General features: G+C 62.4%; 90 protein-coding genes (2 of these 90 cut by a window edge). 29 read left to right on the plus strand and 61 right to left on the minus strand.

Translation table 11 applies throughout. From position 1 onward, the window contains the following. Positions 1 to 100, minus strand: the beginning of a protein-coding gene (gene pflA, locus LK434_RS06930) for a pyruvate formate-lyase-activating protein (RefSeq protein ID WP_006719753.1). The gene continues 719 nt to the left of window position 1, outside the view; 100 of the gene's 819 nt are visible here — the first part of the coding sequence; its start codon is at positions 98 to 100; the stop codon falls past the left edge of the window. Between the two features lie 203 nt (positions 101 to 303). Between pflA and LK434_RS06935 the strand changes: the two genes are divergently transcribed. From LK434_RS06935 to LK434_RS06945, 3 genes are all read left to right on the plus strand, one after another. Then, on the plus strand, positions 304 to 1,473 hold the full coding sequence (locus tag LK434_RS06935; protein WP_006719749.1) for an SLC13 family permease: 1,170 nt from the start codon (positions 304 to 306) through the stop codon (positions 1,471 to 1,473). Between the two features lie 315 nt (positions 1,474 to 1,788). Further along, complete coding sequence (locus LK434_RS06940; protein WP_006719745.1) at positions 1,789 to 2,652, plus strand: hypothetical protein; 864 nt, start codon at positions 1,789 to 1,791, stop codon at positions 2,650 to 2,652. A 925-nt stretch (positions 2,653 to 3,577) separates the two neighbouring features. Continuing rightward, positions 3,578 to 4,813, plus strand: coding sequence for an IS256 family transposase (locus LK434_RS06945; RefSeq protein WP_006722195.1), 1,236 nt, complete (start codon positions 3,578 to 3,580; stop codon positions 4,811 to 4,813). 892 nt (positions 4,814 to 5,705) lie between these two features. Here the strand turns inward: LK434_RS06945 and grcA3 are convergent. Together grcA3 and pflB are read right to left on the minus strand one after the other, a co-directional pair. Further along, positions 5,706 to 5,957 (minus strand): autonomous glycyl radical cofactor GrcA3, encoded by a 252-nt coding sequence (gene grcA3 / locus LK434_RS06950; RefSeq protein ID WP_040360482.1) that lies wholly within the window; start codon positions 5,955 to 5,957, stop codon positions 5,706 to 5,708. 173 nt (positions 5,958 to 6,130) lie between these two features. Next, on the minus strand, positions 6,131 to 8,245 hold the full coding sequence (gene pflB, locus LK434_RS06955) for a formate C-acetyltransferase (RefSeq protein WP_006719737.1): 2,115 nt from the start codon (positions 8,243 to 8,245) through the stop codon (positions 6,131 to 6,133). Between the two features lie 297 nt (positions 8,246 to 8,542). Between pflB and LK434_RS06960 the strand changes: the two genes are divergently transcribed. The 11 genes from LK434_RS06960 (at position 8,543) to LK434_RS07010 (ending at position 21,299) form a co-directional block, all read left to right on the plus strand. Further along, a complete protein-coding gene (locus LK434_RS06960; RefSeq protein WP_006719735.1) occupies positions 8,543 to 9,262 on the plus strand; it encodes an ABC transporter ATP-binding protein in 720 nt (239 codons plus the stop codon). 6 nt (positions 9,263 to 9,268) lie between these two features. Beyond that, on the plus strand, positions 9,269 to 10,954 hold the full coding sequence (locus LK434_RS06965) for a hypothetical protein (protein ID WP_006719733.1): 1,686 nt from the start codon (positions 9,269 to 9,271) through the stop codon (positions 10,952 to 10,954). 285 nt (positions 10,955 to 11,239) lie between these two features. Further along, positions 11,240 to 11,959 (plus strand): purine-nucleoside phosphorylase, encoded by a 720-nt coding sequence (gene deoD / locus LK434_RS06970; RefSeq protein ID WP_006719731.1) that lies wholly within the window; start codon positions 11,240 to 11,242, stop codon positions 11,957 to 11,959. A gap of 209 nt (positions 11,960 to 12,168) precedes the next feature. Continuing rightward, positions 12,169 to 13,263, plus strand: coding sequence for a BMP family lipoprotein (locus LK434_RS06975; protein WP_006719729.1), 1,095 nt, complete (start codon positions 12,169 to 12,171; stop codon positions 13,261 to 13,263). Between the two features lie 253 nt (positions 13,264 to 13,516). Beyond that, positions 13,517 to 15,043 (plus strand): ABC transporter ATP-binding protein, encoded by a 1,527-nt coding sequence (locus LK434_RS06980; protein WP_040360481.1) that lies wholly within the window; start codon positions 13,517 to 13,519, stop codon positions 15,041 to 15,043. After that, positions 15,044 to 16,297 carry an ABC transporter permease gene (locus LK434_RS06985; protein ID WP_006719724.1) on the plus strand — a complete coding sequence of 418 codons (1,254 nt, stop codon included), beginning with the start codon at positions 15,044 to 15,046 and terminating at the stop codon, positions 16,295 to 16,297. Next, on the plus strand, positions 16,290 to 17,213 hold the full coding sequence (locus LK434_RS06990; protein WP_006719722.1) for an ABC transporter permease: 924 nt from the start codon (positions 16,290 to 16,292) through the stop codon (positions 17,211 to 17,213). The genes LK434_RS06985 and LK434_RS06990 overlap by 8 nt, the downstream gene beginning before the upstream one ends. Before the next feature lie 327 nt (positions 17,214 to 17,540). Next, positions 17,541 to 17,957 carry a cytidine deaminase gene (locus LK434_RS06995; RefSeq protein WP_006719720.1) on the plus strand — a complete coding sequence of 139 codons (417 nt, stop codon included), beginning with the start codon at positions 17,541 to 17,543 and terminating at the stop codon, positions 17,955 to 17,957. A gap of 57 nt (positions 17,958 to 18,014) precedes the next feature. Beyond that, entirely contained in the window at positions 18,015 to 19,346 is a 1,332-nt protein-coding gene (locus LK434_RS07000) for a thymidine phosphorylase (RefSeq protein ID WP_006719718.1), read from the plus strand. A gap of 36 nt (positions 19,347 to 19,382) precedes the next feature. Next, positions 19,383 to 20,054, plus strand: coding sequence for a deoxyribose-phosphate aldolase (gene deoC, locus LK434_RS07005; protein WP_006719715.1), 672 nt, complete (start codon positions 19,383 to 19,385; stop codon positions 20,052 to 20,054). Between the two features lie 24 nt (positions 20,055 to 20,078). Further along, the gene (locus tag LK434_RS07010) at positions 20,079 to 21,299 is read left to right on the plus strand and encodes a phosphopentomutase (RefSeq protein ID WP_227917684.1); all 1,221 of its coding nucleotides are present in this window, start codon (positions 20,079 to 20,081) and stop codon (positions 21,297 to 21,299) included. A 134-nt stretch (positions 21,300 to 21,433) separates the two neighbouring features. Here LK434_RS07010 and LK434_RS07015 read toward each other — a convergent pair whose 3' ends face one another. From LK434_RS07015 to LK434_RS07035, 5 genes are all read right to left on the minus strand, one after another. Continuing rightward, a complete protein-coding gene (locus LK434_RS07015) occupies positions 21,434 to 21,898 on the minus strand; it encodes a hypothetical protein (protein WP_006719708.1) in 465 nt (154 codons plus the stop codon). 53 nt (positions 21,899 to 21,951) lie between these two features. Next, positions 21,952 to 22,767 (minus strand): glycosyltransferase family 8 protein, encoded by an 816-nt coding sequence (locus LK434_RS07020; RefSeq protein ID WP_227917685.1) that lies wholly within the window; start codon positions 22,765 to 22,767, stop codon positions 21,952 to 21,954. 190 nt (positions 22,768 to 22,957) lie between these two features. After that, a complete protein-coding gene (locus tag LK434_RS07025) occupies positions 22,958 to 23,299 on the minus strand; it encodes an arsenate reductase family protein (protein ID WP_006719705.1) in 342 nt (113 codons plus the stop codon). Positions 23,300 to 23,336: 37 nt separating this feature from the next. Then, positions 23,337 to 24,281 (minus strand): nucleoside hydrolase, encoded by a 945-nt coding sequence (locus LK434_RS07030; RefSeq protein ID WP_040360480.1) that lies wholly within the window; start codon positions 24,279 to 24,281, stop codon positions 23,337 to 23,339. Between the two features lie 240 nt (positions 24,282 to 24,521). Next, entirely contained in the window at positions 24,522 to 25,457 is a 936-nt protein-coding gene (locus tag LK434_RS07035) for an undecaprenyl-diphosphate phosphatase (protein ID WP_148334417.1), read from the minus strand. Positions 25,458 to 25,693: 236 nt separating this feature from the next. Here LK434_RS07035 and LK434_RS07040 point away from each other — a divergent pair, with 236 nt between their 5' ends. Further along, on the plus strand, positions 25,694 to 26,131 hold the full coding sequence (locus LK434_RS07040; RefSeq protein ID WP_006719699.1) for a universal stress protein: 438 nt from the start codon (positions 25,694 to 25,696) through the stop codon (positions 26,129 to 26,131). 385 nt (positions 26,132 to 26,516) lie between these two features. On the opposite strand, the gene LK434_RS07045 is transcribed toward LK434_RS07040, so the two are convergent. From LK434_RS07045 to LK434_RS07065, 5 genes are all read right to left on the minus strand, one after another. After that, positions 26,517 to 29,036 carry a phosphoketolase family protein gene (locus tag LK434_RS07045; RefSeq protein WP_006719698.1) on the minus strand — a complete coding sequence of 840 codons (2,520 nt, stop codon included), beginning with the start codon at positions 29,034 to 29,036 and terminating at the stop codon, positions 26,517 to 26,519. Positions 29,037 to 29,566: 530 nt separating this feature from the next. Next, positions 29,567 to 30,586, minus strand: a complete 1,020-nt coding sequence (locus tag LK434_RS07050; protein WP_006719696.1) for a LacI family DNA-binding transcriptional regulator — start codon at positions 30,584 to 30,586, stop codon at positions 29,567 to 29,569. A 207-nt stretch (positions 30,587 to 30,793) separates the two neighbouring features. After that, the gene (locus LK434_RS07055; RefSeq protein WP_040360479.1) at positions 30,794 to 31,711 is read right to left on the minus strand and encodes an ROK family protein; all 918 of its coding nucleotides are present in this window, start codon (positions 31,709 to 31,711) and stop codon (positions 30,794 to 30,796) included. A 102-nt stretch (positions 31,712 to 31,813) separates the two neighbouring features. Further along, positions 31,814 to 33,349, minus strand: a complete 1,536-nt coding sequence (locus LK434_RS07060) for a DUF5605 domain-containing protein (protein WP_006719692.1) — start codon at positions 33,347 to 33,349, stop codon at positions 31,814 to 31,816. 77 nt (positions 33,350 to 33,426) lie between these two features. Continuing rightward, positions 33,427 to 34,722 (minus strand): MFS transporter, encoded by a 1,296-nt coding sequence (locus LK434_RS07065; protein WP_006719690.1) that lies wholly within the window; start codon positions 34,720 to 34,722, stop codon positions 33,427 to 33,429. Between the two features lie 340 nt (positions 34,723 to 35,062). On the opposite strand from LK434_RS07065, the gene LK434_RS07070 reads away from it, so the two are divergent. Next, a complete protein-coding gene (locus tag LK434_RS07070) occupies positions 35,063 to 35,710 on the plus strand; it encodes a TetR/AcrR family transcriptional regulator (RefSeq protein ID WP_006719688.1) in 648 nt (215 codons plus the stop codon). A 50-nt stretch (positions 35,711 to 35,760) separates the two neighbouring features. On the opposite strand, the gene LK434_RS07075 is transcribed toward LK434_RS07070, so the two are convergent. The 3 genes from LK434_RS07075 to LK434_RS07085 all read right to left on the minus strand — a co-directional run bounded on the left by LK434_RS07075 (position 35,761) and on the right by LK434_RS07085 (position 40,218). Beyond that, positions 35,761 to 37,056: an ATP-binding protein gene (locus LK434_RS07075; protein WP_040360478.1), complete on the minus strand. Its 1,296-nt coding sequence runs from the start codon at positions 37,054 to 37,056 to the stop codon at positions 35,761 to 35,763. 247 nt (positions 37,057 to 37,303) lie between these two features. Beyond that, on the minus strand, positions 37,304 to 38,611 hold the full coding sequence (locus LK434_RS07080; protein WP_006719684.1) for an apiosidase-like domain-containing protein: 1,308 nt from the start codon (positions 38,609 to 38,611) through the stop codon (positions 37,304 to 37,306). Between the two features lie 158 nt (positions 38,612 to 38,769). After that, on the minus strand, positions 38,770 to 40,218 hold the full coding sequence (locus LK434_RS07085; RefSeq protein WP_006719682.1) for a PTS transporter subunit EIIC: 1,449 nt from the start codon (positions 40,216 to 40,218) through the stop codon (positions 38,770 to 38,772). A 404-nt stretch (positions 40,219 to 40,622) separates the two neighbouring features. Between LK434_RS07085 and LK434_RS07090 the strand changes: the two genes are divergently transcribed. The 4 genes from LK434_RS07090 to LK434_RS07105 all read left to right on the plus strand — a co-directional run bounded on the left by LK434_RS07090 (position 40,623) and on the right by LK434_RS07105 (position 44,239). Next, positions 40,623 to 41,957 carry a prolyl oligopeptidase family serine peptidase gene (locus LK434_RS07090; protein WP_006719680.1) on the plus strand — a complete coding sequence of 445 codons (1,335 nt, stop codon included), beginning with the start codon at positions 40,623 to 40,625 and terminating at the stop codon, positions 41,955 to 41,957. Between the two features lie 72 nt (positions 41,958 to 42,029). Next, positions 42,030 to 43,544 (plus strand): nucleoside hydrolase-like domain-containing protein, encoded by a 1,515-nt coding sequence (locus tag LK434_RS07095; protein ID WP_006719678.1) that lies wholly within the window; start codon positions 42,030 to 42,032, stop codon positions 43,542 to 43,544. A gap of 178 nt (positions 43,545 to 43,722) precedes the next feature. Further along, entirely contained in the window at positions 43,723 to 44,013 is a 291-nt protein-coding gene (locus tag LK434_RS07100) for an ATP-binding protein (protein ID WP_006719677.1), read from the plus strand. After that, a complete protein-coding gene (locus LK434_RS07105; RefSeq protein WP_040360477.1) occupies positions 44,000 to 44,239 on the plus strand; it encodes a hypothetical protein in 240 nt (79 codons plus the stop codon). The genes LK434_RS07100 and LK434_RS07105 overlap by 14 nt, the downstream gene beginning before the upstream one ends. Before the next feature lie 147 nt (positions 44,240 to 44,386). Here LK434_RS07105 and LK434_RS07110 read toward each other — a convergent pair whose 3' ends face one another. The 4 genes from LK434_RS07110 to LK434_RS07125 all read right to left on the minus strand — a co-directional run bounded on the left by LK434_RS07110 (position 44,387) and on the right by LK434_RS07125 (position 49,325). Next, complete coding sequence (locus tag LK434_RS07110) at positions 44,387 to 45,817, minus strand: PTS transporter subunit EIIC (RefSeq protein WP_006719675.1); 1,431 nt, start codon at positions 45,815 to 45,817, stop codon at positions 44,387 to 44,389. Between the two features lie 66 nt (positions 45,818 to 45,883). Further along, positions 45,884 to 47,269 (minus strand): glycoside hydrolase family 1 protein, encoded by a 1,386-nt coding sequence (locus LK434_RS07115; protein WP_006719674.1) that lies wholly within the window; start codon positions 47,267 to 47,269, stop codon positions 45,884 to 45,886. A gap of 17 nt (positions 47,270 to 47,286) precedes the next feature. Further along, complete coding sequence (locus LK434_RS07120) at positions 47,287 to 48,054, minus strand: ChbG/HpnK family deacetylase (protein ID WP_006719673.1); 768 nt, start codon at positions 48,052 to 48,054, stop codon at positions 47,287 to 47,289. Further along, positions 48,051 to 49,325: a glycoside hydrolase family 1 protein gene (locus LK434_RS07125; protein WP_006719672.1), complete on the minus strand. Its 1,275-nt coding sequence runs from the start codon at positions 49,323 to 49,325 to the stop codon at positions 48,051 to 48,053. Before LK434_RS07125 ends, LK434_RS07120 begins: the two co-directional genes overlap by 4 nt. Positions 49,326 to 49,514: 189 nt before the next feature. On the opposite strand from LK434_RS07125, the gene LK434_RS07130 reads away from it, so the two are divergent. Beyond that, the gene (locus tag LK434_RS07130) at positions 49,515 to 50,366 is read left to right on the plus strand and encodes a MurR/RpiR family transcriptional regulator (RefSeq protein ID WP_148334415.1); all 852 of its coding nucleotides are present in this window, start codon (positions 49,515 to 49,517) and stop codon (positions 50,364 to 50,366) included. A 275-nt stretch (positions 50,367 to 50,641) separates the two neighbouring features. Here the strand turns inward: LK434_RS07130 and LK434_RS07135 are convergent, their stop codons facing one another. The 6 genes from LK434_RS07135 to LK434_RS07160 all read right to left on the minus strand — a co-directional run bounded on the left by LK434_RS07135 (position 50,642) and on the right by LK434_RS07160 (position 57,631). Then, on the minus strand, positions 50,642 to 51,127 hold the full coding sequence (locus LK434_RS07135; RefSeq protein WP_006719670.1) for an S-ribosylhomocysteine lyase: 486 nt from the start codon (positions 51,125 to 51,127) through the stop codon (positions 50,642 to 50,644). A gap of 198 nt (positions 51,128 to 51,325) precedes the next feature. Further along, positions 51,326 to 52,816 (minus strand): FGGY family carbohydrate kinase, encoded by a 1,491-nt coding sequence (locus tag LK434_RS07140; protein ID WP_006719667.1) that lies wholly within the window; start codon positions 52,814 to 52,816, stop codon positions 51,326 to 51,328. 91 nt (positions 52,817 to 52,907) lie between these two features. Continuing rightward, the gene (locus LK434_RS07145; protein WP_006719665.1) at positions 52,908 to 53,849 is read right to left on the minus strand and encodes a transketolase family protein; all 942 of its coding nucleotides are present in this window, start codon (positions 53,847 to 53,849) and stop codon (positions 52,908 to 52,910) included. Continuing rightward, positions 53,842 to 54,678: a transketolase gene (locus tag LK434_RS07150; RefSeq protein WP_006719663.1), complete on the minus strand. Its 837-nt coding sequence runs from the start codon at positions 54,676 to 54,678 to the stop codon at positions 53,842 to 53,844. Before LK434_RS07150 ends, LK434_RS07145 begins: the two co-directional genes overlap by 8 nt. 167 nt (positions 54,679 to 54,845) lie before the next feature. Next, positions 54,846 to 56,246 carry an L-fucose/L-arabinose isomerase family protein gene (locus LK434_RS07155; protein ID WP_040360594.1) on the minus strand — a complete coding sequence of 467 codons (1,401 nt, stop codon included), beginning with the start codon at positions 56,244 to 56,246 and terminating at the stop codon, positions 54,846 to 54,848. Between the two features lie 371 nt (positions 56,247 to 56,617). After that, on the minus strand, positions 56,618 to 57,631 hold the full coding sequence (locus LK434_RS07160; RefSeq protein ID WP_006719660.1) for a LacI family DNA-binding transcriptional regulator: 1,014 nt from the start codon (positions 57,629 to 57,631) through the stop codon (positions 56,618 to 56,620). A 245-nt stretch (positions 57,632 to 57,876) separates the two neighbouring features. Here LK434_RS07160 and LK434_RS07165 point away from each other — a divergent pair, with 245 nt between their 5' ends. Then, a complete protein-coding gene (locus LK434_RS07165) occupies positions 57,877 to 58,788 on the plus strand; it encodes a MurR/RpiR family transcriptional regulator (protein WP_006719658.1) in 912 nt (303 codons plus the stop codon). Positions 58,789 to 58,868: 80 nt separating this feature from the next. Here LK434_RS07165 and LK434_RS07170 read toward each other — a convergent pair whose 3' ends face one another. The 3 genes from LK434_RS07170 to LK434_RS07180 all read right to left on the minus strand — a co-directional run bounded on the left by LK434_RS07170 (position 58,869) and on the right by LK434_RS07180 (position 62,675). Further along, the gene (locus LK434_RS07170; protein ID WP_006719656.1) at positions 58,869 to 60,206 is read right to left on the minus strand and encodes an ATP-binding protein; all 1,338 of its coding nucleotides are present in this window, start codon (positions 60,204 to 60,206) and stop codon (positions 58,869 to 58,871) included. A 176-nt stretch (positions 60,207 to 60,382) separates the two neighbouring features. Continuing rightward, positions 60,383 to 61,204 (minus strand): YitT family protein, encoded by an 822-nt coding sequence (locus LK434_RS07175; protein WP_227917686.1) that lies wholly within the window; start codon positions 61,202 to 61,204, stop codon positions 60,383 to 60,385. Positions 61,205 to 61,340: 136 nt separating this feature from the next. Beyond that, complete coding sequence (locus tag LK434_RS07180) at positions 61,341 to 62,675, minus strand: MFS transporter (protein WP_006719651.1); 1,335 nt, start codon at positions 62,673 to 62,675, stop codon at positions 61,341 to 61,343. Between the two features lie 159 nt (positions 62,676 to 62,834). On the opposite strand from LK434_RS07180, the gene LK434_RS07185 reads away from it, so the two are divergent. The 4 genes from LK434_RS07185 to yihA all read left to right on the plus strand — a co-directional run bounded on the left by LK434_RS07185 (position 62,835) and on the right by yihA (position 66,886). Next, positions 62,835 to 63,956 carry a GTP 3',8-cyclase MoaA gene (locus tag LK434_RS07185; RefSeq protein ID WP_040360476.1) on the plus strand — a complete coding sequence of 374 codons (1,122 nt, stop codon included), beginning with the start codon at positions 62,835 to 62,837 and terminating at the stop codon, positions 63,954 to 63,956. A gap of 5 nt (positions 63,957 to 63,961) precedes the next feature. Continuing rightward, positions 63,962 to 65,269: a cyclic pyranopterin monophosphate synthase MoaC gene (moaC, locus tag LK434_RS10590; protein ID WP_006719647.1), complete on the plus strand. Its 1,308-nt coding sequence runs from the start codon at positions 63,962 to 63,964 to the stop codon at positions 65,267 to 65,269. A gap of 78 nt (positions 65,270 to 65,347) precedes the next feature. Further along, positions 65,348 to 66,172, plus strand: a complete 825-nt coding sequence (locus LK434_RS07200; RefSeq protein WP_006719645.1) for a 5'-methylthioadenosine/S-adenosylhomocysteine nucleosidase — start codon at positions 65,348 to 65,350, stop codon at positions 66,170 to 66,172. 84 nt (positions 66,173 to 66,256) lie between these two features. Continuing rightward, entirely contained in the window at positions 66,257 to 66,886 is a 630-nt protein-coding gene (gene yihA, locus LK434_RS07205; RefSeq protein WP_006719643.1) for a ribosome biogenesis GTP-binding protein YihA/YsxC, read from the plus strand. A 410-nt stretch (positions 66,887 to 67,296) separates the two neighbouring features. Here yihA and LK434_RS07210 read toward each other — a convergent pair whose 3' ends face one another. The 12 genes from LK434_RS07210 to LK434_RS07265 form a co-directional block, all read right to left on the minus strand. Beyond that, entirely contained in the window at positions 67,297 to 67,998 is a 702-nt protein-coding gene (locus tag LK434_RS07210; protein ID WP_006719640.1) for an IS1595 family transposase, read from the minus strand. Between the two features lie 48 nt (positions 67,999 to 68,046). Further along, positions 68,047 to 69,072 (minus strand): YitT family protein, encoded by a 1,026-nt coding sequence (locus LK434_RS07215; protein ID WP_006719639.1) that lies wholly within the window; start codon positions 69,070 to 69,072, stop codon positions 68,047 to 68,049. Positions 69,073 to 69,237: 165 nt separating this feature from the next. Continuing rightward, entirely contained in the window at positions 69,238 to 70,107 is an 870-nt protein-coding gene (locus LK434_RS07220; RefSeq protein ID WP_006719636.1) for a MetQ/NlpA family ABC transporter substrate-binding protein, read from the minus strand. 167 nt (positions 70,108 to 70,274) lie between these two features. Then, positions 70,275 to 70,940, minus strand: coding sequence for a methionine ABC transporter permease (locus tag LK434_RS07225; RefSeq protein ID WP_006719634.1), 666 nt, complete (start codon positions 70,938 to 70,940; stop codon positions 70,275 to 70,277). After that, positions 70,933 to 71,823, minus strand: a complete 891-nt coding sequence (locus tag LK434_RS07230) for a methionine ABC transporter ATP-binding protein (protein WP_006719632.1) — start codon at positions 71,821 to 71,823, stop codon at positions 70,933 to 70,935. Before LK434_RS07230 ends, LK434_RS07225 begins: the two co-directional genes overlap by 8 nt. A gap of 1,169 nt (positions 71,824 to 72,992) precedes the next feature. Continuing rightward, on the minus strand, positions 72,993 to 73,520 hold the full coding sequence (locus LK434_RS07235) for an Asp23/Gls24 family envelope stress response protein (protein ID WP_040360475.1): 528 nt from the start codon (positions 73,518 to 73,520) through the stop codon (positions 72,993 to 72,995). A gap of 54 nt (positions 73,521 to 73,574) precedes the next feature. Beyond that, the gene (locus tag LK434_RS07240; RefSeq protein ID WP_006719616.1) at positions 73,575 to 74,036 is read right to left on the minus strand and encodes a DUF2273 domain-containing protein; all 462 of its coding nucleotides are present in this window, start codon (positions 74,034 to 74,036) and stop codon (positions 73,575 to 73,577) included. Continuing rightward, positions 74,026 to 74,571: an Asp23/Gls24 family envelope stress response protein gene (locus LK434_RS07245; protein WP_040360474.1), complete on the minus strand. Its 546-nt coding sequence runs from the start codon at positions 74,569 to 74,571 to the stop codon at positions 74,026 to 74,028. Before LK434_RS07245 ends, LK434_RS07240 begins: the two co-directional genes overlap by 11 nt. 680 nt (positions 74,572 to 75,251) lie before the next feature. Then, the gene (locus tag LK434_RS07250) at positions 75,252 to 76,058 is read right to left on the minus strand and encodes a YebC/PmpR family DNA-binding transcriptional regulator (RefSeq protein WP_006719613.1); all 807 of its coding nucleotides are present in this window, start codon (positions 76,056 to 76,058) and stop codon (positions 75,252 to 75,254) included. Positions 76,059 to 76,513: 455 nt separating this feature from the next. Further along, the gene (gene lgt / locus LK434_RS07255) at positions 76,514 to 77,344 is read right to left on the minus strand and encodes a prolipoprotein diacylglyceryl transferase (protein ID WP_006719612.1); all 831 of its coding nucleotides are present in this window, start codon (positions 77,342 to 77,344) and stop codon (positions 76,514 to 76,516) included. 106 nt (positions 77,345 to 77,450) lie between these two features. After that, positions 77,451 to 77,732, minus strand: a complete 282-nt coding sequence (locus LK434_RS07260; RefSeq protein WP_006719611.1) for a NifU family protein — start codon at positions 77,730 to 77,732, stop codon at positions 77,451 to 77,453. Positions 77,733 to 78,007: 275 nt separating this feature from the next. Beyond that, positions 78,008 to 79,540: a S1C family serine protease gene (locus LK434_RS07265; RefSeq protein ID WP_227917688.1), complete on the minus strand. Its 1,533-nt coding sequence runs from the start codon at positions 79,538 to 79,540 to the stop codon at positions 78,008 to 78,010. 303 nt (positions 79,541 to 79,843) lie between these two features. On the opposite strand from LK434_RS07265, the gene LK434_RS07270 reads away from it, so the two are divergent. Next, positions 79,844 to 80,218, plus strand: a complete 375-nt coding sequence (locus LK434_RS07270; protein ID WP_006719606.1) for a hypothetical protein — start codon at positions 79,844 to 79,846, stop codon at positions 80,216 to 80,218. A 114-nt stretch (positions 80,219 to 80,332) separates the two neighbouring features. Here LK434_RS07270 and LK434_RS07275 read toward each other — a convergent pair whose 3' ends face one another. From LK434_RS07275 to htpG, 5 genes are all read right to left on the minus strand, one after another. Continuing rightward, entirely contained in the window at positions 80,333 to 80,995 is a 663-nt protein-coding gene (locus tag LK434_RS07275; protein ID WP_006719605.1) for a winged helix-turn-helix transcriptional regulator, read from the minus strand. A gap of 100 nt (positions 80,996 to 81,095) precedes the next feature. Then, positions 81,096 to 82,433, minus strand: coding sequence for a glutamine synthetase family protein (locus LK434_RS07280; RefSeq protein ID WP_227917689.1), 1,338 nt, complete (start codon positions 82,431 to 82,433; stop codon positions 81,096 to 81,098). A 322-nt stretch (positions 82,434 to 82,755) separates the two neighbouring features. After that, positions 82,756 to 84,966: a YhgE/Pip domain-containing protein gene (locus LK434_RS07285; RefSeq protein ID WP_006719601.1), complete on the minus strand. Its 2,211-nt coding sequence runs from the start codon at positions 84,964 to 84,966 to the stop codon at positions 82,756 to 82,758. After that, positions 84,967 to 87,534 (minus strand): YhgE/Pip domain-containing protein, encoded by a 2,568-nt coding sequence (locus LK434_RS07290; protein ID WP_006719600.1) that lies wholly within the window; start codon positions 87,532 to 87,534, stop codon positions 84,967 to 84,969. A 220-nt stretch (positions 87,535 to 87,754) separates the two neighbouring features. Then, the gene (htpG, locus tag LK434_RS07295; RefSeq protein WP_006719598.1) at positions 87,755 to 89,779 is read right to left on the minus strand and encodes a molecular chaperone HtpG; all 2,025 of its coding nucleotides are present in this window, start codon (positions 89,777 to 89,779) and stop codon (positions 87,755 to 87,757) included. Between the two features lie 977 nt (positions 89,780 to 90,756). On the opposite strand from htpG, the gene LK434_RS07300 reads away from it, so the two are divergent. Continuing rightward, positions 90,757 to 91,842, plus strand: a complete 1,086-nt coding sequence (locus tag LK434_RS07300; RefSeq protein WP_148334410.1) for a hypothetical protein — start codon at positions 90,757 to 90,759, stop codon at positions 91,840 to 91,842. Positions 91,843 to 91,971: 129 nt separating this feature from the next. Here the strand turns inward: LK434_RS07300 and LK434_RS07305 are convergent, their stop codons facing one another. From LK434_RS07305 to LK434_RS07355, 11 genes are all read right to left on the minus strand, one after another. Further along, the gene (locus LK434_RS07305; protein WP_006719594.1) at positions 91,972 to 92,913 is read right to left on the minus strand and encodes a transketolase family protein; all 942 of its coding nucleotides are present in this window, start codon (positions 92,911 to 92,913) and stop codon (positions 91,972 to 91,974) included. A gap of 3 nt (positions 92,914 to 92,916) precedes the next feature. Then, positions 92,917 to 93,759 (minus strand): transketolase, encoded by an 843-nt coding sequence (locus tag LK434_RS07310; RefSeq protein ID WP_006719593.1) that lies wholly within the window; start codon positions 93,757 to 93,759, stop codon positions 92,917 to 92,919. A gap of 183 nt (positions 93,760 to 93,942) precedes the next feature. After that, the gene (locus tag LK434_RS07315; protein WP_006719592.1) at positions 93,943 to 94,623 is read right to left on the minus strand and encodes a transaldolase family protein; all 681 of its coding nucleotides are present in this window, start codon (positions 94,621 to 94,623) and stop codon (positions 93,943 to 93,945) included. A gap of 337 nt (positions 94,624 to 94,960) precedes the next feature. Beyond that, a complete protein-coding gene (locus LK434_RS07320; protein WP_227917690.1) occupies positions 94,961 to 96,457 on the minus strand; it encodes a sensor histidine kinase in 1,497 nt (498 codons plus the stop codon). Between the two features lie 150 nt (positions 96,458 to 96,607). Beyond that, entirely contained in the window at positions 96,608 to 97,285 is a 678-nt protein-coding gene (locus LK434_RS07325; protein WP_040360472.1) for a response regulator transcription factor, read from the minus strand. Positions 97,286 to 97,683: 398 nt separating this feature from the next. Further along, a complete protein-coding gene (gene pstB, locus LK434_RS07330; RefSeq protein ID WP_006719588.1) occupies positions 97,684 to 98,529 on the minus strand; it encodes a phosphate ABC transporter ATP-binding protein PstB in 846 nt (281 codons plus the stop codon). Positions 98,530 to 99,004: 475 nt separating this feature from the next. Then, positions 99,005 to 101,071, minus strand: coding sequence for an elongation factor G (locus LK434_RS07335; protein WP_006719587.1), 2,067 nt, complete (start codon positions 101,069 to 101,071; stop codon positions 99,005 to 99,007). Between the two features lie 529 nt (positions 101,072 to 101,600). Continuing rightward, positions 101,601 to 103,994: a tetratricopeptide repeat protein gene (locus LK434_RS07340; RefSeq protein ID WP_227917691.1), complete on the minus strand. Its 2,394-nt coding sequence runs from the start codon at positions 103,992 to 103,994 to the stop codon at positions 101,601 to 101,603. A gap of 481 nt (positions 103,995 to 104,475) precedes the next feature. Next, positions 104,476 to 105,237 (minus strand): amino acid ABC transporter ATP-binding protein, encoded by a 762-nt coding sequence (locus tag LK434_RS07345; RefSeq protein WP_006719584.1) that lies wholly within the window; start codon positions 105,235 to 105,237, stop codon positions 104,476 to 104,478. An 18-nt stretch (positions 105,238 to 105,255) separates the two neighbouring features. Further along, positions 105,256 to 105,909, minus strand: coding sequence for an amino acid ABC transporter permease (locus LK434_RS07350; RefSeq protein ID WP_040360471.1), 654 nt, complete (start codon positions 105,907 to 105,909; stop codon positions 105,256 to 105,258). Positions 105,910 to 106,248: 339 nt separating this feature from the next. Next, the gene (locus LK434_RS07355) at positions 106,249 to 107,169 is read right to left on the minus strand and encodes a transporter substrate-binding domain-containing protein (protein WP_006719547.1); all 921 of its coding nucleotides are present in this window, start codon (positions 107,167 to 107,169) and stop codon (positions 106,249 to 106,251) included. A 482-nt stretch (positions 107,170 to 107,651) separates the two neighbouring features. Between LK434_RS07355 and rlmD the strand changes: the two genes are divergently transcribed. Next, positions 107,652 to 109,238, plus strand: coding sequence for a 23S rRNA (uracil(1939)-C(5))-methyltransferase RlmD (gene rlmD, locus LK434_RS07360; RefSeq protein ID WP_083784168.1), 1,587 nt, complete (start codon positions 107,652 to 107,654; stop codon positions 109,236 to 109,238). A 169-nt stretch (positions 109,239 to 109,407) separates the two neighbouring features. On the opposite strand, the gene LK434_RS07365 is transcribed toward rlmD, so the two are convergent. The 4 genes from LK434_RS07365 to ftsH all read right to left on the minus strand — a co-directional run. Continuing rightward, positions 109,408 to 110,772 carry a lipase family protein gene (locus LK434_RS07365; protein WP_148334406.1) on the minus strand — a complete coding sequence of 455 codons (1,365 nt, stop codon included), beginning with the start codon at positions 110,770 to 110,772 and terminating at the stop codon, positions 109,408 to 109,410. 434 nt (positions 110,773 to 111,206) lie between these two features. Beyond that, positions 111,207 to 112,016, minus strand: a complete 810-nt coding sequence (locus LK434_RS07370) for a phosphatase (RefSeq protein ID WP_006719528.1) — start codon at positions 112,014 to 112,016, stop codon at positions 111,207 to 111,209. A gap of 360 nt (positions 112,017 to 112,376) precedes the next feature. Continuing rightward, positions 112,377 to 113,558 carry a pyridoxal phosphate-dependent aminotransferase gene (locus tag LK434_RS07375; RefSeq protein ID WP_006719516.1) on the minus strand — a complete coding sequence of 394 codons (1,182 nt, stop codon included), beginning with the start codon at positions 113,556 to 113,558 and terminating at the stop codon, positions 112,377 to 112,379. Between the two features lie 398 nt (positions 113,559 to 113,956). Then, positions 113,957 to 115,343: the 3' portion of an ATP-dependent zinc metalloprotease FtsH gene (ftsH, locus tag LK434_RS07380; protein ID WP_317134270.1), read on the minus strand. Its footprint extends 1,007 nt past the window's final position; only the last 1,387 of its 2,394 coding nucleotides appear in the window; its start codon lies off the right edge, out of view — the gene reads right to left on this strand; its stop codon occupies positions 113,957 to 113,959.

The raw sequence follows: 115,343 nt of genomic DNA on the forward strand, positions 1-115,343 counted from the left end.
CGGGCCCGTCGACCGTGCCCATGCTCTCGATGGAATGCACGCGACCCGTCGCGTACCGCGACTCCTGCGACTGCCCCTGCTCCAACACGATCTGCGCCATATAGCCTCACTCCGCTCTCGTATGTATCGGAACTAGAGTAGCAGACGCATGGGACGCGCGTGCGCACGACGCGCATTTCGAGGCGAGGACCGTTGCAGCCGGGCAGCCGCCCTCCACTTGCTTGCGGAAAGCGCCCGAACGAACTCACCGGCTTCTTTTCCGCTACCATAGATGCGATTTTCCCCGCGTATAAGGTGACATACATGACCCTGCACCCTCAGGTCCAATCCCGATCGCGTGCGCGCTTCCTGGCCGACCGCATCCGCACGTTCATACAGTCCGAGGCCGTTTTGACGATCGCTGCGCTGGCCGCCATCGCGTCCATGGCCGCATTCCCGCCCGTCCTCGACAATCTCCCCGCCTACCTCGACGCAATCGACCTGCGCACGATAGGGCTGCTCTTTTGCCTGATGACCGTGGTTGCCGGGTTTACCCGCGCCGGCCTGCTCGCCCGGGCACGCACCTTGCTCACACGCGGGCAGAGCGGCGCGCGCCGAATCGTCTTGCTGCTTGTGACGATCTCGTTCTTCGCCTCGATGGTCGTCACCAACGACGTCGCACTCATCTCGTTCGTCCCGCTCACGCTGCTGCTCCTGCAACATGCGGCACCTCGCACGCTCATCATCGCACTCGTAGCCCAAACGGTCGCCGCCAACTTGGGCTCCATGATGACGCCCATCGGCAACCCGCAAAACATCTACCTCTACTCGACATTCAACATCAACCTTGGCACGTTTCTCGCCACGCTCGCACCGTATGGCATCTTGGGGCTTGCCGCTTCTCTTCTCCCCTGTGTCCTCATACCAAACGAGCCCCTTGCCGCAAACGAGCTGCGTGAGACCTCGATTAACCGGCAACTCCTCGCCATTTACAGCGTGCTCTTTGCGCTCGCCTTGGCGTGTGTGGGACGCATTGTGAGCTGGGAGCTCTGCACGCTCGTCACGATTGCGGCCTGCCTGGCATTCGATTGCAGCGTGCTGAGGCACATCGACTACAGTCTTCTTGCGACCTTTGTTTGCTTCTTCATCTTTGTCGGCAACCTCAAGCACGTCGACGCACTCGTTACCGCGTTGCAGGGACTGCTCGCCGGACGCGAGGTGCTCGTCTCGGCTTTGACGAGCCAAGTTATTAGCAATGTTCCCGCGGCCATCATGCTTTCGGGATTTACGCATAATGCCGCCAGCCTGCTCATTGGCACGAACATAGGTGGGCTGGGCACGCCCGTGGCATCACTCGCGAGCCTCATCACCCTGCGCATCTACGCGCGCTCCGGCAATGCGCAAACGGGCAGATACCTGCTGTATTTCCTTGTCTACAACGTTATTCTTCTCGCGCTGTTCCTCGCCCTGGCGTGTGTGTTGGGCCAGGCTTAAGCGCCGACTCAAGAAGATAGACTTGTCGGACGTGCGGCGGGCGCATCCATCGACATGCGGCACTGTCTCGGGCGCGCGGCGCGTTCATCGGAACGCGGCGTCGCCGCGGGTGCGCAGCGCGTTCGTTAGCACGCGGTACCGCCCCGGCACGCAGCACGTTCGTCGGTGCGCAGCGCCGGCTCGGGCGCGCGACGCATTTGTCGGCGTGTGGCGTATACCCCGACACGCGGTGCCGACGGCGGCGTGCGATGCATTCGTTAACACGCGGTACCGCCTCCGGCACACGATGCGCCTTCAATCCACGCGAAGCAATCGATGCATGCTTTTCTTTTGGAACAACCGCCTAGTGCCGCTTTTGACAAGCAGTCCTTCTTTGAACGAAACATCGCAGTTCTCGGTATTGGGCGTATAGTCTCTTTTAAAGATTGCCTGATGATATCCCACGGCATCGACCCGGCATATACACCCTACTTGAAAGGCACACCAATGAAGCGCCGTTCTGTAACGATTTGCGCCCTTGTCGCCGTCTTTGCGCTCGGTGCCCTAGCGTGGAACGCCCTTGATGCGATCAGCAATCCGGCGCCGGCTGGCGATTGGAACCCCACTCAGGAAAACACCACGAGCGGACTGCTGATCGGTGTGGATGTCAGCAACAGCACGTTCACCATTGAGCATGCAAGCTGGTGCGCATCCGCGGATAAAAACGATGTTGACGGCGTCGTTGTGTTTACCATGACCGACCCCGAGGAGCTGCACAGGCTCGACCGAGAGGTGCCCGCCGGAACGCACATCACCGTTACCCACGACCGTCTTCCAGACGTCGTGAGCGATGCTGGGCAACTGCAGGCTCAGAGCTACTGCGTATCCGAGGTTCTACCCGTCTCCAGCGGGTCTGATAGCCACGCCATAACGGTGGGAACGCTCACGAGCATCGATGCCGACGCAAGAACGTTAACCATCGAGCAGGCAGATTGGACCGCATGCGCAGATTGCAATGACGCTGAAGGCACAGTGGTTTTTGGCGTAAGGGGAAATGACGACGTGGCCGCGATGTTCGAGGGTCTCCCCGTTGGATCGCGGATTGCCGTTACGCACAACCGCGCCGAGCACGTCGTAAGCGATGCAGGACAGTTGGCCTGCCTGCACGTTGAGGCCATTACTTCTACAGATGCGTCATGAGATCTCGCGCCCTTCGTAGATGCGGGCACGTCCCGCCCACGGGTTTGTTATCTCCCATAGCCACCCCTGCGCGCCAGCCCTCTCTTTGAGACGATGGGCCGGCGAGGGCAAAGCTGCACCTTTATTGCGGGCTTGCGCACACAGTCCTTCTTAGGGAAGATGGGCTGGAGATGCACTGCGACCCGCCATGTCAGATGCTTACGCACAGTCCTCTCTTTGAAACAACAAGCCGGGAACGACACGACCGCTAACCCAGCTGAATCGCGATATGCAAGGCCATCAGGCAAGTCAAGAGCAGGCGACAAAAGGGATTGGGCTGTGACAATGCCCGAGCTGGGGGCCGCTTTTCCCGCTTAAGCAGAGGTCCCGCTATGCAAGGGGATAAAAGAACACCGCCCTCGATGAGTTCATGGGGCTCTGGATGTTTGGAAGCGGCGGCCCCATCAGGTCGGATTCAGCAGAAATGCACTGGTCGGCCCCCGATTACGAGGAGATCGACGTCATGCCCAACAGACCGGATTAAGCAGAAACGTGCTGGTTGGCCCCGGCAAGCGCCGCGCCCCTCCGACGCGCGGCTCAGGATGTACCGCCAATCATCCACAGTGCCCATTTTTACCAGCCAAACCGGGCAACATCCATTTTTAATCACTGCAAGATTTACAAACTTCCGGTATTGGGAAGCTCTCGGGCGATTGCTCGACTATACCGTCTTTTTCAATCTTTTTGACCTGCGGTTTTCTTTACATACAGCGTCGTCTACTCGAAGAATCTCAATATAGCTTCCCAATACCGGAAGTTTGTTTCCGTGCTCCGCATTTGGACGGTCGCGTCCGTAAAGTGGTGTAAATAGCAAAGGCGAGCCAGAGGCCCGCCGACCAAGTAAACTTGCAATCGCCAAACCACAACGATTACTTGGAGGACGAGCATGGCTCGAATCAATCTTACACTAGACCAGGACGAGATCCTCTCCCTTCTCGCCGGCGACACCGGCGGCGCGTTCGCGGCCCTGCTGCAGAAGTCCCTGAACGCGGTGCTGCTCGCGGAGTCCGACGAGCAGCTCGGGGCGGCCCGCTACGAGAGGGCCGAGGCGCGCACCGACGTGCGCAACGGCACGAGGGAGAGGCCCCTGGCGACGCGCGTCGGCACGATCGAGCTGACGGTCCCGAGGCACCGGAACGCGCCGTTCAGGACGCTCGTCTTCGACAACTACAGCCGCAGCGAGGCCGCGCTGGTCACGACCATGGCCGAGATGGTCGTCTCCGGCGTCTCCACCGCCAAGGTCGGCAGGGTCATGGAGACCATCTGCGGGAAGAGCTTCTCGAAGCAGTGCGTCTCCGAGGCGTGCCGCGACCTCGACGCGATCGTCGGGGAGTTCCTCGCGCGGCCCATCGAGGGAGACCACCCGTTCCTCATGGCGGACGCCACCTACATCAAGTGCCGCGAGGGCCACAGGGTCGTGGCGAAGGCGCTGCTCGTGGCCATCGGGTTCACGCCGGACGGCCGCAAGGAGGTGCTCGGCTTCGAGGTCGCGGACGCCGAGACGACCGAGAGCTGGACGCGGTTCCTCGCCGGGCTGCGCCGCCGCGGCCTGTCGGGGGTCCGGCTCGCGACCACCGACGCGCACGAGGGGCTCGTCGCCGCGCTGCAGTCCGTGTTCCCCGAGGTGCCCTGGCAGCGCTGCCAGGCCCACTTCGCCCGCAACGTCGTCGACGCCGCGCCGAAGCGCCTGAGGGTCGGGCTGCGCGGCGAGCTCGCGGAGATGTTCAACGCGAAGACCATGGCGGAGGCGCGTCGCAGGCGCGACGAGATCGCGGCCGACTACGCCGGGGCCGCGCCCAGGGCGGTCGAGCGGCTCGACGCCGGGTTCGACGACGCGATGACGGTGATGGAGCTGCCCGAGGCGCTGCGGCGGGTCGTGCGGACGTCGAACCACCTCGAGAGGCTGAACGGGGAGGTGAAGAGGAGGTCGTCGGTGGTCAAGGTGTTCCCGAACGCGGACTCGATAGCGAGGCTGATCGGGGCCGTGCTCATCGAGGAGGGCGAGCGCTGGGCGGCCGGTCGCAGGCTGTTCTACTCGCCGGCCGTGAAGGAGCTGCAGGGCGTGGTCCCGCGCCTGGAGGTCATCGCGCGCGAGCAGCGCCAGCTGAGGCTCGCGGCATAGGAGAAAGCGGCGGTTGCGAATTTACACACAAAAATGGACTTGACCCATTTGGACTATCGAAATCGCGAATTCGCCTTCATCCGATACGCAAAACAGGTGGAACGACCCTGTTGCCTCGCAGCGTCATGTACAAAAGCGACAAACATATGGTACGCAAAACAGGTGGAACGACCCTGTTGCCTCGCAGCGTCATGTACAAAAGCGACAAACATATGGTACGCAAAACAGGTGGAACGACCCTGTTGCCTCACTGCTCGCAATTCAAAGCCAACAAAATGCCGACGATGAAAGAAGAGCGCCCCTGAATGGTGAGGCGCCGTACTGAGTTGGAGAGTTGCTATCAATCATCTTAGAAAGGTTACGATGGCGCGATAGGCTCTTTCGTTCATGCAGCTACAGACGGTATCAATCGGTTTGCGATGGTAAGGATAACGCGGCGCGCCCTTTCGTTTGTCCAGGCTCGGTCGTCATCAATCAACGTGGAAAACCAACGATGGAGGTTGATGTCCTTAGGCGGTTTAATACTTTTTTATTCAGGTGAATCGTAATTAACCCGTTGGCCTTTGATGCTCAATTTCATATCTTTCCAGACCTCACGCTGAGCAGACTTCATATCGAACAGAAATCGCATGGAGCAGCAATCGCGACATGAAAAGCCCCCTTTCGAAACGCGTCAGCGTTTCGAAAGGGGGCACAAGCAAACCAGAGATTCGCGATAGGAGTAAGGGTGCTTTTAAGAAAACCGCTTGCCTTACCTGCCGCGTTCAATCAGCCTAATCAGCCAATTGGATCAATCTTTCTGACCAACCAGTCAAATCGATTGATTTGCACTACCGGTCAAACCAACGAATTGGATCGACCAGCTAAAACAAGTGCGATGCTTGAGGAAGCCTTAGAAGCCCTCGTGGAAGGTACGGGAGATGACCTCATCCTGCTGATCCTTGGTGAGGTTGTGGAAGTTCACGGCGTAGCCGGAAACGCGCACCGTAAGCTGCGGGTACTTCTCGGGGTGAGCCTGGGCATCGAGCAGCGTGTCGCGGTTGAACACGTTGACGTTCAGGTGGTGGCCACCCTTCTCGGCGTACGCGTCGATCATGCTCACGAGGTTATCGGCCTGAGCCTGGGGGATGTCAGCAACCTTCATGGTGCTCTCCTTTTCATACATTGGCGCCGAAGCGTCGTAGTAGGAATTGTTACTGAAATTATATCAGTAGAACGGCCATCGGCAAGCGTAAATGTTACTTGCACAACAACCTTTACAAAGGCCCCACCCGCTCGATTAACACGTTGCGGGCGGGACCGAAACGTCAGCAGACCTTAGCGGTCCTCGGCACCCTCGGGCGCGGAGGAGTCGGTGCAATCGCAGCAGGCAACCGGGTTCTCGAACTCGATGTCGCCGAGGTCGAGATCGCCGAACATAACCTGGTCCTCCTTGCCGAGCGCGCCCGGCACGATGGAGAAGGTGTTGGAGATGCCGTCCTGAGCGTCGCGGAACGGAAGCTTGGACACGGAGCTCAGCGAGGCGATGGCGCCGTGGCTGTCGCGCTGGTGCATGGGGTTGGCACCCGGGGCGAACGGCACGCCGGCCTTACGGCCGTCGGGCGTGGCGCCGGTGTTCTTGCCGTACACCACGTTGGAGGTGATGGTAAGAACGGAGGTGGTGGGCACGGAGTTGCGGTAGGTCTCGTGGCGACGGATGCACTCCATGAACTCGTGCACGATGTCGTGCGCGATGGAGTCGACGCGGTCGTCGTCGTTGCCGTACTTGGGGAAGTCGCCCTCGATGTCGAAGTCGACGATCACGCCGTTCTCATCGCGGACGGGATGAACCTTGGCGTACTTGATGGCGGACAGGGAGTCGGCCACAACGGAGAGGCCGGCGATACCGGTGGCGAACCAGCGGTGGACGTCCTTGTCGTGCAGGGCCATCTGGATGGCCTCGTAGCAGTACTTGTCGTGCATGTAGTGGATGATGTTCAACGTGTTCACGTACACGCCGGCCAGCCACTTCATCATGTCCTTGTACTTGGACATGACGTCGTCGAAGTCGAGCGTGTCGCCCTCGACCGGACGGTACTTGGGGCCGATCTGCTTCTTGGAGACCTCGTCGACGCCGCCGTTGAGTGCGTACAGCAGGCACTTGGCCAGGTTGGCGCGGGCGCCGAAGAACTGCATCTCCTTGCCCACGCGCATGGAGGACACACAGCAGGCGATGGCGTAGTCGTCACCGTGGTACACGCGCATGACGTCGTCGTTCTCGTACTGGATGGACGAGGAAGCGATGGAGGTCTTGGCGCAGAACTCCTTGAAGGCCTGCGGAAGCCTGGTGGACCACAGGACGGTCAGGTTCGGCTCCGGGGAGGTGCCCATGGTCTCGAGCGTATGGAGGTAGCGGTAGCTCATCTTGGTGACGAGGGTACGGCCGTCAACACCCATGCCGCCAATGGACTCGGTGACCCACTGCGGGTCGCCCGAGAAGAGATTCTGGTACTCGGGGGTACGAGCGAACTTGACCATGCGGAGCTTCATGATGAAGTGGTCGACGAACTCCTGAATCTGCTCCTCGGTGAAGACGCCGTTCTTGAGGTCGCGCTCGGCATAGATGTCGATGAAGGTGGAGGTGCGGCCAATGGACATGGCGGCGCCGTTCTGATCCTTCACGGCAGCCAGATAGGCGAGGTACATCCACTGGATGGCCTCCTGGGTGTTGGCAGCCGGGCGGGCGATGTCGAAGCCGTAGAGCTTACCGAGTTCGATAAGCTGCTGCAGCGAGCGAATCTGCTCGGAGAGCTCCTCGCGCAGGCGAATGTTGTCCTCGTTCATGACGGAGGGGGTGGAGGACTTCTGAGCCCGCTTGTCCTCAATCAGGGCGTCAACGCCGTACAGGGCCACGCGACGGTAGTCGCCGATGATGCGACCACGGCCGTAGCCATCCGGCAGACCGGTGATGATATGGGCGGAGCGGCAAGCGCGCATCTCGGGCTTGTACACGTCGAACACGCCGGCGTTGTGCGTCTTGCGCTTGTTGGTGTAGAAGTCGACGATCTCGGGGTCGACCTCATAGCCGTGCTGGGAAGCGGCCTGGCAGGCAATGCGGATACCGCCGTTGACGTGCAGGGCGCGCTTGAGCGGCTTGTCGGTCTGGAGACCAACAATAGTCTCACGCTCGGGATGCTCGGCGTCGATGTAGCCGGCCGGATGAGACAGGATACCGGTCACGACCTTGGTGTCCATGTCGAGAACACCGCCCTGCTCACGCTCCTTGAGCATAAGAGCCATGACGTCATCCCACAGCTTGGTGGTGCGCTCGGTGGGGCCCACCAGGAACGATTCATCGCCCTCGTAGGGGGTGTAGTTCTTCTGGATGAAGTCGCGGACGTCGACCTCTTTGGTCCAATTACCGTCCTCGAAGCCTTCCCATGCCTCCTGCATTACCTGACCACGCTCCTCGTCGTGTTGTCGGGACGCCTCTCGCCCCGATACCCGGCATCCCCGAACAGCGGTAAGTCTTCCCCATACACCACTCGCCGAGAAAACGCGTGCGTTTGAGTGAAAATAGCAACCGCTTGCCGAAGATATGTTCACGTTTGCAAGGATACCATACTCGCAGGTGCCCAAGGGTATCGTAATTGAGACTTTTTCTCATTCATTTATTGGCTTGACTTTCCCGGGCGAAGCCTCATAATCCTCGACTATTAGATATTTATCTAATAGTCTTTTGGAGGCGTCATGTCCATTCTATCCGTTCGCAATTTTCAGAAACGCTATGGCGACCACGTTGCCGTGCGCGACCTCTCCCTCACCGTCGAGGCGGGCAGCATCCACGGCTTCATCGGCCACAACGGCGCGGGAAAGACCACGCTCATCCGCGCGATCGTGGGCGCGCAGTCCTTTGACGGCGGCTCCATCGAGGTCTGCGGACACAGCATCGAGCATGAGCCCATCGCCGCCAAGCGCGCGCTCGCCTACGTGCCCGACAACCCGGACGTGTACGAGTTCATGACCGGCATGCAGTACCTCACCTACCTCGCCGACATCTTCGAGGTTCCCGCAGCGGTGCGCGTCGAGCGCATCGTCGCGCTGGCGGAGCGTCTCGACATCGCCGAAGCGCTCACGGACCCCATCTCCTCCTATTCGCACGGCATGAAGCAAAAGCTCGTCATCATCGGCGCGCTCGTTCACGACCCCACGCTGCTCGTGCTCGATGAGCCCTTTGTGGGCCTCGACCCCGTGGCCTCCCACGAGCTCAAGCTCATCTTGCGCGAACGCGCCGAGGCGGGCGCCGCGGTGTTCTTTTCCTCCCACGTGCTCGAGGTCGTCGAGAAGCTCTGCGACGAGCTCACCGTCATCCGCTCGGGCGAGGTCGTGGCCCAAGGCACCACGGCGCAGGTCCGTGGCGACGGCTCTTTGGAGTCGGTCTTCCTCGAGCTGGTCGAGAAGGAGGCGTAAAACCACATGCGCACCTTCCTGTTGCTCACGCGGGTGCAGATGCTCAGTGTTCTGAACTCCCTCGCACCCGTGAAATCCGGGCTTTCCCACAACCAGCGCACGCTGCGCATCGTCGGCATCGCCACAGTCGCCGTCTTGCTTGGACTGCTGTTCATGGCTTACCTCGGGCTCATGGCGGTAAGGCTGGCGCTCGTGGGTCTTGCTCGCATCCTGCCCGCCCTGGCGGTCACGCTAGGGGCGCTCGCCGGCGTGGTATTCACGTTTCTCAAGGCGAACGGCACGCTCTTTGGCTTTAAAGACTACGACCTGGTCATGTCCCTTCCCGTTTCGCGCCGCATGGTCGTCGCCTCGCGTATGGCCACGCTTATGGGCATGGCACTCGCACTTGCGGCATGCGCCATGACGCCGCTGTACATCGTGTACTTTCTGATGGTCCCCTCTAGCGCGTTCTCGATTGCGGCGGCGGTGCTCAGCGTGATTCTCGCGCCTCTTGCTCCCACGGCGCTCGCCACATTCGCCTCGTACGCCATCACGTGGGTCGCGGCGCGCTTTCGCCACGCGAGCCTTGCATATGTCGTGCTGGGCATGGTGGCCATTCTTGCATTTGTAGGCGCATGCTTTGTATTTTCTGCCAGCGCGAACAACATGAGCACGACCGACGCCATAGAAGCGGTCGAGCAGGTGGGACTCACCCTGGAGAGCTCCATCGCGGGCGCGTATCCGCCCGCCGCCTGGGCGGGAGCCGCCGTCGCGTACGGCTCTCCCCTCGCCTTCGCCGGATTCGCAGTCTTTTCTCTTGGCGTATCCGGCCTGTGCCTCGAGATCATGCAGCGCCGCTACGCCGCCCTCAACGCCACCCTCGCCGCGCGTTCACGGCGCTCCGGGGCACACGGGCACAGGACGAAGCGCACCAGCGGGGCCGGAGCACACGCCCACACGAAGACGCCTTTTTGGGCCATCGTCGTCAAGGAGATCCGCACGCTGCTGGGCATCCCCACGTACGCGTTCAACTGCCTGGTGGGCTACGTCTTCACCATAGGCTTCGCGGTTTTGCTCGCGAGCATGGGGCTGCAGGAGCTCCTGGCATCGGGGACCGTCAACGGCGTCGAGCTCGGCGCGGAGCAGGTCGCGGCGCTCATGGGCAACATCCAGCTCATTCTTCCCTGGGTGCTCGGCTTTTGCGGCCTCACCTGCACGAGCTCGGTCCCATCCGTCTCGATTGAGGGCCGCTCGGCATGGCTCATGGCCACGGCGCCCGTGAGCACGCGCACCATGCTCGGCGCCAAGCTCGCGAACAGCGCAATCCCCTTTGCGGCCTCGCTCACCCTCGCCTCCGGCATTTTGCTGGCAAGCGGGCAGGTCACGCCGCTCGGCGCCCTCGAGTGCCTCCTCGTGGGATTTGGTACGTTTTTGCTGTGGGTGTGCGTGGGCATGCGCGTCGACGTCAAGCACCCCAACCTCACTTGGATTAACCCCCAAGACGTCATCAAGCGCGGCGCGCCCATGCTCAGCTGCATCTTGGGCGGCCTCGTCTACGTGCTCGCGCTGGGGACGGTCATCTTCGTCGCCTCGCTCATCTTTGGCCTAGCGGTTGGGCACGCGCTGAGCCTGATCGTAGGCGTCGTCAGCATCGCCCTGGGCACGTTCGTGTTTCACCGCATGGTCGCGACAACGCCCTCGTTGCACATCTAGGCTTAAACCGACACGCTACGCCAAGCAGGGCGAGTCGCGACAACGCCACCGTTGCATATCCAGGCCCCATGAAGCCCGGAGCGGGCGCTCGCGCGCCGGACCCGCACCTTCATGACCGGCGAAGCGGGCGCCAACGGCGTCGATGCTTTAGCAGAATAAAGCCCCTGACCTGCGGAACCGTTCGCAGAAATACCGGCCGACAGCCGATTTGACGCACGAGGTCCACCAAAGTCGTGAGAAAGTGTACTCTATGGTATCTACGACGCAAGGAGGCCTCGTCCCACTATGGAAAGCACCCCAACGCCCCACAACGGGGCTCACATCGGCGATATCGCCAAAACGGTCCTGATGCCCGGAGACCCGCTCCGCGCCAAGTACATCGCGGACCACTACCTCGAGGATGTCCACCTCTTCAACGAGGTGCGCAACATGCTCGGCTACACCGGCACCTACCAGGGCCACCCCGTCTCGGTGATGGGCGGCGGCATGGGCATGCCCTCGATCGGCATCTACTCCTACGAGCTCTATGAGTTCTACGGCGTCGAGTCGATCATCCGCGTGGGCTCCGCCGGCGGCATCGACCCGTCCGTCCACGTGCGCGACGTCGTGGCCGGCATGGGCGCCTGCACCGACTCCAATTTTGCCGCCCAGTACCGCCTGCCCGGCACGTTCGCACCCATCGCCAGCTACGACCTGCTCGAGCGCGCCGTGGCCGCCGGCCGCGCGCAGGGCATCGAGGTCAAGGTGGGCAACGTGCTCTCGTCCGACCATTTTTACCAGGACGACCCCAACGCCACCGCCACGTGGCAGAAGATGGGCGTGCTTGCCGTCGAGATGGAGGCCGCCGCGCTCTACATGAACGCCGCGCGCGCCGGCAAAAAGGCCCTGTGCCTGCTCACCGTCTCCGACCTGCCGCTCACGGGCGAGTCTCTCCCCGCAGATGAGCGCCAGTCGAGCTTTACCCAGATGATGGAGATCGCCCTCTCCCTCGCGCTCCCCGCATAACGAATCCCGCCGTAGGCCCGGGCCCGCTCGCCAGCGAGGTCCGGGCCTGCCCGTATCCACGCGTCGCGCATCGCGAGGCTCCGCCAAGGAACCCCGCGCCGGGCGCCGCCATTCGGTCTTTCGCCGCGCTCTTGCTCAGGCACGGTAAAAGATGAGAGGCCCCTCGCCTCTCCGTATAGGTATGTTCCGAATCGCAAGAAAGGAAGAGCATGAAGAAGAATCGTCTCATGGGTCTTGCCCTGGCCGGCGCCGTCGCGCTGACCGTTGCCGGCTGCGGTGGCGACGCCAAGCCCGCCGGCTCCGAGGCCGGCTCCGCGCCCGCCGAGGCCGACTACAAGGTCCAGATGGTCACCGACATGGGCGGCGTGAACGACCGCTCCTTCAACCAGCTTGCCTGGGAGGGCCTGCAGAAGCTCAACAAGGAGACCGGTATCGAGGTCGGTTACACCGAGTCCAAGCAGGAGGCCGACTACGCCACCAACCTGGACAAGGCTGTCGACTCCGACGCCCAGACCGTCTGGGGTATCGGCTTTGCCATGGCCGGCGCCATCCGCGATGCCGCCAAGACCAACCCCGACGTGCACTTTGCCATCATCGACAATGCTTACCCTGAGAAGGGCCACAAGGACGACAAGGGTAACGAGGACGGCCTCACCGACAACCTCACCGGCGTGACCTTCAAGACCCAGGAGCCTTCCTTCGTAGCCGGCTACATCGCCGCTATGACCTCCGAGACCGGCAAGGTCGGTTTTGTCGGTGGCATGAAGTCCGACGTTCTGGAGACCTTCAACTGGGGCTTCCAGGCCGGCGTTGCCTACGCCAACAAGGCTGAGGGCAAGAACGTCGAGGTCGTTTCCCAGTACATCGAGACCTTCACCGACGCCGCCAAGGGCAAGGCTGCCGGCCAGAAGATGTACTCCGACGGCTGCGACATCGTGTTCGCCTGCGCCGGCAACGCTGGTAACGGCGTGATCGAGGCCGCCAAGGAGTCCAACAAGAAGGTCATCGGCGTCGACAAGGATCAGTACGACCTGGCTCCCGAGAACATGCTGACCTCCGTCATGAAGAACGTTGACCAGGCTGTTATCGAGGTCTCCAAGGAGGCCGCCGACGGCGAGGAGATCGGTGGCAAGAACATCGAGCTGTCCGCCAAGGACGGCGCCGTGGGTATCTCCGAGCACCACGACCTTATGAGCGAGGACGTCTACAAGACCGCCCAGGACCTGTTCCAGCAGATCAAGGACGGCAAGATCACGCCTCCGGGCACCGAGAAGGACTTCAACGACTACGTTGCCTCCCTCTAAGGTGTAACTGAGACGGGGCGACGGTGTGTGAGGCGCCGCCGCCCCGTTTTATGTTGATGCCCGATTCCGCACAGACGAATCGTTTCCGCCCGAAGCGATGAGGGTCCACGCGTTTGTTCGGCACAACCCGACCCGGATAGCGCAACCCCGCCTGCTCGCCGCACGCGAGCCGTTCCACGTTGACCGCCCGATGACCCCGGACGTGCAACGCGGGACGAAACCCCGTAACAAACGAAGGAAGGAGAGGTGGCTTATGGAGCCCAACGCGAACTTCGCGGTGCAGATGAGCGGCATCGTCAAGACGTTCGGCACGTTTACCGCCCTCGACCATGTGAACCTGAATGTCAAAAAAGGCACGGTCCACGCGGTATTGGGAGAAAACGGTGCGGGCAAGAGCACGCTCATGAACGTACTCTACGGCTTGTACCAGGCTGACGAGGGGCAGGTCTGCATCAACGGAGAGCCCGTCCAGATCAACAGCCCCAACGACGCCATCGCGCACGGCATCGGCATGGTCCATCAGCACTTCATGCTCGTGGACAACTTCACCGTCACGCAAAACATCGTGCTGGGCAGCGAGGTTTGCCGCGGTGCGGGCATCCTCGACATGAAGAAGGCCCGCCAAAAGGTCGAGCAGATCATCGCCCAATACGGCCTGGAGGTTGACCCCGATGCCAAGATCGAGGACATCTCCGTGGGCATGCAGCAGCGCGTGGAGATCCTGAAGGCGCTCTACCGCGGCGCGGACATCCTGATCCTCGACGAACCCACCGCCGTGCTGACCCCGCAGGAGATCGAGCGCCTGATCCAGATCATGCGCGACCTCACCCGCGCCGGCAAGACGATCATCGTCATCACCCACAAGCTCAAGGAGATCAAGGCGTCCTCCGAGACCTGCACCATCATCCGTCGCGGCCAGTATGTGGACGAGGTGCACGTGGACGACGTGTCCGAGGAGCAGCTTGCCGACATGATGGTGGGCCACCACGTCAACCTTACCGTGGACAAGAAGCCCGCCCAGCCCGGCGAGGCCATCTTCGAGATCTCAGACCTGCATGTTGAGGACGAGCGCGGCATCGAGACCGTCAAGGGCCTCAGCCTCACGGTGCATGCCGGCGAGATCGTGGGCATTGCGGGCATCGACGGCAACGGCCAGAAAGAGCTGGTTGAGGCCATCACCTGCCTCACCAAGGCCAAGGGCGGCAAGGTGCGCGTGCGCGGCGTCGAGATCCAGAACACCACTCCGCGCAACGTGATCGACCACAAGGTTTCGACCATCCATGAAGACCGCCAGAAGCGCGGGTTGGTCCTGCCGTTCACCGTTGCCGAAAACGCCGCCCTCGAGAAGTACCGCACGCCCGAGTTTGGCGCGCGGGGCGTGCTCGACCGCACCAAGATGCACGAGTTCTGCGAGCAGCTCATCGCCGACTACGACATCCGCCCCGCCGACTGCGCCGACCGCAGCGCCGCGGGCCTGTCCGGCGGCAACCAGCAGAAGGTCATCATCGCCCGCGAGGTCTCCAACGATCCCGACGTGCTCATCGCCGTCCAGCCCACGCGCGGCCTGGATGTGGGCGCGATCGAATACGTGCACAAGGCGCTGGTGGCCGAACGCGACCGCGGCATCGCGATCCTGCTCATCTCGCTGGAACTCGACGAGGTCATGAGCGTCTCGGACACCATCGATGTGATCTATGACGGCCGCATCACCGGTACGTTCAAGCAGGGCGAGGTCGACGAGAACAAGCTCGGCCTGCTCATGGCAGGAGGTGAGGCATAGGTGTCTGCTACCGCATCCACAACCGCGAAGCCGCAGGAGAGCACCGCGGTCCGCATTTTGAAGAAGCCCATCACGGCGACGCTGCTCGCCATCGTTTTGGGCTTTGCCGTGGCGGCCATCCTTTTGGCCGTTGCCGGCTACGATCCCATCGCATCGTTCACCGCGCTGTTCGAGGGCATCTTCGCCAAGCCCAAATACATCTCCAACACCATCATCAAGGCCGCGCCCATCATCCTGACGGGCATCTCGGTGGCCTTCGCCTTCAAGACGGGCATGTTCAATATCGGCGCCGAGGGCCAGTACGTGGCCGGCACCATCTGCGCGCTCATCGCGGGCACCATGCTCAACCTGCCCATGCCGCTGCAGATCCCCGTCGTTATCCTGGCGGGCGTGGCTGGCGGTGCCATCATCGGCGGCATCACCGGCTTCCTCAAGGCGCGCTTCGGCATCCATGAGGTCATCACCGCCATCATGCTTAACTGGACCATGCTCTACATGAACAACTTCGTGGTGAACTCTGAGATGTTCCACCAGCCGAGCTCCACCTCCTCCATCGCCATCAACCCCTCGGGCTTCACCACCATCCTACCCGAGTGGAAGCTGTCCGACGCCGGCCTGGAGACGCTGCGCAACATCCCGTGGCTGTACGACTTCTTGGTCAAGACCGATGTGAACATCGCGTTTTTGGTCGCCGTGGCCGTGGCAGTTTTGATTTGGTTCGTGCTATTCCGCTCCAAGCTGGGCTTTGAGCTGCGCGCCGTGGGCTTCAACCGCGATGCGGCCGAGTTCGCCGGCATGCCGGTTGAGCGCAACACCGTGCTCGCCATGCTCATCGCCGGCGGCATCTCCGGCCTGGCCGGCGCCCTCATGATCACCGGCATCCAGCCCCACAGCCTGTCCACGCTGGCTGGTTTTGAGAACTACGGCTTCAACGGCTTCTCCGTCGCGCTCATCGCCGGATCTTCACCCATCGGCTGCATCTTCGCCGGCCTGCTGTTCGGCGGCCTGCTGTACGGCGGCACCTCGGTGCAGATGGCCGTGGGCGCCCCCACCGACATCATCAACATCATGATCGGCACCATCGTGTTCTTCGTAGCGCTCGCCCGCGTGGTCACGCTTGTGGCCAACCGCCTGGAGAAGCGCGCCGCGCAGAAGGGCACGGGCGGCTCGACGGGCTCGGGCGGTGCGGAGGCAACCTCTGCCGCAACCGCCGTCGCAACCGTTGCCGTGGAGAAGGAGGCCGACAATGCTTAATAACATCACCCTGCTCATCGGCATCACCCTTATGTACGCCACGCCGCTGGTGTTCGGCGCGCTGGGCGGCGTGATCTCCGAGCGCTCCGGCGTCGTCAATATCGGTATCGAGGGCATGATGACCATCGGCGCCCTGGCCGGTGCCGCAACGTCGTTCTTCACCGGCAACGCATGGCTCGGCTTTTTGATCGCCGGCCTGGCCGGTGGCGCCTTTGCGCTGCTGCACGCCGTGGCGGCCGTCACGTTCAAGGCCGACCAGAACGTCTCGGGCATCGCGCTCAACCTGCTGGGACCGGGCATCGCCCTGTTCCTCGCCCGCCTGATGTGGGACGGCGGCACGCAGAGCCCGGCCGTCCAGACGCTGCCCAAGGTGTTTGGATCCGGTGCTTTTGCCGGCACCCCGTGGGCGAACCTCAACATCGACGTCACCGTGGTGCTTGGCCTTGTTGCCGCCATCGTGGTGTGGTTCGTGCTGTACAAGACCAAGTGGGGCCTGCGCGTGCGCGCCGTGGGCGAGCACCCCGCGGCCGCCGACACGCTTGGCATCAACGTGAGCCGTATCCGCTTTGCGTGCGTCGTGCTCTCGGGTGTCATGGCGGGCTTTGGCGGCGCATCCATCACGCTGGCCATCATCTCGCAGTTCACCCAGACCGCTGTGGCCGGTCAGGGCTTCATCGCCCTCGCAGCCGTCATCTTCGGCAAGTGGACCCCGCATGGCGCATTCGGTGCGTGCCTGCTGTTCGGCCTGGCACAGGCGCTCGTCATCATCCTGGGCGGCGGTGTGGTGCCGATCCCCTCCGAGATTCTGGCCTGCATGCCCTATATCCTCACCCTCGTGGTGCTCGTTCTGTTCGTGGGCCGCTCCGTTGCGCCTAAGGCAGACGGCGTTCCCTACGAGAAGGGCTCGCGCGGGTAATCAGTCCCAACGGGAGGCCCACATGTTTCTTCCTACGCTCGAGCAGTCGTTTTGCACTCAACAAACAGTCCACTGGACTGTTTGGCATGCGGAACTCGCGCCGGAAGAAACATGCGGGCCTCCCTGCGTTAATCCGATTGCCCGAGCTCGCAAACATTTGCTTTGCGATGATCGATTCCTAGCGTTTGTTGGCCCTCCGACCTGCATCGTCCTGTGCGAGTTCCACATGAGCCGGAGAGCCCTGTGGGCTCTCCGAGCGAACAGGACTGCCCGAGCACAGGACGATACAGGTCGGAGGGCCAACCCCCTGGGACCGAAAGGAGCACCATGACTGATATTGAACTGGTACGTGCGGCCATTACGGCGCGGGAAAACGCGTATGCGCCGTACTCGCACTTTGCCGTGGGCGCGGCCCTGCTCTGCGCTGACGGGACCGTGTACGGGGGCTGCAACATCGAGAACGCCGCTTACTCGCCGGGCAACTGCGCCGAGCGCACCGCCATCTTCCGCGCGGTGTTCGACGGGCATCGCGACTTTGCCGCCATCGCCGTGGTGGGCGGACCACAGGGGCAGCCCATCAGTGAGCTCTGCGCGCCCTGCGGTGTGTGCCGTCAGGTGATGCGCGAGTTCTGCGATCCCGCGACCTTCCGCATCCTCATGGGCACCAGCGACACCGAGTACATCGAGTCCACCCTTGAGGAGCTCCTGCCCTACAGCTTTGGACCGGAGAACCTCGGCAAGTAAACGGCTGAACTACAACGGCCCAAGGGCAACCCCAACGAGCGAAAACGAGGCATCGCAATGCGCATGTACGACATCATCGAGAAAAAGCGCGACGGGCACGAGCTCACCGACGCCGAGATCGCCTTCTTCGTCGACGGCTACGTAGCCGGGCGCATCCCCGACTACCAGGCGAGTGCCCTGCTCATGGCCATCTACCTGCGCGGCATGAGCGCCGAGGAGACGCGCCTGCTCACCCTGCACATGATGAACTCGGGCGAGGTGGTCGACCTCTCCGGCATTCCCGGGGCGACCGTGGACAAGCACTCGACCGGCGGCGTGGGTGACAAGACGTCCCTCGCCGTGGTGCCCATGCTCGCCGCCATGGATCCCGGGCGCACCTTTGTTGCCAAGATGACCGGGCGCGGGCTGGGGCACACCGGCGGCACGGTGGACAAGCTCGAGAGCATTCCCGGCTTCAACACCGCGCTCAGCCAAGAGGCGTTCATCGACTGCGTGCGTGAGCACGGCGCGGCCATCATCGGCCAGACCGGCAACCTCGTCCCCGCCGACAAGCTCATCTACGCCCTGCGCGACGTCACCGCCACCGTGAGCAGTATTCCGCTCATCGCCAGCTCCATCATGAGCAAGAAGCTTACCGCCGGCTCGAGCTGCATCCTGCTCGACGTGAAGGTCGGGTCCGGCGCGTTCATGAAGACCGTCCCCGAGGCCGTCGAGCTCGCGCAGGCCATGGTCGCCATCGGCGAGGGCATGGGGCGCCGCGTCAAGGCGCTCGTCACCAACATGGACCGGCCGCTCGGGCACGCCATAGGCAACGCACTCGAGGTGGCTGAGGTCATCGAGACGCTCCACGGTCGCGGCCCCGCCGACTTGGAGCACGAGGTGCTGCTCATCGCGAGCGACCTGCTCGAGCTCACGGGCCACTGCACGCGCCAAGAGGCCGAGGCGCGCGCCCGGCGCGTCATCGCCGACGGCTCCGCCTTCGCCGCCTTCAAGGAGATCGTCGAGGCGCAAGACGGCGACCCGCGCGTGCTCGACGATCCCTCCCTGCTGCCCGGCGCCACGCTCACCCGCACCTTCGCCGCTCCCTGCGACGGCTTTGTGGCGCACATCGATACCGAGGCCGTGGGTATTGCCAGCGCCGAGCTGGGCGCCGGACGCCTCACCAAGGAAGACGCGATCGACTACGGCGCGGGCATCACCCTACTCAAGAACTACGGCGACCCCGTTGTGGCAGGCGAGCCCGTGGCAATCCTGCACGCCAACGACCCCGCCAAACTCGCCGCCGGAGCCGAGCGCCTCGCCGGCGCCTACACCTTTGCCGCCAAGCAACCGCCGGCGACTCCCCTCCTGTATGCCACCGTCACGCGCGACGGCATCGTGTACGCTTAGAGCCACCCAGCTCTTCCATCAACGAAAGGAACCCTCATGTCCCTCACCAAGTCCGAACTCGCCAAGTACATGGACCACACCCTGCTCAAGGCCGACGCAACCGCCGAGCAGATCGACCGCGTTGCCGCCGAGGCGCGTGAGCTCAACACCGCCTCCGTGTGCGTGAACGGCTACTGGGTCCCCCGCGTGGCCCGTGCCCTCGAGGGCGCCGACGTCATGACCTGTGCCGTCATCGGCTTCCCGCTGGGCGCCATGTCCACCGCTGCCAAAGCTGCCGAGACCGCCGACGTCGTGGCCGCCGGTGCGCAGGAAGTCGACATGGTCATCAACATCGGCGAGCTCAAGGCCGGCAACGACGACGTCGTGCGCGCCGACATCGCCGCCGTGGCGGAGGCCGCTCACGCCGGCGGGGCGCACCTCAAGGTCATCATCGAGTGCTGCCTGCTCACCGAGGAGGAGAAGGTGCGCGCCAGCCGCCTCACCGTCGAGGGCGGCGCCGACTTCGTCAAGACGTCCACCGGCTTCTCCACGGGCGGCGCCACCGTCGAGGACGTGCGCCTGATGCGCGAGACCGTGGGCCCGGACTTTGGCGTGAAGGCCGCCGGCGGCATCCGCACCCTCGCCGACGCCGAGGCCATGATCGAGGCCGGCGCCAACCGCCTGGGCGTCTCCGCCAGCATCGCCATCCTGAGCGAGCTCGAAGCCTAATCGTTCGCGTCAAAGGACATTCGCATGACCTCACAGAAATTCAAGCGCATCCTCACCATCGTGATCGACTCGATCGGCGTGGGCGACGCCCCCGACGCGGCGCAATACAACTCCGACGGTGCCGACACGCTGGGCCATCTGACCCAGTGGTGGCTCGACAACCAGGGGCGCGCGCTCGCGCTGCCGAACATGGAGCGCCTGGGCCTCAACCTCGCGCGCCCCGACAATCCATTCGCCGGAATCGGCACGCCCGAGGCTCCCGCCGGCGCCTTTGGCCGCATGCGCATCATCAGCCGCGGCAACGACTCACTCGATGGCCACTGGGAGATGATGTGCCTGCCCACGCGCTTTGAGATGGACTACTTCCCACAGGGCTTTCCCGAGAGCCTGCTGGACAAGCTGCGCGCGTTCAGCGGTCGCGACATCGTGTGCAACAAGCCCTATTCGGGCACCGAGGTCCTCAAGGACTACGGCGAGCACCAGCTCAAGACCGGCGATTTGATCGTGTACACCTCAGGCGACTCGGTGCTGCAGATCGCGGCGCACGAGGAGGTCATTCCGCTCGAGGAGCTCTACCGCATCTGCGAGTACGCACGCACCCTCATCAACGGGCCCGAGATCACCATGGGCCGCGTGATCGCGCGCCCCTACGTGGGCACGTGCGCGACGGACTTTACCCGCACCGCCAACCGTCACGACTACGGCCTCACCCCCACCGGTCCCACCGTGGTGGACTTTTTGCACGACGCCGGGCTCGATACCATCGCCGTGGGCAAGACCTTCGACCTGCTGTGCGGCAACGGCTTTGGCGCGCACTACCACAACCAGAGCAACTCCGACGGCATGGACCATGTGGACGAGGTCATGGCGCAGGACTGGCATGGCCTGTGCTTTACCAACCTGGTGGATTTCGATGCCGTGTACGGGCATCGCCGCGACCCGTTGGGCGACGGCTTGGCGCTCGAGGATTTCGACCGCCGCTTGGGCGACGTGATGGCCCGCATGCACGAGGACGACCTGGTGCTCATCACCGCCGACCACGGCAACGACCCCACCTACCGCGGCACCGACCACACGCGCGAGCTCGTGCCGCTGCTGGCCTGGACCCCGTCCATGGCCGAGCGCGGATGCGCCGGGTGCGACCTAGGGCTGCGCGGCACCGCCAGCGACCTAGGCGCGACGATCCTGGAGAACTTCGGCGTCCCCGGCAACGGCGAGGGCACGAGCTTCCTGGAGTGCCTGTAGCTGCTAAGCGAATGCGCCAACTGCATAAGATGGGGATGGGGACATCCGCTCATCCATCCCCATTGAGCGTTGTTTTCTCCACTCACGGATGCGAATTGCTCCTATATGACGTCTACGCCGATCGCGGAAATGTACTATTTCGGCTCGCGACGTCCAGAACGCCATCGCGACTTCAAGTACGAGAGAATTAGTTCTCGGTTTGCATAGGCAAGCGATGCAAATACAGCGACGGTCACCAGCAGCCCAAAAAATGACCCTTTATCCGGAAAGAGCAGCGACAACAGCAGGCATACTGCAGAGAAGACCAATGCCGCCCCCACCGCTCGATGCGCCCCACGAGACTCAACCACGCGCTTTGCCTCATCCAGATGCTCTCCCGACAGCAGTGGCATTCCAGCGAGGAGCCCTGTCAACTTGCCTCGAAACATTAAGGTGCCGAACACCGCCAGCAAACAGGCCCCCGCTATTGACACCACAACATCCAGCATTGCCCTCGCCCCAATCCCATCTCTAAAAACTGTCACATCAACAAGCATTAGATTTATCTTAATCTGCCCCGTCAACACGTAGCAATCGTTAGCAACAACCTGATGAGCCATCTCAACCCGCTATTCAACAAGCCTGCATCCCCGTTCCATATAGCCCACGCGAATCACTTCAAAACGCGCTGGGCAAGAACGTCATAATGCTTATACAGGGATGCAAACTGTCCGCGATACCCAGGAGCCCACGGTTTGTTCTTACCGCAGAAATGCAAAATCGCCGTGTGCTCCATCACCCAATCGAGCGTCGCCGTTCCCCATGTTCGAATGATGTTATCTGGGTACTTGCGCGCGTCGTAATTCCAAATCTCATCGGGGATACGAAGGGTGACTGCGCCAAAAAGGGAATTAAACAGATCTTGATCGGGAAAGAGCATGACTTGCTCGTGTGCCTTCACATACGAAAAGAGTTCATCAACGCATATGCTCTTTCGAGCCCTTGCGATATCGAACAGAATCACGCCGGTATTAAAGTAGTCCGAAGACGTGCTAAGCCGAGCTTTGTTAAGCGCCGTCGCAGGGTGGACGGCATCCAGATGCGAAGCAGCGGCAAACGCGTTGCCATGCAAGTCGATTTCAAAAAGATCGTCAAGCGGATTGATAACGAGGATATCGGGGTCGAGATACAGGGCCCGCTCGATGGGAGCTTTGATTATGCTGGGTGCAAGCAGGCGGTAATACATCTCCTGGGGGTACCGCTCGCTGCATTTGGCTCCATCGAGGAGCACACGGTCGACCGTCACGGGCTCTATCGCGAGGCCGAGAACCGAGCAAAACCGTTCCAGCTCCTCAAGCGCCGGGAGGGAAATCCCCTTGTGCAGCAGCCAAATACGAACTTGAGCGCCCTGATTGCTTGCGCGCAGCGAGTACAACATGGTGCGGAGTGGGCCCAAGTACCCCTCATCACATGTGACAATGACGTCCATTGCATGCTGCTTCATCGAAATACCCCCACGAGGTCATGCACGCGCCACACGATGGGGAGGCATCTTCCCCATCGTCCAGGCTGCACTCACAAGATCACCGAGCGGCACCCAAGAAAACCCTCATCGCGGAAGACCTTTCACAGCCGCGCCGTCCGCGGTCTTCACCAGAGCCACCACCCGCAAGCGCGCCTTATTCCCAGGTCTTCCAGACGTCCGGGCAGTACCCAACCGTCGCCTTCTGGCCGTTGCGCACGATGGGCTCGCGCAGGACCTGCTGGTTCTCGAGCAACTTGTCGAACTTCTGGCTCTCGGCAAGGTAGGTGATGAGCGCCACCGTGTCCTGGTCCTTCGCGTTCTCGTCGACCACGGCGTCGATGCCGCCCACGGCGCGCATCACGCTCTGCAGCTCGCCCTTGCTCATCCCCTTTTCCTTGAGGTCGACGAACTGGACCTTGATGCGCCGCTCCTTAAAGTAGCGCTGCGCCTTCTTGGTATCGAAGCTCTTCTTGGTTCCAAAGATCTGGATGTTCATGGCATGCCCTCCGCAAGTTCGCGAGCAAGTGACGGTATTAGTACAGCGCGGGCGCCGCGGACATCGCGAGCTCGTCCACCAGGGCGTAGAAGCGCTCCGCGTCCGTATGCGTCACCAACGTGACCTCACGACCATCCTCGCAGCGATACGTCCGGCCCGCCGCCGCACCGTCAACACGCACGTCGCAACGCACGCGCTCCACCTCGGCAATATCCGCGTACAGGCAGTAGACCGTGGTGAGCACGTCCCACAGGTAGTACACGTTGTTCGCCGCCACGTTGAGCACGAGCGCGTAGCCCTGGCCGATGAGGTCGATGGCGGGGTAGCGGCGCAAAGTCGCCCAATGCTGGCAGAGCTCGCGCGTGAGCGGCAGCTCCTCGGTGCTCTCCAGGCCCACCATGTGAATCTCGAGCGAGGAGTCCCACACGCGCTTGACGGCCTCCGGATCCCAGAACGCGTTCCACTCCGCCGTGCCGTCAAAGCACGGGTCGACCACGTTGCCATGGCCGTCGAGCGAGCCGCCCATCCAGTAGAGCGCCTCGATCTTGTCCTCGATGGCAGGCTCGGCGTCGAGCGCGCGGGCGAGGTCGGTGAGCGGGCCGGTGAACAGCAGCGTGGTCTTGCCCTCCTGCGCCATGACCTTGTTCACCAAATCCAGGTGCGCAGGCACATCGGTCACGGGAGTCTTGGGCGCTCCATGCTCGTTCAGGATGGGCAGCGCGTCGAAGGTGAACGCCGCGCCGCGCCACTCGGAGGGGAACTGATGGTGCGGGCGCGACGTGGAGGCCGCCACCTCGAGCACGCCCTGCTTGCCGCCGAACAGGTCGATGATCTTGCGCGTTGCCTCGAGCGCCGCCTCCATCTGGCCGTCCGCGTCGATCACGGACACGCCCGTCACGTGGGCCTCGGGCATCTGCAAAAGCAGCAGCAGGCTCACAAGGTCGTCGACGCCACCGTCATGGTTGAAGTACACATTGGTCATGGAGAGGTCCCTTTCATACAACATGGCACGCACCCAGTATGCCAGAGCGCGTGCCATATACGTGCGTTTATGTGCAGCCCTGCAAAAGACCTGCGCCATAAAAAGACCTGCGCCATAGGCTAGCCAGGTCGAGCATGCCGGCGAATCACGGGACGCTATGCCCTGCAAACCCCTCCGCCGTCCGCTCACGACGAGCCGACTCGTAGACGAGGGCCGTGCCGCCGCGATGCGCCGCGATCACTAGCCCAGCAGAGCGAAATATCCCAAGACCGCGATGCCGAGCACGATGCGGTAGATGCCGAACGCCGTGAAGTCATGACGGCGCACAAAGCCCATGAGCCACTTGATGGCCACGAGCGACACCACAAAGGCAACCGCGCAACCCACGCCCAGAATGGCCAGGCCGCTCGCATCGAACACGCCGCCCTTGAGGAAGAACTTCACGAGCTTGAGGAAGCTCGCGCCGAACATGACGGGAATGGCGAGGAAGAACGTGAATTTGGCCGCCACAGAGCGCGTGGTGCCCAGCAGAAGGCCGCCGATGATGGTGGAGCCGGAGCGCGATGTGCCGGGGATGAGCGAGAGCACCTGAAAGCAGCCGATGCCCAGGGCGGTCTTGTAGGAGAGGTCCTCGAGCGAGGTGATGGCGCCAAAGTCGCCGCCCTGCGTAGGCTCGACGGCAACGGCGGGAGCCGCAAAGTGGGCACCGCCGGGACGGGCGTTCGCTGCGGCCTCCTCGGCCACGCGCGCCGCGAGCTTGTTAGCGCGCCAACGCTCGATCACGATGAACGCGATGCCGTAGACGATGAGCGCGGCAGCGACGACCCACGCGTTGTAGAGGTGCTCCTCCATGAAGTCGTCCAGCGGAATGCCGATAATCGCCGCAGGCAGGCAGCCCACGATGATCTTGCCCCACAGGCTCCAGGTGTCGCGGCACTCCTGGCGCGTCTTGCCAAACCCAAACGGCAGCAGGTCACGGATGAACAGCACGCACACGGCCAGGATCGCGCCGAGCTGGATCACCACGAGGAACATGTTCCAGAACTCTTCGGTCACGTTGAGCTTGATGAACTCGTCCACCAAGATCATATGGCCGGTCGACGAGATGGGCAGCCATTCCGTAATGCCCTCGACCAGGCCAAGGAAGGCAGATTTGAGCAGTTCGATGATGTCCACGTGGACCTCCCAGACATTTGAGCGGAGGCGCGGCGAAAGGCCCATGCCGTCGAGGAAGGACGAGCACCGCGCGTCACGTACCGGTCTATTATCGCCCCCAACGGCGCGCTGCACCGAAAAAGCGTGCCGTTCACGGCATATTGCCCCGGTGGATGGCTCATTTGGGTATAACTGTGGCATGGCAAAGCAACAAGACGGGCCACACGGAGCCCGTCGCTTAAGTTAAGGAGGCTACCATGCACGAGGGTTATTCCAAGGTATTTGTTGCCCTTGACGGCACCGAGCAGCAGGATTTCGTGCTCGCCCGCGCCATCAAAGTCGCCGCCAACAATGGGGCCGCGCTCGTCATCGGCCACGTCATCGACTCAACCGCCCTCGAATCCGCAGGCTCCTATCCGGCCGACCTGGTTCAGGGCCTGCAGGAGGCGTTCACCAACTCCATCACCGCCCAGGTCGAAGAGGCCAAGGCCAACCCCGATATTCCGTCGGTCGAGGTCATGATTCGCGCCGGTCGCATTCGCGAGACGCTCAAGGATGAGATGCTCGACGTGGTTCAGCCCGACCTGGTGCTCTGTGGCGCCCGCGGCCTGTCCTCCATCAAATACGCGCTGCTCGGGTCGATCTCCACGTTCCTGCTGCGCAACACCGACTGCGACATTCTGGTTGTGAAGTAGGTCGCCCCCGCATCGCGGACTGTCCACGCATCCAGGCACACGACCCTGGAAGCCCGCCATCGGCGGGCTTCCTGGGTTTTATTTACCGAGATGACCTTTTGGAATCCAAGGTGCAGCGATTTCGAACAGACTGTCCGCAGGCCATTCGGGTTACCCAAGTGATGCGGGCCAACCCTCTCGCCGACCTGTCGTAGATCGTCATAGAAGAGCCTCCGGCTCCAAAACTTTATTTATAAGCCCTGGAGCCGGGGGGCAGCTCACTGGTGTTCCGCCTCTTCGAGTTGGGATTCTGAGACGCTAGCGATTCGCTCGATCCGGAGGTGGGGCACACCTGAACGCATAAACCTCCAAGGCCGGGTAGAGGTTTGGCGTCACGGGGCTCAATCTACTCGTTATCGCCTGCCGTCATCTGCGTGGCGCTCAGCGCACTCTCCATATTGGACGCGGCATCGGGCCAAACCCAATCGGTGAACGCGGGATGATCGTAGCCCTCCTCGACGGCAAACTCGAACGCCTCGAGACGGAACGCCTCCCAGGCCTCGATCTGCCCGGCGTGCGCCGGATCGCAGCTCGCGGAGTCCACCAGACGCAAAGCCTCGGCAGCGAGCGCCCAGCGATCCATGTTGTTCAGGCGCAGCATGTCGAACGGGGTGGTGGTGGAACCCTTCTCCTCATAGCCGTGGACACACCAGGCGTCATGACCGGGGCGCGCCCACACCAGGCGACGGATCGTGCCGGCATAGGCATGGAAGCAGAAGAGGACCGGCTTGTCGCCCGCACCGAAGAACTCGGCGAAGCGCTCATCGGAGATCGCCTGGTCGTTCTCGCAGGCGTTCTGAATCTTGAGCAGGTCGACCACGTTCACGAACCACACCTTGACGCCATGCTCGCGCAGCAGGTCCACGGCGGCGAGCGCCTCGAGCGTGGGGACGTCACCACACGTGGCGATCACCAGGTCGGCTTCTTCGAGGCTCGAAGCGGTGCTCGCCCACTCCCATGCGGCCAGCCCCTCGGCGAGCTCGGCACGGGCGTCGTCCACCGTCACGAACGTCGGCGCGGGCTGCTTGCCGCAGAAAATCGCGTTCACGCAGTCCGTCGACTGGTACACGCGCTCCGCAACCGCAAGCGCCATGTTGGCGTCGCACGGATAGTATGCGTTCACGACGTGAGTGTCGTTTGCCTTGTTGAGCAGGACGTCGATGAAGCCCGGATCCTGGTGAGAGAAGCCGTTGTGGTCCTGGCGCCACACGTGGCTTGAAAGCAGGATGTTCAGACCGGAGATGGGAGCGCGCCACGGAATCTCGCGCTTAGTCGCCTCGAGCCACTTGCAGTGCTGATTCACCATGGAGTCGACGACGTGCACGAAGCTCTCGTAGCTCGACCACACGCCATGACGGCCGGTGAGCACGTACGCCTCGAGAAAGCCCTCGCACTGGTGCTCGGAGAGCTGCTCGATTACTCGGCCGCTCGGGGCGAGCAGGTCATCGTTGTCGGCGTCGGCGTAGTGACCGGCGAGCCACTGCTTGCTCGTCGCGGCATAGCAGTCCTGCAGACGGTTGGACGCGGTCTCGTCGGGGCCGAAGATGCGGAAGTTGTCGTTTTTGGCAAGGACATCGGCGGTGTAGGCGCCAAACACGCGTGCCGCCTCGGTGGCGCCCCACCCGTGTCCCTTCTCCGCCACGGGGACCTCATGGGCATGGATATCGGGCAGCTCAAGCTCACGGCGGATTTTCCCGCCGTTCGCGTTGGGGTTGGCGCCGATGCGCAAGTCGCCCTTGGGCATGAAGGCGGTCACATCCTCGCGAACCTGGCCTTCCGAGGTGAAGAGCTCCTCGGGGCCGTACGAGCGAAGCCAGGAACGGAGCACGCGGAAGTGCTCGTGGGTGTCGCGGGCATCGGCCAGCGGCACCTGATGCGCGCGCCAGGAGTCCTCGGTCTTCTTACCGTCGATATGCTTGGGACACGTCCACCCCTTGGGCGTGCGGAACACGATCATGGGGTACACGGGACGCGTCTCGTCACCCAGCTCGGCATTTGCTTTGATATCGCAGATCTCGCCGAAGACCACCTCGAGCTGCGCGGCGAAACGCGCGTGGATGGAGGCGTGCGACTCGTTGTCGAAGCCCGCCACAAAGAAGTGCGGCTTGTAGCCCATTCCCTCGAAGAACTTGGTAAGCTCCTCGTCCGAGATGCGCGCCAGGATGGTGGGGTTTGCGATCTTGTAGCCGTTGAGGTGCAGAATCGGCAGGACGATGCCGTCGGTCTTGGGGTTGACTAGCTTGTTGGACTGCCAGGAGGTGGCGAGCGCCGCGGTCTCGGCCTCACCGTCGCCCACCACGGCCACAGCCAGCAGACTCGGGTTGTCCATCACGGCACCGTATGCGTGGCTGAGGGTATAGCCCAGCTCGCCGCCCTCGTGAATGGAGCCCGGGGTCTCGGGCGCGAAGTGGCTCGGGATGCCACCTGGGTAGGAGAACTGGCGGAAGAACTTCTCAAGGCCAGCCTCGTCATCCGTGATGTCGGGACGGATCTCGCGGTACGTCCCGTCGAGTAGAGACTGTGCCGTTCCGGCAGGACCACCGTGGCCGGGGCCCATGAGGAAGATCGTGCTTTGGCCATGGTCGGCGATTAGGTGGTTCACGTGCCCGAACAAAAAGTTGATGCCCGGCGTGGTGCCCCAATGGCCCACCAGGCGGTGCTTGACGTCCACACGGCCAAAGTCGCGCTTCTTACCCGTCTTGGCATCGGTCCAGTCCTCGCGCATCAGCGGGTTGGAGCGCAGGTAGATCTGTCCAACTGACAGGTAGTTAGCGCAACGCCAGTACTTATCCACGGCGGCGAGAGCATCTGCGCTCACTGGGTTCTCGAGTTTGGTCCACGGAGTGCCAATCACGGGCTGCGTCATGGCTTTTCCCTTCCTACACGAAGCAGGCCAACACATCCCGCTCCTTTGATGTCTTTACCCGAGTGTAAACGCTAAAACGTTTTATCGTTTGCGATAAAACGTTTCTTCTAAAAATATTCAATTTTGTTTACTACTGTTTATGCTGTTGAGTGAAATTGAGCACATCTAAACACAAGGCGCGGCACGCGCAATCGGACAAAGAGCTTTGGTATGCGTTTGACCCATGCAGATTGAGCAATCTCAAATATGTGTGGGGTTTATCCGTAACGATCAAGTAGCGCGGCTCATCCGAGCACAAAACCCCAGTTGGCATCCGGTCGAATTGGTGCTCTACTCACCGTGCCAGATTAAAGCCCGCACATATTAATTACTAACACCCCAGCCAGTCGGTCGAACAGCCGCCCAGCCCACCGGCCATTCTCCTCCGGCGCCGCTGGCATGGATTTTGCCATCGGCGCCGGGAGCGAACGGCAGGAGAGGGCAGGCAGCCCGTGCGGAGAAGTTTCTCCTACGCAACTTGCAGGAAAGGCTCAGCGATCGAGCGGCGCAACGCTCGCCTGGCACACCAGGCGCGGAGCCAAAACACGGTCCTCAAACTCGTGCCCATCATGCTCGTTCACGCGCTTGAGTAGCAATTCCATCGCATTGTCCGCAAGCTTTGAAACGTTTTGCTCGATGGCGGTCAGCGCCGGCTCAAACAGCGCGTCGGCAGCGGAGTTGTCGTAGCTTACAAGCGAATAGTCGCGAGGCACACGCTTCCCGTGCGCGAACAGGCATTTGAGCGCACCCAAGGCGATGTTGTCGGAACTCGCGAAAATCGCGGTCGCATCGCTCTCGAGCACGCGCTCCGTCGCCGCGGCGCCATCGGCAATGTAGTAGTCGCTCTCGAACACGAGAGCGTCATCGGCCGCGACCCCGTGCGACTCGAGCGCCCGGCGATATCCCGTCATGCGCGCGCGACCGGTGTTCGACGACGTGTTGACCAGGCACGCTATACGCGTATGCCCGTGCTGCAGCAGGCAATCCGTCGCCAAAAAGCCACCGAGCTCGCTGTCAAAACGCACGCGGTCGCAAGCGACACCGTCAATAAAACGGTCGACCATCACCAAGGGCACGGGCAGCGTGGACAGGCTCTCGACAAGTTGCTCATCGGCATCGATCTCATGAGCGGTCACCAAAATCAAGCCGTCCACACCGCGATTGACCAGCAAGCGCACAAGCTCGTCCTCGTGCTCGGAGGACACATCAGAGTTCATGATGAATAGCGCATAACCGTGCTCGCGACAGCGAATCTCAAGGTTGCGCGCAAGCGACGAGAAGAAGCGGCTCTCGATGTTGGGGACGATCAGGCCAAACGTGCGGGACTGTTGCATCACGAGGCTGCGGGCGATCTGATTGGGAACGTAGCGTTTGCGCGCGGCGACCTCCTTGATGCGCCGGCGGTTCTCCTCGGAGATGCGGCAGGGCCGGTCGTTGAGAACGAGCGACACGGCTGAGGGGGACAGGCCGACTTCCTGCGCGATTTCCTTGAGCGTCACCTTGGCGGCCATATTCCCTCCCGTAAAAAAGACGGGCGTCGGCACATGCCGACGCCCGTTGCAATATTGCCGCACATACACGACTTGGTCAACGGCTTTACCACTGAACGGTCGGTCGCACGCCCCGCACGGTCGCTACGCCTACGCGAGCGGTTCGAGGATCACCAGCGCGTCGTGGCCGAAGGGATGCTGCCCTACGCGCGTTGAGCCAACAGCACGCTAAGACTGCGCCAGACGCATCGCGCCCTGAACGGCACCGTACAGGTTGGCGTCGTTACCGAGCTGAGCGGCGACCACGTTGGGCCTCGGAAACCCGGCGAGCGGACCCGCGAAGCCCGAGAGCGCGACTTCCATCTGCCTCTCGAGTGCCTCCATGAGCTCGGGGTGGCAGCTGATACCGCCCGCGATGGCGAACACGTCCGGATCAAGAACGGCCTGGAGGTTGAGCAGCATGTTGTCGAACATGAGCGCGTAGCGATCGAGCCCGCGCCGTGCGGCCTCGTCGCCCGCGGCGACCCACTCGAACGCCCTGCGCCCGTCCACCGTGCCGTCGTCCTCCATGCCCTTTTCGGAGAGCATGAGGGCCACCAGCGTGCGCCAGCTACCCGTCCCGCCGAAGATATTCCCCATGGAGACCGGCGCCTGCGCGTCGTTGCGGATGAAGCTGAACTCGCCCGCGAATCCGTTGGCGCCGCGCAGGACCCTGCCGTCCACGACGATGCCGCCGCCGATGCCCGTCCCGATCGCGAGCACAACGCCCGTGGAGGCGCCGCGCAGGGCGCCCGCGGCGTACTCGCCCAGAGCGCAGCACTTGCCGTCGTTGTCCACGGCGACCGGCATGTCGAAGCGCTCGCGCAGCAGTCTGCCCACTGGGCAACCGTCCATATAGGCGAGCGCACCGCCCCGATGGATCACGCCGTCCGGATCCCCCTCGTAAATGCCTCCGGGGGCGCTCACGCCAATCGCCCGGACACGGTCCGCGTACGGCTCGACGATCTCCATGAGGGTCGAGACCGCCTCTTCCGCAGTGGAGAAATCCGTTGGGATAGACCCACGCTCGCGAATGGAGAAATCTTCTCCGAGGACCGCCCACTTAACGCTCGTCCCGCCGATATCAATACCAAAAAACTCGTCCATCCCTTTTTCCTTCATCTACATGCCGCCCGTGTAAGACGTGCGGCCACCGTGCGAGCGCGCAATGCGGCCGAACGGGGGCAACCTCGAGTCGAGGCAGTACGGCTACTCCGCCTTGACCGTGCGCACGCGCAACATCATGTACTGACGGCTGGGCAGATCGATTCGGAACGCACCCTCAAACTCCTGCGGCAGGGTCTCGACGGTCATGTTCCACGTGTCGATAACGTCAACCTGGTAGCGCTTGCCCTCGTCTCCGGTGAACTCACGATACGCCGGGCGGAAGAAGCCGAAGTACATGAGGACGTCATCGGTGCCCTTGCCCATGGAATCGGCCATGCACGTCACGTCCCAGGTGAAGGTCCCGTCAATCACGCCGATCTCGTCGGGAACCCAATCCATTCCACTCGGCAGCGACTCCATGTAGGAGCGGCAAAACGCAATACGCTCGGGAGAGTCGCCGTACAGCTTGCCGCCATGCGCCCACCAGAGCTTGGGTCCGCGGTCGACAAAAGTCTCGCCGTGGGTCACATAGCCACCGCGCAAGCAGCCCTCCCAGAACCGACGAACCTCTTCCTCGGCGGTGAGGTTGCCCCAGCCCCAGTTGATGTTGCCCTCGTAACCAGCCTCGTCAACGATCACCGGCTTACCGTACTGGGCGCGCAAGTCGACCACGCACTCGGCGGTGCGCTGCAAATCGCAGCGCTGCCAGCTCACATGGGTGATCCAGGGATGGCTATGGTCGAAGATCTCGCGGCAGTTGTGGATTGAGCGCAGGTGGCCGTACGGGTCGTTGGCCATGACGATGCGAGCGTACAGGTCCCAATCCTCCGCCGGCTTCCAGGGCAGGAGATCCCATTCGTTCGCGAGGCTCCACCACACGTTCTTGTAGGCGGCAAGGCGACGCACCGCATACGTGAGATAGAAAACGTCCTCATCCTTGGTCATGCGGGAGAAGCCCCAGTCCTCGGGCTTGTCATACGGGTGCAGCAGGATAATATCCGCCTGGATGCCAAGCTCGTCGAGCTGGGCGATGCGCTTCTCCAGGTTCTCCCAAAACGGCTCGTAGAACTTGGTATGGTCGAACGCCCCCTTGGAGCCCTCGAACGCGTACATCGCCGGATCCTCCACGTTGTAGTCGTAGAACTTGGGGAAGATGCACATGCGGATCTTGTTGAACGGGGCGTGGGACAAGGTCTCGAGCGTCTGCTCTTGAAGCTCCTCATCCTGATTGGTCCACGCGTAGCACGTGGTACCAAAGGGCAGGTAGCGCGTACCGTCCTCATAGGCAAAGGTGAAGTCGTTCTCCGTGCTGAACGGGGCCTCGCGCGGCAGGACGTCGCGGGCACGAAGCACGCGACCATGGTTGTCCCCGCTCGCCGGCGTCACCTCGAACGAGCCCTGTACTCCGTTGAGGGCGGAGTCGCTGGAATGCGTGGCGTAGTTCCACGCGCCAGCGCTTCCGGGCATGAAATTGACCCCATAGGTGCCATCACCCTTGTAGAATCCGGGCACGTCCACGGCATCCCCGCCGTCAGCGCGTTCGAAACGAGCGCCAAACGTCACGTCGACATATGGATTGCCTTCAGCGGTGCCCTCAAGCTCCACGCTGAAGACCTTATATTGCTCTACAGACTTCATGGTTTCCTCCCATTTTGGAATGATCAATCTACAGGCGCCCGGGGCTACCTTGAGCTCCCCGGGCGTATCTCCAGGATTTACTTGACGCCCTTGATGAGCGCGATGAAGACGAAGCCAACCACGACAAGAACGATCGCGACGGGGAAGGCCATGAAGTAGGAGCCGGTGGCGACCACGATGGACGATGTGACAATGGGTCCAAGAATCTGGCCGATGGTGTTGGCTATGTTCAAGATGCCGAGATCCTTGCCAGCTTCTTCCTTGCTTGGGAGAACGTCAACGTTCAGCGCTTGGTCAACGGAGGAGTAGATGCCGTAGCCCAGACCGGCGAGCAGTGCGAAACCGTACATGCCCATGACGGACTTGAGGATCCACGGCGCGGCGATGCCAACGGCGATAAGCAAGGTGGCGACCGCGATGATGGGCTTACGCGCGCCGATCTTGTCGGATATGGCGCCCGATGTCAGTGAGGAGATGAGGGAGACCACCATGATCACAACGGACATGGAAGACAGAACCGCTCCCGCCTCGGCAACGGGCAAGCCGATGTACTTCTCGAGAATGTAGAGCTGGTAGCCATTGACGCAGAAGTAGCCAAAGATGAGGAGCAGACGACCGACCAGGGCAAGGTAGAAGTTGCGGCAGTTCTTGGTGGGCGGAACGAACATCTTGAGGAGCGAGACGAGGTTCAGCTCCTCCTTCTTCTCGCCATCCGCCAGCGCGGCAGACTTCTCACGAGGCCAGATGATGATGGCGAGGATGCCGGTGAGCAACCAGGAGACCGTGCCGATCACAAAACCGGGGACCGGGTTGGAGAGGAACTGCGTGCCGATGATGGTACCGACGGACTGACCGGCGGTGGCACCGCCGCCGTAAAACGCCGAGAGCGTGCCGCGCTTATTGAGCGGGATGCGGTCGGACAGCACCGCCACGGCGGGCGCAAGCATGCAGTTCAGACCGATCTGGAGGACGCACCACGACGCGACGATCATGGGAAGTGTGGTGGCAACCGAAGTGCTCCAGAACGCGGCACCGCAGATGAAGCCGCCCACCACGATGAACGGCGTGCGCTTGCCAAAGCGAGAGTGGCAGTGGTCGGAAAGGGCGCCGAACACGAGGTTCGACACGAGCGCGAACACGGAACCGACGGAGTTCATGGTCGCCAGAATCGCCTCGGGCTGACCGATTCCCAAACCGTTAAAGCGCTCGGGGAACAATACGTTCGAGCCGATTGTGCCGGACATCATCCACATGACGCCGAAGATGATGAAACCGATCATGAAGCGCCATGTCTCCGTTTTCGGCATGGGCTTTCCCGTGTCGGGGGCAATGACATTCTCGTCAAACGTCGCTGTTGCTGTCTGCTGGGCCATGAGATTGGCTCCCTTCGAAGTGGTGATGCGCAAAAGGAGGCGCACCCTCGAAGCCACAAGGAGGGGTTCTGCCTTGGATTCGAGGACGATCGGGAGAGAGGTTGCGATCTGGGATGCGCCAGCACGTTACTTACTGAGTACTAAGTAACTTGTTATCTGCATAGTAAGGTTACTTAGTACTCAGTAAGTACTTATCTCTGCAAGCGGTATGAATCCCTAGGTGAACGGCATATGCTCTCCACGAAAGCAGAGTGCGGCGTCAACCATTCGCACGAATTTCAGCTAGCATTGGGAGGGCGCGGGCATATTCCCACCCGCGCCCACTTGAGGAGAACCACGAATGACCGAAACATCCCCCAAAAAATCTGTGCGCACCGCAGCGAAGCGCAGCGTCGCCGCACAGGAACGCCTCGACCAAATCGTCCAGGCTGCCGTCCGCCTTATCAACGAGCGCGGCTACACCGGCATGTCCCTCCAGGCGGTCGCCGATGCCGTAGGCATTAGTCAGCCCGGCGTCTTGCATTACGTGGGCAGCAAGCACGGACTGCTCCTAGAAGTGATCCGACACTACTACGATCGCTGCTCATCGGCCGATGACTATGTTTCGCTCTTTGCACCCGGCGGGGCCCTCGAGGGACAGCAGCCGAAAATCCCCGAGTACTGCCGCCTCGTCGTTGCCGAGAACAACAACCAGCCGGAACTCGTCATGCTGTTCCAAACGCTTAACACCGAGGGCATGAGCACGGCGAGCCCAATGCACGACTACTTCAATAAGCGCTCGAAGAACATCACCGACCCGGAGCAGAAGATTGCATGGAGCGTGCCGGAGGGGGTCAACGCGCACGACACGTTCTCCTGCGCCATGGCGGCGATGTACGGCCTTGAGGGGCGCTGGGTTGCCCGTCCGGATGAAATCGACTATCCCGCAGAATGGGCCAAATTCGAGGACGTTCTCTTCCCCCTCCCCTTATGGGAGGGTTATCGATAACGGCGCGGTAACTTTTCGCAACATCGAAATCGGCAGAAATTGAGTTAACTCTACGCTCCAAGCTCCGTGATGGGTATGACATAGACGCCACTCGGCATTTTCCACGTATATGATGCCTTACCGACGAGCACCGCCAAAAACGAAGGGTCTGCATTGCGCGCCGCTGGGTTGCGAGCGATTTTATCCCTCAAGCGTAGCAAGTTCGCCTCCGCTGCGGGCACCTTTTCTTCGCTCAACTTGACCTCGAATGCCCCCCACCTCCCATCAGGCAGTTCGACAACAATATCCACCTCAAGCCCGTCAGCGTCGCCGTAATAGGAAACGATGGGATTCGGCATTGTGCCCAATGCGGTGCTGTACACGCGAACGTCACGAAGGCACAGCTCCTCGAATAACGTGCCGAATGTCTGTGTCTCGCGTAACAAGCGCTCGGGAGACATTCCCAGCAACGAAGCGGGCAGTGAGGGATCCGTAAACGTGCGCTTTGGCTTTGAGCGAATCCTGGACTTAGATTTGATAGGAGCGTCCCAGCCGGCCTGGTTTTCTATAAAATACTGATCCTCGAAAAATGAAACGTAGGGTTCGAGCTCACTTTGAAAATACGATGCTGCGACACCCGATGGCACAACTCCCTCATGCAAATCGGCGTACATCGTGCGATACGTCAGGGACGTCCCCATGTTTCGCGCCAGCGACGATGCGCATCTCCGAGCCATGCGCGAATCAAGTCCGGCCTTTACCGCGCTCACAGAAAATAGTGCATCCAGGTATTGCGCCGCGATATCTCCGACCAGTCCATCATCGCCCTCGAGCGCCGCGGGCCATCCACCTCGGCAAATCGCATAGGCAAGCTTGCGTACATCAGTCGATGCCACACCGCCAACAAACTGGCCTTCGAACAATCCACGAAGAGAGACCGCCCCCGTTGACTCCCCGCTCTCGAATAAACTCATGGTGCGCATGGGGACCGTCGCTATCCTCCCTGCGCCGCTGTGCGAGACTTTACTCTTATCGACCGTCGAGGAACCCGTCAACAGATACATGCCACGCTTGTTGCCATGCTCGTCTACGCTTCGCCGCACCGCGTCCCAAACTGTCGGAACGTCCTGCCATTCATCAATCACATGGGGGAGCTGCCCTTCGAGTGCTAGAGATACGTCAAGCTCCGCCATGCGACGAGTGCCCGCATCGTCCAAATGAGCTATGCTCGCCGCCTGTGCCATGCTCGACCATGTTTTCCCGCAGAACTTCGGACCGGCAACCTCCACGGCGCCGAATGCCTTCATCCTCCGTTCGATAATCGAATCTGTCAGTCGAGGCAAATATCCGGAAGGCTTAAGACCCATACATATCACCTCCGCGTGAACGGGCAATGAATTTAGTATAAATAATTTTCGAGCGACTTTTATCGAATTTTCGAGCCCATTTTTCTGAAAAATCGAGCCATTATTTCTGAATTTTCGAGGCACGTCAGTCACGAACGCGCTCAGTTCGCGAAATGATTGACCCGCACGGCAAGAAGCCCCAGCGCACTTGGCACTGGGGCTTCATTACTTCGTTGCGGCATAGACAACTGTCAGACAAGCAAACCGCCTAATGCGCGGCCGGCTTGAGGATCACCAGCGCGTCGTGGCCGAAGGGATGCTGCTCTACGCGCGTCATCCCCGTCTGGGTGTCCACACGCATGGGCAGATGCGCCACGCGCTTGTCCTCGAGATCGAATGCGACCGCCTCCATATCGGCAAACGACCCATGGAGCTTGAGCGCCGTCGTACGCGGCAGGTAGGCGACCACGCGATCGCCCACGCGCGCAACGCGGATGGCCTCGCGGGCATCGTCCAGCAGCTCCTGGGCGGGCACGACCGCGTGAAGGCCGCCCTCGGTTAAGGAATTGAGCACGTGGGGCACCATGCCATAGTCCCACACGCCAGGGAACTGCAGGCACTCCTGCCAACGGAACGGCATGTCGAAGCCCTCGCCCAACACCGATCCCTTGCTCTGTGCCGTCTGCCAGTTCCATACGCCGTGCGCGCCGTATGTCAGACCCGCCGCGGCGCCCGAGAGGATGCCCGACCAGGCACTTGCACGACAATCCTGGGCCGTGAAGCGCCAGTACACGTTGCGGCTCGCGCCCATCTGCTCGTAGCAGGGCTCTGAATTCAGCAGGGGCTTTTGGGGATAGCTCGCACGGAAATCCTCGGGGAGCTTCCACGCCTCGCTCTGACCCTCGTAATTATGGCCGGGCTGGTACATGTAGAAGTCCAAACGATCGATGAACCGCTCGGGAATCGTGCGGTTGGCACGGTTGATGTGCATGCACCGAAGGGCGTTCGGCGCCAGCTCGCACACGGCGGAAAGGCCCTCCTCATAATAGCGAATCGCCTCGTCCGACTTGAAATCGGTATCGCCCGTAACCACGTAGACGGGATCGAACTCGCCAAGATGCCTCACGACGCGCTCGATATGGGAGCGGATCTCGTCGAGCGGCATGACGGGCGCGCCGAGCTTCTGCGCGATCATCGACCCCCACGTACCCGGGATGTAGTTGCACCACAGCAAGACGAGCGCCGGGCGGATACCATGCTCGACCGCCATCCGGCACATCTCTCGCGCGCGCTCCCAATACGCCTCGTTGGGGGCAGACCAGTCGAACACCGTCCCGTCCTCGCTGGCGTACGGGTAGATGCCGAGGTCCGGGCGGCAGCGATCCCACTGCGGAAGCGTATTGATCTGCAGCACGTTGATGCCCTGCTCCGCGCGACGCGCGAGGTAGTACTCCCAATCGGACAGCTCGATGCTGGTGAAGGCGCCCCAGCACGTATCCGCCAGCCAGAACCATGGCCTCCCGTCGAGCGTGAAGCCGTCCTTGCGGTCATTCACCGCGAGCTTGCCAAGTCCCATGCGATTCCCTTCTCTTCTCGACCCGTGCCCGAAGTCGAATTATCGGATAGCAGATTCGATAACGAAAGCCCCGCCGGGCGGATGCCGAGCGGGGCCCTGAGTCAATGTAGGCGAGCGGCGGGGGCCATCTCAGCCTACTCAGATATGCGCGTTACACGCTAGGCGAGAGCCGGAGCCTCTTCCTCGTCCATCTCGGCGAGCTCCTCCTTGGAGAAGCCGGTCGCGAACACCACGACGGCGGCGATGACGAAGGAGATTGCCATGCCGACGATCGCCCACACGGTGTTCATCTGACCGCCCTGCAGGTAGTTGGTAAACACCAGGAAGTTAGAGGCACCACCGGCCAGGTAGTAGGTGACGCCCATGAGGCCGGAGAAGACGGCGCCGATGGAACCGCCGATGAACATGCCGAGCATGGTGCGACGGAAGCGCATGAGGATGCCGAAAAGCGCGGGCTCAGTCACGCCGCCGGCGATGGCGGAGATCACGTAGCCGAGAGCGAGACCCTTCTCGTTCTTGTTCTTCATCTTGAGGAAGGCGCCGAAAGCGCAGCCCCAGACGGCGGCCATGGCGCAGTTGGTGGACACGAAGACGAACGGGTCGTAGCCGGCGGCGATGATCTGGACCTGGGCGAGCAGAATGACGGGCATGTGCATGCCGGCGACGACGAACAGCTGCCAGAAGGCGCCGAGGATCGCCATGACGAACAGGACGCCGATCTGGCCGGCATCGGACACGGCGAACAGCGCATTGGCGATGACGTTACCGATGAGGTTGCCCAGCGGGGCAAGGGCGATGAAGGCGATCGGAATGGTGACGATCATGGTGCAGAAGGGCGTGAAGACGGTCGAGAGGACATCGGGCATGACCTTCTTGAAGAACTTCTCGACGAAATAGAGAACCGGAACCGACAGGATGATCGGCAGCACGGACTGCTGGTAGTTCGCCGCGGCGATCTGAATGCCGTACACGGAGATGATTCCGCTTCCGCCTTCAGCGGCAGCGCTCACGACGGAGGGCGCCATCAGGGCACCGCCGAGCAGCATGCCGAGCACCGGACTTGCGCCGAGCTTCTTGGCAGCGGCGTAGCCGAGGTAGATCGGGATGAAGGTGAACGTCGCCTCGTACAGGGTGGTATAGAGGAAGGTGTACGTCGGGTCGGTATCGGACAGCAGGCCGATCATGGTCGGCCCGAGAACGGCGGCGATGGTGCGGAAGAGACCGCCGGCCATCAGCAGCGGGATGAGCTGGGTCATGGAGCCGGACAGGTAGTCGAGGATGATGTTCGAGAGCTGCTTGAGCTCGAATTTCTCCTTGGGCGCATCGAGGTTCTCGTTCACGACGGCACCCTGCTTGACGCCGGACATGGCCACGAACTCATCGAGCACCTTGGGCACGTTCTGGCCGATGATGACCTGCAGTTGGCTGCCGGAGAACTGGCAACCGAGCACGCCCTTGACCTTCTTGATCTTCTCGACATCCGCCTTGGCGTTGTCCTTGAGCGTAAGGCGCAGGCGCGTCATGCAGTTGGTGGCCACCTGCACGTTCTCGGCTCCTCCTACGAGTGCGAGGACATCGGTGGCAATCTGCTTGTTGTCTACTGCCATGGGACCCCTCCCCAAATTCCATGCGACCTCTCGGTCGATTCTCGCCCGCCTGGCTATAACCCCTTACGGCCCCGGCGGGCGCCTACCAGTACAGCAAACGACGCTCAACCGACTTTCATTGGCTAAACGTTATGTTTACTGAACGTTTACGTATTTCATTATGCATAATATCAATCTTTATCACCTATTTTAACGGTGAACGGTAGTAAACAGAAGGTGAACGTTATGGGGTTGAGTCCCCATCATATGCCAAGTTCTGAACTACCGGCCAATTTACCTGCTATTTTATCAACCTGACTTGTTTGCCTCCATTCAAACACCGTTGGCCGAGATTGCCTCAACAGGATATCGATATCGTTCTATACTAAACATGTTTAGGTTATGTCTATCAAGAAGGAGCACGAATGACTTCCCTCACGTACGCAACCGTGACGACCCTGGGCGACTTCGGCCCCTGGATCTCCAAGATCATCCTCGACCTTCCGCATGACGTGCGCGCCGGCGACATCGCGCCCGACGCGTTCAGCGCCTTCTGCGCGCGGCGTAGGCGCGATGGGACCATCGTGATGCTCAAGGAAAAGGGCTCCCGCGTCTCCCTCCCCTCTCAGGGCTACATCGGCATCATCGACGCGTATCCCTGCGATGAGCAGGGTCACCGCCTCGCCGCGAGCTCGCACGTGGCACTTGAGACGAGCGAGGAGCGTCTCACCAAACGCATCGAGGGCGGCGTCCTCGGCTCCCAATACGTCGATTGCGACATCACGGTGACGCAGGTGCGCGAGATCTCCGTCGTCGACGGCCCCGTTCCGCTGTCCGGACTGGTCTTCGATGAGCTCCGCGCATCCCTTTGCCCCGCGCTCGAACGCTGGAATGTCGGCGAGATGGCGGAGCCGATCGACGGCGTCAGCCTCAAATACGGGTATTTCGAGCCTGATTTCTCGCCCACGGACCCCGCCCTCGCAGGCCCGTTTGCCAAACCCGCGCCCAAGCCCCAAAAGGCCGCGCTCCTCGTTTATCTGCATGGCGCCGGCGAGGGCGTAGGCGAGGCGACTTGGGAGGGGCCCGAACGCGCCTACACGGGCAACCGCGTGACCTCCCTCTCTCAGAACCCCATCCAAAGGTATTTCGATGGCGCCGCATGGGTGCTCGTGCCGCAGTGCCCCACGTTCTGGATGGATGACGGCGTGGAGCAGCTCGGCCATTCCAACAGGAGCATCTACACCGCAGCCCTCAAGGCGCTCATTGACGAGTTTGTCGCCGAACATACCGATCAGATCGACGCGAGCCGCATCGTAATCGCCGGCCTATCCAACGGCGGGTTTATGACGGTACGCATGTGCCTCGACTACCCCGACTTCTTCGCCGCGGGTATTCCATGCTGCGCGCCGTTCTTCACCGAGAACCAGACACCCGAAGTAATCAAGGCGCTCGGCCAAACGCCGCTGTGGTTCATCCACTCCAAGGGCGATGAGCTCGTCGATCCGCTCGACACCGCACTGCCGCTTTACCACAAGCTTGCGGAAGCCGGAGCCGAGGTTCACATGACCTACTTCGACCACGTGGAGGATCTCACCGGCCGCTATCGCGAGGCAGACGGAACGCCCAAAAAGACGTTCAACCATGGCGTGTGGATCCACCAGTTCAACGACTTCTGCCGCACTGATCTCGATGGTCGCAACGTACTCGTTGACGGCGAGCCTGTGAGCTGCTGGGAGTGGGCCGCCGCGCAGAGGCGCTAAGCCAACGAGCATCGCAGAGGCGAGACGCTCTCATTGCGCAACCAAGGGCCGCCACCGAACGAAAGGAGCATCGTGCAGGAAAGACAACGCGTCATCATCACGACGGACATGGAAGTCGACGACATGAACTCGATCATCCATCTCGCGCTGTACCTCAACCACATCGACCTCGAGGCAATCGTCTACACGGCGTCGCAGTACCACTTTCAAGGCGATGGCATCCACACGTTAGGCGAGGTCAACCCCCATTGGCGCACCAAAGGTGTGCGCTCGTACGAGTGCGCCGTGGTGCCGCGCGAGCCCGATCCCGAAGCGGGAGCTCTCCGCCGGTACCGCCCCTTCCCCGAGCGCTGGATCGAGAACCTGTGGGAGCGCGAGTACGCTCAGGCATACCCCAATCTGCAAGCAAACGCGCAGGTCGCCGGAGAGCCGGCATTCCCCACGCCCGAGGAGCTCATCGCGCGCACATATGTCGGAAACGTAGCCTTTGAGGGCGACGTGCGCGAAGACACACCCGGATCCGACGCAATCAAACGCGCAATCATGGACGACGACCCACGCACACTGTGGCTGCTCAGCTGGGGCGGGATGAACACCATCGTCCGTGCGCTCATGAGCATCGCCGCAGAATACGTGGAGACGCCCCTCTGGGAAGACGTGCGCGAGCGCGTGTATACCAAAGTCCGCGTATTGGGCGTCATGGACGGCGTAGGCCAGGACAACTCGTGGAAGGACTACGGCGAGCCGCTGTTCCCCAAGCTCCAGCTTCTGCGCACCCCGTTTCCCTACGGCCGCTACGTCGATGCCAAATCCGCGCAACCCGACTCCATCGAGCTCTTCCGCGCCCCATGGCCCGCGCAAAACCTCATTGAGGGCAATGGCCCCCTCATGGAGCGTTACATGCTCTACGGCGATGGCAAAATCTACGAGAACGAGCCAGATCGATTCCAATTTGGAATACACGCCACCTTGGACTGGGGCTGGCCCGGTGTGGAGCCCATGCGGTTCGAGCGCGGCGATTTCATGGCCGAAGGCGATTCGACAACCTACATCCCACTGCTCGACTTTGGCTTGCGCGGCGCCGGCGACCCTTCCTTCGATACGGTTCTCGGGCCGACGTTCCGCGATGGCGACACGCCCAGTGTCGAGGGCGCACCTATGGGATTGGACTCCCTGGGTAAACCGGCAAATCATAACGTCAACCCGTTTCTCCGCGCCTACCAGGAGGATTTTGCCGCACGGGCGCAATGGTGCGCGCACAAACCCGAGGAATGCTCGCACCCCGCTCGCATCGAGAACGCCACCGCAGACTGCGAGGCGAGCGCAGGCGAGCGTATCGAGCTCAAGGCACAGGTGATCGACCCCGATGGCGCCGGCTTCGATGCAACATGGACTGTTTCGCCTCACTCTAGCAGCTATCGAGAGGTCGAGGACCTCGCAAGTTGGTGTGTTCGCAGAGTCCAGGGCACGTTCACCGTACCCGCCGACGCCCAAACAGGCGACCGATTCGTCCTCACCCTCTCGGTAAAGACCCGCGGAAAACGCCCCTGCACGCGCTATTCGCAGGTCGCCGTGACGGTTCGATAGGAACCTCGAAAAAGCGCTTGGCCGGAGGGCCTTTGAAAACAATGGCCTGTCATTTGATCGCATTACGCTCAAAAATCTCGGCATCATCGGCGTGGACGGCTTCTACACCAACTTGGGATTACTGATATCCGACCAAAATCCCTATTCGCTACGATGCGCGTCCTTCAATAACGATGCCATGACCGAATTGATCAACCGCCTCGATTGCACAGGATCGATCTTCAAGCAAACTGAAGAGGCGGAGGCGTTTCTCAGTGTTACAAACGCCCTGCTGCGCCAACTGTTCTACCGCTTGGATATCGTGGAGGCCATCGGCGCGGGGCTTAAACGCATATACGAGCTGTACGAAGAGGAAGAACTCACCCCCACCGTCAAATCGACGGGCAATTGGTTCTGTCTCTCGCTGCCCAATATCAACACCACGCGTAACCCGCACCTCTCGGTCAGGCACAATGATGGGCGAACCTGAGGGGGGGGAATACCAGGACTACGAGAAGCTCGACGATGGCGGCATGCTCCCACCCGAAGTCGCTCGGGCGTTTGCGTCCATACGTCTTGAGCATGAGAAGGCCGAAGAGGCCCTTGGGGTCGGACGCGATGTGACCCTCAAGGTGATCAACGGCATGATTGAAGATGGCGAGGTCATCAAGGAGGGCAAGGCGCGCGCCACCCGCTATCGCGTGGCGCGCGCCTAAGATGAGCACGAGCTCACCGTAAAACGTAGGTTGGACCACACCGACAGATGCATGACAAAAACCCGCGCCCCACTCGAGAGAGAGGCGCGGGCTATTTCAGGCTGCATCAATCATGGAGTTTCCCTCTAAAGGAGCAAGGGCTCAATGCTACTTGGCGTTTGCCTGATCGAGTTCCTTCTTGCTAAAGCCGAAGAGATACGTGCACACAGCTGCGACGACCAGGGAAATGAGGCTCGCGATAATACCCTGGATGAAATTGGCGTTGGTGCCGCCCACATAGCTCAGGACGGACAGGAAGTTCGCAGAGGTGAGGACGTACTGGGTGAGATTGGCGATACCAGCATACGCACCGCCGACAAAGCTACCGACCATCAAAGCGCCGAAACAGCGCACGTGAGACAGGCAGATGCCATAGAGCACAGGCTCGGTAACGCCGCCCAAGATACCGGATACGAAGGCGCCGAAGGCGTTGCCGCGCTCCGCCTTACCTTTGAGTCGAAGAGCCGCACCGAGGGCGACGCCGAAGCATGCCCACGTGGCGAAGCTACCCGCGAGCATGACACCGGTCATCTCGCCAGTCTCGAAGAACGAGGCCATCATGGGCATCATAAGGGCCAGATGCATACCGCTCATGACGAGGAACTCCCAAAGGGCGGCGATCACGCCGACACCGAAGAATCCGGTATTCATACCGAACCAGGCAAGGCCGCCGCTGATGGCGTTGCCCACAATCGTACCGAAGGGGGCGAGCAGGCACAGGATGAACGGCGAGGTGACAAGGAGGCTCAAAATGGGCGTGAACACGGTTGAGAGCATGTCGGGCATGTGCTTACCGACAAACTTATAAACAACAGCGAACAGCGGAACGGACATCATGATGGGCAGGACAGTCTGGGCATAGGCGGCAGACGTGTTGCAGGGGATGCCGAAGACGGTAAACGCCTTACCCCCGGCGATGATTGCGGCGAAATCCGGCGACATGAGGACGCAGCCGATAAATCCGCCGAGCATACCGTTGATGCCAAGTTGCTTCGCCGCGTTGACGCCCGCGAGGATAGGCATGAAGTACAGGGCAGCATCGTAGATGAAGTCGAAGAGCACGTAGATGTCGCTCTCCGCGGGGTACAGGCTCAGGAGCTGCGGACCGCACAGGGCATTGATCGCATTTGCGAGACCGCCCGTGAGCAGCACCGGGATCATCGGGGTCATGCAGCCCGCCATGTAACCGACGACGTTCTTCAGGATCTGCATGGGCGTAAGCTTCTTCTTGCTAACAAGCTCGACGTCGGCGGCGGCAGCCTCGGCGTCCTCAACCGCCTCGAGCTCGTTGACGTTGGCAAGTGAGCAGAACTCCGCGTACACCCTGGGCACGTTCGTCCCCACGATGATCTGATACTGCTGACCGCCGTGGACAATGCCCATCACGCCGTCAACGGCCTTGACTTCGTCATCGTCGATGCTGGACTCGTCCTTGAGCACAAGGCGGAGCCTCGTCATGCAGTGGGTCGCCGAAGTCACGTTCTTCGGGCCGCCCACCGCCTTGAGGATATCCTCGGCGATACGCTTGTTATCTGCCATGGTATTTCCTTTCCCGTTTCTTTCTATCCCCCATCGGCGACTTCGCGCCAACCGGAAAACCTGCGTTTATTCGGGCAGCTGATTGCCCGCGATGACCTTCTGATACCAATAGAAGCTGTCCTTGCGAATCCGGTCGCAAGTCCTGATGTCGTCATCGGTGCGATCCACGTATACAAGGCCATAGCGCTTGGCGAAGCCCTGATGACTGGAGACCACATCGACAAAGCTCCACGGACAATACCCAAAGATGGGATAACCCTGCTCGATAAGCTCGCCGACCTGGGCGATATGCGCGGAGAGATAGGCGATGCGCTGCTCGTCGTGAATCGCGCCGGACTCATCGGGCTCCTCGCTCAAAGCCATGCCGTTCTCGGTGATGATCATGGGCAGGCCGTAGCGGTCATGCACCTTGCGCATGCCGATCGACAGCCCGATGGGGTCGAGGCCGTTGGGCATCCACTCGGTCTTCTCGAGCCTCGGGTTGTCGCAGAGGACGAAGTCGCCCGCGCCCCAAGGCGGGAAGCCACCGAATACGATGGGCTCGGTGCGCTCCTTGACGCAGCTGCTGGAGTAATAGTTGATGCCGATGAAATCGGGCGTCGACCCGTGCAGGACCGCATCGTCCTCGGGCTCGACCGCGGGATAGAACCCCTCGCGCTTGAGATAGCTCGCCGCATACGGGGAATACGATCCACGCACGCTCATGTCGAGCATGTAGAACTGCTCCATCTCCTCGGCATTGAGCGCCGCCATCACATCTGCAGGCGAGCTGCTGAGCGGATAGGTCACCTGGATGGCACAGACCGGCCCGATCTTCGCCTCGGGATCGATTGAGTGCAAAAGCTCGAAAGCACGGTGCTCTGCGAGAGACATGTGGTAACTCATCTGATAGGTATTGCCCTGATGTCTCTTGGGGTCGGTCTCGGTATCCCCGGTGTTCACCGACGACGCCGTCGCGATAAGCTGCTCGTTGATAGTCGCCCACAGCTTTACACGGCCCTTAAAGTGCCTAAAGCAGACCTCGGCGTAGCGGGCGAAGGCATCGATCATCCTGCGATCTAACCATCCGCCGAACTCGTCGACGAGTGCTTGGGGGCACTCGAAGTGATACAGCGTCGCAAAGGGCTCGATGCCCTTTTCCAGAAGGTAATCGATCAGACCGTCGTAGAACGCCAGGGCTTCGGGATTCGGCTCGCAAGTCGCACCGGGCATAATGCGACACCACGAGAAGCTCATGCGGTACGTCTTGAGTCCGAGTTCGGCCATGAGGTCGACATCCTCTTTCCAGCGATGGTAGTGGTCGGACGCCACGCTGCCATCTGTGATTCCGGGGATGCCGAAGCCGCGATCGGTCGTCGACTTGCCTCGGCCGCCCTCCCCCCAGGCACCCTCTACCTGAAATGCGCTCGTCGACGCACCCCATAGGAATCCATCGGGAAACCTGTTTGCCATACTTGCCACCTTTCTTCTTAGTTCAAATCGTCGTATGTCACCAACGCGATGTCCTGACTCACCAGCCATTCACGGGTTGCAGGATCGCAAAGCATCGACGCCTCACGCGCCCGCGCCGTCGTCATGCTCGAGTGGTCCATGAGATAGGCATCGATATAACCCGGATGGAACACCATGAGGGTGCACGCGTCGTCGTTCGCATTCTCGACGGCGCCGCGCACCGCCGAGAACGGATCCATCTCATAGGCGCGAAAATCTGTGGGCATGTACGCAGCGACACGCGTGCTCTTGAACGTGACCGCCTCCCCCGGCGCGCCCATCGGGAACAGCGGCAGTCCGTGGCGCTCCGCCACGATCTCCAACCCCTTAAAAAACGCTGGGCTCGCCACCGCATGACCCTCAAAGTAGGAGGGTTCTCTACCCACAAGCGATACGAACTTTCGATACTGAGCCTCGATCTCCAAGACGACCTCATCGAGCACCACGAAGTCGATTCCCCGCTTCATGGCGTCCCGATACGCCCCGCTCGGCTTGAACATGCCATCCGGTCCACAGAGACTCGGAATGAGCGCAGGGTCGGTAAGCGGCCTGCCGACGCAGATGTTCGTGTGCTGGCCAAGGCACACGTCAAGCCCGTCGAGCAATTCGAGGCCGTGGTCCACGGATTCCATGTTGGTCATGACCCCGACTGACCCGACGAGTCCGCCGCGGACCGAATCGACGATGCCGTAGTTGACGCCCCGAGAGTAGCCAAGGTCGTCGGCGCGTATCAGCAGGCGCCTCATCGGGCATCACCGATCTCGACGCAGGCACCGTTACAGCGCGCTATGCTTCCCAGGTGTGTAGCGCTTGGCTTTACGGTGCGGCGTTGTGTCTCGCGGTCGACGGAGATGATCCCGTACTTCGGGCCATACCCGAAAACCCACTCGAAATTGTCAAACGCGGACCAGCAGGTGTATCCCAAGACCGGGATACCGTCGCGGACGCAACGCCCCACACCGGCGACAGCTCGATCCAAAAAGCGCTCTCTCTGCTCGTCGTCCTCGGAAGCTATACCGTTTTCGGTCACGAACAGAGGCGTGCCCGACTGGTCCCAAGCAGCTCGCAGGCTCTCCTCGATTGCCTCGGGATAAAACTCCTCATCGCGCTGGGTGAGCTCCACGCCGGCAGGCGGGTCAACCGGGCCATCCGCGCCGTACCACGAGCGCGAGTACGTCTGGATACCCACGAAATCATCGCCTGCGGAAGCACGGTAAAAGCGATCGCAAATCTCCTCGCGGGCAGCTGCGGCGCGCCCCTCGCCACCGGGAGCCGCCTTAAAGGGACTTCCCACGAGCGTCCAACCTGCCGGGAGATCGGGACGGATTGCATGCACGGCGTCGACGGCGGCCTTGTGAGCGGCGAGCTTCACATCGAACACCCGCTCGGTGGCTGCGAACTGGAACTGGGCCAGGAATGCCGGCTCGACTCCCAACGCCTTGGCAACGCTGCGGAACATGGGGTCCTCGGCACGATCAGAGGCGTTGCGCGACGTGGCCCCGACATCAGCCAAGAGCCATGCCAGGTTTGGCTCGTTCATGGTGCATGCGTAGTCCATCAAATCGCCCATCTCCTCGACCACACGCGCGCAGTACCGCGCGAAAAGGGAGGGAGTCTCGGGCGACTCCCAGCCGCCTTGGGCGAGCAGCCAGATCGGCGACGTGAAATGATGGAGTGTGACGATCGTCTTGAGACCGTTGTCACGGCAGCACTGGAGCACTTCGCGATAGTGCGCGAGCTCTGCTTTGGAGAACAAGCCGCGCGCCGGCTCGATGCGCGACCACTCGACACTCAAACGGTAGGACGTGAGGCCAAGAGATGCGATAAGGGCGATATCCTCGCGGAAACGATGGTAGTGGTCCATCGCGTCGCCGGAAGGCTCCATGAACGCCGTGTCCTCAACATTCTCGAACAGCCACGTGTCGCTGTTCACGTTGTTGCCTTCAACCTGGTGCGCAGCGGTCGCGACGCCCCAGAGAAACGTCTCGGGAAATACCGAAGTCGACTGATATGCCATGCAATCTCCCTTTCATGTATCCGCATCCGGGCTTAATCGCCCGGCTCCTGTTACCATTGAGTACAACACGAGTGCGCAAGGTTTTGCGTTCCATCCTGGACACCGATGTTTCAGGATGGAGACACGGGTTTCAGGATATGAAACCTGCTGGTATGTAATGGTATTGAGACGTCTGATGGGAGTGAACCCTTGAATTCTGCCAACCCGATGGGCTCTGTTGGGGAAAAGCTCCTCAGCTATATAGACACCAGCATGCAGCGCGACAACAACTATCAGATAGCCGTCAAGATGTTGGAAAACTACGATGCGCTCAAGGACATGTCCATCGCGCAGATCGCCGATATGTGCTACGTCTCGAAGGCTTCCGTCTCGCGTTTTTGCCGATTCTTAGGCTACGAGAGCTTCAAAGAGATGCATGACGCGCTCGGAATCGACTATCCCATCAGCTACGACTACTCCCAGCGTTTCTTTTGCAATCTCACCGCGGACCCACATGCGGCGTTTCTCGATTATGCGAGGGAGGCTCAACAAAACATCGCCGCGACTATCTCCGAGAAAAACCTAGCCGAGCTTCCGAAAATCGCCTATGCGATTCATAATTGCTGCCGAGTCGCGTTCTTCTCACATCATTTTCTTTGGGATACCGGACGATACCTTCAGAACAAGCTGTTTTCCATGGGAAAGGTCATGGACCTGCACCTGGATCAAGCCTCCCAACTTGCGTGCGCCCGGTCCCTCCAGTCCGAGGACCTGGCAATCATCTGCAGCGTTGGGGGCAGTTATCCCATGCGATATGTCGATGTCTGCAACAGCATCAGGGATAGCAAGTGCTCCGTGTTAGCAATAACGCAAAACACCTCGAACCCTTATTGGAATCAAGCTACCTTCATCATGCAGTGCGGCGAGTCTAATGCCAACGACACGGGCAAATACGGGGCGCTCGCGGCAATTGACCTCGTTGTTCAGCAGTATCTGCTCCAATATGGAAGCGATGCCTTCCCGGGTGCATCCGATTTCGCACAGCAACACGACATGGTATAAGGGAGCTTGCATCGAAACGCCACCTTCAAAGCAGTCAAAATACAAAGTGTAAATTTTGGGGGAGGTTTTAACCTCTTTGAGGCACTGTGCTTCGGATGTGGTTGGTAAAACCGCAGGTCGCGCATATCTGAAGAACGAACGAGCGCTTGAAAACTCGGTAAACCTCCCCCAAAATTTACACTTTGCCCCTGCGGGCTGCAAAGGCCCAGCCGATTTTGGCAATCCAAGCGCTTTTCGTCATTTACGCGACTCCGATGGCGATGCGATCGGACGCGCTAGCCCTGGTAATTCAGGTGCTTTTCGTCGATGTCGGTGAGATCGCGCTCGAGATACCGACGCGCAAGCCATTTCGCCATGGGAAGGTTTTGGTCGAGGTAGTTGCCGCACTCCTCAGGCACCGCACCGGGGATCTCCCCCTCGAATTCGGCGACGAACCCGAAGAGCTCGCGCACGAGCGGCAGGATCTCTGCACTCGCGACCTCGCCGAACACGACGAGGTAAAACCCCGTCCGGCAACCCATGGGGCCAAAATAGACGATGCGGCTCGACCACTCGACATGGTTGCGCAGGAACGTGGCTCCCAAGTGCTCGATGGTGTGGCACTCAGCGGTGTTCATGACGGGTTCTTTATTCGGAGCGGTCAGGCGCAGGTCAAACGTGGTGACCGCCGCGCCCGTCACGGGGTCGCGGTCAAGGCGACTTACATACACGCCAGGCTCAAGCAGCAGGTGGTCGACGGAAAAGCTGGCGATGCGCTCCATGGGCGCCCCTTTCGTGTGGCCGCGCGCGACATGAAAGCCGTGCGACGCGCGCGGTTAAGACTCATTCGATACGCGCGCTGAATGCCGCGCCCCCTTAGTATACGTACGCCATCTTTTAACTTCTTTTGCTTCTTTTAACTTCTTTTGCAAGCTTTCACTTCTTTTAATAGACGAGGCGCCTCGGGCCCGATCGCGCCCCTAACGCACGTACGTCATCGTCGCGTGCACGGCGTGACGCCAGCCGGCGATGCGAGCCGCACGATCGGCTTCGTCCATCGCGGGGGCGACCACACCGCGGGCACCATAGGTGTTCACCACGTCGCGCCCGTACAGCCCCAACGCGATTCCGCAGGTCCACGCGGCGCCGAGGCCGCTCATCTCGTCATTGCTCGCAATGCGGACAGGCGCGCCAATCAAGTCGCTCTCGAATTGCATGAGGTAGGCATCGCGCGTGGGGCCGCCGTCGACGCGCAACTCGGAGAGCGCGGCGCCGCAATCCTCACTCATGGCGTCGATCACGTCGAAGATCTGGAAGGCGATCGACTCGTCGGCAGCCTTGACGAACTCGGCTCTACCTGTCGTCCGCGTCATGCCGAACACGCAACCCTCCGCCTCAGCACACCAATGCGGGGCACCCAACCCCGTGAACGCGGGCACGAAGTACACACGACTCTCCGGATTTGCCGCAAGGCAGAGGTCCGTGACCTCGTCGGGATTCGCGATGAGCTCGAGGTCGTCGCGCAGCCACGTCTTGACGGCGCCGGCATAGGTCACATTGCCCTCAAGCACATACTCGGCGACCCCGCCCATGCGCCAGGCAAGCGAACTCGACAGGCCATGCGAACTCGGGACAAACCGGGTGCCCACGTTCATCATCACCGATGAGCCGGTGCCGAGTGTCGCTTTGGCCATGCCCCGCTCGAAACATCCCTGCGCGAACAGCGCCGCGTGCGAGTCTCCCAACACGCCGTGGATGGGCACGGGCGCAGGCAGAAAGCCGCCCAAGTCGGTCATTCCAAAGCAGGAGTCGGAATCCGTGACTTCGGGTAGCCAAGCGACATCGATGCCGAACAGCTCGCACACACGTGGATCCCAAACAAGGTCCTGCAGGTTGAACAGCTGCGTGCGGCTCGCGTTGGAGTAATCACAGCGGAACTCCCGTCCACCGGTGAGCGTCCAGACAACCCACGCGTCGATGGTCCCCAGGCGAAGGTCGCCGCGCTCCGCCGCCCCGCGGACCTCCGGGACATTCTGGATGATCCACGCCATCTTCGATGCGGGATAGTACGGCGAGAGCACCAACCCGGTGCTGTCTCGCACCAGCTCCGCCGCGCCCCCCATCCGCTCGACCCGCTCGCACACGCCCTGCGCGCGGGCGCACTGCCAAACCACGGCGTCGCACACGGGGGCGCCCGTCCGCGCGTCCCATGCCACCGTGGTCTCTCGTTGGTTCGAAATGCCCACGCCGACGATCTCTGCAGGGTCCACGCCGGTCTCCTCGACCACGGCGCGGGCGACCGCGAGCACGTTCTCCGCGATCTCCGCGGGATCATGGCTCACCCAGCCTTCGTCGCTCACGATCTGCTTGTGTGGGCGGTCCGACCGGTGGATCAAATGCCCGCCCTCATCCACGAGCAGGCCCTTGGTGCCCTGCGTGGACTGGTCGATTCCGATGATGTAGCGACTCATGTTGCACCTTTCGAAAAAAGGCGGCCGGCGTGCCCGTAAGAGCCCAACCGACCGCCATGACTTCAACGAATGCGTCTACGCGTTGTCCCGGCTACGCCTGCGGCAGGAACTCGCGGACCGTCTGCGCAATGCCCTCACCGGTGAGACCGTAATGGGCGAAGACCTCGGGGCTCGCACCGGTGATGACGGGGGCATCGGGCAGACTCAGGCACTTGACGGGGCGCGGGCAGCGCTCGCCTACCACCTGGGAGACCATGGAGCCCAGGCCGCCGAAGGGGCTGTGCTCCTCGACTGTCACCACAACGCGAGCATCGCGGGCAGCCTCGACAACGGCATCCTCATCCAGCGGCTTCACGCAATACATGTCGAGTACGGTGGCGGAGACGCCCTGGCTGGCGAGGATATCGGCAGCATCTATCGCGTGACGCGCCATCTCGCCCGCAGCGATAATTGCAACATCCTTGCCGCGACGCACCCACGTGGCGCGGTCCATCTCGAACGGACAATCGGTCTCCGTATACACGTCCTCCACCGGGTTGCGACCCACGCGCACGTAGGCAGGCTTGTCGTCCACCACCAGTTCACGCATCAGGGCGGCAGTCTGGAAGCGATCGCTCGGCAGGTACACGCGCATGTTGGGCACCGCGCTCATGGCCGCGATATCCTGGGCGGAGTGATGACTCATGCCGAGCGCTCCGTAACTCACACCACCTGAGATACCGATGAGCTTGACGTTCGTATTCGAGTACGCCACATCGACCTTGCACTGCTCGTAGGAACGCGTGGTGAGGAAGCACGCGGGGCTTGCCGCAAAGGGCCGCTTTCCCATGGCGGCCATGCCGGCGGCGGTGCTCACCAAATTCTGCTCGGCAATTCCCATCTCAACAGAACGCTCAGGAAATGCCTCGAAGAACGGCGTAAGCGATGCGGAACCGCGCGAGTCGGAACAAAGAACGACAATGTCTTCGTCATGCGAAGCCGCGGCGAGCAGCTCGTCGCAGATGACCTTGCGGTTGGGGACGGTGTTAGGCATGGCGGGCCTCCTTGCGGGCGGCGAAATCAGCGACGATCCGGGCGTATTCCTCGGCATTGGGCAGGTGGTGATGCCAGCCGGCCTTGTCCTCCATGATCGGGGAGCCGTAGCCCTTCACCGTGTTGAGGATGATCACCGTGGGCTTTCCCTTGGTGCGCGACGCCAGGCCGAGCGCCTCGTCGATCGCGGCGACGTCGTTGCCGGGGATGGACAGCACGTTCCAGCCGAACGACGCCCAGCGCTCCTCCTGTGAGTCCTGCTTCATCACGTCCTCGGTGCAACCCGAGATCTGCAGGCGGTTGCGGTCCACGAGCGCACACAGGTTGTCGAGCGCGTAGTTGCCGCCGCTCATGGCGCCCTCCCACACGGAGCCCTCGGCGAGCTCGCCGTCGCCCATGATGGTGTAGACGCGCGTGGGCCGCTTGTCCATGCGGGCGGCCAGCGCCATGCCGACGGCCACGGGAAGGCCGTGGCCCAGCGAGCCGGAGTTCATCTCGATGCCGGGCAGCTTGTTGTTGGGATGCCCGATGTAAGGGCTTCCGAACTGCGAGAACCGCGCCTTGACATCGTCGAGGTCCAGATAGCCCTCATGGCACAGCACGGCGTAGTAGGCCTCCATAGCGTGGCCCTTCGACAGGACAAAACGATCGCGATCGGGGTCATCCACGCGGCTGGGCGCGATGTTCAGATGGCGTGCATACAGGACCATGAGCGCATCGATCACGCTCATGTCGCCGCCGATATGGCCGCCCTTTCCGGCCATGATGATGTCAACGCAGTCGCGGCGCAAATCCCACCGCAGCGTCTCAAGCTCCTCGATAGTTGCCACAAATAACTCCTTTCAGGAGAGCGCCCCATATGAGGCCTTCGCGTTTCCACAGTGCCCGAGATTCGGGCGAAAGAGGAGCGAAGCGTACTTCGGTACGTGAGCGACGATTGAGCCCGAAGATCGGGTGCTGTGGTAGCGCGCCGGCACGTTCCGACCGAGTAGCCCCGTTACTCACCGCGCAGGTAAGCGCGGACCTCCTCCTCGATCGGGTCGTACAGGTCCGGCTTGACGCCGATGTACTTGCAGGCCTCGTACAACACCGGCACCACATCGGCATGAATGGCAACGCAATGGTGGATATAGGGGCCTTCGACGATCTTCGCCTCGAGGCGCTTGAGATTGTCCACCTCAACCCACAAATACGTGCCCATCCCCTTGGGGCCGTCAATACCACGTGCGCGGCCGAGCAACATCGAGTATTCGCCGTTGTCGCCGTCGAAGCGGGCAAGCGTAAGCTCTCCATGCTTGGCTTCCGCGGTCAGCGCACCGGGATGGTCAAACGCAAGGGGGTAGGTCAAACGCGGCTTCTCGCATGCGACGGAGCACGGCCAAGGCCCGCAGTGCTGCAACAGCTCACCGTTCTCATTGTCGGGATGGCGAACGGTCCAGTCGGCAAACATGCCACGATGACGGCCCAAGTCAGCGGCCTCTACCAGCAGCGCGGTGATAGCTCCATGGATGTCGGTCTCGCACACGATCGGGATACCCATCTCGTTGAGGATCGCGTTGGCAGCGCATGGCATAATACCCAGCTCGGCCTGGAGGGCATTCCAGCACTGAATGGCGCCGGCGTTGCAGCCGTACTTATCGATGAGACTCTTCATGCCGGCGGCCAGACCCGCAACCTCGGGCACCTTGTCCTCGGGAATCTCGATGACCATGTTCTCGCGAATGTAGGCGAGCATCTCGGCCATGACGGCATCGTTTGCCTGCGCCTCGCGCACGGACTGGATGAGCTCGGTCATGGGGACCGGCGCCAACTGAATATTGAATTTCTCGAGCAGCTCACCCTCGTTGCACATCGTTGTCCAGAAATCGAACGGTCGCGTGGACATCTGCAGAATGCGGATGTGCTTGAAGGTGCGCACCACGTTGCACACCGCAAGGAAGTCCCACACGCCGCACTCGAACTCGGGGTCGGTCAGACGGCAGTTGGTCATGTACGTGAACGGAACCTGGAATCGGCGCAGGACCTTACCGGTGGCGAACAAACCGCACTGCGAGTCGCGCAGGCGCGTCCCATCGGGCTCGGGGCGCTCATCACGCGGACCCCACAGCAAAACGGGCTTGCCCAGCTCGCGGGCGAGACGTGCGCACAGGTATTCGGTGCCAAAATTGCAATGCGCAAGCATGATGCCATCGACGCCCTCCGCGCGGAACTTGTCGAGGATTGGCTGAATGTGGCTATCGTCAAACAGCAGCCCCTCTTCGTTCACGTCATCGATGTCAACCACGTCAACGCCGAGTTCGCGCAGACGCTCAACCGTAAGTCCGCGGTACTTGATGGCGTCCGGCGCACTGAAAATGCTTCGACGGGTGGGCACAAAGCCCAATTTGATCGTATCCACAATCGCCCCTCTCCCGCTCACGTAGAGCATGGGTATAGTTCCATACTGTTTACCTAAATGTTTTATACCAGTGTTTACAAGTTTTTAGGTTCTAAACCTGTAAACGGTATATAAATCTCAGTAAATGGAGTTAAACATGTTGATTAGGTTGATGTGGATGAAGCGCGATCGGCTCGTTGGACGACATGACCTCTGTACAGAATCAGATTGGGCGCCCTCGGCGCGCTTGTCATTTATTGAGTCGACATAACCGGATGGGGTGGGGACCGCGCGTGAACACTCGCGCGATCCCCACCCCATCCAAGTCGCTGTCTGTCATTTGCCCCCGAACCGATAGCGCAAGCAATTAATCTGGGGGGAAATGTCTAAGCCTAGCGGATGTCCGCCACGCTCTTCCGCTCGACAAAATAGGTGCTTACCTGCGTTTTGCAGGTATATTTCTTGGGATTGGAGATGTTGCCCACCAGACGGCGCACCGCGATCTCCCCCACCTCATGCTTGAGCACATGCACGGTGGTAAGCGGCGGGTTCGAGAATGCGCCGACAGACAGGTCATCAAAACCAATAATGGAGACCTCATGTGGCACTTCAATACCAGCTTCTGAAAGCGCCCTCAGAGCCCCGACCGCCAACACGTCGTTATCTGCGAAAAAGGCGGTAGGGAGCTCTTCTCGCGGCGTTTGGGCAAGCCATGCGGCCATGTCTTCGTACGCGGTCTCAAGCGTCGTGCCCAGCAGCACGTGCCAGGCGTCCTTCGATTCGACACCCGCCTCAGCGAGCGCCCGCTCGAACCCGCGCTCACGCGCCTTGAAGTTCTGGATGCGGAAATCGCCCGCAAGGTACCCGATCTTGCGATGGCCGTTTTCGATCAGATGGTTGACTGCGCGGAGGGTCGAATCCTCGTTGGACATCACAACCGCATCGAAATCGAACTGGTCGCTCCAGCTATCGAGCACGATGATGTGCGCAGCGCAATTGCGGAACAGCTCAAAATCTTCTTCACCGAGCTCGGTGCCCAGCAGCACAATGGCAGCTGATGGATCGTGGGTAATTGCCTCGACTTGTGAGCGGGCTGCAGCCACGTCGGAGAAGTCGAGTGAAACAAAGGAGGTGCTCATCCCATGACGTCGGGCCTGGCGCTCCACACCCTCGATAACCGAAGGGTGAAACGTACTCTCGTCGACAATCTTGCCGTTTTTACGCGCAAGGACAAATGTGATGGCGTCCAGCTGAGAGGGCTGCTGATAACCCATGTTTTGAGCGGCGTCCCGAATGATACGCGCCGTCTCCTCGCTCACGCTGCGTTTTCCATTAAGAGCGTTGGAAACCGTCGCGGGAGAAAACCCCGTCACTCGACTGATCTCCCTCACGCTGACCTTCGCCATGGAATACTCCTAAACAACTAAACAAATGTTTTACTACATGTATAGATACCTCAAATTGCGGGGAGTCACATCGAGTATTCCGTAAACGGTTGCGATGCACACGATTCATCCCCATCGATTGCGCGCTATCCGCGGACCCAACCACATCGAGGACACCTCTACCCTAACCTTAGGCTTCCTCACGTGATGATACTTTTTGATAAGCTTATCTGATATCGACAGGCTGCATTCATGCAGGAGGAGCCATGGACATCAAGCGGCGCATGGAGCGCGCAAGCGACTTCACCCCCTCGGAGCTGCAAATCGCGCGCACCGTCTCGGCGCTCGGGCCTCGATTGCAGAGTCTCACCCTCAAGGAGCTCGCCCTTGCGGCGCACGTCTCGATCCCAAGCGTGCACCGATTTTGCAAGAAACTCGGCCTCGAGGGCTTCAAGGAGCTCAAGGTCGAAATGGCCAAATCCGACGCGCGACACACCGGCGAGCGAGGAGAGGTGGACATCAACTTCCCGTTTGCCGCCGACGACACCGCCGACGGCGTCTTGGCGCAGATGGCCTCCGTGTACGAGACGACCCTTTCCGACACGCGCGACCTGCTCGACCCCGACTCCCTCGCACACGCCGCAGAGCTGCTCGACAACGCCCTCAGTATCGACATCTACACCCAGTCGCACAACCTCTACCCAGCTCAGATGTTCTGCGACCGACTGCTCTCCATAGGCCGTCACGCCACGTGCTTCGAGAGCATCGAGCGGCAGTCCCGCACGGCGCTCGCCTCCGACAGGACGCACGCAGCGCTTCTCATCTCGTACTCGGGCCTTGGCCCCAATCTCAGCACCTTGCTGCCCATCCTACAGGAACGCGATGTGCCCACAATCTTTGTGGGAACGCCCCGCGGCGGGCAACTCAATCCGGGACTCAGCATCTACCTGCACGTCAGCGACCGCGAGAGCCTGCAAAACCGCATCACGCAGTTCGCCAGCCACATCGCCGTGCAATACGTGCTCGATTCGCTCTTCGGCTGCCTTTTTGCCCGCGACTACGAGCAGAGCCGGGCGTTTTTGGAACGCTCGCTTCCCATCACGAGCCTGCCCGCCCTGCGCCGTACCGAGCTCAGCCCCACCGAATACGCAGGCGTGATGCTCAACCGCCTGCGGTAGCGCATATTTGACACATTGTTGTTCGCGAGTCATCAGAGCATGACCGCTTTAGACCGACCGTTCGAGCGTGCAAGGTGAGACTACTCTTGCTCTGATAGATATCTCTTAACCATGAACGAACAAAAATAGGGAAACGTGCGAATGGCGTTCTCATTGCCCACATTCCCCGCACACAGCTTGATTCCGTATTCGATGTCGGGGTATGCGTCCGACGCAATGAGCGTACGCATCGATTTTGCCGTCCCATTCTTTGCCTTAACCTCAATAGGCACCAGCCGCGTCTTGGTACGAGCGAAAAAGTCCTGCTCGAGCGTAGAATCTTCCTTCTTAAAATAATAGAGATCCATGCCGCTCTTCACGAATGCCTCTGCCGCAAAGTTCTCATAGAGAGCCCCCTTGTACACTCCAAGGTTTCGATTCGCCCTCAGGTCATCACTCGCCTCGTCATCCAGCTGGGAAACAAGTAGACCCGTATCGCTCATGTATAACTTGTACTTGTTCTCATCGTAATTACCCCTCAATGGAAGCTCTGGATACAGCAGGCATCGGCACACGCTTACAACGCCGGCCTGCTCAAGCCACTCGATACAGCCGCGATAATCCTTAAATCGCGCACCCCGGGCAACCTTGGTGATTTGGAACTTCTTGTTCTCCTTGGCAAGCTGGACCGGTACGTGCTTAAACACGTTGAGAATGCGCGTCTGATCCATCCCGTCCGCGTATTTCCTAATATCCTCTTGATAGTCGGCAATAAGCTGGCGCTGCGCGCTAAGCGTTCCCTCAAAAGAACCACGCGCAATGTACTTGGATATCACAGCTGGCATGCCACCCAAAATGCAGTAATCCATAAAGAGGCTAGAATACACTTCCATTTCAAGGTCGGAAAATGGGCGCGCCTCGATGAGATGCGCGTTCATCTCCTCGATAATCCCTGAGCCGTACCCCTTAGCCCAGAGAAACTCCTCGTAATCCATCGAACGCATCTCATAGTCTGTTTTATAGCCGACACTGTTATGCTCAATGTTCTTATATGCGATGCCCAGCATAGAACCACTGCAAATAACGTCAAAGCGTTCATCTGTTTTGAAAAACTTAAGCGATGTCGCGATATCCGGAAACTCTTGGATCTCATCGAAAAACACCAGTGTCTTCTGCGGAAGAAAACGCTTGCTCGGGTCGATGAGCGTCACGTTGCGAACAATGTCATCCGTCGAGTAGCCATCGGCAAGAATGGCGCGATATTTTGGTTCTTCAACAAAATTGATCTCGATGACACTCTCATAGGCTCCATGGGCAAATCGACGAATACTCTCCGTTTTACCGACTTGACGTGGACCCTTGACAATCAGCGGAAGACGGAACGGATCCGCCTTCCACGCAAGCAGATAGCCATCGATTTTTCTCTTCAAATAGGACATAACACGCCCCTTATTTCACAAGAATTTTCTAAGATAGCTTTATCTTAGTATTTACCTGCGATTTTTACAATTTCATGAGCGAGTTATTCTTAGTTGTCTACAATTTCATGAGCGAGTTTTTGTAATTGACAACAATTTCATGAGCGAGTTTTGACGAGGTGAGTACTCAAAAGGGATCACCGGTCTCGGCGTTTGGCGGCAGTCGTGAGACACTCGCGCAACCCCTCGGCAAACTCCTCGACATGGTCCCAGGAGGCATCCTTCACCACGTCGATCACGGCCGAGGAAATCGTCACCGTGATGAGGGAGAACACGATCTTGACCACGGGGATATAGGTGAGGGAAAGGGCGAGCACCGTTAGGTCGGTGAACAGGTAGCACCGGCCCACGCGCCAACCCGTGATCTTGGAAATCGACAGGGCGAGCGCGTCGTCGCCGCCGGCGGAGGCGCCCTGGCGAATCACCAGGCCAACGCCCACGCCCACGAACAGCGCACCCAGCACGGCCGCCGTCAAAGGCTGGTTGGACAAATTGGGCAGCATATACGGAAGGCTCTCCCACAAGCGGTAAAAACACGCAACGGCGACCGTCGCCACGGCGGACCAGCCCAAAAAGCCGCCGCCGAGAATCTTGAGGGCAATGAGATACGAAAGGCCGTCGAGCACGGGCGACACGATGGATGCGGGCACGCCAAACCAGTGATCGCCGAAGAGCACGAGCCCTATGATGCCACCCTCGGTGATGCCCGTAACGTTATGGATGTTGTGGACGCCGAAGGTGAAGATCGCGGACCCGATCAGGATGAACGCCACGTGCTTGATGAACTCGCGCGGGCTCAGCCCCGCAATGCGCATGCCCGACGCGCGATCGCCCCTGCAGGTGCATCGCTTTGCGGGACTGCTCGCCCGCCCTTGGTGCACGGCTTCGCCGTCGGCCTCACAGACGATGCTCGAACTGTCGCCCTCCGCGGAGGAGTCGCTGCTATTGATGGTTGTCAAATCTTGGTGCTGCGTATTCGTGCGCGGCATGTATATCACGTCTCCCAAGTGATTGGCGTGATTCTAGGCTATCTGAGGTTGGAACCGGCGGCAAGCTCGACACGATTGGGACACGCCCACGTTCACGCGCTCTTCATCACTGCGATTCGTGCCCCTCCTCGGCCTTGACCTCGCGATCGACCAGAGAGGCGAGCTCGGAGGAACGAGCCACCAAGATTGCCAGCGGAACAACAGCCACGAGCACACCGGCGGCCACCAGCGTTCCCTGCACGCCGAACACGTGCGCGAGCGCGGGGGCGCAAAGCAGGGGAATCGCTCCCGCCATGTTGTACCCGGCACCCATGGCAGCGTTTACGCGGCCGATGCGGTCGAGCGGCGTATGCACCTGCACAAGCGTGTCTTTAATTGGACCAAACGCCGAGAATGCGATGCCGAGGGTGAACTGGCCCACGCACGCGACCGCGACATAGGGCGTCGCCACATACACCAAACTTCCCACGCCCGTGATGAACAGCACGACCAGCAGCGCTCGCACGTTGATCAGGCGCGGCGGCAAGACGCCCGCAAGGGCGGCGCCGATGAGCCCGCCAACGCCGGAGAGGGCCGAGAGCCACCCCATCCACTCGGCGCCGACTTGGAGCACGTCGCGGTAGAACAACGACTCCAGCGGATCGAAGGCGCCGTACCCCATAAACGACAGCAACGTGGCCCAAAACAGCAGCGTGAGGACGCTACTGCCAAAAATCACCGAGAAGCCGGCGGAGATGGAACCCTTCGGGGCGGACTCCCCCGCCGCCGCCCCGGCGTCCACGGGGACCTCGCGGGGACAATCGCCCTCAGCGGACGCGGCACTGGGATCGCGCAGCGCCTCGATGCCCCATCCGGGAACGAGCGCGAGCGCCGAGCACGCTGCCATGAACAAAAACACCGCCTGCGTCGGCGCGAACAGGGCGATCGCGCCTCCGACAATCGGCCCGATGACGATGGCGACGTTGCCCGTAAGCGTCACGAGAGAGTTGATGCGCTTGAGCTCGCCCAAATCGGCCGTCAGATAGGCGGGATATGACCGCGGGATGGTCTCGGACATGCCCCAGGCGATGCCGAACACGGCCGCCCCGACAAACACGCCCCCAACGCTCATCCCCAGCACTTGGTACAGCAGGCCGCTCGCCGCCATGGCGCATGTCGCGAGGCGAAAATACGTGCGCGGGCCCATGCGATCGAGCAGGGCCCCGCCCCTGATCTGGCCAAACACGATACAGAGGTTGAGCAAGCCCACGGCAATCGCGTTGTCGCCCACGCCAGCCCCCATGGCAAACGTCAACGTTCCCATCACGCCAATGAAATAGCTGGACATGGCACCCAAATACAGCAGAAGGCGCGCCGCGATGAAACGGCGGACCTGCTGGGTGAGTTGTGGGGTCGCATAAGAAAACCGGCTTTGCGAGCCGGCGGGGCGCACGTGCTTCATATCTGAACTCCTTTGCTTTAGCACACCAGTGTAGCAAAGTGAATGCTGCGGCATCTCCAAAACCAAACCGAACCACTACCCGACCGCGGCACGCCTGGGGTACCATGAATCCATACGCAACAACCGGCACCCCAGCCACACGACCCGAAAGGCGCCCACGTGCCTCGCGAACTTCACGACGGCTTTGGCCGCAGCATAAACTACCTGCGCATATCCGTTACGGATAAGTGCAATTTCCGCTGTGTGTACTGCATGCCCGAACAGGGTGTTCCGGCGCGTGCGCACGGCGAGCTGCTCACCGCCGAGGAGATCGCCCACTTCGTTCGCCTCGTCGCCAAGGAGGGCATCACGCGCGTGAGGCTCACCGGCGGCGAGCCGCTCGTCTCCCATCGCATCGTGCCGCTCATCGAGGAGATTCGTGCCATCCCGGGCATCGAGGACATCTCGCTTACCACCAACGGGGCGCTCCTGCCGCGCCTGGCCCCCGCCCTGCGCGACGCCGGCCTCAATCGCGTCAACATCTCGCTCGACACCCTCAACCCCGAGCGCTTTGCGCAAATCACACGCCTGGGGCGCGTGGAGCAGGCGCTCGCGGGCATCGACGCCGCCCTCGAATACGGCTTTGAACCCGTGAAGGTCAACACGGTCGTGGTGCGGCGCATGCGGCAAGACGTGCTTGAGCTCGCCCGCCTGTCCCTCAACCGACCGGTCCACGTGCGCTTCATCGAGTACATGCCCATCGGCAGCAGCGCGCAGAAGGCGAGCGATGGCGCGCAAGACGCCTCCGGTGCCGCCTCGGCACCATCCGGCTGCAGCGCCTCGCCCCACTGCGGGGCAGGTACCGCGGGTGCGACAGGCGGGGCTCTCAACCCCGACCTGTGGGACGCAAGCGATGTCGTCCCCTCCGACGAGCTTCGCGAGCACATCTCCTCCCTGGGGCTCGCAGCGGGCATCGGTGCGCTTGCCCCCGTCGACGAAAGTGCGCCCTTTGGCGCCGGGCCCGCGCGCTACTGGGCGTTCCCCAATGCGGCGGGAACCGTCGGCTTCATCTCGGCGATGTCTAACCATTTCTGCAGCGCGTGCAACCGGCTGCGCCTCACCGCCGACGGCGCCATTCGCCCCTGCCTGTTCTCTGACGCGGAATCCCGCGTGCGCGAGGCGCTTCGCAGCGGCGACGACGAGGCCGTCATCGCGACGTACCGCGACGCCCTCGCGCACAAACCTCAGCAACACGACCACATTGACGGCACCCTGCGCTTCATGTCGCAAATTGGAGGCTGATCGCCATGACCACCCACACCCCCGACAAGCCCGAACGTCCGAAGACCCTCGGTCGCGAGGTGCACGAAAAGTACCCCGCCTCCGTCGTGGGCGACCGCGACGCATACCGCGACGAGCTCACGCACGTAGATGAGCACGGCGACGTGCGCATGGTGGACGTTGGCGAAAAGGCCGTCACCCAGCGTCTCGCGATTGCCGAAGGCTCGATCCTCATGCATCCCGAGACGCAAGCCATGGTGCTTGAGGACCGCGCCAAAAAGGGCGACGTCCTCGCCTGTGCCCGCATCGCCGGCATCATGGCGAGCAAGCGCACGAGCGACATCATCCCCATGTGCCACCCCCTCAACCTCACCAAGGCGAAAGTCGAGATCGAGCCCATCGCAAGCGGCGCACGGCGCGTGCGCGGGTGGGCGCCGGCGCGCGAAGACGGGCGCGTAGGCTTTCGCGTGCGGGCGACCTGCGGCGTGACAGGCGTGACGGGCATCGAGATGGAGGCCCTCACCGCCGCGTCCGCCGCGTGCCTCACCATCTACGATATGTGCAAAGCGGTCGACCGCGGAATGGAGGTCGTCGACGTTCGGCTCCTGCGCAAGGAGGGCGGTCGCTCCGGTGTGTGGGATCGCGAAGCCGAGCTCGCCGCGTCCCTCACGGATGCCGACGGGATGGACGAGGCCGAGCAGCCCGTCGCCTCCGCGCTTCCGGGCGGGCCCAATACGGGCGCCCAGGCCCCTGCCGTCGCCTTTGTCGGGTACCAAAACTCCGGCAAGACGACCCTCGTCGAGAAGGTCATCTCCCGCCTCACGCAGCGCGGGGTGCGCGTGGGCTCCGTGAAGCACCACGGCCACAAGGGATTTGAGATCGATCAGCCCGGCAAGGATTCGTGGCGCCACGCCCAGGCGGGAAGCCGACACGTTGGCCTCATCTCGCCCGACGCCTACGCCGAGTACGCCCGCACCTCCGAGGAGGTCACCGTCACCGACATCCTCACGCGATACACCGACGTCGACGCCGTAATCGTCGAGGGATATAAGGCGGCGGGGCTCCCCAGCATCGTCGTGGCGCGCTCGGGCATCGACCGCATGCGCGGGCGCGACTCGTTTGACCTCATCAACGAGAACACGCTCGCCGTCGCCTGCAACGACGTCGTCGCCCGCGACTTCCGCACGCGTGCGATGCGGGCCGCACGAGCCGAGGCGGAGGAGGCCGGGCGCGTCTTTGACGAAGAGAGCGTGCAGCTGCCGCCGTTCCTCGACATCAACGATTCCGCGGCCATCGCGAGCTTTGTGTACGAGTATTTGCAGTCGTTGCAGTAGCACCTCTTGCGCAAAATCGAAGAATTCGGCATCTAGCTGGTAAACTGAGCACCGTTCAACACGTTGGATTGGAGTCGCATGGCACCCGTCATCGCCGTAATCGGAGCACTTGAGAAGGAAGTCCAGCAGATTTACGCCGCCGTTGAGAAGGGCACCGTCGCCGACGAGGCGGGCCTCACCGTGGTCGGTGGCGACTACCACGGCTTTACCGTGGTTGCCACCACCGCGGGCATGGGCACCGTCAACGCCGCCGCAGCGGCGCAGCACCTCATCAGCGCGCACGGGGCCAACGCGATCATCTTCTCCGGCATCGCCGGTGGGCTCAATCCCGCCCTGCACGTTGGCGACGTGGTCATTGGCGAGCGCTTGCGCTACCTCGATACGGACACGTCCCTTGTCGCCGAATCCGCCCCTGGGCTCGAGGAGTTCGCCAGCGCGGATTTCCTCGTGGACCTCGCCGAGGAGACCCTGCGCGCGCACGGCTACGTGGATGCCGCGCTGAGCGATGAGGGCAGCGAGGTCGAGGCCGCTCAGGCGCGCGCCGAGGCCGATGCCTCGCTTTGGCGCCGCAACAACCCCGACACGGAACCCCAGCAGTACCTACGCGGAATCATTGCCACCGGCGACCGCTTCGTGAGCGGCGCGGACGCCAAGGCCGCAGCCGTCTCGGCAACGCAGGCCGACTGCGTGGAAATGGAGGGTGCCGCCATCGCGCACGTGGCCGCCAAGAACGGCATCGACTGTCTGGTGCTGCGCGCCATCTCCGACAACTGCGACGAGAGCTACGACGCGCTCTCCTCCCGCGAGTTCGACCTGGAGGAGTACGCACAGAGCGCAAGCGGCCTGGTGCTTTCCATCGTGCGCCGCCTTGCCGCGCAGTTGGGCATCGAGCCCCGCGATTAGCGGAGTCGGCTTTCATCGCTCACAACCTCTACTTCGTGACGCCACACGCAGCCCGATTTCATTCCTTCGTCCGAAAGGCACCTCATGGCAGAGGCCATCAACTACAACAAAGTCCACTTCGTCGCCAGCTACGGCAAGGCGTCGCAGATTCCGCCGTCGACCTGCCCCGAAGTCAGCTTTGTGGGCCGCTCCAACGTGGGCAAGTCCTCCATCATGAACAAGCTGTTCAACCGCCGAAGCCTGGTCAAGGTCTCGAGCACGCCGGGCAAGACCGCCAACGTCAACTTCTTCGAGGCGGACGGTGTGCACTTTGTCGACCTGCCCGGCTACGGCTTCGCCCAGCGAAGCAAGGCGGAGCGCGACCGCTGGGCCCGCCTGATCGGCGACTTCTTCGACTCGGAGCGCAGCTTCAACCTCGTGGTGTCCTTGGTGGATATCCGCCACGACCCCAGCAAACTCGACCTGCAGATGATTGATTTCTTGCGCGAGAACGGCTTCAATTTCATCGTCTGCCTCACCAAGGCCGACAAGCTCTCCAAATCCCAACAGGCCAAGCAAGCCGCATCGATTCGCAAGCAGATCGGCGTCCCCGCCGACCGTCTCATCGTCACCAGCAGCGAGTCCGGCCTGGGCATCGACAAGCTCAAGCAGGCCATTGTTGACTTCTGTCTTGACGTGGATGACGACATCGAAGAAGAAACGCCCAGCTGTTAGACCCCGGTTGCAGGCCAATGTCCCGGCAACCAGTCGACACCGCAATCGCCCATCGACAGCCCGTTCTCCGGTCAGCTCAACGGTCACCGGTCGGTATCCCGGCTATCAATCGGCATCCCAACATCGGACGATGCCGCGGCCTCCAGTCGACACGCCAGTCATCGATCGATCCCATTGCCATAGGCCAACATCCCGGTCGCCCGGCAGCATCCCGGCTTCCGGTCGATGCCCTCTCGGACGCTTCAATTGCAGCGATTAGGGGGTTACTATTTAAAATGTGTGGGGTTATTTCCAGCTATGCAAAGTAACGCCCATTTTCACGCAGCAAAACCGCAGGCTTTTGCGCACCCCAAGCCGGCTCTACTCAGCTTATGAGAAATAACCCCACACATTTTATCAATGGGGCTTGCCTAGTTTAGGGGCCTTTCGCGGAGCTCCCTCAACATGAATCTGTACATGTCCCGCCCCCGCATGTTGAACCTGAACTCGCATTCCTTCAGATGGAGGTAGAAGTCCTCCTTGGGTATCCCCTGGTATTTTACCAGCCTGTTCTTGGCGTAACCCCAGAAGCTCTCGATGCCGTTGATGTGGTTGCCCGGGTTGCCGCGCTCGACGAACTCGTTCTCGCCGTGGCTCACCCTGTAATGGCGCTTGCAGCCCCAGTCGACCAGGCCGTCGTAGGAGGCGAACCCGTCGGTGTACATGATGGAGTCCTTGGACGCCTTGCCCTCGATGACCTGCATCGACGTCCTGCGGGTGACGTCCGGCGCGATCCTCGTGTAGACCTTGCCGCCGCGCTTGGGCAGCCCGAAGACGATCGTCTTGCCCCGCGCCCCGCGGCCCCGGACGCCCCGCACGCGCCTCGCGCCGAAGTGGCTCTCGTCGGCCTCGACCTCGCCGTCGAAGGGGCTGTCGGCCTCGCAGATCTCGGCGATCCTAACGCGGAGCAGCCCGTAGTAGCGGTTGACCGTGTTGCGGTTGAGGCCCGTCAGGGAGGCCGCCGAGAGCGCCGTCACGTCGGCGCAGAACAGCCTCAGCAACTCCCTGAACTTGCGCTCCGAGAGGTGCGAGTTTGTGACGTACTTGTTCTTAGGCGCCTTCTTGCTGCTCATGGCCTAATTTTATGGCCTTTCCGGCCCCTAAACTAGGCAAGCCCCTTATCAATTGACGCCCCTAAAGCCTTTTCCCACGATCTCAGAGCTATCCACAATGGTGATAAAACACCCCGGATCGACCTCGCGCGCGTACCGACGGAGCTTGACCGCCTCGCGACGGCTCAGCACGCACATAATCACCGTGACGCACTGGCCCGAAAACGCGCCATATCCGCGGCTGATGGTCGCCGTGCGCTTGAGCTCCTTGACGATATAGGTCTCGACCTTGAGCGGCTCGCGGCAGATGATAGTGCACACCTTGCGCAGGTGAATACTCTCGATTGCCTTATCGACCACGAGCGTCTTGGCAAACAGGCCAAGCACGCAGTAAAGACCCACGCGCGGACCGTACAGAACCGCAGCGATGCACACGATTCCGATGTCGACCAACAGCAGCGCGCGACCGATCTCAAGCGTACTGTGACGCTTAAGGATCATGGCAAGGATGTCCGTGCCGCCCGTTGAAGCGCCGATGTCGAACACCATGGCACTGCCAATCGCCGGTAAGATCACGGCGAAACAGAGGTCGAGCCACATGTCACCCGTGATCGATGTAGTCGAGGCTCCCGGGAACAGCATTTCGAACAACGAGACATACCCCGAAAGCGCGAAGGATGCAAACACGCTCCAGAGGATTGCCTTGCGCTCAAGGAATATGAAACCGAGCACCACGAGCGCAATGTTGATGATCCACATGAACGCACCAACGGGCAGCGACGGGAACAGCGTGGAGAGGATAACCGACACGCCAGACGTGCCGCCAAAGGCAAAGTGATTGGGCGTCTTAAACAAGACGATGGCGAGTGCCGTTAAGATGAGACCGCCGTTGAGGATGGCGAAGAAATAAAGAGGGCCCGGGTCCTTGCTACGCTTGGCGCCAGCCCGCTCACCGCGACGGATATCCTCCTCGGAAACCAAGTGCTCCAAAGGCTCCACAGGCGGCGTATGCCCTGTGGCGAGGCGACCGTCCGCCCCCTCCGCCGCGAAGGTGCCCTGCCTGCCGCTACCGTGCTCTTCCACCGCGCGCTCCATCGTCCGCCGAAACCATAGCGCCCTGATGGTAACGCGCCAGCGCGACGACGCAAGCGGAAACCAAGCGTACTCAAAAAACGGGCCGCCCCGTGCGTGCGGGACAGCCCGAAGAAGTACGCGAGAGCCTGTCTTGCACGGATGCGCAACTGGGCGATCGGGCAAGCTTTAGAACGCCGGAAGAACGTCCTCGCCGTAGTTCTCCTCAAGATACGCCTTAAAGTCATCCGAGGTCAGGGTCTTAACGAGCGCCTTAACGGCCTTGGAATCCTCGTTGCCCTTCGAAACGCAGATGATATTGGCGTACTTCTCGACGGCAAGAGAATCGGAGGACTCGTGAGCCAGAGCGTCGGCCACGTGATAGCCCGCCTCGATGGCGTAGTTGCCATTGATGACCGCAAAATCCACCGAAGAGAGGGCGCGCGGAAGCGCAGCAGCCTCGAGTTCCTGGAACTTGAGGTTGTGCGGGTTGTCCTTGATGTCCTTCGGCGTGGCCTCGAGGTTCTCGGGATCGCTGAGGGTAATGAGGCCCAGGTCCTGCAGCAGGAGCAACGCGCGGCCCTCGTTGGTCGGGTCGTTGGGGACGGCGATGGTGGCACCGTCGGCGATGGCGTCGAGGTCGTTGGAGGTGCCGGCGTACACGGCGAAGGGCTCGTAGTGAATCAGCCCCGCGGAGACGAGGTCGGTACCGTTCTCGGCGTTGTAGTTCTCCAGGTAGGTGATGTGCTGGAAGTAGTTGGCGTCCACTGCGCCCGACGTGGTGTCCTTGTTGGGCTGGATGTAATCGGTGTACTCCTTCACCTTGAGCTCGATACCCTCCTTGGCAAGCAACGGCGCGGCAAAGTCGTTGAGGATCTCGGCATGCGGCGTGGGACTCGCGGCCACGGTGAACGTGGTCGAGTCGGCGGCAGTGGAGCCCTCGGCAGCGGTGCCAGACCCGCCGCAGGCAGTCAGACCACCTAGGGCGACGACGCCAAGGCCCGCGAAAGCGGAAGCGATAAGGGAGCGGCGGGAAATGGAAGTGTTGAAGTTCTTCATGACGGGATCCTTTCAGATGGAAAACACAGTTGGCGGGAGGGAATCGAAGGCCTTTGGTTCACCCCCCCCTCCCTCACCTTCCGCGAAAGTTAACTTTCGCGGAGGATTTTACACGAGGGCAACGCCTCGGAATCGACGAGCCAAAGCCCTTGGCAGCAAACCAACCTCTAGCGGTGGTCCACTTTGCGAGCAATGGCGTTACAGACGGACTGGATGAGCTGGACGAGGACGACGAGCAGGACGACCGTGACGATCATGGCCTCATCCTCATAGCGGTAGTAACCGTAACGGATGGCAATGTCGCCCAGACCGCCCGCACCCACGGCACCGGCAATGGCGGTGTAACCCAGTACGGCGATGAGCGTCACGGCGACGCCGCGCACGATGCTCGGCAGTGCCTCGGGCAGGAGCGCGGAGAACACGATACGCGGGACGGACGCGCCGCAGGCCTCAGCGGCCTCAACGGCGTCGCGGCTCACCTCGGCGAGCGACTGCTCGACCATGCGCGCCACGAACGGGGCGGTAGCGACCACCAGGGGCGGAATGACGCCCACCACGCCGGTGGAGGTGCCCACGAGTGCCTGCGTGGCGGGCATGAGGGCGATGAGCAAAATGATGAACGGCAGAGAACGTCCGATGTTGACCACCCAGCCCAAAACCGCGTTGAGCGCGGGAACGGGGCGCAGACCGCCGGGGGCCGTGAGGTGCAAGATCACACCGAGCACCGTGCCGATCACATAGGCAACCGCCGTCGATGCGAACAGCATGACAAGCGTATCGACGGTGCCCTGAATGAGCAGCGGAGCAAACTCCGCGAGGAAATCGTTAAGCATCCCAGTCCACCTTTCCAAGCAGCACGCGCGTGGCCTCGGCCTGGGGCTCGGCGAACACCTTCGCCACGCTCCCCTGTTCAACCACACGGCCGCGCTCGAGCACCGCGACGTTGTCGCAGATCTTCTCGACGACGTCCATGGAGTGGGTGATGACCACCAGCGTCACACCGGTCTCGCGGTTGATGTCGCGCAGCAGCTTGAGGATGGTGTTGGTGCTCTTGGGGTCAAGCGCGGAGGTCGCCTCGTCGCAGAGGATCACCTCGGGCTCGCAGGCCAGTGCGCGGGCGATGGCGACGCGCTGCTTCTGCCCGCCGGACAGCTGGCTGGGATAGCTCCGGGCCTTCTCACCCAGACCGACGCGGTCGAGCAGCTCGAGCGCGCGGGCGCGATTCTCCTCCGTCACCTTGCCGGAAGCGGCGAGGAACGGAAAGCACACGTTGTCCAACACGGTCTTTTGCGCGAGCAAGCCGAAGTTCTGGAAAATCATGGCCACCCGACGACGATACGCGCGCAGCTCCTCGCCGGACAGGGCGGTGACGTCGCGGCCATCGACCTCGATAGTGCCCGACGTGGGGCGCTCGAGCAGGTTGATAGTCCGGACGAGCGTTGACTTGCCCGCGCCGCTCATGCCGATGATGCCGAAAATGTCACCGTCGGCGATCTCGATGTTGATATCGGAGAGGGCGTGGACGAACCCGTCGGCCTCGACGGGGGCCAGGGCCTCGACGGCTTCATCCGCCGCTTGGACGACGGCCGCGGCGCCGAGCGCCGGGTTCCCGCTCACCGAGGCGGCATAGGACATGTCGGTCCCGTCCCCGCGGCGCTTCTTGCCGGACGCCTTGGGCGCGGCGAATGATTTGTACACATGCTTGATGCTGATCACGAGGAAAACTCCGCTTGAAGATGGTTTTGGGATAAACGGCCATCTCCCGCCGGAGACGGCCTAGTGGAGGCGCCCGGTCTCGGTCAGCACGCGGGAATCGCGCGGCATGACAAAGTGCCCGGGCGAGGGCATCTCCATGACCATCATCATGCTCGCGATATGTCCAACAAACGTAATCATGGGGATGAGAGTAACAGGGTACCGTATATCGAGCAACCTAGGAAACTAGTATGTAACAAAATGACGCCAACAGATAAGGCCGAAAAGCACATGCACCCTCCCCCGGCGGACACCGCGGCCGCGCCGTCTGTCCTCGGCGAGCGCCGTCCTGATCTGCCCGACCCAGGCGGACGCCACGGCCGTACCGTCTATCCCATCGAGCGCCGACCTGAGCTGCCCGACCCCCAGCGAACGCCACGGTCGTACCTTCCTCCGAAGAGCGCCGGCCTGACCTGACCGGCCCCGACAAACACCGCAACTGTGCCGTCCACCCCCGGTGGGCACCAGTCTGAGCCGCCCGGCCCTCGGGAAGCACCGCGACCGCGCCGTCTGTCTCCGACGAGCTCCGGCCTGAGCCGCCCGGCCTCCGACGGGTACCACCACCGCGCTATCTGCCCCGGGCAAACACCGCGACCGCGCTGTCTGTCCGCGGCGGGTGCCTCACGTCCCTCCGATGCATAGCGTAGGATGCGCGGAAAACGTCCTGATTCCCCCTTTTCGAACCCCCGCCGAGACTTCCCTGCCCGAAATCACGCGATTATGTAACGAAAAACGGAACGCCTCGAGTAGACTGCCAATTCCAGCGTCAAAACCCCAGTTGGCGAGAGACCGAAATCCCTGTCTACTTGACCCGACCTAAAATTCGTTACATAAACGCGCGATTTCTGACATCCGGGCATGGCTGCGGCCCCGGGGAACGACCTTACGCCGCTTTTCGCGACGCGATACGGGAAACGGCCCTACACCGCTTTTCGCGATGCGGTAATGACATGCGAGGACCCAGGGCGGAAATCGCGCAAAAAAGAATCACGCCCCACCGTCGACAGCCCGGCTTGCCTTCCATTTCTTAAATATCGAACAATGGGAGGCGGTCCAAACTTGCGGCGGTGGGGCGTAAGCCACGCGACGGTGCGGTTTTCCAAACCGCACCGTCCCCACATCGAAAAACGCTACTCGTCGTCCTCGGCATGACGGCGCTTGCTCGCCTCGTACTCCTCGCGCGTCACCACATCCTCGATGCGCAAGTTGATGCCCGCGACCTCAAGACCGGTCATGGCGGTCAGTCGCTCGGTCACGCGCTCCTTGACGTCCTCAAAAATGGCAGGGGCGTAGCACCCGTACTCGATGATCACAGAGATGTTGACCACTACGCGGTTGTCATCGGTGACCTCGATGGTCACGCCCTTAGACAGGTTCTCGGCGCCGAACGTCTCCTGCACCAGGTGCATGAGGTTGCCCTTCATGCCCAGCACGTGCGGAACCTCGCGGGTCGCCATGGCAACGATCTTTTCGATCACGCCGTTGGAATACGTGAGCGAGTCTTCCGAATCGTCGTCCTCCTCGGACTCGGCAAGCTCCTGCGCCACCTCCGCGTCCTCGCGCTCGTCGACAGCTTGGGATGCGGTCACGTCAACGACGTCGGCAGCTTCCTCGACCTCGATGTTCTCGTCCACCAAAAGCTCCTTGGTATCGGCCATGATGTTCTCCTTATCCCGATTGTCCCGATTCAAAACTCAACCGCACGCGAGCGCCTATTTGCGCCCGTCGATAAAACGTCGAATGAAATCGACCGCCGCGTTATCGCCGTCGACCATCTGCCCAATCACCGTGCCCACGAACACGAACACGGCGATCACCAGGGTGTCCCACAGGCCGATCACCAAAATGAGCACAGCCAGCACAAAGCCAATGATGCCGTAGAGCGTGGCATGGGGATGCGCGTCGGCGTACGCCCAGGCGGCGTGTCCCATGTTCTCAAAAAACCCGATGGTCGTGCGTTGGAACCCACGTGCCGGGCCGTTGCCCGCCCCAGACGCGCCTTCACCCGTCTGCGAAGCGTCCGCCTTCGCGTGATCACGCGACGAGGCAGCATCGCCGGCAGTGAACGCGCCGTCCGCGGCGTCGCCGTCAACGCAGGGCCCCCCTTTCACCGCAGACTCAAGTTGCTCGACTATCGCCTTGGGCGCCTTAGGCGCAAGATTCTTATCGCTCACCGGCGGCCTCCTTTGTTATGGTCTCGGTTGTACTGGGAAGAAAACGCACCCGCACGCGAGCTCCGGAAACTCCGAGCATGTCGTCGCAAGCAGTCTGCACGCGATGCTCGACGCGATGCGCGACGCTCTCGATATCGCAGCGGGCGAGCAGAATTGCCTCGATCGAGATATCCGCACGCGCCTTGTCGCGGCCCGCGATGCGCACGCGCACGTCCTCGACCATGACGTCGCGCTCAGAGGCGGCCGTGCGGGCAATTGACACCAGGGCGTCGGTCGTCACCTCGATATCCGCGTCACCGTCCAAGCGCAAGCACGTGGGCTCAGGGCGATCGACGAACAGGAAGATCAAGACGGCGAGCATATTGAGCGCGACAATCGTCAGGCAGGCCGCCATGGTAATACGGCCCGAGCCCGATGCGACCAGGGCGGAAATCCGCTCGGTATAGGGGCCGAACAGTGAACCCACGCACGCACCGACCACCATGCAGGCGGCAACGAGGTAGATCACCAAGCCTATCCTGCGCATTCGGCGCATAGCCCCTCCTCTCTTGGTGCTGAACGGTTGCGACGGCAACCTGGGCGAACGCGACGGCATCGTCATGAGGGCGCCGGCGCCCAACGTGGATGCGATGACATCGGCAGCCATTTGTTTCTTGTACCCCGAAGCGCGAAAAAGCACCGCGGCGCGTCCCATGATTATACGGCGAACGAAGTCGCCCGCATTATGCTGCAAGCAAACCTGACCACAGCCATTGCCGCTGTGGAGACGAATGGCAAAGCCAGCCCGCACAACAAGCTGGTCGTGAAGCGGCTGCCTGTACAGGCGAAGATGAGCGAAAAGAACCTATGTCCGCACCCTACGAGCATCCACACAAGATTGATGGGGTCATCGGGATTGGCGGAAAGCCGGAATTAATTGAGAACCAGGATTGATGAAATCGGGGTTGATCAAGAATCCAGATTGACGAGCGCCCAGAATTGATGGGGAAACCAGCATTGCTAGGCCACTGAGACTGATGGAAGAAAACAAAGATGGACGAAAAGCATCCGAATTGATGAGGACAAGACTTGATGAGGGGGACCGGGGATTGGCAGGACGCCGGGGTTGGCGGGGCGCCGGTGCGACATACCAAAACCGGGTCCGCAACCTGTACGAACCCGGTTCAAGCGCTCCTATGCGAGCAAAGAGGCTGTCGAACGACCCAGAAGGGGAGCTTACTCCTCCTCGAGGGCGGCGATGACCTCGTCGGTCATGTCCATGGTGGAGTAGACGTCCTGGACGTCGTCAAGCTCCTCGAGGCGGTCAATGAGGCGCTGGACCTTCTTAGCGTCCACGCCGGAAACGGCCGTCGGGGTGGTGGGAACCATGGTGAGCTCGGCGCCCTTGACCTCGATGCCCTGAGCCTCGATGCCCTTGGAAACGGCCATGAGCTCGTTGGCGGCGGTCCACACGACCCACTCGTCGCCAGCGTCCTCGTAGTCGTCGCCGCCGGCCTCGGCCACGGCCATCATGAACTCTTCCTCATCGCCGGCAGCGCCGTTGGCCATGAGGTTCTCCTTCTTGTCGTTGGGGTCGACGATCTGCTTGGCGACGACGACCTGACCCTTGCGCTCGAACTGGAAGGCAACGGATCCGGTGGTGCCCAGGTTGCCGCCCGCGTGGGAGAACGCGGAGCGAACGTCGGCGGCGGTGCGGTTGCGGTTGTCGGTCAGGCACTCGACGTACACGGCGACGCCCGCGGGACCGTAGCCCTCGTAGACGATGTTCTCGTACACGGCGGCGTCGGCGCCAGCACCGAAGGCCTTGTCGATGGCGGACTTGATCTTGTCCTTGGGCATGGACTGGGCCTTGGCCTTGGCCACGGCGGCGGCCAGGGAGGCGTTGTTGTCCGGGTTGGGGTCGTTGCCCAGGCGGGCCGCGACGGTGATGTTACGGCTCAGCTTGGAGAACAGGGCGGAACGCTTTGCGTCCTGCGCACCCTTGCGGTGCTTGGTTGTTGCCCATTTAGAGTGTCCGGACATGTGATGCTCCTTCTATTTCCCTGCCCCCTGCACGCAAGCGCGCCGCCCGCGCATCGAGAGCCCATGTAAACACACGTTCAGCATGATATACCGATTGCAACCGGCGCGAAAGGGGTTTGACGAGGCTTCACATACCGTTTTGCCGTGCGCAACGCCGGATATTGCTGAGCGGCAGTGATTGACGGGTGCGGCGACGGGCTTTCAGAGCGACCGCGAGCGGCGGACGAGCGCTGGGTCTTGCAACACATCCAAAATCGGAAAGCAGGTGCAGGTACTGGAGAGCGGCAGCGCCTGTCGAGCACACACCAGATCTTGAAAAGTGACCGCGAGCGGCGGGAACGGATCGCCCCTCGGAGCGTAACGGCAACCGGCGGACATATCATAGCCCTCAGAGCGCCACCACATCAGACGAGCGAACCACGGCCTTCGGGGCGCGGCCATAACTTACGGACGCGCTACGGCCAATCCACGTGCTGCGGACGCTTGAAATGAAGCGCGCAGGCCAGCAGCACCATGCCCGCGACGATGAGCGGGACGCTCAGCAACTGCCCCATGGTGAGCCAGCCGCCCGCTAGGTATCCAAGCTGCGCGTCGGGCAGGCGCACGAACTCGATCAGAAAGCGGACGATGCCGTAACCCAGCACGAACGTCCCCAAGATGCTACCCTGCGGCGGCGTTTTTTTGCGACGGCTCAACAGGTAGAGCAGGGCAAACAGCACTATGCCCTCAAGGAACGCCTCGTACAGCTGGCTCGGATGACGCGCGATATCGCCCGCGGCGCCACCGAACACCACACCCCAGGGCAGGTCCGTGGGCTTACCCCACAGCTCCCCGTTCACAAAGTTCGCGCAACGGCCCAGGCACAGGGCCAGCGGCACGCCCACAAACGCCGCGTCGGCGATGGTCCAGGGGGAAAGACGCAGCGCACGGCAGGCGATGAGGCCGCCGATCAGGCCGCCCACGAGCCCCCCGTGGAAGCTCATGCCGCTAATGCCCTGCCCGTCCTTGCCAAAGATGATCTCCAACGGGTGCTCAAAATAGTATCCATTGCTGTAAAACAGCACGTAGGACAACCGGCCGCCGATGAGCAAGCCGAACACCACGGACACGACCAGCGTCATGGTGTCGTCGATCGAGATCTCGGTCCCCCAGCGCTTGAGGGTGCGATACATCACCACACCCGCCAGCAGCGCGCCCACCATATAGGCGAGGCCATACCAGTACACGGTGAAGGGCCCCGCGGAAAACGCGACGGGATCGATGCTGTGGTAGAGGTCGTTAAGCATGGGCACGGCCCTTCAAAAACGGTCGCGCCGAGACCGAAGGCTCGACGCGCGCACATCTATACCAAAAGGGCCCCGCCGGGCATGCGCCCCGGGACCCTACGCAATCCTAAAACGGAGCGTACTCGTCATACAGTTCGTTTGCGGCATCCGCGCCGCCGCCAACCTGCTCGACGCGCGTCACACCGGGCACGTGCTCCTTGAGAATGCGCTCGATGCCCATGGAGAGCGTCAGAGAGCTCATGGGGCATCCGGCACAGGCGCCCTGCAGCTCAAGCTGCACCACGCCCTCGTCGGTCACGCCCACATAGGCCATGTCGCCGCCGTCGGCCTGCAGGTTCGGTCGAATCTGCTCGAGGACCTCGAGCAGCAGCTGCTCGTTCACCGCCATGTTCGATCCCTTCGTTCAGCGCTGCCGCCCAGATGAGCCGCAGCGCACGCATTGCCTTGTTCGCGAGCATCATACCCGCATGTGGAGACACTATACCACGCGTCCGCTGCGGCCACCTCATCCAGAGCGGCGCCAAACCGCGCGCGCCCGGACGTGCTCGCCCGGGCGTGGAAAGACGAAGCGATGAATCGCGAGCGGAAGACCAGGGCGGCACCCCGGCCTTCCGTCACCGCTATCGGCACAACGCTGTCGGCGCCGGGCCCTCGCTCAGCCCGTTAGAACCCGCCGCGGCCCAGATACTCCTGGAGATAGCGCAGGAACTCCTCCTCGGTCATGCCGTTGCCGGAGCCGTTGCCGTCGGAGGTGTCCTCCTGCTCGGCCTGCAAAGCCTCATCGGACCCGAGCTCGACCTCGATCTCCTTCTCATCCTTGCCGCGCATCACGGTGAGCGTGACCTTATCCCCCACCTCATGCTCGCGCAGGGCGATGATCAGGCCGTCGGCGGAGGAGATGTCCTCGCCGTCGACCGCCGTCACGATGTCGCCGGCCTCAACGCCCGCCTCGGCAGCGGGGCCGCCCGCGGTCACCTCGGCCACATAGGCGCCGCTGTCGACCGCCAGGTCGTTCTGACGGGCAATGTAGGCGTTCACGCTCATGAGCGACGCGCCCAGGTACGGGTGAACGGGCGTCTCGCCGGCGATGATCTGGTTGGCGATGTTGATGGCGTAGTTGACGGGGATCGCAAAGCCGACGCCCGAGCTCGAGCCGGAGTAGGACTCAATCACGGAGTTGATGCCGATGAGCTCGCCCTCGGCATTCACCAACGCGCCGCCGGAATTGCCGGGGTTGATGGCGGCGTCGGTCTGGATCATGTTCGCGTAAATGGAGGTGCCGCTCGTGCTCTGCAGCGCGGTCGAGCGGTACAGCGCGGAGACGATGCCCGTGGAGACGGACTGCTCGTTGCCAAAGGGGCTGCCGATGGCCATGACCCACTCGCCAACGGCGATACCGTCGGAATCGCCGATCTCGATGGGCGTGAGCGTAGCGTCCTTGGCATCCTTGAGCCGAATGACCGCGAGGTCGCTCGACTCGTCCGTGCCCACGATCTCCGCCTCGTAGCTGTTGCCGTCATCGGTGCGGACCACCAGCGCCGTCGCGCCCTCGATCACGTGATAGTTGGTGAGGATGTTGCCGTCGGCGTCCAAGATCACGCCGCTGCCCACGCCGCCGGAGTCCTCGGTTTCGCCCTGCGCGGTGATGGACACCACTGAGGGCAGGCTCTTGGCGGCAACGGCCTCGGAGAGCGTGGTGTCCTCGGGGTCGATCTCGATGGCCTGCGCAGAGCCGTTACCCGTGGCCTCCACGTTCGTGTCGGTGATGCGGAAGGCGCCGGACATGACGAGGGCGATGACGAGCACCGAGCCCACCACCAAGCCCGCGAACGACGCGAGGAAGATGGGGAGCTTCTTGCTCTTGGTCTTGACCACGGTGCGCGTCTCGGTGTGCACGCCGGACGTCGCCGGACCGCCAGAGGAGGCGGCGTCGGTGTGCTGCGGCGCTCCGAACGCCGTGGTATTCATGCTCGGGCCGGAGCTGGCGCTCGCCGGGATATGCTGCGTATGGCCGGCGTGCGTCTGACCGGCCTGGTCTGCAGCCGCGTGCTCGGCGTGCTGCGGAATCTGCGTGGTTGGCTCGCTGCCCGCCGGCGGAACCGGCGTTGGCTCAACCTCAAGACGGGGGGCGGAGACGGGACGCTGCTCGTCGCTCGACATGCCCTCAGGCCGCTGAGGGGTCTTTTCGTCACTCATAGTCGGATCCTTTCAACGTTTTCGTCCCCAACGTTGTACCCCAAATGAACGGGGCGACCCGCCACGCCCTAAGAGCTTAATCAAGTTGTAAGTAGCCGTCTCAGATTGGGGGCGAGCGCTATTTTGAAGCGCGAACACGGGACTGCGGACATTCTCTTGCGCCTACATCACCTCAGAATGGCGCCTGTCCCCGATCTGAGGCGGCGTATCCGGCCGTCCACCCGTCCGCCGAATCGCAGGGGGGGGGCGGCCCTCGCCATGGTAGGCTTGAGCTGCACGTAAGGCACGAGATCGGAGACCACCATGATGCGCAAGGTATGTGGAATTGTCTTTTTGGCCGCCCTGGTGCTTCTGATTCTCGCCCACAACATTCCGGGAATCGACAGCCCGTTTGCCCTGATCGCCGTCGCCATCGTTGCAGACGTCTCCCTCATTGCAGGAGTCCCGCTTTTTGACAGGGTCTCGCTGGGCATGGGCGCCTTCGTCCTCGCCGGCGCGCTCTCGATGATCGTCGCGGACGTTGTTCCCCATGTTGTTATCATGGCCGTCCAGCTCGCATGGCTCGCATATTGGTACACCAAGGTGCACAAGGCAAAAGAGACGGAGAACACGCGTTACGGCCTGGCGATGCTCGCCGTGGCAAACGTGACGTGTTTTGCATCGCTCCTCGTGCCGTAACGACTCATGTGCTCGGGCGCCTCAGATCAGGGACGGGCACTTTTCTGAAGTGTGAACACACACCTCAAAAAAGGGACTGTCCCTAATTTGAGGCGCCCGACCTAGGGCCGGACGCTACTCCTTGAAAAGGTAGCCCACGCCGCGGACGGTGGAGATGTGGCCGGCGATCTGCGGGCCCACCTTGCTGCGGATGCGGCGGATGTGCACGTCGACGGTGCGCGTGCCGCCGCAATACTCGAAGCCCCACACGCGGTGCAGCAGCACCTCGCGGCTGTACGCGCGGTTGGGATGCGTGGCCAAAAAGCTCAGCAGCGAGTACTCCATAAGCGTGAGGTCGACGGGCTCGCCGTCCAAAGACACCTGGTATGTGGCCAGATTGATCGTGAGGTTATCCACGGTGAGAACCTCGTCCACCGCCGCCGTCTCGGTGTCGCCCAGCAGCAGACGCGCACGCACCTCAAGCTCGGCGTCGCTCGCCCCGGAGCAGATAAAATCCGAGCGAACCTGCGCAGGCAGGTGCAGATCGCCCAGGTTCTCCTCATCCACCACGAGCAACATGGGGGCTCCCCCGCGCTGCTCGAGCCACTTGGCCATGGCGTCGACGCGGTCGGGGCGCACGCCGTCGCCGTCAAGCACCAGGAGGTCGAAATCGTGAGCCGCGGCGGGCGAATCCGGGGTTGCGATGTGCACCTCGGCACCCAAAGACTCGGCGAGCGAGCGGACAAAATCATGCAGGCGCGTTGTGCGCGCCATGAACAGCACGGATTTCTCAGACATATTCACACCTCCGACAGCGTCATCATAACAAATGAGACGGTAGGACAAGCCCGTGAGCAGGCGTGGTATTCAAAAATGGACCACGCCCGCATGTCAGTGCCTACGAATTTGCAAGATAATGGTCAATTTCCCATTCGGTGACCGTCGAGTTGAAGCGATTCCACTCATCGCGCTTCTTCTTGAGGAAGAACGCGTGGATGTGCTCGCCCAGCGCATCCTTCATGAACTCGGAGCTCTCGAACACATCGAGCGCCTCGTCGAGATTGCGCGGCAGGGGCTCGATACCGCGGGCGCGCAGCTCATGTTGGGGCAGGCTCAGCAACTCGGAGGTGGCCTCCTCAGGCAACTCCAGGCCGCGCTTAATGCCGTCCAAGCCCGCGGCGAGCGTCACCGTGTTGACCAGGTACGGATTGGCCATCGGGTCGGGGCTGCGAAGCTCAATGCGGGCCGCAATCTGCTTGCCCGGCTTGTAGATGGGCACGCGGATCATAGCGGAGCGGTTGCGCATGCCCCACGTTGCATACCGCGGGCCGTTACCCACGCCGGCGGAGAGGCGCTTGTAGGAATTCACCGTGGGGTTGGTGATGGCGCTGATTTCGGAGGCATGCGCCAAGATGCCGGCCATGTAGCTCTTGGCAATGGGCGACAGGTGGTTCTTGGCGTCGTCACCCCAAAAGACGTTGTTGCCTTCACGATCGAACAAGGACTGGTGAAGCAACATTGCCGAAGACGAGCCCTTGGCGATGGGCTTGGGCATGAAAGAGGCGTGGATGCCCGACTCGTAGGCGCAGGTGCGAATGACGTGCTTGGCCGTCATGATGGCGTCGGACATGGTGAGTGCCTCGGCGTGACGCATGGAAATGCCGTGCTGCGAGCGGCCGGAGCTGTGGAAGGTGTACTCCACCGGGATGCTCATCTTCTCGAGCATGAGCACCGTGGAACGGCGCAGGTCGCGCGCGGAATCCGATGGCGTGAGGTCAAAGTAGCCAACCTTGTCCATGGGCTCGGGCGTATGCTCGTCGGGGAAATAGTAGAACTCGAGCTCGGCGCCCACATTCATGATGTAGCCAAGCTTCTCCGCACGATAGAACATGCGGCGCAGGCACTCGCGCGAATCGCCAGCGAACAGCTGGCGGTCGGGCGTGCAGACATCGCAGAAGATGCGCGCGGCACCGTCGTGCTTGGGGCGCCAGGGCAGGATCTGGAACGTGGAGGCATCCGGGAAGGCCAGCATGTCCGCCTCGTCGGGAGAGGTGAAGCCCTCAATGGCGGAACCGTCGAAGCCAATGCCCTCTTCAAACGCGACCTCGAGGTCCTCAGGGCTGATGGCGAAGCTCTTGAGCCTGCCGAGCACATCGGTGAACCACAGGCGGATGAAGCGGATGTCGCGCTCCTCAACGGTGCGCAGGACGAAATCGATGTTCTGCTGCTGGTCCATATGCGAGCCCTTTCACATGCGATGATGCCAGATTGTCTCCATGTTCGCATAGTTATGTTTCGTCCGAGTTTCCGGCGCCCCCCCGCATAAAAGCACCTTGGAAATGAGGGCATAGGCAGAAGGTGCAATGCCGCGAATCGGGCGATTTTGTAACGAAGATCGGGACACCCCGAGTAGACGGTCGGTTTGGGCATCAAAACCCCAGTTGGCGATAGCCCAAAATACCTGTCTACTCGGCCCCTCTGGAAACTCGTTACAAAAACGCCCGATTCGCGGCAATCAGCAGCTGAGACCACGCCGCCGTGCGCTCGACCGTCGGCTCCTACATGAGCTTGGTCTCCTCGAGCTTCTCGGACACCCAGGCGTTCGCACGGATCACCGGGCGGCGGAGCACTAGGCCCAGCGCAAGCGACGGCAGCAGATAGCTCGCCAAAATGCCCAGCTCGGTCCAGAACTCCATGCCGTAGGCGCCCGCCATGGCGGCGTGCATGGCGTTGATGGCGTGCGTGAACGGCAGGAACGGGTACGCGCCCTGGAAGAAGTCAGCGGTCATCTCGATGGGGAACGTGCCGCCCGAGCCCGCGACCTGCATGACCAGCAGCACCACCGCAATCGCCTTACCCACGTCGCCAAAGCTCACCGTGAGCGTGTAGATGATGTTGCTGAACACGAATCCGGCAACCCATCCCACCAGCATGAACTGGAACGGATGCGCGCACTGGATTCCAAAGAACAACAGGTCGCCCGCGCACACGAGCGTCGCCTGCGCAAACGCCAGCAGGGCGAAGAACGCGTAGCGCCCCAGGTACAGCTCGTGCAGGCGGATGGGTGCCAACTCGCGGGCGGTCGCCTCGTCCACCTGCGCCTTGAGCATGGCGGCGAGCACGATGCCGCCCACCCACAGAGACAGCGTGGTGTAGAACGGCGCCATGGCGCTGCCGTAGTTCTCGATGTGGTACACCGGATTGCGGTCCAGGACCACCGGAGCGGCGAGCGAGCCCGCCAGCGCCTCGGGGTCCGAGCCGATCAGGTCGCGCACGCGGTCGAGGTCGCCGCTGTTCACGGCATCGTTCAGGTCGCTCTTGAGCTGCGTGAGCTCGTCTGCCGAGGAGGAGAGCCCCGCGGCCGCGTCCACCAGCGACTGGTGCGCCGCATCCATGTTCTTGGAGAGCGACCCCGCCGCGCTGGACAGGTCGTCCACCGTGGCCGTCAGGTTGTCCGCGATCGCGCCGCTGCTCTCCGCAATGCCCGAGAATGTATCCGTCAGCTGGGAGAGCTGCGTCTTGAGCGTCTCATCATAGGTGCCCTGCACCTGGGACAGGTCGTTTTTGGCCTGCGCGATCAGGTCCTTGGCGTCCTGGAGCTGCTTGTTCGCCTCGGCCATGTGGGTCGTGAGCGTGGTGGCGGCGTCGGTGAGGTTCTTCGCCAACAGCTCCTGCTGGTTGGCGACGTTGCCCACGCTGTTCTGCGCGATGTCGATCTTTTGCACCAGCTCGTCCTTGATGGCGCTGGGCAGCTGCGAGGACTCGACCTCATCCTCAAGAGCGCGGATCTGCTCCTGCAGGGCGCGCGTCTTCGCCGCGTCCTGCGACACGGCAGCCGCGACGCTGTTGAGCTGCGCCACCGTGGTGTCCACATGGTCGCCCACGGTGTTGAAGGCGCCCTCGATGGCCTGGCCCGCCGCATCGTAGTTGCCGGCGCTGTCCTTGAGCGCGCCGTTCACGGCCTCGACCGCGCTGTCGAGCGCGCCCTTCATGCTCGACAGGCCCTGCTTGGCGTCGGCCACCAAGTCGCCCTCGCCGGCGCTGGTCGCACCCGCCTGGGACAGCAGGTCGCTCGTCTGCTGCAGCACGCCCGTGGAGGAGCCGATCACGTTGGCGAACGAGGTCACCGAGTCGCTCGCGTCGCGCAGGCTCGTCGCGCCCGAATCCAGCGTGCCGTCCAGATTCGAGACGAAGGCCGCCACCTGATCGCTGTTCATAAAGTCCAGCAGGCTCGAGGCGGTCACCAAACCGGCGTCGCCGATGGTCTCGGTAAAGGTCTCGTCGATCTGCTGGCGCACGGTGCCCGCCGCCTTGTCGGTCACGCGCGGGGCGATGGCGCTCGCCTTCTGGTTCTCGTAATACAAGATCTGCGCGTGCTTCACGTCGTTGGAAAAGAGCGTCATCATGTCGGCGGAAAAGCTCTTGGGAATCACCACCGCGGCGTAGTACTCGCCGGACTTGACGCCCTCGAGCGCGTCGTCCTCGTTCACGAACTCCCAACCGATCTGGTCGTTCGCGCGCAGGGACGACACCACCGACTCGCCCATGTTCACCTGTATGGGGATGAGGTCGCTCTTGTAGCCGGCGTCGGAGTTGGCCACCGCCACCTTGAGGTTGCCGGTGTTGCCGTACGGGTCCCAGCTGCCGGCAATATTGAACCATGCGTAAAGCACCGGCACGATGACCAGGCCAACGGCGACGATGAGCGCGATCACGCTCCTGCGCACATGCTGCAGGTCGCGCTTGAACAGCTTGATGATGTTCCTCATCTACTCCTCGCCCCCTTTCTGGCGCGTCGTGGGAAAGGCGCGCTCGATCTGGCTGTGCAGCTCCTCGTCCGAAAGCGCCGTCATGCGGGCCTGGACGTTCAGGCTCTCGCGCATGTACTCGACCACGATCATGTAGGCGTCCGCCGCGATGATCGCCACGATCCACAGCACGAGCATCACGAGCTTGCCGTCGATGTCGAGGTCGAGCGTGGCGGTGAGGATGAACAGCAGCACCGGCAGGCCGAACACCAGCCCGAACCCGACCTTGATCAAGCGCGGGTAGCGGCGCTCGAACCGCGCGCCGCGCTCCAGGATGTCGCGACGGAAGGCCTGGGTGTCGAGCATCGCGCGGATGGTCGCACGCATGTTGAGGCGCTCGCGCGGCATGTCGTCCTTTTCGCAGATCATGACGTCGGTGCCGGACAGCTCGTGGTCGAACAGCAGGTTGAGGTTGAGCAGCAGCGGGCGCAGCCACACGCCCAGCACCAGGGCCAGGCCCAGAAAGATCGCCAGCACGCCCAGGTTGGCCAGGTAGTCCATGCCGTACATGCCGCCGATGGTCTCGCGCATGGCGTTGATGCCGTAGGTGAACGGCAGCAGCGGGTGCAGCCCCTGGAAGAACGCGGGCATCATCTCGATGGGGTACATGCCCGAGGAGCCCGGGATCTGCACGATGACCAGGATGACGCCGATGGCCTTGCCGATGTGCTTGAACGTGAGGGCCAGCGCGTAAATGATGTTCACGTACACGAACGAGATGAACATGCCCGCGAGCACGAACAGGACCGGCTGCTCGCATTGGATACCAAGCGCCAGGTCGCCCAAGCACACGATGAGCGCCTGCACCAGGCCGAGCAGCACCAGCAGCATCCAGCGGCCAAAGTAGCCCTCGATGGCCGTGATGTGTCCGATGCCCTCGCGGTCCACTTCGAGCATGATGATGGCGATGAGCACGAAGCCGCCCACCCACAGGGCGAGGTTGGTGTAGAACGGGGTGACGCCCGAGCCGTAGTTGACCACGGGATACACCGCCTTGGTGGTGAGCTGGGCCGGGGACGTCATGAACTCCGCCACCTCGTCCGCATCCATGTTGAGGACGTCGGCGAGGTCCTGCATGGACTCGGAGCTGCGCAGCGCGGCCACGTCGGTCGCCGCGGTGTCGAGCATGCCCTCGATGTCCGCGAGGACCTTGTCCGTGGCGTCGAGCGCCGTCGTGGTCTGATCGAGCATGCCGTTCAGCTGGGCGAGGATGCCCACGGACTGCGCGATGGTAGGCTGCACGCCCGCCACGACGCCCGTGAGGTCGCTCGACACGTTCGAGAACGCGTCGAGGCCCGTCGAGATCTGCGGCAGGACCGTGGCGCTCATCTGCGCCTGCACGCCGTTGATGCCGTCGACGCTGCCCTGGACCGCAGTGTTGACCGCGCCCACCGCGCCCTCGACGGCGTTCATGTCCTGGCCCACGGCGTCGCTTTGCGCCTGGAGGCCGTCTTTGAGCCCCTGCATCGTTGCGTTTTGCTCCTGCAGCCCCGCGATGAGGCTGTCGAGCTTGCCGGTGATGTGACCGGACTCGTTGAGCTCTACGAGCAGCTCGATGACCTTGGTGTTTGTATCGATGATGGACTGGAGGTTCGAAAGGGAGATATCCGCCTTGAGCTTGGCCTCCGCCACCACGCCCGACACCGTGCCCACCGCGGCGTTCGCCTTGGCCGAAGCCGCGCCGAGCTGCGTTGCACCGCCGGTCAGCGCCGTGGAGAGGGCCGTGGAGAAGTCGCGGGCCGCGGCGCGCGTGGTGCCCATGAGGCTGTCCGCCTGCCCGAGCGCGGTGGTGAGCGCGGGCACCTGCCCGCTCAGCTGCGTCAGCGTGCCCTGCGCGGTGCCCACGGCTTTCTTGGTCGCGGCGATCGTCTCGTCCATGCCTCCCAGCGATTCGCGCACCTCGGCTACGGCGTCCTTGGACGAGCGGATGTGCGCAAGCAGGCCCGACTGCGTCGTGGCCGCCTGGGCATCCAAATCGACGCCGAGCTCCTTGGCCTGCGTGACGAGCGTCTTACTCACCGTCGAGACGAACGTCTCGTTGATCTGCTCCTCGATGGTCTCCGCGCCCGTGTCGGTCACCTTGGGTGCGATGGCGTTCTTTTTCTCGTTGACGTAGTAGCTGATCTTGGGCTGCTCAAAGTCACCCGTGAGCATGCTGGTGAGCTTTTCGCTAAAGTCGCGCGGGATCACGATGGCCGCGTAGTAATCGCCGCGGCGCACGCCCTCCTCCGCCTCGTCGGCGTCCGTGAAGACCCAGCCCAAGTCATGGTTCTTCTTGAGCTCGTCCATTGTCTGCTCACCGGCGTTCAGCTCGCCCACGAGCTCGTTGCTGGTGCCCTCGTCCTCGTTGGCCACCGCGATCTTAACGCCCGCGGTGCTTCCATACGGGTCCCAGCTGGCCGCGATGTTGTACCACGCGTACAGCGACGGGATGATGCACATGCCGATGGTGATGACCATCGCAACCGGGTTTCTCAGCAATCGCAGCACATCGCGCTTGAAGATCTGGAAGGATTTCTTCACGTCCATCTCACCCTTTGACCTTGCGTTTTCCTCTTATGGGGCAGAACTATACTATGTTCGTAAGTAAAACAACACGTGTAACGTTAACTATCGATAGTTTCCGCAAAAAGAGGGGTCGATAGAGGCGAATCAGACAAAAACCGGGACACCCCTTGGGGGCGCCCCGGTCAAACACGCAGGTTCTATACGCGATCGCGCGCTCACAGGCGCGATTGCGCAGCTCGTGCTACATGAGCTCGCACACGCTCTGGGCGAAGGCCACGGGGTCGGCGGGCAGAATGCCCTCCACCAACAGAGCCTGATCGTAAAGCAGCCCGGCGTAAAGCTCGATCTTGCTCGTGTCGCCCGCCTCCTGCGCGGCGACGAGCTTGTCGAACACCGGGTGCTTGGCGTTGAGCTCGAGCACGCGCTGCGTCTTGGGCATGGTGCCGGCGTCGGCCTCGGGACCGCGCGCCAGGACCTTCTCCATCTCGAGCGACAGCGGGCCCTCGGTGGTGATGCACGCTGGGGCGTCGGTCAGGTGCGCGGACACCGCGACCTTTTCGACCTTGTCGCCCAGCGCGTCCTTCATGGCGCCGAACAGGTCCTCGTGCTCTTTGGAGGCCTCCTCGGCGTCCTTCTTCTCATCCTCGGTGGCAAGGTCCAAATCGCCGGTCGCCACATTCTTGAGCTCCAAGAAGCGGTCCTCGGTCTCCGGCTCGGCGCCGTCGGCCACAGCCTTGGCGGCAGCCTCACGGGCGGCATCGTCCTCGTAGAGCTTGGGCATGTTCTTCGCAGTGTACCCGCGCATGGCCTGGAAGGTGAACTCGTCGACGTCGGTCGTGAGCAGCAGCACGTCGTAGCCGCGGTCGAGCACGCTCTTGACCACGGGCATCTTGGACAGGCGCGTGCGGTCGTCGCCGGCGGCGTAGTAGATGGCCTTCTGGCCCTCGGGCATGGCGGCGGCGTACTCGGCGAGCGTGACCATCTTGTTCTCGCGGGCGCTCCAGAACAGCAGCAGGTCGGCGAGCTCGTCGGCCTTCATGCCGTAGCTCGAGTAGATGCCAAACTTGAGGCCGCGGCCAAAGTTCTCAAAGAACGTCTCGTAGGCCTCGCGGTCCTCGTCGCGCATCTTTTCGAGCTCGCTCGTCACGCGCTTCTCAACGCGCTTGGCAATGGCCTTGAGCTGGCGGTTCTGCTGGAGCGTCTCGCGCGAGATGTTCAGCGAGATGTCCTGCGAATCCACCACGCCGCGCACGAAGTTGTAGTAGTCGGGCAGCAGGTCGGCGCACTTGTCCATGATCAGGACGTTGGAGCTGTAGAGCGCAAGGCCCTTCTCGTAGTCCTTGCTGTACAAGTCGAACGGCGCGCGCGAGGGGATGAACAGCAGGGCGTCGTACTCGAGGGTGCCCTCAGCGTGGAAGCTCACCTTGCGCGCAGGGTCCTCAAAGTCGTGGAACGTGGACTTGTAGAACTCGTTGTAGTCCTCGTCCGACACGTCGGAGCTGCGCTTTTTCCAAATGGGCGTCATGGAGTTGACGGTCTCGAGCTCCTGGTAGTCCTCGTACTCGGGGGTGTAATCCTCGCCAGCGTCATCGGGCTTGTCCTTCTCGCGGCTCTTGGTAACCATCATCTGGACGGGATAGCGCACGTAGTTGCTATAACGCTTGATGAGGTCCTTGAGACCCCACTCGGACAGGTAGGTGTCGTAGCTCTCGCCGGGCTCGCCGTTCTCGCCGGGGATGTTCTCGCGGATGGTGAGGATGACGTCGGTGCCGTGGCAGGCGCGCTCGCCCTCCTCGATGGTGTAGCCCTCAAGGCCGTCGGACTCCCACACGTGCGCGGCGTCCTCGCCAAAGGCGCGGCTGACCACGCGCACCTTCGAGGCGACCATGAACGCGGAGTAAAAGCCCACGCCGAACTGGCCGATGATGTCGACGTCGTTGCCCTGGTGGTCGGCGTTTTCCTGCTTGAACTCCTGGCTGCCGGAGTGGGCGATGGTGCCCAGGTTCTTCTCGAGGTCCTCGGCCGTCATGCCAATGCCGTTATCGGAGACGGTGAGCGTGCGGGCGTCCTTGTCGAACGAGACGCGAATCGCCAGGTCGCCCTGGTCGACCTGGATGCTGGAGTCGGACAGGCTCTTGAAGTTGAGCTTGTCCACGGCATCGGACGCGTTGGAGATCAGCTCGCGAAGGAAGATCTCCTTGTTGGTGTAGATGGAGTTGATCATCAGGTCGAGCAGCTTTTTGCTCTCCGTCTTGAACTGGCGCATGCGCGCTCCCTTCCATACATATAGCGAGGATCGCTTGGCGGTGCCCCAACGCAATGCCCTGCGACCCATCCCACGAGCCGCGCATTGCGAACCTCGAGCCGCGAGCCGCTAACCGCAAGTTGCGAACTGCGGGCTGCGACCACGAACCCCTGTCCACACGTTGCGAACTTCGTTCGGACCACAAGCTTCAATCCGTGGACCGCGAGAAAGCCGCGCTCGTACCCTCGCTTTTACTGAACGGGAACTATAGTACCCACTCTCGCGCTCATAAAACCTTAGTCTATAAGACTTAGATATATGCTCCACATTGCATCTTCGCTCCAAGGAAGTCTTTGAGGCGCTCGAACACGTCCACGCTTTGCTTTCAATCACGCCTGGGCCCCATTCGAACATGCTCACGACTTACTTTCGATCACGCCTATGCCCTGCTCGAACACACCCTTGCTCCGCTTTCAACCACACCTGCGCTCTGTTATAAAACCGGCGCGCAGGCGCGTGCACGCCGCAGAACGCCCTCGCACCGCTCCAAGTCACTCCCTTCGTGCGTATCGGAGCTACGCGCACGCGCCGCAAAACGGCCCCGCCCCGCAAAATGGCCACGCACCCCAAAACGGCCCCGCATCCCATTCAAGCCCTTCCTCACAACCCGCCTCATCCAGCAATTCAAGCGGGGAAAACCTCTTGCAACTGCATACTGCCGCTCTACGTAATTACAAACTTTCGGTATTGGGAAGCTCTTGTGGATTTCCTTGAGTAGAGACCGATTTTCTTCAACGTTTGCCCAGATAAATTCATCCTCGTGAGTCCCTCTACTCTGCTAAACCCCAAAGAGCTTCCCAATACCGGAAGTTTCTATTTAAAGACGGCTCGCGAGGCACAAATGGGTAGGAGGAACGTTAAAACAAGCGACCATCAATCGCTTCTTTTACCGCCATAAGTATGCGCCAACCAGCGCAAGCACGGAATCGGAGGTGCCTGTGGATTATCCAATTTGCGCTCAGTCCGCTTTCAATTACTACCGCGTGCCGCCTCAAATTCTTATGCTCTATCCGCCGATTCCGCAGCCCAACAGCAGGTTTTACCACGGAAATATCGCCGAATGCGAATGTGTCATTGATCTTCTTGGCACACCTGTGCACCGCTTGTCACCCATAGACTCAAGCCGCGCGAAAACCAATTTATACGTCACGCATGTCTGCACCCAAGAACTTCCATTTGGTTCCATCCGGGAGACGGACCATAGCTTTAGCGTCACATCCCCTGCGCTCACCCTGCTTACCATGGCACCGAGTTTGTCGCGCACGCAGCTGCTCATGGCGATGTACGAATTATGCGGCGAGTTTGCCGTGTTTCGTCCATCCGACCGTGCGGAAAGAATCCTGCAGGAGGCCTATCGACAAGGCATGATTCCCCTGGGAGCCGGATGGGTCCGCGTAAAAGACACCCGTGGACGCAAAACAAGTTTATGGCGCAGGGATCCGCTTGTCGAAAAGCATGAGCTTGAGCAATTTGCCCAGAACATCAACGGATTCGACGGGGCTAAGAAATTCCGCTGGGCGCTTGAGCGCATGACCGGAATATGTGCCTCCCCATTCGAAGTGCAGGCATCGATGTTGCTGGGACTTGGCCGCCGCGTGGGCGGCGAAGGCCTTCCCATCAAAAACAATCACCGACTTGCCCTCACCAAACTGGCGCGCAACCTGTACCGCTATGAGCACTGTTACGCTGACATTTTTATCGAGGGCACGGAGGTGCACCCCGCCATCGACATCGAATGCCAGGGAAGCTCGGTGCATGACAGCGAGGCGGCAAGCATCTCGGACTCCGATCGAGCGGCGGCGCTCGAATCGCTGGGAATCCAGGTCCTCCCGTTGACATACCGCCAATTCGTTGACGAGGAGAGCTATGAGGCGGTGCGAGCCCTCCTAGGGAAAAAGCTGAACCGCCCGCTTAAAGCAAAAACTCCCGCGCAAAAACGTGCCGAGCAAAAGCTACGGGCCGAACTGTTCATCAACTGGGAAACGCTCGCACAGCCCATCGCATGCTCAAAGACCCCGCGATAGAAATCGCCCCCGGTTCTTGAGCCCTTATTTTTAGGCTCAAAAAACGGGGGCGACCCGAATGGACGAAAAGCCGTACGCGCGCCGTAGGGCACCCGGACAGGCCCTTCGACGCACCGAAGCGATGCACCTTTACGCGAGCACCTCGCGCACGGCGGAGGCGATGCCCTCGGCGTTCAGGCCGTACTTGTCGAGCAGGTCGAGCGCCGGGCCGGACTCGCCGTAGACGTCCTGCACGCCCACGCGCTTCACGCGGACCGGGGCGTGCTCGCACAGAGCCGCGCACACGGCCTCGCCCAGGCCGCCGATCACGGAATGCTCCTCGACGGTTACCACGCGGCCGGTCTTGGCGGCGGAGGCGAACAGGGTCTCGGTGTCGAGCGGCTTGATGGTGTGCATGTTGATGACCTCGGCGGAGATGCCCTCGGCCTCGAGCGCCTCGGCGGCCTCGAGCGCGGCGCTCACCATAAGGCCGCAGGCGACGATGCTCACGTCCGTGCCCTCTCGCATCACGATGGCGCGGCCGAGCTCGAACTCATACGTCTCGGGGTCGTTGATCACCGGCGCGGCCAAGCGACCAAAGCGCAGGTAGAAGGGTCCATCGGTCGCATAGGCGCAGCGCGTGGCGGCACGGGCCTCCACGTCGTCGGCGGGAACGACCACGGTCATGCCGGGCACCGCGCGCATGAGGGCGATGTCCTCGTTGCACTGGTGCGTGGCGCCGTCCTCGCCCACGGAGATACCGGCGTGCGTGGCGCCGATCTTGACGTTGAGGTGCGGGTAGCCGATGGAGTTGCGGATCTGCTCGAACGCACGACCGGCGGCGAACATGGCGAAGGTGCTCGCGAACGCGACGCGACCGGTGGTGGCAACGCCCGCCGCGAGGCCCATCATGTTGCACTCGGCGATGCCGGCGTCAAAGAAGCGGTCGGGGTAAGCGGCCTTGAACTTGCCCGTCTGGGTGGCGGCGGCCAGGTCGGCATCGAACACCACGAAGTCATCGTGCTCGGCGCCCAGCTCGACCAACGTCTCGCCGTAGCTCACGCGGGTGGCGATCTTCTTCACGTCTGCCATCTCTTACGCCTCCTTTGCGAGCTCGGCCGCGCGGGCCTCAAACTCGGCCATGGCCTGCTCGAACTGCTCGTCATTGGGGGCCTTGCCATGCCAGCCCACCTGACCCTCCATGAAGGAGACGCCCTTGCCCTTGACCGTCTCGGCGACGATGCACACGGGTTTGCCGCTCACCTCGCGAGCAGCCTCGAACGCGGCGCGAACCTGCGCCATGTCGTTGCCGTCGGCGAGCTCGATCACATGGAAGCCAAAGGCCTCGAACTTGTTGGTGATGGGCATCGCGGAGTTGACCTCCTCGATGGTGCCGTCGATCTGCAGGCCGTTGTGGTCCACGATGAGCACGAGGTTGTCGAGGTGGTGGTTGCCGGCGAACATCGCGGCCTCCCACACCTGGCCCTCCTCGATCTCGCCGTCGCCGAGCAGGCAGAACGTGCGGTACGAGTCGCCCCAGTGCTTGGCGGCGAGCGCCATGCCCACCGCGGCGGAGATGCCCTGGCCGAGCGAGCCGGTGGACATGTCGACGCCCGGGGTGTCGTTCATGTTGGGATGGCCCTGCAGGTGGCTGCCGATGTGACGCAGCGTGGGCAAGTCGTCCACGGGGAAGAACCCACGATGGGCCAGCACGGCATAGAGGGCTGGCGCGCAGTGTCCCTTGGAGAGCACGAAGCGGTCGCGGTCCGCACGGCGCGGGTCGGCCGGATCGATGTCCATCTCCTCAAAGTACAGGTACGTGATGATGTCGGCGGCGCCGAGCGACCCGCCCGGGTGACCGGCCTTGGCGGAATGCGTCCCGACCACGACCCCCTTCCGAACCTCATTGGCAATCTGAATGAGTTCCTCATCGCTCATGAACAATGCCTCCTTGCATGTGAGCGGTGGCGCGTTATCAGGGTAATCATACCGGCAGTGCGCAAAATTGGGTCGAAAGCAAACGGTAAATTCAAAACCTTAGAAGCCTAAATTACCGTATCTACCTGCGGTAAAACGCTTGACCAACACCCGTTTGGGAACACCTCAAATTAGGGACTGTCCCTAATTTGAGGTGACGCGCGCCCAGTCTGCCGCAAACGAGGCCAGACCCGCATCGGTGAGCGGATGGTGCAGGCACTTCTTGAGGGCCTTCATGGGAACGGTCGCGATGTCGGCTCCCATGAGCGCCGCCTGCGTCACATGGTTGGGCGTGCGGATCGAGGCGGCGATGATCTCCACCCGGCCGTCGGGGTTCTTATCGGACCAGTCGTAGTTCTTGATGCAGGCGACAACGTCGGCGAGCTGAGACAGGCCGTCGAGCGCGATGTCGTCGTAACGGCCCACAAATGGCGAGATGTAGCGCGCGCCGGCGTTGGCGGCCAAAAGCGCCTGCGTGGCGGAGAAGACGAGTGTCATGTTGACGCGCACGCCCTCGTTGGCAAGCGCGCGGCACGCGGCGAGCCCCGCCTCGCACATGGGCAGCTTAACCACGATATTCGGCGCGAGCGCGGACAGGCGACGGCCCTCCTCGACCATGCCCTCGACGGTCATCGCGGTTGACTCCGCCGAGACGGGCAGCCCCTCGCAGAGCTCGGCGATCTTGAGCATATGCGGCTCGAAGTCCTCGAGTTTGCCGCCGGTCTTGGCGTACAAGCTCGGATTGGTGGTCACACCGGCCAAACAGCCCCAGCTCTTTGCCTCGGCGATCTCGTCAAGGTTCGCGGTGTCGATAAAGAACTTCATGGCAGACCCTCCTCGCGGCAATGTGCCCGTACTCATTACGCGTACACCGCCAGTATAAAAGGTGCAGAAACGCCGCCGAGCCTCCAAGGCCCCGTGACTTCGATGAGCGGTTGAGTTTTTACATAGCCGGTAGCGGATACGTTCTACAAAGCCAGTGGCGAGCGCGATCCGCACCCGCCGACCCGTCTGTGCGCCCGTGCGCTGCCGGGCCGCCTGCCCATGCGCCGCCGGCGCGTCAGCACACTCGCCCGTGCACCGCCGACCCGCCTGCACACTCGCCTATTTGCCGCCAACCCGCCGGCACGCCCATGCACCTCCGGCTCGCCCACGCACTCGCCTACGCGCTCAGCTCGGGCAGATCCTGCACGGGAAAATGCACCGTGATCGCCGTGCCACGGCCCAGCTCGCTCTCAAGCTCGATGCGCGCACCGTGAAACGCCGCCGCATGCTTGACGATGGCCAAGCCCAAACCCGTGCCCCCGCGCGCCTTGGACCGGCTCTTGTCCACCCGGTAAAACCGCTCGAAAATCTTGCCCTGCTCCTCGGGCGCAATGCCGATGCCCGTATCGGATACGCGGATGTAGGGCGCCCGCATCGCGGAGCCCTCCGCCGGCTCGACGCCGCACGCGAGCACCACGCTGCCGCCCGGCTGGTTGTAGCGAATGGCGTTGCTCGCCAGGTTGTACGCCAGCTCGTCGATCAAGCGCGGAACGCCCATCACCATGGCAGGCTCGCACGCCAGCTCCAAAGTCACCTCGGCACGCGCCGCGACCTGCTCCAAGCGCTGCACAATGCCCTCAAGGGTGCGCGGCACGTCGATGGGTTCGCGCGCGCCCAAGGTCGCCGCCGCGGCCTCGCCCTCCGAGCGCTCGGCCTCGTCCAGGTTGGACAGGGTGAGGATGTCGTTCACCAGCGACGTCAGGCGACCGGCCTCGCTGTAGATGCGGCGGCCGAAATCGCGCAGGTCGGCCTCGTCCGTCACCAGGCCGTTGGCGATGAGCTCCGCGTAGCCCGAGACCGTGGTGAGCGGGGTCTTGAGCTCGTGCGTGATGTTCGCCGTGAACTCGCGGCGCATGCGATCGTTGTCGGCAAGGACGCGCACCTGGCGCTTGAGTTCCTGGCGTTGACTTTCGATACGCTCCAACATGGGCTCCATTTCGGCATAGGCGTTTTGCGCATTGCGGCGGGGGTGATCCAGGTCGACCTCGAGCAGCGGCTCGATGATGCGATGCGACTCGCGGCGCGCCACCACAATCGAAACCAGCACGCCCGTGGTGGTGAGCAGCGCCACGGGGCCGGCGAGCGACCACAACACTGCCAGGTAACCGGCCTCGCCCTGGGCCAGGCGAATCACGCTGCCGTCCGCCAGGCGCATCGCCTCATAGAGCATGACCTCGCCCAGCGTCGAGCTCGAGCGGTCCGCCGACCCGCGGCCCGTTTTGAGCGCCTGCTCGATCTCGGGACGGTTGCCGTGGTCCTCCATCGTGGCCTCGTCGATGTCGCTGTCGTACAGCACATCGCCGTCGGACCCCACCAGCGTGATGCGCGTGCCGTCCAGATGCAGGCGCTTGAGCGTGGAGAGATAGCTCGGCGAGCTGTTGAGCGAGGCGGCGACGATGCGGACCTCATTGGCGAGCTCGGCGGCGGTGGAACTCATCAGGCGCTGCTGCATGAACAGCGTCAGCGCCAGCGCGAACACGGCGATGGTGGTGAGCGAGATGGTGAGCAGCGTTACGAACACGCGGCGGGAAAGCGAGCGAGGGGCGCTCTTCGCCCTGCGCCGCCGCGGGGCGGCATCCGAGGGCTCTACCGCGCTCGTTGAAGGGGTAGGCACGGCGGAACTGCCGGGCGCGGCATATGCGGGCTCCACCGCGCTCGTCGAGGTCGCCGACACGGCGGAACCGTCAGACGCGGCAGGTACCCCGCCCGTTTGCCGACGCCCGGGCACTGCGCTCGCAGGCTTCCCTGCGCTACGCATGCCCATTTAGAGATCGGCGAGGCGATAGCCCACGCCCCGGACCGTCTCGATGCGATCCGCGTGATCGCCCAGCTTTTGACGGAGCGTCTGCACGTGCACGTCCACCGTGCGCGAACCGCCGTCGAAGTCCCAACCCCACACGCTCTGCAACAGCGACTCGCGCGTGAACACCACGCCGGGTTTGCGCATGAGGTACTCGAGCAGGTCGAATTCGCGCAGGGTGAGCTTGAGCTCCTGGCCCTCCACGCGCACCGTGCGACGACTGGGAGACAGCTCGATGCCACCCACCTGCAGCGTCTCGGAGGCAGGCCGGCTGGTCATGCCGCCGCGGCGCAGCAGGGCACGGCAGCGGCTCGTGAGCTCCATGAGGGAGAACGGCTTGGTGAGGTAATCGTCCGCACCGCCGTCGAGCGCCACCACCTTGTCGAGCTCGGAGTCCTTGGCGGTGAGCATCATGATGGGAACGGTCGCCGTTGCCTGGTCGGCGCGCAGGCGGCGCATGATCTCGAGGCCGTCGGTGTCGGGCAACATGATGTCGAGCAGCACGGCGTCGGGCACACGGCGTGCGACCGCAGCCTTGAACTCGCTGTCCGAGGCGAAGCCCTCCGCCTCGATCCCCTGCTGACGCAGGGCGTACAGGGTGAGCCCCCGAATGTTGTCATCATCCTCGACGTAATAAATCATGCGACCGGCTCCCTTCGCCCGTTTTGCGTCCATTCTACCCCGCGTGCCCCGCATTCCGCGCCAAGCCCAACGCCGCTCGTCGCCCCAAGAACCTTGGGGTTCCCAAGCGCCGCAGGTCGGTGTGGGCAAAGAGGGCGCCACGCCCCGCACGCAGCGACCTCGAACCCTATCCACCCAAACGCCTCAGCCCCGCACCTCTGGGTTTCCCAAGTGCCGCAGGTCGGCGCGAACGAGGAGGGCACGCGCCTAGCGTCCAGGCTCAACCCACCCAAACGCCTCAGCCCCGCACCTCTGGGTTTCCCAAGTGCCCCAGATTGCCCTGAAAGAGGAGGGCGTACGCCTTGCGTGCGGCGCCCGACGATTGAAGGGCAAGATGCGGTACTTGGGGAAGCCAGAGGTTAGCCAAAGCGGCCTGTGAGATAGTCCTCCGTCCGCCGATCGCGCGGGGCCTTGAAGATCTGCGCGGTCGGACCGTGCTCCACCAACTCGCCCAGCAGGAAAAACGCCACCGAGTCGGAGATGCGCGCGGCCTGCTGCATGTTATGGGTCACCACCACCAGGGTGTAGTCGCGCTTGAGCTCCATGGCGAGCTGCTCCACCTGCACCGTCGAGATGGGGTCGAGCGCCGAGGTGGGCTCGTCCATGAGCAGGACCTCGGGCTTGACCGCGATGGCGCGCGCGATGCACAGGCGCTGCTGCTGGCCGCCGGAGAGCGACAGCCCCGACGCCTTGAGCTTGTCCTTGACCTCGTCCCACAGAGCGGCGCGGCGCAGCGACTCCTCCACCAGGTCATCGAGCTCGGAGCGGTTCTTGATGCCCATGCCGCGCGGGCCGTACGCGACGTTGTCGTAGATGCTCATGGGGAACGGATTGGGGTGCTGGAACACCATGCCCACGCGCTGGCGCAGCAGCGTGGTGTTGAAGTCGGCGTAGATATCCTGACCGTCGAGGGTGATGGAACCCTCGATGCGGCAGTCTTTGACGTAGTCGTTCATGCGGTTGAAGCAGCGCAGCAGCGTGGACTTGCCGCAGCCGGACGGGCCGATGAACGAGGTGATCTCGCGCTCCGGGATCTCGATCGACACATCCTTGAGCGCATGGTGGTCGCCGTAATACAGGTTGACGTGGCTCACGGCCAGGCGCGTGGCATGCGCGGGTTGCGGCCCCTCGGCCTCGAGCCCCACCTGGGCGAACGCGGCGCCGCCCATCTCGCGCACCGAAGCCGCCTCGACGGCTCGTGCCATGGCGCGGGCGCTTTCCTCAGACGTACGATCCACCAGGCTCCTCCTCTACACGGCAGTCGAACTCCGAGGATGATAAAGAACGCAGTTCAGGCACGGGAAAGCCACATGTAAGGACCGTGTAAAGCCCCGCCTCAGAATAGGGACAGGCGCTGTTTTGGGGCCACGGGAAGCGAGGCCCGACCTCAAATCAGTGCCTGTCCCTATTCTGAGGCGCCTTGGCTGAAAGGGTCGATATGCTGACAAAACAACGCCCGCGAGCGCGTTTTTTCGATGTGTCGAGCCTCAATGAGGATTAAGCCGGTAGCCCTGTCGGGCAGCAACCTCAGGATGGAGATGCGGGCACCAAGGCAGGATCATCGCGCAGCCTCAATTCAGCGCCTGCTCCTATTTCAAGACAAGGCGGGCGCACCCCCCCTCGGGGATGCGCCCGTCTCCTGCCAATCACGGAGCAGATACGTTACCGCACGCCGCGGGCCTACCTGCCCTGAGCGCGGTTGTGCTCGTAGATCTCGACGAGCTTTTGCTGCACGTCGTAGGGAACCTGCTCGTAGCCGGCGGGCTCCATGGTGAAATCGCCCGTGCCACGCGTGAGCGAGCGCAGGCGCGTGGCGTAATCGACCAGCTCGGCGTAGGGTACCGTCGCGGCGACCACGGTCTCGCCGCGCTCGTTGGAATCCATGCCGGTCACGCGGCCGCGGCTGGCGGACACATCGCCCATCACGGCGCCGGCGTAACTCTCGGGGATCGTCACCGTGATGTTCTCCATGGGTTCGAGCACCACGGGATCGGCGTCCTCGCACGCCTTCTTGAGGCCGATGCGCGCCGCCGTGCGGAAGGCCATCTCGTTGGAGTCGACCGGATGATACGAGCCGTCGTAGCAGGCCACGCGGATGCCGGTGAGCGGGTAGCCCGCGATCACGCCGTCCTTCATGGTCTCCTGCGCGCCCTTGTCCACCGCCGGAATGAGCGCGCGCGGGATGCGTCCGCCCACAACCTCGTCCACAAACTCGTATTCGGTGCCGTCGAGCAGCGGCTCGACGCGCAGATAGCAATCGCCGAACTGGCCGGCGCCGCCGGTCTGCTTCTTGTGGCGGCCCTGGGCGCTCGCCACGCGGCGGATGGTCTCACGGTAGGGAATGCGCAGCGGCACGATGTGCGCGGCAACCTTGGTGCGGTCCCCCAGACGGTTAAGCAGCACGCTCACTTGGGCCTCGCCCACCGCCGAGATCACGGTCTGCCCCGTCTCCTCGTCGCGGTCGATGCTCATGGTCGGGTCGGCCTCGCAGGCCTTCTCGATGAACGTGAAGAGCTTGTCCTCGTCGGAGCGGTTCTCCGCCTCGATGGCGATGCGGTACTGGGAGTTGGGGAACTTGAACGCCGCGGCCTCGACCTTGCCGGTCACCGAGAGGGTGTCGCCCGTCTCGGCGCCCATCTTGGGAACGACCACGATATCGCCCGCGTAGGCATGGCCGACCTCGGTCATCTCGCGGCCGCACATCACGTTCAGGTGCGCCAGGCGCTCGCCCTTGCGGGTGCGCGCGTTCACGAGCTCCATGCCGGGCTCGATGGTGCCCGTGAGCACCTTGAGGAAGGAGAGGCGACCCTGCTGGGCGTCGTTCAGGGTCTTGAAGACGAACACCACGGGACGGTCGTCCTCAGAGGAGATCTTGAGCGTGTCACCGTCGATGAGCGGCATCTCGCCGTAGTCGGTGGGTGCGGGGAAGTACGTGGCGATGTCGTCCATAAGGGAGTTCACGCCCTGCTCTTGCACGCAGGAGCCGGCGAACACCGGGACGAACAGGCGCTGGGCGATGGCCTTGGCGAGCAGGCCCTCGACCTCCTCCTGGGTGAGGGGCTCGCCCTCGAGGTACTTCTCCATGAGGTCGTCGTCGGCCTCGGCCACGAGCTCGCACAGGGTCTCGTGGGCGGCCTCGGCGGCAGCGCGAAGCTCCTCGGGGATCTCGGACTCGGTCTGCTTGGTGCCATCGCAATGGCGGGCCTTCATGCGCACCAGGTCGATGATGCCGTTGAAGTCGTCGCCCGTGCCCCACGGCAGGGTAACGGCGCCCAGGCGCGTGCCAAAGCGCTCGCGCAGCATCTCGAGGCACATGTCGAAGTCCGCGTTCTCCTTGTCCACGCGGTTCACGAATACGGCGCGGGCAAGGCGCAGGTCCTCGGCGGCGTACCAGAGCTTGACGGTGGTGGGCTGCGGGCCCTCGGCGGCATCGACCACGAACAGGGCCGTCTCGCACACGCTCATGGCCGCATAGGCGTCACCGATGAAGTCGGGGTAGCACGGGGCGTCGAGCACGTTGATGCGGGCGCTCTTCCAGTCGATCGGCGCGATGGAGGTCGAGATTGAGAACTCGCGCTTGACCTCCTCGGCATCGTAATCGAGCGTGGGCTTGGTGCCGTCGTGGCCACCCAGGCGGGCGGTCTTGCCGGAAAGGTGGAGCATGGCCTCCGCGAGTGAGGTCTTGCCCACCCCGCCTTGGCCTACGAGCACCACGTTCCTCACGTTACCAGTCTTGGGTGCACCCATGGGACACCTCCCTTTCCCAGCGCGCAGAGACGCGCCGAAAATGCGTGCGAGGTGCCCTGTGCATCCCCGCACGACAGCCGTATGGCTTGAGCCTACCCATTTCATACGTGAATGCCGCACCCTTTTCGCCCAGCGTGCACGTGCGCGCGGTAAAGGGCGAATAGCTGCGCCATCGCATCGTCCCAGCAAAGACGGGCAGCGCATCTCGTCATGCAGCCCCGCCCTTCATTCACCTTCTCCAGCTTTCGGCAATCTGCACTTGCGCGCGGTAAAGGGTGGCGCGGCCTGACAGCAAAGGAGCCGCCCTTCCGGACGGCTCCTTGACATCATGTGTACCTGGCGACGAAGGCGCAGGTGATTCGGTCTTTGCGACCGTCTCGCCTTCCCCATGAGACGTTCGTCGCGACTCGTGTTTCGTAAGCCGCTCCCCGCATCCGGCGCGAGGCGGTTCGGTTCTTGCGGCCTTAACCCTAAGACTGCCAACGTGCCATGTAGGTCAACGGCGCGGGGCGGTTCGGTTCTTGCAACCCTACCCCCGGCTCAACGAGCGACGCACCTGCGCGAGCACGTCAAAGCTGTTCGGCCCCACGTCGATCGACGAGAGGAAATGCACGAGCGAGTTCGCGGCGTCGAAGAGCCCCGCGTCGACCAACGCCACCGCGGCGCGCGCGGACGTGGCGCCCAGCTGCGAGACGGGAGCCACCGGCACGCCGTCGGCGCGCAAAGCCGCGGACGCCTCGTCGATCGTTGGCCTGCGATGTATGTGGCTCTCCTGCATGAGCTCGCCGATCTCGGATTGCGCCTCGCCAAAAAAGAGCGTGTTGGGCCTGACCAGCGTGTAACAGGCAAGGCCGAGCGCGGGGTCGCCGCCCTGCCAAAAGAGGAAGCCCAGACGGTAGTATGCGCAAGCGATGTCGGTGGGGTCCGCGGCAAAGCGCAGGCCGTCGATCAGCGCCTCCACGGCGTCGCGGTCGCGACCGCCCTCGCGATAGGTGAGTGCGAGCGATTGGTACGACGTGAAAGACGTGGGGGCAAGGCGCACCAGGTCCTCTGCAAGGCCGATGGCGTCCTCGATATTCCCCTGCTCGCGATAGATGCGGCAGAGCATCGAGCGGGCGTCGTAGGCGGTGTCGGGAATCTTGCGGTAGCGCACCGACTCGTTCTCATCAACCTGGCCCACGACGGCACGGGCGACCATGCTCACGCAATAGAGCGGCCGCGCGTCGCTGTCCTGCAGGGCGTCGGCCATGTCGTATGCGGCGATCAGGTCGACAAGCTCCGCGGCGATCGAGCCCGAGGCGCCGTCCGCCTGCGCGGAGTCGTCCTTGTAGCGCTCGCAGATCTCCCGATACCGGTCGCGCAGCGGGTCGTCGTCCGCGTCAAAGATGTCCAGGTCCGCCACAGTGTCGGCATGCAGGAGCCCCACGAGGGAATCCGGCAGCGGACGGCGGTCGTCGGCCATCTTGACCGAGCGGTCCGGCAGGCCGGCGTCAAGCGACTCAATGGTGGAAAGCCCTCCATCCGCGCCGGCGTCCATATACACCGCGACGGGCGAGAGCATCTTGATGAGGTCCGCGGCGGTCAGGGATTCCTTGAGCAGCTCACCCGACTGGATAAGCGGCATGACCTCCATGGCGAACAGTTGGCGGCTCAACTCCAGCGAAGCGATAGCGCGGCCCGCCAGCGTGCGCTCGCGGGCGGTGACCACAGCGCGGATCACGCCCACGCCCGAGCCGAACGCGACCGCGGCGAGCGTCGCCGCAAGGCGCAGCACGTACGCGGCCTGCAGCGCGTTGCGCCCAGCTTGGTCCGTCGCCGGAAACGCCGAGGACGACGGCACGGCGACGTCGACGGCGAACACGCCCGCACGGGCATCGCAGTCAAAGCGGTAGTCAAACCCAAAGGGCGCGCGCAGGCCCTCGGTGGCTGCGGCAAAGCGCGTGCGCACGTCCCACTCGCCGCCGCGGGCGGACTCCGCGCCTAGCACGGTCGAAAAATCATTCGTCCGGTCGCAACCGCGCATCAACCGCGGTGCTACAGAGATGAACGTTCGAAGCGACGCCAACGACGAGCGCTCACAGGCCTCTTCTGTCACATCTCCTACCAACGGGGATTGCCCGTCTCCCAAGTCGCGCTCCATGAACACCAGGCGGTTGAGGGCACCTTCGACCGCCTGCAATGTATCGAGTTCCGCCTCGTTGAGCTCGCTTTTGTTGCACGCCGTCCAGAACAGGCCCGTGGACCCCAGGCGACGCAGGTCGATATCGTGCGCCGCGGCGATGGGCCGCACGCGCTCGGCGCCCGCTGCCATAAGCGAGCGAGACGCAAAGCGCTCAAAGCCGTCTGCGCCCTCGCGACGGCCTCGATACACCACAGCATCGAGCGCGTCTGGATAGGAGGAAGTCAGCAAACCGTCCAAGACATCGGCAACGCTTACCAGGGAATATTCCTCGCCGCGCTCACGCGGGAAGAGCCACTGGGATAAAAAGCACGCCGCGCCCATCTCGTCGATATCGTACGCGCCCGAGCCGTACGCCCCCAGGTCACCGCGGCAATCTACGACGCTCACGCGCCCGTCTTGCTCCCGCTGCGCAAGATGGGCGACCTTGGCGATCCTGCCCTCGCGATTCACGTAGAACACGATCTCGCCCTCGTCGTCTTTGGAAATGCCCGCGTTGGAGTCGCGCTCGGGGCGCTTTGCCAAGGGCTCGTCGCACGCATAGATGGCACCGCCCAGAGCGAGCCACGCGTGGATCTTCACCCTGCGCGGTCCGGCCGCCTCCACCACGTAGCCCATACTCCTTTCGGGCTGCGGCGCGATGGCGCTCGTGATCATGAAGACGCGACCGGAGTCACCACCCGGAATGGGCTTGAGCTGCTGCGTTTTTGCAAACAGTGGAAGTTTGAACACATTATCCGCCATCACGCGCTCCCATTCTTCTGCCCTGGCAAATGCTCATCTTGGCTCGCCTCATCCTACCAAAGGGCGAGGACGGCTTTCCGGCCGCCCCGCAAGCGGCACGAAACGCCGGGGCGGCGGGCGGAACGCTGCGGACCCAGAGCGCGCCGTCAAGCAAGTTGGCCCGCTCTGGGCCCGCCCAAGAGGGCGGCCCGCACCCCCATCGCAATGAAAGCGATTGGGAACGTCCAGAATATGCCGTCGCAGGGGGAACGTCGCGCCCCAGAAAAGGCCCGCGATTAAAATGTGTGGGGTTTATTCTGGACCACGCGGATACACCGGCGTTTTGCCTTCTTCTCAACAGGGGTTTTGCTGCTGAAATGAGCTGTGTACTTGGCCCATCTCAAGAAACCCCGCGCATTTTAATGTATGACCCCCCCTCCACTAAAATCGTGAGGCGTTCCAAGCCGCGATCGCCTGCGCCAGGAGCCGCTCCGGGCCGCCCTTACCTGCCTTGCCGCGCCAAAAATGCACGCGTGCGCTCTTCGCGCGGGTCGCCGAGCACCTGAGCCGCAGGCCCCTCCTCCACGATCACGCCGCCGTCCATGAACACCACGCGATCCGCGACGTCACGCGCAAAATCCATCTCGTGCGTGACCACAACCATGGTCATATGCTCCGCAGCAAGTTCCCTGATTACGCGCAAAACACCGGTGGTCAACTCAGGATCGAGTGCGCTCGTGGGTTCGTCAAAGAACAGCACCTCGGGGTCCATGGCCAAAGCGCGGGCGATGCTCACGCGCTGCTGTTGACCGCCCGAAAGCTGACAGGGCACCTTGTCCTCGCAGCCCTTGAGCCCCATCTTCGCGACAAGCTCGCGGGCGCGCTGCTCAACCTCGGCGGCCGGGCGTTTTTGCACGCGCACCGGCGCGTCCGTGATGTTGCGCATAACGGTATAGTGCGGAAAGAGATTGTAGTTTTGAAACACCAGGCCGAAGCGGCTACGAGTCTGTTTGAGCACGTCGCTCCTGGCATAGATCGCCTTGCCTGAGCCGTCCTGGCGCGCCACGGCCAAGTCCCCGTAGGACAGGTCGCCGGCATCGAGCGTCTCAAGCAGCGTCATGCATCGCAGCAGCGTCGACTTGCCGCCACCCGAAGGGCCAATCACTGCTACGACCTCGCCGCGCTCGACCTCGAGCGTGATGCCGCGCAGCACATCGGCGCCGCCAAACGCCTTGCGGGCGTCCCTCACAGATACAACAGGCATGAGAACCCCCGTCAAACGCTAGTCGTGGTAATAGGCAAGCATCTTTTCGATGCGCCCCAGCGCGACCTCGACTATAAAGTTGAACACCCAGTAAATCGCCGCGGCTATACCAAACGGCACCATGCTCACCTGCGAGGCGACAAGCGCCTTGGCAGTGGAGAACATCTCGCCCACTCCAATGGCAAAGGCCAGGGACGTGTCTTTGACGAGCGTGATGACCTCGTTGCCGATAGCCGGCATGATGCGCTTGATAAGCTGCGGCAGCGCGATGTAGCAAAAGGTCTGCGGCTTGGAATAGCCCAGGACCTCGGCGGCCTCGTATTGACCGCGCGGGATGGACTGCAGGCCGCTGCGATAGATCTCGGCAAAGTACGCCGCGTAGTTGATGATGAAGGCGACGATGGTTGCCTGCCATTTGGAGTCCTGGGTAAGTTGGATGCCGAATACGTAGTACGGCATGAAATAGATGGCGAACATTTGCAACATGAGCGGCGTTCCGCGCATCACGGAGATATAGACGCGCGTGATGGCGCGCACGACGGCGCATCGGCTCCCGCGCAGAAAGGCCACCACCATACCTAACGGCAGGGCGCCCACGAGCGTCAACGCGAAGATCTGCAAGCTGGTGAGAAAACCCTCTGCCAGCATCTGAACCATTGTCGTGATTTCCAAGGCGCGAGCCCTTTCTCCTTCAAGCAGTAACGCCATGCCCGCGGGGCCATACCCGACGGGTTCGCCGGACGCCCCACCGTCGGGCACCGCGGCACCTCGCAGCCGATATGGCCTTCCAAACGCCCCGGGTGCGCCCGGTGTCTCCTCACCGGGTGCGCCCATGGCCTCTCGCTGGCAACCCCACCGCCATGTCCGTTAGCGTCTCGCCGTCGGGCACCACGGCGCCTCGCAGTCGATACGACCTTCCAAACGTCCCGGGTGCGCCCGGTGCCGAGAGCGCGACGTGCTGACGCACATGGGCTCTCGGCACCGGGCGAAGATGAGGCGCCTGGAAAGCCGCTACTTGATTTGCCAGTTGTCCATGGTAAGCCCCTGGTCGGCGTACTTGGCGGCGATCTCATCGACGGTCCCGTCCTCGTACAGGGCCTTGAGCGTCTCGGTCACCTTCTTGGCGGTCGCCGTGTCTCCCTTCTTAAAGCCGACGGCATAATTTTCCTCAGAAAGATAGTCGTCGAGCATGACATAGGCATCGGGCTTGGCCGTCATCTGATACATGGCGATGGAGAGGTCGCAGGCAACGGCGTCCACCGCGCCGGACTCGAGCTGCATGAACGCCGTGTTGTAGTCACCGATCGTCTCGAGCGAGGCGAACGTGGCGGCCAGGTCGGCGGCGTCTTCTTTGAGCACGGCTTCAGCGGCGGAATCGACCTGCGTCACGACCGTCTTGCCGGCAAGGCCCTCGGCGTCCTCGATGCCGCTATCGGCACGCACCACCACGACCTGGGCATTGAGCATGTACGGGTCGGAGAAGGTGTAATCGTCCTCGCGATTATCCATGGTGAAGCCGTTCCAGATGCAGTTGATGGCACCGGACTTGAGCATGGCGTCCTTGGCGTCCCAGTCAATCGCCTCGAGCTCGAGCTCCCAGCCCTGCTCCTCTGCGACGGCGCGGGCAAGATCCAAGTCAAAGCCCGTATACTCGCCGTCATCGCCCACGTATCCGTACGGCGGATACGATTGGTCAAAGCCGACTATGAGCTTGCCCGTCGCGACAGCGGAGGTGTCCTTACTCGTTGCGGCCGCGGAGCCGGCTGCAGATCCCTCGTTGGTGGCGGCCGGCGCGCCACCGCACCCGACAAACAGCGTGAGCGCCATCGCGGCAGACGCCACGCCCGCCATGAAGGATCGACACGTCAGCCCACGGGATGCGAATGCCTTCTGGGTCGTCTCGTCTGCCATATTCTGCTCGTTCTTCTTCATGGTTGATTCTTTCCCCTGTAAGTACTTTACTTAACTAAAGTGTCGTTGTCGACAGTTGGGAGAATAGCACTTTAGTTTGATGGAGTACAAGAGTGTTCTTCAAGATTGCAGGCATGTTACGCAAGGCTCGGGTATGCTCCGCGGAGTGCGATCGTGTTGCGAGGGATGCGCTCGCGTTGCGCATAGTGCGGGCATGCTGCATGCGGTGCGGGCGCGTCGCGTGCGGGGCAGGCACGCTGCGCATGGTACACAAGAATGTCGCGGACGATGCAGATATGTTACGTATGGCCCCAGGCACCTCATGCGCAACGCGGATGCGTTGTGCATGGCGCAAGCACGTTATGTAAGATGCAGGCGCGTCGCGCGGCAACCGTATGCGAAGCACGAAGCCATGGCGTCGCGAGGCATGTCCGCATCTCGAACAAGGCACCTGCAGCTTGTTAGAATGTTGCACACGCCAACCCAACGTGAATGGATTACCCATGGCCAAGCAGCGCTCATCTTCCCCTGTCGGCCGCAAGGCCTCCGCCGGCGGCAGCGGCCACAAGGTCTCCGCCTTTGCCAGCGATCGCAAGGCCCGCCCCACCTCGAGCAGCCGCAAAGCGCACCCCGGCGCCGGAGGTCGCAAAGCGCAGCCCGCCTCAGGCTGCCGCCAGGAGCCCCCTACTGTGAGCGGCCGCAAGGCCTCATCCGCCATCAGCGATCGAAAAGCCTCCCCTGCCGCCATTGATCGCAAGGCACGTCCCGCCGCCGGAGGTCGCAAAGCACGCCCTGCTGCCAACAGCCGGAAGGCCAACCCAGCCCTCAAGGTCTCATCCGCAGCAAGCGACCGCAAGGCGCCCTGCCCTATCATGCGAGATTGCGGGGGATGCGAATGGCTTGGCCTGCCCTACCGCAAGCAGCTCAAGCGCAAGCATGCCGCCATGATCGAGCTATACGAGCCCCTCATCGGGCGCTTTGGCTGGAACGTGCACGTTGACGACGCGCTCGGCATGGGTCCCTCGCGCGAAGCGGGACCCGTCACCGCGGCCGACTCGCCGCTTGCCTCACCGCGCGCGTTTCGGCACAAGGCCTCAACACCATTCGCCCCCGGCCCCCATGGCGAAGTGCGCTGCGGCTTTTTTGCCCGAGGCACCCACACCATCGTGCCCTGCCCCGCGTGCCCAGTCGAGGCACCGGGGGCACGAGAGCTGCTCAATGAGGTCGCGCGCCTGGCAAGCGACTTCGGCATTCCCGCGTACGACGAGGACCGCCGGCAGGGACAGCTGCGCTACGCCGTGCTGCGCTGCGGGTGGCGCACGAACGAATCGATGCTCACCCTCGTGACGCGGACGCGCGAGGTTCCCCACCTCGACGCGCTCGCCCAGGCAATCGCCCGCGAGCACCCCGGCATCGTGACGATTGCGCAAAACGTCAACCCGCGCGTGACCAACGCGATCCTGGGCGGCGAGACCCGCCTGCTCCATGGGAAGCCCCGCATGCGCGACCAGCTGCTCGACTGCACGTTCGAGATATCCCCCGTATCGTTTTACCAGGTAAATCCCCAACAAACCGAGGTGCTCTACCAAAGCGCCATCGAGGGGATGCAGCTGCGCGAGGGTGACACCGTGCTCGACACGTACTGCGGCAGCGGCACCATCGGCCTTGCCGCGGCGGCGAGCGCACGCGCCAACGGAGCGCACGTTCGCCTGATAGGCGTTGAGCGAAATGTCGAGGGCGTGCGCGACGCGCAGCGAAATGCCCAGGTCAACGGCTTGGAAGATATGAGCGATTTCATCGCGCGCGATGCGACCGAATACATGCGCGAAGCCGCCGAGCAGGGGCTCAACGTCGACGTGCTCATCATGGACCCACCGCGCGCCGGGTCCGCGCCCGCTTTTGTCGAGGCCGCAACGACCCTCCGACCGCGCCGCATCGTCTACATCAGCTGCAACCCCGTAACGCACGTGCGCGATCTTGAGCAATTTGGCGAGGCGGGGTATCGCGTTGACCGGCTGACCCCCGTCGACCTGTTCCCGCACACCACCCATACCGAGATGATCGCCACGCTCACGCCCGCGACGAGCTAGGCCACGAGGCGCAGGCGCGCAAAAACGCGGGCGGCGGCGAAGAGTGCGCTCGGCAACATAGGCCGCCCCGCAACGCCGCACATGTCGCCACATCGCTCGCACCTCGAGGACGGGCCGAGCATCATGGCCACACACATGCCCCGGTGCGCCACCGGCATGCTTCGGCGCGCTACTTCACGACCGTCAACCCATCCTCGGCAATGACGCTCATCCACGCGATATACGTGCTGGGATAGTGGCTGTACAGAATGCGCACGGGATCGACGCGCGCCGCCACCGAGGTAAAGACCGCGAGCGCGCCGCGCGGCGTCACCAGCTCCTCGACCGACCCGATACCCGTCGCGACGTCGCCAAGGACCGCTTGCACCACGTGCTTGTCGGTGGGATCGGCACCGCAGGCCACCCCCACCGACTGCTCGTACAGCGCCCGCATGTCCTCGCACGCCGCATCAAAACCGGCGGTATCGACCGACGGGAGTTCCATGTCCACACCGTAGCGCTCGTATCCCCACGACGACAGCGGCAGGTAAGGCATGATGTCAGAAGGGTTTGCGATGTTGAAAATGTTGTCGTAGCGCGCGCTGCGTGCCTGGGCGCTCAGCGTCGTCGCCGGAGAGGCGAACGTGTACGCATAGAGATGGTCGACGGCGCCGAGCGCGCTCAGGTCGTCAGCGTGGCCGGGGTCTTGCGCGGCGACCGGCTGCACGCCGGCGCGGCAGTCGTCGATTTCCGCAGCGACGAGATTCGCAACCGCCCCGCCGCGACTATGGCCCACGAGCAGCACCGATACATTCGCCCCATCCGCGACGGACTCATCGACCCAGGTGCCCAGCTCCTCGCAAATCTCCTGCGCGGCGCGGCAGTACCCGCCGTGGTCATTCGACTCATCCGACGTGAGGTCGAGGTTGCTCAGCCATTCCGAACCGTAGCTTCCCCGCACGCTCACCAAGATGAGGTCACGCGGAGCCCCTTTGCCCTCATCATCCAACTTCAGGCGTTTGCGAGCCACCGTGTAGGCAACGCCATCGGCATCGTCGGTCACCAAGTTCAGCACCTCATCGACGACCTCGCTGCGATACCGATAGGAGGCCGTGCAGGCATCGTCGAACCCGAGTGCGGAAAGGGCGTTTTCCATGTACGCCGGCTGACTGGTCTTTGACTGATAGTAACCAGATTCTGAATACGCGAGCGCCGCGAGGACCGAACTGGTCTGCGCGAGCCCATGGTTGTACGCGGTGTCGCTGGCGGTGAACCACGCGTCGTCCCATGTGACGTGCGCCTGCGCCTCACCGGACCCCGGCGCATCGAGACTCGTGTACGTGAGGTCCGTCGACAAGCGCGGCAACAGCGAGGCGTCGTCGCCGTACGCTTTGGGCAACCCGGGGGACTCGACCGCGGCTATGCCGGAAAGCTCTTGCACGTGGCGTGTGTACAGACGAGCGGACGCGGTGAGAACGCCCGCGATCAGCAGCAAAAGGCACGCGAACGGCACGCGGCGCATAATCGCACGCATCCTGCCAGACCGTTGTGCCATGCGCCACCTCCCCGCGCGAAACCTCGTACCCGGGTATGACGGCAGCCATCCTTACGCCCTGCCGTTGATGAACACCCCGGTGCTTGACGTCGCTCAGAATACCAGCCCCGCGGGTTTGGCATGTGACGAAACGCTTACATTTTCGTGGGGAAACCTTAAGGTTTGCGGTCGAAGAGGCCTGGAGTCGTTGCCGCGGAAGGGCGTCGCGCGGGCGTGCACCGCCACCTGAGGGGCGCTGACCCGCCTCGGCACGCTGGGCCGAGCGCACCACGTGCCGACAGCCGTCATATCTCGCCGCCGCGTCGACGTAGCCTACCCTGCTGCAGCGCGCCGCCCACTTCCACCGCGCTCCGCCGGCTCGGCACGCTGACCCACCTCGGCACGCTGACGCCAACTCGGCCCGTAGACTTGAGCCGCCACATGCAAACGGACGTCTACCTCGGCTCTACGTTGCTCACGCCCGAGGCTTCGATGGCCTGCATGAATGCCTCGCGACCGCGGTTCATGATGAGTTCCTGAGGGAAGTGAATCTCGGCCAACATCCGCTCCGCCGCGTCAAAGCGCCCGATCTGCGGCGCGATGTGTGCATCGCTGGAAACGGTGATGCCCACCCCCAACTCGGCACAGCGTTCGGCAATGCGACGGCACATGTCCTGATGAGGGCCCGCGCTCTGCAGGGAATGCTCGTTGATCTCGATGAGCTTGTGGCGCTTTTTGGCGCAGGTCAACACGGTATCGAGGTCGTAGGGCAAACCCGAGCGACCCGTGTGACCCAAGATGAGCACGCGCGGTTGCTCAAGCACGGCAACGTACATGTCAGTGATTCGCGCCACGTCGCAGCCGCTCGCAAACTCCGCGTTGTGCACGCTCGCGATAACGTAATCCGCAGCGCTCGTCACGCGCTCGAACAGCGTGCGCTCACGCCTCAACGCACGACCGGTGATGTCCTCGGTGCAGGCAATATCCTGGCCAAAGAGCGAGCCGTCCAATCCCTCCACATCGGCCTCGCATCCGTGCAGCAGCGTCACGCCCTGCCATTCGCGCGGCCAGATGCCCATATTGATGAAGTACTGGAAATTGCGCACATGCTGCTCGGGAAAGAGCATGCAGCTCAGATGGTCCGTCGACCCGAGGATCTCAAGCCCGGCGTGCGCGGCGGCCTGCACGTTCTCCTGTATGGTCGAGTACGCATGGCGCGAATAGAGTGTGTGCGTGTGCACGTCGCCCAATATACGGTATCCCATGGTAAAACCCCTTTCTGGTCGGGCGCGCTTTTCGGTCGCGTGGCGTGTATGTCCGACGGCATTTCCAGCCGGAGCTTTTAGGCTGGCGACCGTTCTGTCTGGCACGTCTACGGGCTTGCCGCGGTGCCGTGCCGGTCGCGTTACCGATCCGGCTGCTCCACAAGGCCGGCCGTCCCCCGTCGATCCGGCTGCTCCACAAGGCCGGCCGTCCCCCGTCGATCCGGCTGCTCCACAAGGCCGGCCGTTCCCCGCGGGCCGGTCGCGCGGCCGCCGAGGTCGCAGCTCCTGAGCATCCGTCTCTCCAGGCCGAGCGCGTCTCCGAGCCAACCGTCTCCAACCCAGCCGCAGCCCCGGCCTCTTCTAACGATACGAATCCATCAGCGCTCGCCATGCCGGCAGGGAGTTCACGATGGTGTCGTAGCTCACGCAGTACCCCACGCGCACCCAACCGGGCACGCCAAAGCTGTCGGACGGCACGGGGAGCAGCTCGAAGCGCTTCGCCCGTTCGCAAAACGCCTCGGCATCCGACTCGAGCGCGCGCACCCACAGGTAAAAGGCCCCTTCGGGCTCAACCACCGAGTAGCCCATCTCGCCCAGCTCGTTTACCAGCAGCAATCTGTTGCGATTGTACGCCCCCACATTGCAGGGCTCATCCACGCAATCGGCGACCACCCGCTGAAAGAGGGCGGGGGCGCACACAAATCCCAAGGCGCGCGCCGAGCCGGCAATCGCAGCCATCGCGCGCGCGTTCTCGAAACACGCAGGCGGCACGAGCACCCAGCCCACGCGCTCGCCCGGCAGCGAGAGCGACTTGGAGTACGAGTAGCACACCACCGTGTTTTTATAGATGTCCGGCACCCACGGAACCTCGGCTCCGTACGTAAGCTCGCGATACGGCTCGTCGGAGATGAGGAACACGGGCTGTTCGCGCGATCGATTCACCTCGTTCAGACAGTTGGCCAGCCGTTGCAGCACCTCCCGGGAGTACACGGAGCCCGTGGGGTTGTTGGGCGAGTTGACGATAATCGCCGCCGTACGGGGCGTGATTGCCTCCATGATGCTGCCCACAGACAGGCGGAACGTGTAGAGCTTCGCCGGCGCCTCCACGCACGTGCAGCCGCAGGACTCTATCCAGACCTTGTACTCCGGGAAATACGGGGAGACCACAATGACCTCGTCGCCCGGCGAGGTGAGCGCGTGCAGCGCGCAGGAAACCGAGGCGGCGGCACCCACCGTCATAAAGATGTCCCCCATGCTATATGAGGTGCCGAAACGCCGGTTGAGCGAAGCGGCAACAGCCTTGCGCGCGGCGGGTAGCCCTGGGGCGGGGGTGTAGCCATGCAGCTCCTCGGGAGCGCATTCGGCCAACGAGCGCTCGATTGAGGAGCGCACCGCTTCAGGCGCAGGGATGCTCGGGTTGCCCAGGCTGAAATCGAACACCTTGTCGGCGCCGATCTGAGCCTTGCGCTCGCACGCATACGTAAAGATCTCCCTGATTTTGGAGCTTTCCGCCCCTCGCGCGTACATGGCCTCGTTAATCATGCGCCCTCCCCTACGGCTCTTGCAGTAGGCACATCATACCCGCCGGCGTTGAGGGCTATCCGCCGCCACGCACATGTCACGAAGCGGAAACGCTGGCATGCGCGGGGGCGGCGGGGCGAGCGGGTCCGATGCAGGTCCGGCACGAACCCGATGCACCTCACCAGATTCGATGCACCTCTCAAAACTCGATGCACCACCGGTAAACTCGATGCACTTTTCAACCGAATTCCCTTGGCAAAGCGGTCTAAAAGTGCATCGATGTTTCTAGAAGTGCACCGAGTTTTCTATAGTGCATCGATGTTTCTGGCACCGACACCCCGAATGCAAAGAAGCCCGCGCGAACACACGGGCTTCTGCAATGAAACGCAATTTGAATGCGACATGTTCGGCAACGGCCGTCAACGCTGGCTGTCGCCGTCGCCAGTAGCCGCATCCTCCGCAGCCCTCTCAGCTGCGCCAGCCTCTTCGACAGCCGCGCCAGCCCCAGCGGGCTCCTCGGCACCGACGACACTGGCCTTACCGGACGCGCCCGCATACTCGCTGGTATCACTAGGCGCGTCCGTCTGCTCGCAGGCCTCGCCGGGCGCATCCGCGCGCTCGCCTGCCTCACCCGCAACGGCGGCCTCGGCAAACGCGGCGGCCTCGGCCGCGATTTCCTCGTCGCTTTGACGCGGCTTGGCGCGACGGGCGCGCTCGGCCTCGACCACCGCAGGGTCGGCACCGTTGGCGGCTGCGTTGTTGCGGGCCTCCTTGGCGGCAACGATATCGCCCTCGCGCTCAAGATAGGCGTCCCACTCGTTATCGAGCAGCGCCACCACCGCATCGCCCTCGACCGTCTCGCGCTCAAGCAGCACCTTGGCCATGAGGTCGAGCTGATCGCGGCGGGCAGCCAGGATCTCCTCGGCGCGCGCGTGAGCTTCGCGCATGATGCGCTGGACCTCGGCGTCGATGCGGCGGGCGGTCTCCTCGGAGTAATCCTGGTGATCGGCGTAATCGCGACCCAAGAATACCTCGTGCTGCGCCTCGCCGAACACCTGCGTGCCCAGCTCATCGCTCATGCCCAGGCGCGTGACCATCTCGCGCGCCATCTTGGTTGCGCGCTCCAGGTCGTTGCTCGCGCCGGACGTGACATCCGAGCACATAAGCTCCTCGGCAACGCGGCCGCCCAGGAACACGGCGAGCTCGTCGAGCATCTCGCCGCGCGTCTTGAGGAAATGGTCCTCGGCGGGCAGCTGCATGGTGTAGCCGAGCGCCTGGCCGCGGCTGATGATCGAGATCTTGTGCACGGGGTCGGCGTTGTCCAGGATGTGCCCGACCAGCGCGTGGCCGCTTTCGTGGTAGGCGATCGTGGTCCGCTCGGCCTCGCTCATCACGCGGCTCTTGCGCTGCGGGCCCGCCATCACACGCTCCATCGACTCCTCGATCTCGTCCATGGAGATGAGCGAGCGCCCGCGGCGAGCCGTGAGCAGGGCCGCCTCGTTGAGCAGGTTGGCCAGGTCGGCGCCGGCAAAGCCCACGGTGAGCTGCGCGAGCTTTTCAAAGCTCACGTCGGTGTCGAGCGGCTTGTTTGCGGCGTGCACGCGCAGGATCTGCTCGCGGCCACGCACGTCGGGGCGATCGACCGTGATCTGACGGTCAAAGCGGCCCGGGCGCAGCAGAGCGGGGTCGAGGACATCGGGGCGGTTGGTCGCCGCGATGAGGATCACGCTCTCGTTCTCCTCAAAGCCGTCCATCTCCACGAGCAACTGGTTGAGCGTCTGCTCGCGCTCGTCGTGGCCTCCGCCC

The sequence above is a fragment of the Collinsella stercoris DSM 13279 genome (genome assembly GCF_020735465.1).
Classification (GTDB): domain Bacteria; phylum Actinomycetota; class Coriobacteriia; order Coriobacteriales; family Coriobacteriaceae; genus Collinsella; species Collinsella stercoris.

What these genes read in the sequence shown, in the direction of transcription:
- LK434_RS06935 (WP_006719749.1), top strand. Translation starts at nt 304, where the DNA reads ATGACCCTGCACCCTCAGGTCCAATCCCGATCGCGTGCGCGCTTCCTG.
- LK434_RS06940 (WP_006719745.1), top strand. Translation starts at nt 1,789, where the DNA reads ATGCATGCTTTTCTTTTGGAACAACCGCCTAGTGCCGCTTTTGACAAG.
- LK434_RS06945 (WP_006722195.1), top strand. Translation starts at nt 3,578, where the DNA reads ATGGCTCGAATCAATCTTACACTAGACCAGGACGAGATCCTCTCCCTT.
- grcA3 (WP_040360482.1), bottom strand. Translation starts at nt 5,957, where the DNA reads ATGAAGGTTGCTGACATCCCCCAGGCTCAGGCCGATAACCTCGTGAGC.
- pflB (WP_006719737.1), bottom strand. Translation starts at nt 8,245, where the DNA reads ATGCAGGAGGCATGGGAAGGCTTCGAGGACGGTAATTGGACCAAAGAG.
- LK434_RS06960 (WP_006719735.1), top strand. Translation starts at nt 8,543, where the DNA reads ATGTCCATTCTATCCGTTCGCAATTTTCAGAAACGCTATGGCGACCAC.
- LK434_RS06965 (WP_006719733.1), top strand. Translation starts at nt 9,269, where the DNA reads ATGCGCACCTTCCTGTTGCTCACGCGGGTGCAGATGCTCAGTGTTCTG.
- deoD (WP_006719731.1), top strand. Translation starts at nt 11,240, where the DNA reads ATGGAAAGCACCCCAACGCCCCACAACGGGGCTCACATCGGCGATATC.
- LK434_RS06975 (WP_006719729.1), top strand. Translation starts at nt 12,169, where the DNA reads ATGAAGAAGAATCGTCTCATGGGTCTTGCCCTGGCCGGCGCCGTCGCG.
- LK434_RS06980 (WP_040360481.1), top strand. Translation starts at nt 13,517, where the DNA reads ATGGAGCCCAACGCGAACTTCGCGGTGCAGATGAGCGGCATCGTCAAG.
- LK434_RS06990 (WP_006719722.1), top strand. Translation starts at nt 16,290, where the DNA reads ATGCTTAATAACATCACCCTGCTCATCGGCATCACCCTTATGTACGCC.
- LK434_RS06995 (WP_006719720.1), top strand. Translation starts at nt 17,541, where the DNA reads ATGACTGATATTGAACTGGTACGTGCGGCCATTACGGCGCGGGAAAAC.
- LK434_RS07000 (WP_006719718.1), top strand. Translation starts at nt 18,015, where the DNA reads ATGCGCATGTACGACATCATCGAGAAAAAGCGCGACGGGCACGAGCTC.
- deoC (WP_006719715.1), top strand. Translation starts at nt 19,383, where the DNA reads ATGTCCCTCACCAAGTCCGAACTCGCCAAGTACATGGACCACACCCTG.
- LK434_RS07010 (WP_227917684.1), top strand. Translation starts at nt 20,079, where the DNA reads ATGACCTCACAGAAATTCAAGCGCATCCTCACCATCGTGATCGACTCG.
- LK434_RS07015 (WP_006719708.1), bottom strand. Translation starts at nt 21,898, where the DNA reads ATGGCTCATCAGGTTGTTGCTAACGATTGCTACGTGTTGACGGGGCAG.
- LK434_RS07020 (WP_227917685.1), bottom strand. Translation starts at nt 22,767, where the DNA reads ATGGACGTCATTGTCACATGTGATGAGGGGTACTTGGGCCCACTCCGC.
- LK434_RS07025 (WP_006719705.1), bottom strand. Translation starts at nt 23,299, where the DNA reads ATGAACATCCAGATCTTTGGAACCAAGAAGAGCTTCGATACCAAGAAG.
- LK434_RS07030 (WP_040360480.1), bottom strand. Translation starts at nt 24,281, where the DNA reads ATGACCAATGTGTACTTCAACCATGACGGTGGCGTCGACGACCTTGTG.
- LK434_RS07040 (WP_006719699.1), top strand. Translation starts at nt 25,694, where the DNA reads ATGCACGAGGGTTATTCCAAGGTATTTGTTGCCCTTGACGGCACCGAG.
- LK434_RS07045 (WP_006719698.1), bottom strand. Translation starts at nt 29,036, where the DNA reads ATGACGCAGCCCGTGATTGGCACTCCGTGGACCAAACTCGAGAACCCA.
- LK434_RS07050 (WP_006719696.1), bottom strand. Translation starts at nt 30,586, where the DNA reads ATGGCCGCCAAGGTGACGCTCAAGGAAATCGCGCAGGAAGTCGGCCTG.
- LK434_RS07055 (WP_040360479.1), bottom strand. Translation starts at nt 31,711, where the DNA reads ATGGACGAGTTTTTTGGTATTGATATCGGCGGGACGAGCGTTAAGTGG.
- LK434_RS07060 (WP_006719692.1), bottom strand. Translation starts at nt 33,349, where the DNA reads ATGAAGTCTGTAGAGCAATATAAGGTCTTCAGCGTGGAGCTTGAGGGC.
- LK434_RS07065 (WP_006719690.1), bottom strand. Translation starts at nt 34,722, where the DNA reads ATGGCCCAGCAGACAGCAACAGCGACGTTTGACGAGAATGTCATTGCC.
- LK434_RS07070 (WP_006719688.1), top strand. Translation starts at nt 35,063, where the DNA reads ATGACCGAAACATCCCCCAAAAAATCTGTGCGCACCGCAGCGAAGCGC.
- LK434_RS07075 (WP_040360478.1), bottom strand. Translation starts at nt 37,056, where the DNA reads ATGGGTCTTAAGCCTTCCGGATATTTGCCTCGACTGACAGATTCGATT.
- LK434_RS07080 (WP_006719684.1), bottom strand. Translation starts at nt 38,611, where the DNA reads ATGGGACTTGGCAAGCTCGCGGTGAATGACCGCAAGGACGGCTTCACG.
- LK434_RS07085 (WP_006719682.1), bottom strand. Translation starts at nt 40,218, where the DNA reads ATGGCAGTAGACAACAAGCAGATTGCCACCGATGTCCTCGCACTCGTA.
- LK434_RS07090 (WP_006719680.1), top strand. Translation starts at nt 40,623, where the DNA reads ATGACTTCCCTCACGTACGCAACCGTGACGACCCTGGGCGACTTCGGC.
- LK434_RS07100 (WP_006719677.1), top strand. Translation starts at nt 43,723, where the DNA reads ATGACCGAATTGATCAACCGCCTCGATTGCACAGGATCGATCTTCAAG.
- LK434_RS07105 (WP_040360477.1), top strand. Translation starts at nt 44,000, where the DNA reads ATGGGCGAACCTGAGGGGGGGGAATACCAGGACTACGAGAAGCTCGAC.
- LK434_RS07110 (WP_006719675.1), bottom strand. Translation starts at nt 45,817, where the DNA reads ATGGCAGATAACAAGCGTATCGCCGAGGATATCCTCAAGGCGGTGGGC.
- LK434_RS07115 (WP_006719674.1), bottom strand. Translation starts at nt 47,269, where the DNA reads ATGGCAAACAGGTTTCCCGATGGATTCCTATGGGGTGCGTCGACGAGC.
- LK434_RS07120 (WP_006719673.1), bottom strand. Translation starts at nt 48,054, where the DNA reads ATGAGGCGCCTGCTGATACGCGCCGACGACCTTGGCTACTCTCGGGGC.
- LK434_RS07125 (WP_006719672.1), bottom strand. Translation starts at nt 49,325, where the DNA reads ATGGCATATCAGTCGACTTCGGTATTTCCCGAGACGTTTCTCTGGGGC.
- LK434_RS07135 (WP_006719670.1), bottom strand. Translation starts at nt 51,127, where the DNA reads ATGGAGCGCATCGCCAGCTTTTCCGTCGACCACCTGCTGCTTGAGCCT.
- LK434_RS07140 (WP_006719667.1), bottom strand. Translation starts at nt 52,816, where the DNA reads ATGAGTCGCTACATCATCGGAATCGACCAGTCCACGCAGGGCACCAAG.
- LK434_RS07145 (WP_006719665.1), bottom strand. Translation starts at nt 53,849, where the DNA reads ATGCCTAACACCGTCCCCAACCGCAAGGTCATCTGCGACGAGCTGCTC.
- LK434_RS07160 (WP_006719660.1), bottom strand. Translation starts at nt 57,631, where the DNA reads ATGGCGAAGGTCAGCGTGAGGGAGATCAGTCGAGTGACGGGGTTTTCT.
- LK434_RS07165 (WP_006719658.1), top strand. Translation starts at nt 57,877, where the DNA reads ATGGACATCAAGCGGCGCATGGAGCGCGCAAGCGACTTCACCCCCTCG.
- LK434_RS07170 (WP_006719656.1), bottom strand. Translation starts at nt 60,206, where the DNA reads ATGTCCTATTTGAAGAGAAAAATCGATGGCTATCTGCTTGCGTGGAAG.
- LK434_RS07180 (WP_006719651.1), bottom strand. Translation starts at nt 62,675, where the DNA reads ATGAAGCACGTGCGCCCCGCCGGCTCGCAAAGCCGGTTTTCTTATGCG.
- moaC (WP_006719647.1), top strand. Translation starts at nt 63,962, where the DNA reads ATGACCACCCACACCCCCGACAAGCCCGAACGTCCGAAGACCCTCGGT.
- LK434_RS07200 (WP_006719645.1), top strand. Translation starts at nt 65,348, where the DNA reads ATGGCACCCGTCATCGCCGTAATCGGAGCACTTGAGAAGGAAGTCCAG.
- yihA (WP_006719643.1), top strand. Translation starts at nt 66,257, where the DNA reads ATGGCAGAGGCCATCAACTACAACAAAGTCCACTTCGTCGCCAGCTAC.
- LK434_RS07210 (WP_006719640.1), bottom strand. Translation starts at nt 67,998, where the DNA reads ATGAGCAGCAAGAAGGCGCCTAAGAACAAGTACGTCACAAACTCGCAC.
- LK434_RS07215 (WP_006719639.1), bottom strand. Translation starts at nt 69,072, where the DNA reads ATGGAGCGCGCGGTGGAAGAGCACGGTAGCGGCAGGCAGGGCACCTTC.
- LK434_RS07220 (WP_006719636.1), bottom strand. Translation starts at nt 70,107, where the DNA reads ATGAAGAACTTCAACACTTCCATTTCCCGCCGCTCCCTTATCGCTTCC.
- LK434_RS07225 (WP_006719634.1), bottom strand. Translation starts at nt 70,940, where the DNA reads ATGCTTAACGATTTCCTCGCGGAGTTTGCTCCGCTGCTCATTCAGGGC.
- LK434_RS07235 (WP_040360475.1), bottom strand. Translation starts at nt 73,520, where the DNA reads ATGGCCGATACCAAGGAGCTTTTGGTGGACGAGAACATCGAGGTCGAG.
- LK434_RS07245 (WP_040360474.1), bottom strand. Translation starts at nt 74,571, where the DNA reads ATGCGCCGAATGCGCAGGATAGGCTTGGTGATCTACCTCGTTGCCGCC.
- LK434_RS07250 (WP_006719613.1), bottom strand. Translation starts at nt 76,058, where the DNA reads ATGTCCGGACACTCTAAATGGGCAACAACCAAGCACCGCAAGGGTGCG.
- lgt (WP_006719612.1), bottom strand. Translation starts at nt 77,344, where the DNA reads ATGCTTAACGACCTCTACCACAGCATCGATCCCGTCGCGTTTTCCGCG.
- LK434_RS07260 (WP_006719611.1), bottom strand. Translation starts at nt 77,732, where the DNA reads ATGGCGGTGAACGAGCAGCTGCTGCTCGAGGTCCTCGAGCAGATTCGA.
- LK434_RS07265 (WP_227917688.1), bottom strand. Translation starts at nt 79,540, where the DNA reads ATGAGTGACGAAAAGACCCCTCAGCGGCCTGAGGGCATGTCGAGCGAC.
- LK434_RS07270 (WP_006719606.1), top strand. Translation starts at nt 79,844, where the DNA reads ATGATGCGCAAGGTATGTGGAATTGTCTTTTTGGCCGCCCTGGTGCTT.
- LK434_RS07275 (WP_006719605.1), bottom strand. Translation starts at nt 80,995, where the DNA reads ATGTCTGAGAAATCCGTGCTGTTCATGGCGCGCACAACGCGCCTGCAT.
- LK434_RS07280 (WP_227917689.1), bottom strand. Translation starts at nt 82,433, where the DNA reads ATGGACCAGCAGCAGAACATCGATTTCGTCCTGCGCACCGTTGAGGAG.
- LK434_RS07285 (WP_006719601.1), bottom strand. Translation starts at nt 84,966, where the DNA reads ATGAGGAACATCATCAAGCTGTTCAAGCGCGACCTGCAGCATGTGCGC.
- LK434_RS07290 (WP_006719600.1), bottom strand. Translation starts at nt 87,534, where the DNA reads ATGGACGTGAAGAAATCCTTCCAGATCTTCAAGCGCGATGTGCTGCGA.
- htpG (WP_006719598.1), bottom strand. Translation starts at nt 89,779, where the DNA reads ATGCGCCAGTTCAAGACGGAGAGCAAAAAGCTGCTCGACCTGATGATC.
- LK434_RS07305 (WP_006719594.1), bottom strand. Translation starts at nt 92,913, where the DNA reads ATGGCAGACGTGAAGAAGATCGCCACCCGCGTGAGCTACGGCGAGACG.
- LK434_RS07310 (WP_006719593.1), bottom strand. Translation starts at nt 93,759, where the DNA reads ATGAGCGATGAGGAACTCATTCAGATTGCCAATGAGGTTCGGAAGGGG.
- LK434_RS07315 (WP_006719592.1), bottom strand. Translation starts at nt 94,623, where the DNA reads ATGAAGTTCTTTATCGACACCGCGAACCTTGACGAGATCGCCGAGGCA.
- LK434_RS07325 (WP_040360472.1), bottom strand. Translation starts at nt 97,285, where the DNA reads ATGATTTATTACGTCGAGGATGATGACAACATTCGGGGGCTCACCCTG.
- pstB (WP_006719588.1), bottom strand. Translation starts at nt 98,529, where the DNA reads ATGGCACGAGCCGTCGAGGCGGCTTCGGTGCGCGAGATGGGCGGCGCC.
- LK434_RS07335 (WP_006719587.1), bottom strand. Translation starts at nt 101,071, where the DNA reads ATGGGTGCACCCAAGACTGGTAACGTGAGGAACGTGGTGCTCGTAGGC.
- LK434_RS07340 (WP_227917691.1), bottom strand. Translation starts at nt 103,994, where the DNA reads ATGGCGGATAATGTGTTCAAACTTCCACTGTTTGCAAAAACGCAGCAG.
- LK434_RS07345 (WP_006719584.1), bottom strand. Translation starts at nt 105,237, where the DNA reads ATGCCTGTTGTATCTGTGAGGGACGCCCGCAAGGCGTTTGGCGGCGCC.
- LK434_RS07355 (WP_006719547.1), bottom strand. Translation starts at nt 107,169, where the DNA reads ATGAAGAAGAACGAGCAGAATATGGCAGACGAGACGACCCAGAAGGCA.
- rlmD (WP_083784168.1), top strand. Translation starts at nt 107,652, where the DNA reads ATGGCCAAGCAGCGCTCATCTTCCCCTGTCGGCCGCAAGGCCTCCGCC.
- LK434_RS07365 (WP_148334406.1), bottom strand. Translation starts at nt 110,772, where the DNA reads ATGGCACAACGGTCTGGCAGGATGCGTGCGATTATGCGCCGCGTGCCG.
- LK434_RS07370 (WP_006719528.1), bottom strand. Translation starts at nt 112,016, where the DNA reads ATGGGATACCGTATATTGGGCGACGTGCACACGCACACACTCTATTCG.
- LK434_RS07375 (WP_006719516.1), bottom strand. Translation starts at nt 113,558, where the DNA reads ATGATTAACGAGGCCATGTACGCGCGAGGGGCGGAAAGCTCCAAAATC.